The organism is Mycobacterium sp. NGS54, from assembly GCF_059812465.1.
On sequence record NZ_JCALCS010000006.1, the window covers coordinates 226230 to 339109 of the forward strand.

General features: G+C 69.1%; 106 protein-coding genes and 2 pseudogenes (2 of these 108 cut by a window edge). 52 read left to right on the forward strand and 56 right to left on the reverse strand.

Features of this window, described 5'->3' with window-relative positions; translation table 11 throughout:
- Positions 1 to 502 carry the 5' portion of an SDR family NAD(P)-dependent oxidoreductase gene (locus AC5Y5E_RS20270; RefSeq protein WP_499904498.1) on the reverse strand. The gene continues 311 nt to the left of window position 1, outside the view, so the window shows 502 of its 813 coding nt (coding positions 1–502); its start codon is at positions 500 to 502; the stop codon falls past the left edge of the window.
- Positions 503 to 585: 83 nt separating this feature from the next.
- On the opposite strand from AC5Y5E_RS20270, the gene AC5Y5E_RS20275 reads away from it, so the two are divergent.
- Positions 586 to 1575: an NAD-dependent epimerase/dehydratase family protein gene (locus tag AC5Y5E_RS20275; RefSeq protein WP_499904500.1), complete on the forward strand. Its 990-nt coding sequence runs from the start codon at positions 586 to 588 to the stop codon at positions 1573 to 1575.
- Between the two features lie 11 nt (positions 1576 to 1586).
- A complete protein-coding gene (locus AC5Y5E_RS20280) occupies positions 1587 to 2129 on the forward strand; it encodes a TetR/AcrR family transcriptional regulator (protein ID WP_499904502.1) in 543 nt (180 codons plus the stop codon).
- 24 nt (positions 2130 to 2153) lie between these two features.
- On the opposite strand, the gene AC5Y5E_RS20285 is transcribed toward AC5Y5E_RS20280, so the two are convergent.
- From AC5Y5E_RS20285 to trxA, 5 genes are all read right to left on the reverse strand, one after another.
- The gene (locus tag AC5Y5E_RS20285; protein ID WP_499904505.1) at positions 2154 to 2846 is read right to left on the reverse strand and encodes a PIG-L deacetylase family protein; all 693 of its coding nucleotides are present in this window, start codon (positions 2844 to 2846) and stop codon (positions 2154 to 2156) included.
- Positions 2843 to 3544, reverse strand: coding sequence for a peroxiredoxin (locus tag AC5Y5E_RS20290; RefSeq protein ID WP_499905014.1), 702 nt, complete (start codon positions 3542 to 3544; stop codon positions 2843 to 2845). The genes AC5Y5E_RS20285 and AC5Y5E_RS20290 overlap by 4 nt, the downstream gene beginning before the upstream one ends.
- A gap of 132 nt (positions 3545 to 3676) precedes the next feature.
- Positions 3677 to 3952: a hypothetical protein gene (locus tag AC5Y5E_RS20295; RefSeq protein WP_499904507.1), complete on the reverse strand. Its 276-nt coding sequence runs from the start codon at positions 3950 to 3952 to the stop codon at positions 3677 to 3679.
- 39 nt (positions 3953 to 3991) lie between these two features.
- Positions 3992 to 4168 (reverse strand): DUF8730 family Cys-rich protein, encoded by a 177-nt coding sequence (locus AC5Y5E_RS20300; RefSeq protein ID WP_499904509.1) that lies wholly within the window; start codon positions 4166 to 4168, stop codon positions 3992 to 3994.
- Positions 4128 to 4502: a thioredoxin gene (trxA, locus tag AC5Y5E_RS20305; protein ID WP_499905015.1), complete on the reverse strand. Its 375-nt coding sequence runs from the start codon at positions 4500 to 4502 to the stop codon at positions 4128 to 4130. The genes AC5Y5E_RS20300 and trxA overlap by 41 nt, the downstream gene beginning before the upstream one ends.
- 266 nt (positions 4503 to 4768) lie before the next feature.
- Between trxA and AC5Y5E_RS20310 the strand changes: the two genes are divergently transcribed.
- On the forward strand, positions 4769 to 6223 hold the full coding sequence (locus AC5Y5E_RS20310) for an NAD(P)/FAD-dependent oxidoreductase (RefSeq protein WP_499904511.1): 1455 nt from the start codon (positions 4769 to 4771) through the stop codon (positions 6221 to 6223).
- 11 nt (positions 6224 to 6234) lie between these two features.
- Positions 6235 to 6411, forward strand: coding sequence for a hypothetical protein (locus tag AC5Y5E_RS20315; RefSeq protein ID WP_499904513.1), 177 nt, complete (start codon positions 6235 to 6237; stop codon positions 6409 to 6411).
- Positions 6412 to 6431: 20 nt separating this feature from the next.
- On the opposite strand, the gene AC5Y5E_RS20320 is transcribed toward AC5Y5E_RS20315, so the two are convergent.
- Positions 6432 to 6962 (reverse strand): pyridoxamine 5'-phosphate oxidase family protein, encoded by a 531-nt coding sequence (locus tag AC5Y5E_RS20320; RefSeq protein ID WP_499904515.1) that lies wholly within the window; start codon positions 6960 to 6962, stop codon positions 6432 to 6434.
- 30 nt (positions 6963 to 6992) lie between these two features.
- Entirely contained in the window at positions 6993 to 7586 is a 594-nt protein-coding gene (locus tag AC5Y5E_RS20325; protein WP_499904517.1) for an NUDIX domain-containing protein, read from the reverse strand.
- On the opposite strand from AC5Y5E_RS20325, the gene AC5Y5E_RS20330 reads away from it, so the two are divergent.
- Both AC5Y5E_RS20330 and AC5Y5E_RS20335 read left to right on the forward strand, forming a co-directional pair.
- Positions 7567 to 7938: a nuclear transport factor 2 family protein gene (locus AC5Y5E_RS20330; RefSeq protein WP_499904519.1), complete on the forward strand. Its 372-nt coding sequence runs from the start codon at positions 7567 to 7569 to the stop codon at positions 7936 to 7938. The genes AC5Y5E_RS20325 and AC5Y5E_RS20330 overlap by 20 nt on opposite strands.
- A 49-nt stretch (positions 7939 to 7987) precedes the next feature.
- Complete coding sequence (locus AC5Y5E_RS20335; RefSeq protein WP_499904521.1) at positions 7988 to 9703, forward strand: NAD-binding protein; 1716 nt, start codon at positions 7988 to 7990, stop codon at positions 9701 to 9703.
- Here the strand turns inward: AC5Y5E_RS20335 and AC5Y5E_RS20340 are convergent.
- A complete protein-coding gene (locus AC5Y5E_RS20340) occupies positions 9700 to 10578 on the reverse strand; it encodes an LLM class flavin-dependent oxidoreductase (protein ID WP_499905017.1) in 879 nt (292 codons plus the stop codon). The genes AC5Y5E_RS20335 and AC5Y5E_RS20340 overlap by 4 nt on opposite strands.
- A gap of 39 nt (positions 10579 to 10617) precedes the next feature.
- Here AC5Y5E_RS20340 and AC5Y5E_RS20345 point away from each other — a divergent pair, with 39 nt between their 5' ends.
- Positions 10618 to 11031 carry a VOC family protein gene (locus AC5Y5E_RS20345; protein WP_499904522.1) on the forward strand — a complete coding sequence of 138 codons (414 nt, stop codon included), beginning with the start codon at positions 10618 to 10620 and terminating at the stop codon, positions 11029 to 11031.
- A 92-nt stretch (positions 11032 to 11123) separates the two neighbouring features.
- On the forward strand, positions 11124 to 11510 hold the full coding sequence (locus AC5Y5E_RS20350) for a VOC family protein (protein ID WP_499904524.1): 387 nt from the start codon (positions 11124 to 11126) through the stop codon (positions 11508 to 11510).
- Here AC5Y5E_RS20350 and AC5Y5E_RS20355 read toward each other — a convergent pair.
- The 3 genes and pseudogenes from AC5Y5E_RS20355 to cysD form a co-directional block, all read right to left on the reverse strand.
- Positions 11507 to 11989, reverse strand: coding sequence for an Rrf2 family transcriptional regulator (locus AC5Y5E_RS20355; RefSeq protein ID WP_499904525.1), 483 nt, complete (start codon positions 11987 to 11989; stop codon positions 11507 to 11509). The two genes, AC5Y5E_RS20350 and AC5Y5E_RS20355, sit on opposite strands and share 4 nt — an antisense overlap.
- Before the next feature lie 32 nt (positions 11990 to 12021).
- Complete coding sequence (gene cysC, locus AC5Y5E_RS20360) at positions 12022 to 13863, reverse strand: adenylyl-sulfate kinase (RefSeq protein ID WP_499904527.1); 1842 nt, start codon at positions 13861 to 13863, stop codon at positions 12022 to 12024.
- Positions 13863 to 14848: pseudogene (gene cysD, locus AC5Y5E_RS20365) on the reverse strand (sulfate adenylyltransferase subunit CysD). Before cysD ends, cysC begins: the two are co-directional and overlap by 1 nt.
- Positions 14849 to 14934: 86 nt before the next feature.
- Between cysD and AC5Y5E_RS20370 the strand changes: the two are divergent.
- Positions 14935 to 15354: a PaaI family thioesterase gene (locus AC5Y5E_RS20370; protein ID WP_499904528.1), complete on the forward strand. Its 420-nt coding sequence runs from the start codon at positions 14935 to 14937 to the stop codon at positions 15352 to 15354.
- Positions 15355 to 15440: 86 nt separating this feature from the next.
- On the opposite strand, the gene AC5Y5E_RS20375 is transcribed toward AC5Y5E_RS20370, so the two are convergent.
- Positions 15441 to 15932 carry a beta-class carbonic anhydrase gene (locus AC5Y5E_RS20375; protein ID WP_499904529.1) on the reverse strand — a complete coding sequence of 164 codons (492 nt, stop codon included), beginning with the start codon at positions 15930 to 15932 and terminating at the stop codon, positions 15441 to 15443.
- Positions 15933 to 16068: 136 nt separating this feature from the next.
- On the opposite strand from AC5Y5E_RS20375, the gene AC5Y5E_RS20380 reads away from it, so the two are divergent.
- The 4 genes from AC5Y5E_RS20380 to AC5Y5E_RS20395 are packed head-to-tail and all read left to right on the forward strand — an operon-like array spanning position 16069 to position 21506.
- Complete coding sequence (locus AC5Y5E_RS20380; RefSeq protein ID WP_499904531.1) at positions 16069 to 17046, forward strand: ABC transporter permease; 978 nt, start codon at positions 16069 to 16071, stop codon at positions 17044 to 17046.
- On the forward strand, positions 17043 to 17957 hold the full coding sequence (locus tag AC5Y5E_RS20385) for an ABC transporter permease (RefSeq protein ID WP_499904533.1): 915 nt from the start codon (positions 17043 to 17045) through the stop codon (positions 17955 to 17957). Before AC5Y5E_RS20380 ends, AC5Y5E_RS20385 begins: the two co-directional genes overlap by 4 nt.
- On the forward strand, positions 17954 to 19777 hold the full coding sequence (locus AC5Y5E_RS20390; RefSeq protein WP_499904535.1) for a dipeptide ABC transporter ATP-binding protein: 1824 nt from the start codon (positions 17954 to 17956) through the stop codon (positions 19775 to 19777). Before AC5Y5E_RS20385 ends, AC5Y5E_RS20390 begins: the two co-directional genes overlap by 4 nt.
- Positions 19770 to 21506 (forward strand): ABC transporter family substrate-binding protein, encoded by a 1737-nt coding sequence (locus AC5Y5E_RS20395; protein WP_499904537.1) that lies wholly within the window; start codon positions 19770 to 19772, stop codon positions 21504 to 21506. The genes AC5Y5E_RS20390 and AC5Y5E_RS20395 overlap by 8 nt, the downstream gene beginning before the upstream one ends.
- Here AC5Y5E_RS20395 and AC5Y5E_RS20400 read toward each other — a convergent pair.
- From AC5Y5E_RS20400 to AC5Y5E_RS20415, 4 genes are all read right to left on the reverse strand, one after another.
- The gene (locus AC5Y5E_RS20400; RefSeq protein WP_499904539.1) at positions 21493 to 22746 is read right to left on the reverse strand and encodes an alpha/beta hydrolase; all 1254 of its coding nucleotides are present in this window, start codon (positions 22744 to 22746) and stop codon (positions 21493 to 21495) included. The two genes, AC5Y5E_RS20395 and AC5Y5E_RS20400, sit on opposite strands and share 14 nt — an antisense overlap.
- A gap of 38 nt (positions 22747 to 22784) precedes the next feature.
- Positions 22785 to 25403, reverse strand: coding sequence for an AAA family ATPase (locus AC5Y5E_RS20405; protein WP_499904541.1), 2619 nt, complete (start codon positions 25401 to 25403; stop codon positions 22785 to 22787).
- Positions 25400 to 26533, reverse strand: coding sequence for a metallophosphoesterase family protein (locus AC5Y5E_RS20410; RefSeq protein ID WP_499904543.1), 1134 nt, complete (start codon positions 26531 to 26533; stop codon positions 25400 to 25402). Before AC5Y5E_RS20410 ends, AC5Y5E_RS20405 begins: the two co-directional genes overlap by 4 nt.
- Positions 26534 to 26647: 114 nt before the next feature.
- Entirely contained in the window at positions 26648 to 27442 is a 795-nt protein-coding gene (locus AC5Y5E_RS20415) for a CRISPR-associated protein Cas4 (protein ID WP_499904545.1), read from the reverse strand.
- Between the two features lie 294 nt (positions 27443 to 27736).
- Here AC5Y5E_RS20415 and AC5Y5E_RS20420 point away from each other — a divergent pair, with 294 nt between their 5' ends.
- The gene (locus tag AC5Y5E_RS20420; protein ID WP_499904547.1) at positions 27737 to 29119 is read left to right on the forward strand and encodes an HNH endonuclease signature motif containing protein; all 1383 of its coding nucleotides are present in this window, start codon (positions 27737 to 27739) and stop codon (positions 29117 to 29119) included.
- A 36-nt stretch (positions 29120 to 29155) separates the two neighbouring features.
- Positions 29156 to 29341 (forward strand): annotated as a pseudogene (locus AC5Y5E_RS20425) (SixA phosphatase family protein); the annotation flags it as partial.
- 104 nt (positions 29342 to 29445) lie between these two features.
- Here the strand turns inward: AC5Y5E_RS20425 and AC5Y5E_RS20430 are convergent.
- Positions 29446 to 30624, reverse strand: a complete 1179-nt coding sequence (locus tag AC5Y5E_RS20430; RefSeq protein ID WP_499904549.1) for a PucR family transcriptional regulator — start codon at positions 30622 to 30624, stop codon at positions 29446 to 29448.
- A gap of 103 nt (positions 30625 to 30727) precedes the next feature.
- On the opposite strand from AC5Y5E_RS20430, the gene AC5Y5E_RS20435 reads away from it, so the two are divergent.
- The 3 genes from AC5Y5E_RS20435 to AC5Y5E_RS20445 are packed head-to-tail and all read left to right on the forward strand — an operon-like array spanning position 30728 to position 32575.
- Positions 30728 to 31804: a fatty acid desaturase gene (locus AC5Y5E_RS20435; protein ID WP_499904551.1), complete on the forward strand. Its 1077-nt coding sequence runs from the start codon at positions 30728 to 30730 to the stop codon at positions 31802 to 31804.
- Between the two features lie 36 nt (positions 31805 to 31840).
- A complete protein-coding gene (gene rd, locus AC5Y5E_RS20440; protein ID WP_067148503.1) occupies positions 31841 to 32023 on the forward strand; it encodes a rubredoxin in 183 nt (60 codons plus the stop codon).
- A gap of 48 nt (positions 32024 to 32071) precedes the next feature.
- Positions 32072 to 32575 (forward strand): SixA phosphatase family protein, encoded by a 504-nt coding sequence (locus AC5Y5E_RS20445; RefSeq protein WP_499904552.1) that lies wholly within the window; start codon positions 32072 to 32074, stop codon positions 32573 to 32575.
- 1 nt (position 32576) lies between these two features.
- On the opposite strand, the gene AC5Y5E_RS20450 is transcribed toward AC5Y5E_RS20445, so the two are convergent.
- Positions 32577 to 33122: a DUF3558 domain-containing protein gene (locus tag AC5Y5E_RS20450; protein WP_499904554.1), complete on the reverse strand. Its 546-nt coding sequence runs from the start codon at positions 33120 to 33122 to the stop codon at positions 32577 to 32579.
- Entirely contained in the window at positions 33119 to 33685 is a 567-nt protein-coding gene (locus AC5Y5E_RS20455; protein WP_499904556.1) for a DUF3558 domain-containing protein, read from the reverse strand. The genes AC5Y5E_RS20450 and AC5Y5E_RS20455 overlap by 4 nt, the downstream gene beginning before the upstream one ends.
- A 110-nt stretch (positions 33686 to 33795) precedes the next feature.
- Here AC5Y5E_RS20455 and AC5Y5E_RS20460 point away from each other — a divergent pair, with 110 nt between their 5' ends.
- The 10 genes from AC5Y5E_RS20460 (at position 33796) to AC5Y5E_RS20505 (ending at position 45380) form a co-directional block, all read left to right on the forward strand.
- The gene (locus AC5Y5E_RS20460; RefSeq protein ID WP_499904558.1) at positions 33796 to 35559 is read left to right on the forward strand and encodes an ABC transporter ATP-binding protein; all 1764 of its coding nucleotides are present in this window, start codon (positions 33796 to 33798) and stop codon (positions 35557 to 35559) included.
- Positions 35556 to 37445, forward strand: coding sequence for an ABC transporter ATP-binding protein (locus tag AC5Y5E_RS20465; protein ID WP_499904560.1), 1890 nt, complete (start codon positions 35556 to 35558; stop codon positions 37443 to 37445). Before AC5Y5E_RS20460 ends, AC5Y5E_RS20465 begins: the two co-directional genes overlap by 4 nt.
- A gap of 82 nt (positions 37446 to 37527) precedes the next feature.
- Positions 37528 to 37728, forward strand: coding sequence for a DUF732 domain-containing protein (locus AC5Y5E_RS20470; protein ID WP_499905019.1), 201 nt, complete (start codon positions 37528 to 37530; stop codon positions 37726 to 37728).
- A 60-nt stretch (positions 37729 to 37788) separates the two neighbouring features.
- Positions 37789 to 38469 carry a cysteine peptidase family C39 domain-containing protein gene (locus AC5Y5E_RS20475; protein WP_499904562.1) on the forward strand — a complete coding sequence of 227 codons (681 nt, stop codon included), beginning with the start codon at positions 37789 to 37791 and terminating at the stop codon, positions 38467 to 38469.
- A gap of 86 nt (positions 38470 to 38555) precedes the next feature.
- The gene (locus AC5Y5E_RS20480; RefSeq protein ID WP_499904564.1) at positions 38556 to 39689 is read left to right on the forward strand and encodes a BTAD domain-containing putative transcriptional regulator; all 1134 of its coding nucleotides are present in this window, start codon (positions 38556 to 38558) and stop codon (positions 39687 to 39689) included.
- Positions 39690 to 39781: 92 nt separating this feature from the next.
- A complete protein-coding gene (locus AC5Y5E_RS20485; protein ID WP_499904565.1) occupies positions 39782 to 40114 on the forward strand; it encodes a DUF732 domain-containing protein in 333 nt (110 codons plus the stop codon).
- A 179-nt stretch (positions 40115 to 40293) separates the two neighbouring features.
- A complete protein-coding gene (locus tag AC5Y5E_RS20490; RefSeq protein ID WP_499904567.1) occupies positions 40294 to 40992 on the forward strand; it encodes a C39 family peptidase in 699 nt (232 codons plus the stop codon).
- A gap of 71 nt (positions 40993 to 41063) precedes the next feature.
- Complete coding sequence (locus tag AC5Y5E_RS20495; protein WP_499904569.1) at positions 41064 to 42779, forward strand: serine/threonine-protein kinase; 1716 nt, start codon at positions 41064 to 41066, stop codon at positions 42777 to 42779.
- On the forward strand, positions 42761 to 43411 hold the full coding sequence (locus AC5Y5E_RS20500) for a class I SAM-dependent methyltransferase (RefSeq protein WP_499904570.1): 651 nt from the start codon (positions 42761 to 42763) through the stop codon (positions 43409 to 43411). Before AC5Y5E_RS20495 ends, AC5Y5E_RS20500 begins: the two co-directional genes overlap by 19 nt.
- Positions 43412 to 43505: 94 nt before the next feature.
- Positions 43506 to 45380, forward strand: coding sequence for a serine/threonine-protein kinase PknH/PknJ (locus AC5Y5E_RS20505; protein WP_499904572.1), 1875 nt, complete (start codon positions 43506 to 43508; stop codon positions 45378 to 45380).
- An 18-nt stretch (positions 45381 to 45398) separates the two neighbouring features.
- On the opposite strand, the gene abmR is transcribed toward AC5Y5E_RS20505, so the two are convergent.
- The 3 genes from abmR to AC5Y5E_RS20520 all read right to left on the reverse strand — a co-directional run bounded on the left by abmR (position 45399) and on the right by AC5Y5E_RS20520 (position 48712).
- Entirely contained in the window at positions 45399 to 45959 is a 561-nt protein-coding gene (gene abmR, locus AC5Y5E_RS20510) for an ATP-binding transcription factor AbmR (protein WP_499904573.1), read from the reverse strand.
- A 241-nt stretch (positions 45960 to 46200) separates the two neighbouring features.
- On the reverse strand, positions 46201 to 47310 hold the full coding sequence (locus tag AC5Y5E_RS20515) for an adenylate cyclase regulatory domain-containing protein (protein ID WP_499904575.1): 1110 nt from the start codon (positions 47308 to 47310) through the stop codon (positions 46201 to 46203).
- A 10-nt stretch (positions 47311 to 47320) separates the two neighbouring features.
- A complete protein-coding gene (locus tag AC5Y5E_RS20520) occupies positions 47321 to 48712 on the reverse strand; it encodes an amidase (protein ID WP_499904576.1) in 1392 nt (463 codons plus the stop codon).
- Positions 48713 to 48749: 37 nt separating this feature from the next.
- Here AC5Y5E_RS20520 and AC5Y5E_RS20525 point away from each other — a divergent pair, with 37 nt between their 5' ends.
- The 3 genes from AC5Y5E_RS20525 (at position 48750) to AC5Y5E_RS20535 (ending at position 53707) form a co-directional block, all read left to right on the forward strand.
- Positions 48750 to 49184 carry an HIT family protein gene (locus tag AC5Y5E_RS20525; protein WP_499904577.1) on the forward strand — a complete coding sequence of 145 codons (435 nt, stop codon included), beginning with the start codon at positions 48750 to 48752 and terminating at the stop codon, positions 49182 to 49184.
- 4 nt (positions 49185 to 49188) lie between these two features.
- Positions 49189 to 49638 (forward strand): nitroreductase family deazaflavin-dependent oxidoreductase, encoded by a 450-nt coding sequence (locus AC5Y5E_RS20530; RefSeq protein WP_499904578.1) that lies wholly within the window; start codon positions 49189 to 49191, stop codon positions 49636 to 49638.
- Between the two features lie 100 nt (positions 49639 to 49738).
- Complete coding sequence (locus AC5Y5E_RS20535; RefSeq protein ID WP_499904580.1) at positions 49739 to 53707, forward strand: diguanylate cyclase domain-containing protein; 3969 nt, start codon at positions 49739 to 49741, stop codon at positions 53705 to 53707.
- Here the strand turns inward: AC5Y5E_RS20535 and AC5Y5E_RS20540 are convergent, their stop codons facing one another.
- Genes AC5Y5E_RS20540 through AC5Y5E_RS20550 form a run of 3 tightly spaced genes read right to left on the reverse strand, consistent with a single transcriptional unit; the run spans position 53708 to position 56721 of the window.
- Positions 53708 to 54739 carry an LLM class flavin-dependent oxidoreductase gene (locus AC5Y5E_RS20540; protein ID WP_499904582.1) on the reverse strand — a complete coding sequence of 344 codons (1032 nt, stop codon included), beginning with the start codon at positions 54737 to 54739 and terminating at the stop codon, positions 53708 to 53710.
- 45 nt (positions 54740 to 54784) lie between these two features.
- A complete protein-coding gene (locus tag AC5Y5E_RS20545; RefSeq protein WP_499904583.1) occupies positions 54785 to 55903 on the reverse strand; it encodes an FAD-binding protein in 1119 nt (372 codons plus the stop codon).
- Positions 55900 to 56721, reverse strand: a complete 822-nt coding sequence (locus AC5Y5E_RS20550) for a uracil-DNA glycosylase (protein WP_499904584.1) — start codon at positions 56719 to 56721, stop codon at positions 55900 to 55902. The genes AC5Y5E_RS20545 and AC5Y5E_RS20550 overlap by 4 nt, the downstream gene beginning before the upstream one ends.
- Before the next feature lie 60 nt (positions 56722 to 56781).
- On the opposite strand from AC5Y5E_RS20550, the gene tap reads away from it, so the two are divergent.
- Positions 56782 to 58026 (forward strand): multidrug efflux MFS transporter Tap, encoded by a 1245-nt coding sequence (gene tap / locus AC5Y5E_RS20555; RefSeq protein ID WP_499904585.1) that lies wholly within the window; start codon positions 56782 to 56784, stop codon positions 58024 to 58026.
- A gap of 4 nt (positions 58027 to 58030) precedes the next feature.
- On the opposite strand, the gene AC5Y5E_RS20560 is transcribed toward tap, so the two are convergent.
- Entirely contained in the window at positions 58031 to 58621 is a 591-nt protein-coding gene (locus tag AC5Y5E_RS20560; RefSeq protein ID WP_499904586.1) for an SHOCT domain-containing protein, read from the reverse strand.
- A 56-nt stretch (positions 58622 to 58677) separates the two neighbouring features.
- On the opposite strand from AC5Y5E_RS20560, the gene AC5Y5E_RS20565 reads away from it, so the two are divergent.
- Positions 58678 to 60045 carry an FAD-binding oxidoreductase gene (locus AC5Y5E_RS20565; RefSeq protein ID WP_499904588.1) on the forward strand — a complete coding sequence of 456 codons (1368 nt, stop codon included), beginning with the start codon at positions 58678 to 58680 and terminating at the stop codon, positions 60043 to 60045.
- Between the two features lie 84 nt (positions 60046 to 60129).
- On the opposite strand, the gene AC5Y5E_RS20570 is transcribed toward AC5Y5E_RS20565, so the two are convergent.
- Entirely contained in the window at positions 60130 to 60945 is an 816-nt protein-coding gene (locus AC5Y5E_RS20570) for a class I SAM-dependent methyltransferase (protein ID WP_499905020.1), read from the reverse strand.
- Positions 60946 to 60947: 2 nt separating this feature from the next.
- Entirely contained in the window at positions 60948 to 61418 is a 471-nt protein-coding gene (locus tag AC5Y5E_RS20575) for a GbsR/MarR family transcriptional regulator (protein WP_499904589.1), read from the reverse strand.
- 172 nt (positions 61419 to 61590) lie between these two features.
- Here AC5Y5E_RS20575 and AC5Y5E_RS20580 point away from each other — a divergent pair, with 172 nt between their 5' ends.
- A complete protein-coding gene (locus AC5Y5E_RS20580) occupies positions 61591 to 62808 on the forward strand; it encodes a cytochrome P450 (protein WP_499904591.1) in 1218 nt (405 codons plus the stop codon).
- Positions 62808 to 63380 (forward strand): TetR/AcrR family transcriptional regulator, encoded by a 573-nt coding sequence (locus tag AC5Y5E_RS20585; RefSeq protein ID WP_499904592.1) that lies wholly within the window; start codon positions 62808 to 62810, stop codon positions 63378 to 63380. The genes AC5Y5E_RS20580 and AC5Y5E_RS20585 overlap by 1 nt, the downstream gene beginning before the upstream one ends.
- A 4-nt stretch (positions 63381 to 63384) precedes the next feature.
- Here AC5Y5E_RS20585 and AC5Y5E_RS20590 read toward each other — a convergent pair whose 3' ends face one another.
- The 5 genes from AC5Y5E_RS20590 to AC5Y5E_RS20610 are packed head-to-tail and all read right to left on the reverse strand — an operon-like array spanning position 63385 to position 69845.
- Positions 63385 to 64641, reverse strand: a complete 1257-nt coding sequence (locus tag AC5Y5E_RS20590) for a lysine N(6)-hydroxylase/L-ornithine N(5)-oxygenase family protein (protein ID WP_499904594.1) — start codon at positions 64639 to 64641, stop codon at positions 63385 to 63387.
- Positions 64628 to 65434 (reverse strand): GNAT family N-acetyltransferase, encoded by an 807-nt coding sequence (locus tag AC5Y5E_RS20595; protein ID WP_499904595.1) that lies wholly within the window; start codon positions 65432 to 65434, stop codon positions 64628 to 64630. The genes AC5Y5E_RS20590 and AC5Y5E_RS20595 overlap by 14 nt, the downstream gene beginning before the upstream one ends.
- An 11-nt stretch (positions 65435 to 65445) precedes the next feature.
- Positions 65446 to 66987 (reverse strand): DHA2 family efflux MFS transporter permease subunit, encoded by a 1542-nt coding sequence (locus AC5Y5E_RS20600; RefSeq protein WP_499905022.1) that lies wholly within the window; start codon positions 66985 to 66987, stop codon positions 65446 to 65448.
- A 42-nt stretch (positions 66988 to 67029) separates the two neighbouring features.
- Entirely contained in the window at positions 67030 to 68172 is a 1143-nt protein-coding gene (locus AC5Y5E_RS20605; protein ID WP_499904596.1) for an acyltransferase family protein, read from the reverse strand.
- On the reverse strand, positions 68169 to 69845 hold the full coding sequence (locus AC5Y5E_RS20610) for a DEAD/DEAH box helicase (protein WP_499904598.1): 1677 nt from the start codon (positions 69843 to 69845) through the stop codon (positions 68169 to 68171). Before AC5Y5E_RS20610 ends, AC5Y5E_RS20605 begins: the two co-directional genes overlap by 4 nt.
- 251 nt (positions 69846 to 70096) lie before the next feature.
- Here AC5Y5E_RS20610 and AC5Y5E_RS20615 point away from each other — a divergent pair, with 251 nt between their 5' ends.
- A complete protein-coding gene (locus AC5Y5E_RS20615) occupies positions 70097 to 70690 on the forward strand; it encodes an LppP/LprE family lipoprotein (protein ID WP_499904600.1) in 594 nt (197 codons plus the stop codon).
- A 19-nt stretch (positions 70691 to 70709) separates the two neighbouring features.
- On the opposite strand, the gene AC5Y5E_RS20620 is transcribed toward AC5Y5E_RS20615, so the two are convergent.
- Positions 70710 to 71069: a hypothetical protein gene (locus AC5Y5E_RS20620; RefSeq protein ID WP_499905023.1), complete on the reverse strand. Its 360-nt coding sequence runs from the start codon at positions 71067 to 71069 to the stop codon at positions 70710 to 70712.
- A 163-nt stretch (positions 71070 to 71232) separates the two neighbouring features.
- Between AC5Y5E_RS20620 and AC5Y5E_RS20625 the strand changes: the two genes are divergently transcribed.
- The gene (locus AC5Y5E_RS20625; protein ID WP_499904601.1) at positions 71233 to 74631 is read left to right on the forward strand and encodes a TM0106 family RecB-like putative nuclease; all 3399 of its coding nucleotides are present in this window, start codon (positions 71233 to 71235) and stop codon (positions 74629 to 74631) included.
- 82 nt (positions 74632 to 74713) lie between these two features.
- Here the strand turns inward: AC5Y5E_RS20625 and AC5Y5E_RS20630 are convergent, their stop codons facing one another.
- Positions 74714 to 76522 (reverse strand): MFS transporter, encoded by a 1809-nt coding sequence (locus AC5Y5E_RS20630; protein WP_499904603.1) that lies wholly within the window; start codon positions 76520 to 76522, stop codon positions 74714 to 74716.
- A gap of 133 nt (positions 76523 to 76655) precedes the next feature.
- Here AC5Y5E_RS20630 and AC5Y5E_RS20635 point away from each other — a divergent pair, with 133 nt between their 5' ends.
- The 3 genes from AC5Y5E_RS20635 to AC5Y5E_RS20645 all read left to right on the forward strand — a co-directional run bounded on the left by AC5Y5E_RS20635 (position 76656) and on the right by AC5Y5E_RS20645 (position 82301).
- The gene (locus AC5Y5E_RS20635; protein ID WP_499904605.1) at positions 76656 to 77423 is read left to right on the forward strand and encodes a hypothetical protein; all 768 of its coding nucleotides are present in this window, start codon (positions 76656 to 76658) and stop codon (positions 77421 to 77423) included.
- Positions 77424 to 77577: 154 nt separating this feature from the next.
- Positions 77578 to 81285 (forward strand): multifunctional oxoglutarate decarboxylase/oxoglutarate dehydrogenase thiamine pyrophosphate-binding subunit/dihydrolipoyllysine-residue succinyltransferase subunit, encoded by a 3708-nt coding sequence (locus AC5Y5E_RS20640; RefSeq protein WP_499904606.1) that lies wholly within the window; start codon positions 77578 to 77580, stop codon positions 81283 to 81285.
- Between the two features lie 188 nt (positions 81286 to 81473).
- Positions 81474 to 82301, forward strand: coding sequence for an SDR family NAD(P)-dependent oxidoreductase (locus AC5Y5E_RS20645; protein ID WP_499904608.1), 828 nt, complete (start codon positions 81474 to 81476; stop codon positions 82299 to 82301).
- Positions 82302 to 82335: 34 nt separating this feature from the next.
- On the opposite strand, the gene AC5Y5E_RS20650 is transcribed toward AC5Y5E_RS20645, so the two are convergent.
- Genes AC5Y5E_RS20650 through AC5Y5E_RS20660 form a run of 3 tightly spaced genes read right to left on the reverse strand, consistent with a single transcriptional unit; the run spans position 82336 to position 85386 of the window.
- The gene (locus tag AC5Y5E_RS20650; protein ID WP_499904610.1) at positions 82336 to 83175 is read right to left on the reverse strand and encodes a glycine betaine ABC transporter substrate-binding protein; all 840 of its coding nucleotides are present in this window, start codon (positions 83173 to 83175) and stop codon (positions 82336 to 82338) included.
- Positions 83172 to 84344 carry an NAD(P)-dependent malic enzyme gene (locus tag AC5Y5E_RS20655; protein WP_499904612.1) on the reverse strand — a complete coding sequence of 391 codons (1173 nt, stop codon included), beginning with the start codon at positions 84342 to 84344 and terminating at the stop codon, positions 83172 to 83174. The genes AC5Y5E_RS20650 and AC5Y5E_RS20655 overlap by 4 nt, the downstream gene beginning before the upstream one ends.
- 52 nt (positions 84345 to 84396) lie before the next feature.
- Positions 84397 to 85386 (reverse strand): malate dehydrogenase, encoded by a 990-nt coding sequence (locus AC5Y5E_RS20660; protein ID WP_499904614.1) that lies wholly within the window; start codon positions 85384 to 85386, stop codon positions 84397 to 84399.
- A gap of 166 nt (positions 85387 to 85552) precedes the next feature.
- On the opposite strand from AC5Y5E_RS20660, the gene corA reads away from it, so the two are divergent.
- Positions 85553 to 86656: a magnesium/cobalt transporter CorA gene (corA, locus tag AC5Y5E_RS20665; RefSeq protein WP_499904615.1), complete on the forward strand. Its 1104-nt coding sequence runs from the start codon at positions 85553 to 85555 to the stop codon at positions 86654 to 86656.
- A gap of 79 nt (positions 86657 to 86735) precedes the next feature.
- On the opposite strand, the gene AC5Y5E_RS20670 is transcribed toward corA, so the two are convergent.
- The 6 genes from AC5Y5E_RS20670 to AC5Y5E_RS20695 are packed head-to-tail and all read right to left on the reverse strand — an operon-like array spanning position 86736 to position 92142.
- Positions 86736 to 87314, reverse strand: a complete 579-nt coding sequence (locus tag AC5Y5E_RS20670) for a suppressor of fused domain protein (protein ID WP_499905024.1) — start codon at positions 87312 to 87314, stop codon at positions 86736 to 86738.
- Positions 87315 to 87316: 2 nt separating this feature from the next.
- A complete protein-coding gene (locus tag AC5Y5E_RS20675) occupies positions 87317 to 88489 on the reverse strand; it encodes an ABC transporter ATP-binding protein (RefSeq protein WP_499904617.1) in 1173 nt (390 codons plus the stop codon).
- 4 nt (positions 88490 to 88493) lie between these two features.
- Positions 88494 to 89321 (reverse strand): carbohydrate ABC transporter permease, encoded by an 828-nt coding sequence (locus AC5Y5E_RS20680; protein ID WP_499905025.1) that lies wholly within the window; start codon positions 89319 to 89321, stop codon positions 88494 to 88496.
- A gap of 4 nt (positions 89322 to 89325) precedes the next feature.
- The gene (locus tag AC5Y5E_RS20685) at positions 89326 to 90213 is read right to left on the reverse strand and encodes a carbohydrate ABC transporter permease (RefSeq protein ID WP_499904619.1); all 888 of its coding nucleotides are present in this window, start codon (positions 90211 to 90213) and stop codon (positions 89326 to 89328) included.
- Positions 90210 to 91610 (reverse strand): extracellular solute-binding protein, encoded by a 1401-nt coding sequence (locus AC5Y5E_RS20690; protein ID WP_499904621.1) that lies wholly within the window; start codon positions 91608 to 91610, stop codon positions 90210 to 90212. The genes AC5Y5E_RS20685 and AC5Y5E_RS20690 overlap by 4 nt, the downstream gene beginning before the upstream one ends.
- Before the next feature lie 4 nt (positions 91611 to 91614).
- Positions 91615 to 92142: a YflT domain-containing protein gene (locus AC5Y5E_RS20695; RefSeq protein WP_499904622.1), complete on the reverse strand. Its 528-nt coding sequence runs from the start codon at positions 92140 to 92142 to the stop codon at positions 91615 to 91617.
- Between the two features lie 66 nt (positions 92143 to 92208).
- Between AC5Y5E_RS20695 and AC5Y5E_RS20700 the strand changes: the two genes are divergently transcribed.
- The 5 genes from AC5Y5E_RS20700 to AC5Y5E_RS20720 all read left to right on the forward strand — a co-directional run bounded on the left by AC5Y5E_RS20700 (position 92209) and on the right by AC5Y5E_RS20720 (position 97181).
- Complete coding sequence (locus tag AC5Y5E_RS20700) at positions 92209 to 92739, forward strand: DUF4190 domain-containing protein (RefSeq protein WP_499904623.1); 531 nt, start codon at positions 92209 to 92211, stop codon at positions 92737 to 92739.
- A 67-nt stretch (positions 92740 to 92806) separates the two neighbouring features.
- Positions 92807 to 94117 (forward strand): magnesium transporter MgtE N-terminal domain-containing protein, encoded by a 1311-nt coding sequence (locus AC5Y5E_RS20705; protein WP_499904625.1) that lies wholly within the window; start codon positions 92807 to 92809, stop codon positions 94115 to 94117.
- Positions 94114 to 94656, forward strand: coding sequence for a DUF1003 domain-containing protein (locus AC5Y5E_RS20710; RefSeq protein ID WP_499904627.1), 543 nt, complete (start codon positions 94114 to 94116; stop codon positions 94654 to 94656). The genes AC5Y5E_RS20705 and AC5Y5E_RS20710 overlap by 4 nt, the downstream gene beginning before the upstream one ends.
- 100 nt (positions 94657 to 94756) lie before the next feature.
- Positions 94757 to 96013: a lytic transglycosylase domain-containing protein gene (locus AC5Y5E_RS20715; protein WP_499904629.1), complete on the forward strand. Its 1257-nt coding sequence runs from the start codon at positions 94757 to 94759 to the stop codon at positions 96011 to 96013.
- A gap of 34 nt (positions 96014 to 96047) precedes the next feature.
- Positions 96048 to 97181 carry an Mrp/NBP35 family ATP-binding protein gene (locus AC5Y5E_RS20720; protein WP_499904630.1) on the forward strand — a complete coding sequence of 378 codons (1134 nt, stop codon included), beginning with the start codon at positions 96048 to 96050 and terminating at the stop codon, positions 97179 to 97181.
- A gap of 79 nt (positions 97182 to 97260) precedes the next feature.
- Here AC5Y5E_RS20720 and tatB read toward each other — a convergent pair whose 3' ends face one another.
- From tatB to sigE, 4 genes are all read right to left on the reverse strand, one after another.
- Positions 97261 to 97641, reverse strand: a complete 381-nt coding sequence (tatB, locus tag AC5Y5E_RS20725; protein ID WP_499882593.1) for a Sec-independent protein translocase protein TatB — start codon at positions 97639 to 97641, stop codon at positions 97261 to 97263.
- 2 nt (positions 97642 to 97643) lie between these two features.
- Positions 97644 to 99158, reverse strand: coding sequence for a serine protease HtrA (htrA, locus tag AC5Y5E_RS20730; RefSeq protein ID WP_499904631.1), 1515 nt, complete (start codon positions 99156 to 99158; stop codon positions 97644 to 97646).
- Between the two features lie 109 nt (positions 99159 to 99267).
- Positions 99268 to 99642, reverse strand: a complete 375-nt coding sequence (rseA, locus tag AC5Y5E_RS20735) for an anti-sigma E factor RseA (RefSeq protein WP_499904633.1) — start codon at positions 99640 to 99642, stop codon at positions 99268 to 99270.
- A gap of 144 nt (positions 99643 to 99786) precedes the next feature.
- A complete protein-coding gene (gene sigE, locus AC5Y5E_RS20740) occupies positions 99787 to 100569 on the reverse strand; it encodes an RNA polymerase sigma factor SigE (RefSeq protein ID WP_499905027.1) in 783 nt (260 codons plus the stop codon).
- 201 nt (positions 100570 to 100770) lie between these two features.
- Between sigE and AC5Y5E_RS20745 the strand changes: the two genes are divergently transcribed.
- The 5 genes from AC5Y5E_RS20745 (at position 100771) to AC5Y5E_RS20765 (ending at position 105401) form a co-directional block, all read left to right on the forward strand.
- Positions 100771 to 101439, forward strand: a complete 669-nt coding sequence (locus tag AC5Y5E_RS20745; protein ID WP_499904634.1) for an O-methyltransferase — start codon at positions 100771 to 100773, stop codon at positions 101437 to 101439.
- 85 nt (positions 101440 to 101524) lie between these two features.
- Positions 101525 to 102163 carry a TetR/AcrR family transcriptional regulator gene (locus AC5Y5E_RS20750; protein WP_499904636.1) on the forward strand — a complete coding sequence of 213 codons (639 nt, stop codon included), beginning with the start codon at positions 101525 to 101527 and terminating at the stop codon, positions 102161 to 102163.
- A complete protein-coding gene (locus AC5Y5E_RS20755) occupies positions 102153 to 103073 on the forward strand; it encodes an ABC transporter ATP-binding protein (RefSeq protein WP_499904637.1) in 921 nt (306 codons plus the stop codon). The genes AC5Y5E_RS20750 and AC5Y5E_RS20755 overlap by 11 nt, the downstream gene beginning before the upstream one ends.
- Positions 103070 to 104713 (forward strand): ABC transporter permease, encoded by a 1644-nt coding sequence (locus AC5Y5E_RS20760; RefSeq protein ID WP_499904639.1) that lies wholly within the window; start codon positions 103070 to 103072, stop codon positions 104711 to 104713. The genes AC5Y5E_RS20755 and AC5Y5E_RS20760 overlap by 4 nt, the downstream gene beginning before the upstream one ends.
- Positions 104714 to 104726: 13 nt before the next feature.
- Positions 104727 to 105401 carry a methyltransferase family protein gene (locus AC5Y5E_RS20765; RefSeq protein WP_499904641.1) on the forward strand — a complete coding sequence of 225 codons (675 nt, stop codon included), beginning with the start codon at positions 104727 to 104729 and terminating at the stop codon, positions 105399 to 105401.
- Positions 105402 to 105429: 28 nt separating this feature from the next.
- Here the strand turns inward: AC5Y5E_RS20765 and glgC are convergent, their stop codons facing one another.
- Entirely contained in the window at positions 105430 to 106644 is a 1215-nt protein-coding gene (gene glgC, locus AC5Y5E_RS20770; RefSeq protein ID WP_499904643.1) for a glucose-1-phosphate adenylyltransferase, read from the reverse strand.
- A gap of 153 nt (positions 106645 to 106797) precedes the next feature.
- On the opposite strand from glgC, the gene glgA reads away from it, so the two are divergent.
- Positions 106798 to 107961 carry a glycogen synthase gene (gene glgA, locus AC5Y5E_RS20775; protein WP_499904645.1) on the forward strand — a complete coding sequence of 388 codons (1164 nt, stop codon included), beginning with the start codon at positions 106798 to 106800 and terminating at the stop codon, positions 107959 to 107961.
- Positions 107962 to 107968: 7 nt separating this feature from the next.
- Here the strand turns inward: glgA and AC5Y5E_RS20780 are convergent, their stop codons facing one another.
- From AC5Y5E_RS20780 to fadD6, 6 genes are all read right to left on the reverse strand, one after another.
- A complete protein-coding gene (locus tag AC5Y5E_RS20780; RefSeq protein WP_003406247.1) occupies positions 107969 to 108136 on the reverse strand; it encodes a DUF3117 domain-containing protein in 168 nt (55 codons plus the stop codon).
- Positions 108137 to 108313: 177 nt separating this feature from the next.
- Positions 108314 to 108895 (reverse strand): DNA-3-methyladenine glycosylase I, encoded by a 582-nt coding sequence (locus AC5Y5E_RS20785; RefSeq protein WP_499904647.1) that lies wholly within the window; start codon positions 108893 to 108895, stop codon positions 108314 to 108316.
- A gap of 2 nt (positions 108896 to 108897) precedes the next feature.
- A complete protein-coding gene (locus AC5Y5E_RS20790) occupies positions 108898 to 109251 on the reverse strand; it encodes a DivIVA domain-containing protein (protein ID WP_499904649.1) in 354 nt (117 codons plus the stop codon).
- A 32-nt stretch (positions 109252 to 109283) separates the two neighbouring features.
- Entirely contained in the window at positions 109284 to 110267 is a 984-nt protein-coding gene (locus AC5Y5E_RS20795) for a glucosyl-3-phosphoglycerate synthase (RefSeq protein WP_499904651.1), read from the reverse strand.
- Entirely contained in the window at positions 110264 to 111088 is an 825-nt protein-coding gene (gene folP, locus AC5Y5E_RS20800; protein ID WP_499905028.1) for a dihydropteroate synthase, read from the reverse strand. The genes AC5Y5E_RS20795 and folP overlap by 4 nt, the downstream gene beginning before the upstream one ends.
- Before the next feature lie 144 nt (positions 111089 to 111232).
- Positions 111233 to 112880: the 3' portion of a long-chain-acyl-CoA synthetase FadD6 gene (gene fadD6 / locus AC5Y5E_RS20805; RefSeq protein WP_499904653.1), read on the reverse strand. 137 nt of this gene lie beyond the right edge of the window; 1648 of the gene's 1785 nt are visible here — the last part of the coding sequence; its start codon lies beyond the right edge, outside the window; its stop codon occupies positions 111233 to 111235.

Below are 112880 nucleotides of genomic sequence, written 5' to 3' on the forward strand. Positions count from 1 at the left end.
TGTAGTTGATGACGCCGGCCTTGGCCGCCGCGTAGGTCGCGTACCCGGGTGCGGCGCGCACGCCCTCGATCGAAGTGACGCTGATGATGCTGCCGGGCAGCTTCTGCTCGACGAGGGCGCGCGCCACCCGCTGCGTGCACAGGTAGACGTGGCGCAGGTTCGACTTGTACAGCGCGTCCCAACCGTTCTCGCTGGTGTCGAGAATGCCCGACCAGAAAACCCCGCCGGCGTTGTTGACCAGGATCGACACCGTCCCCAGCTCGGCGGAGGTCTGCGCCAGCGCGGCGTCCACCGCGGCGCTGTCCCGCACGTCGACGGTGAGACCCAGCGCGCCGATCTCTTCGGCGGCCGAGGCGCACGAGTCGGGGTGGCGTTCCCAGATCGCGACGCGCGCACCGAAGGCCTTGAGCCCCGCCGCGATGCCGCGGCCGATGCCCGCGCCGCCGCCGGTGACGACCGCGACGCGGTCGGTCAGAAGAACGCTGGAGGGATCGAGTGCCATGACGATGACTATAGAATATCCGCACGTCAAGGTTTACGGTCTGAACTGAATATGTTCGATGTGTAATGCACGGGAGGGTCGCCATGGCCAGCACGATCTTCGTCACCGGCGCGACCGGGCAGACCGGCGGCAACGTCGCCCAGCAGCTGATCGAGCGCGGTGACCACGTCCGCGCGCTGGTGCGCGAACCCGACGACGCCGCCGCGCTGGCCGCGATCGGCGTCGAGCTGGTCAAGGGCGACATCACCGACGCCGACGACGTGCTGGCCGCGGCGAAGGGCGCCGAGGCGGCCATCCACTGCGCCGCACTGCTGGGCGGCGCGAGCCAGGACCTCGAGGACTTCAGGGCCGTCAACACGGTCGGCACCATCAATGTGCTGGACGCCGCCAAGGCCCACGGCATGCGCCGGGTCGTCGCCCTGAGCACCGCCACCTTCCTCGACCTGAGCACCGGCGTCGATTTCGAAGAGGCGCCCGTGCTGCGCAACCCGCCGGGCGACCCCTACACCGTCACCAAGCTCGCCGCCTTTCTCGAAGCGCACCGGCGCGCGGCCGCGGGCGAAGACGTGCTGACATGCCACCCGGGGGCGATCTTCGGTCCCGGCCTGGTCGTCGCGCGCGCCCTGCACCGCACCAGCTTCAACCGGGTGCTGCTGGCCGGCATGCGCGGAAAGATCAAGCGCTATCTGGCTTTTCCCGTGACCTGGGTGGCGGGGGCGGACGTCGCGAAGGGCTCGATCGCCGCGCTGGACAAGGGCGTGGCCGGGGAACGCTACCTGTTGGTCGGCCGCCCCGAGGACACCTTCAGCACCGCCGGCGGCATCAACCGCGCCTGCGAGATCGCCGGAATCGACCACCGCGTCGAGGATCTCGACTACCGCAGCGACCCCGAGGCGCTGACCGCCGAGTTCGGACCCACCCTGATGGCGATCGCGAAGGCCGCGGCCAAGAGCGAGCGCAAGCCCCGGGCGACCGACAACCTGACCACCCGGCGGCTCGGTTATGCGCCCATGTCCTTCGATGACGGCTTAAGGCTGCTGATCTCATGGCTGCGCGAGCTCGGCAAGCTGTAGGGGCCGCCGCGGTGGATCTGTCCGATCGGATCCTCGACGCGGCCCAGCGCCTGGTGTTCCGGACGGGCGCCCGGAAGCTATCGCTCTCGGATGTGGCGACGCTCGCCGGGGTTTCGCGACCCACCATCTATCGCTATTTCGCGTCCAAGGAAGAACTCATCGACGCGCTGGGCAAGCGGGAGCGCCACCGCTTCGCCGCCGCGATGGACGACGCGACGTCCGGGGTCGTCGGCGTCGCCCGCCTCGAGGCGGCGATCGACGTCGTCGCGACCTTCGTCGAGGCGCAACCGCCCGGGCGGCTGCTCGACCTGGAGCCGACATTCGCCCACGACCAGATGGCCGAGGCGCTGCCCATGCTCGCCGAGGGGCTGGTGACGGTTTTACGGCGCTGCGCCCGCGAGGGCGCGTTCGCCACGGCGGTGGACCCGCGCGCACTCGCCGGCGCGATCGCGCGGACGGCGTTGAGCCACTACATATTTCCCGACGGCGACCGTGCGGCGGCGCGCCGGGAGATCCGGGCTGCCGCCGGTCTTGCTGGTGCGGGTGGCCGTTAGGAGGGCGACCCGGCATACCGACGCTTACGCCGCGATGCCCACCTCACCGGCGGGGGGTAGCCAGCGCAGATATTCGCGCGGACCGAGCAGTTCCAGGCGTCGCCACAACGCGCTGGTTGGCAGGGCCTGGCTGCGGTGCTGGCGTACCGCCCGAAACTGCCGGGTTCGGTCGACTGGCACGACTATGTCGATGTCGTCCGGCCGGTGTCCGATGAAGCCCGCCCCGTACTCGTCATTCAAGGCCTGAGCGACATCATCGGGCAAGGTCCATCCCAGCACCGGGAGCATCGCCCGGCCCGCGGCGGCCCGTGCCGCGGCGGTAGCGTGCCGATGGTCCGGGTGTCCCGTTACGCCGGTCGGGTCGAACACCAGCAGACCCTCAGCGCCGAATGACTCCGCCAGATCGGCGACCTCGATCGCCAGCTCATCGATGGATCGATCGGCCAACTGCCCGTCCGGATAACGTAAGAGGCGCACCGTCGAAACGCCGAGTTGCTCGGCGGCGGCGGCGAACTCGTGCGCTCGGATTCGGCCCAGCTCGCCGGGGACGCCGTGCAGCGTCGACGCCTCACCTTGCGTGAGGCACAGCACCGCCAGGTCTGATCCGCGGTCAGCGAATGCAGAGAGGACGGCACCCAAACCGAATGATTCGTCGTCGGGATGGGCGACCACAGCCAGTACGGAGCGCCACGCGGGGAGCTTGCGCGTTGTCATCACGACCCCGAGTCGCCGGCAGCCCGAATCGCGGATTCGACTTCGTCGGCGCTGAGCTCCTTGGTGCAAAAGAACCAATCCTCGCAATGAGTCTTGTCATCGCGCCCGCGCATGCGTTCGTCGGCGGTGCCCGCGGAGCCGGGAGCCGACAGGATTACCGGTTCGCCGGGGCGCCAATCGGCCGGGGTTGCGACGCCGAAATGGTCCGCGGTCTGCAGCGCCTTGACCACGCGCAGCAGTTCGTCGAAGTTACGTCCGAGACTGAGCGGATAGTAGATGATCGCGCGGATCGTGCCTTGCGGATCTATGACGAAAACTGCTCGTACCGCCTTGGTCGAGTCTTCGCCGGGCATGATCATCCCGTATTTCTTGGCGACCTCCATCGAGACGTCTTCGATTACGGGATAAGCGATTTCGACGTCTTTGAGGCCGCGGAAGGCGATCTTGTCTTTGATCGTCCGCAGCCAGGCGATATGGCTGTACAGGCCGTCGACGGAAAGTCCCACCAGTTCCGTGTTGTAGATCGCAAACTGCTGCTGCATCGAGGCAAAGGTCATGAGCTCGGTGGTGCAGACGGGGGTGAAGTCAGCCGGGTGCGAGAAGAGGATCACCCATTTTCCTTGGTAGTCAGCGGGAAAGTCGATTTCACCCTGGGTAGTCGGGGCAGTGAATGCGGGGGTTGGGTCACCGATACGTGGCATCTGTGCTGTCGCGACGGCTCCATCCGAATCGACGCTCATGGCGATCCGTCCTTCCTGAAACGATTCTCAACTCGCTTATCTGGTGCCTCTTGTAGCGTGCACTGATCCGCCTTCGGCGCGTAGGGCCGATGGTCACGTGGCAGCAGTGCGCAGGTGCTCCTGTGCATCACCGAACAATGTCGCGCGAGCACCGGTGAGTGCGGCGACACGCTCCTCGAGCTTGGCGTTGGCGGCCGCGAGGCGCTCGTTGTGTTCGCGGGCTTGGTGCAGACGTGCCACCAACTCCATCTGCTTGCGATACATCGCCGCGTGGATGTAGTTGGTGTAGTGGGTGTTCTCGGCGATCAGCCACCGGGCTACGTTCATCAGCTCGTCAGTGCTGTAGCCATACGGTTTCTCGCTCGGCATATCGGTCCTCCCGATGTCGTGGTGGTGCTATTCGACGTGTCACCTGGCGGCGTCGTGGCGGCAGGTGCACCGCTGGCCGGGGTGCACCGATTGCATGACGCGGTCGGCATGCCGGCCGCAGCCCGACCAGGTGGTCTTGCCGCAGCGAGGGCAGCGCACGGGGTAGCACACGCCGCTACACCTGCGCGGTTGCTTTGCGTTCGGCGATCGCAGCACGGACGCGCTCCATGTCCAGGGCCTCGATCTTGCCGATCAGATCCTCGAGCGCCGATGGCGGCATCGCTCCGGGTTGGCTGTACACGAGAATCCCGTCACGGAACGCCATGATGGTGGGAACGGACCGGATGCCTACCGTCGCGGCCAGGTCACGCTCCGTGTCGGTGTCAACCTTGGCGAAAACGACGTCAGGGTGGCCCTGGGCGGACCGTTCGAAGACCGGCCCAAAGGCCCGGCAAGGCCCGCACCACGGTGCCCAGAAATCAACGAGCACGATCGGGCTTTCCAAAATCGTCGTCTCGAAATCGGTCGCGGTAAGCGCTTTTACAGGCATCGCTCGCATCCTTTCGATCGCACCGGCGTCTCCTGATGACCACTATAGCGCAGATACCCCCATGGGTATTCCACCGGTTCACGGAATTGCGCGTCAGCCGAGGCACTTCCTTCCGTTCGGCCCACACGCGCGGGACCTTCGGCCCTTAATCATCGGATGTCATCGGCCCCATAGTGATGACTTGGGAGCTTCATTCGCATATACCCCACCCCGTATGTAATGTGTTAACTGAAACCCATCGGCCCGCGTCTCACTGAGGAGCAGCAATGGCACGAGTCGTCATTCTCGGCGCTGGGATCGCCGGACACACCGCCGCGCTGCACCTGCGCCGCTGGCTACCGCGAGCTCATGAGGTCGTCGTGGTTTCACCAAATCCGGACTGGAACTGGATTCCATCCAACATCTGGGTCGGCGTCGGGAGGATGGAGGCAACCAAGGTCCTCATCCCGCTCAAGCCGATCTACCGGCGCAACGGCATCGTCTTCCACCAGGGGTTCGCCACCGCGATCCGCCCCGAGGGCACGGCCGAGCAGGCGGCGCCCTCGGTGGACTTCACTTACACCGACGACGAGCGCCGCGGCCAGACCGCCTCCATCACCTACGACTACCTCATCAATGCGACCGGCCCGCAGCTCAACTTTGCGGCCACACCCGGCCTGGGCCCAGACGGCCACTCCCATTCCGTGTGCACCGCCGCCCACGCCGTGGAGGCGGCGAGGGCTCTCGATCAGGTCATCGCCAAGCTCAAGTCCGGCGAAAAGCAGCGCCTAGTCATCGGCGTCGGGCACGGCACTTGCACCTGCGAGGGTGCGGCGTTCGAATACACCTTCAATGTCGAGCACGTGTTGCGAGCCGCCGGCGTGCGCGACCTTGCCGAGATCGTCTACCTCACCAACGAATACGAGTTGGGCGACTTCGGCGTAGACGGAATGAGCTTCGTCGACAAGGGCTTCGTCCAGTCCAGCCGGCTGTGGACGGAGTCGCTTTTCCGCGAGCGCGGCGTCAAGGCGATCACCCAGGCGGCCGTGCACGAGGTGATGGAAGGCAAACTGCGCTACGAGCAGCTCGACGGCAAGGAGCACGACCTGGACTTTGACTTCGCGATGCTGCTGCCGCCGTTCAAGGGCGTCGCGCTCGCCGCCTACGACAAAGACGGCAACGACATCACTTCCGTCCTGTTCGCGCCGTCGGGCTTCCTCAAGGTCGACGCCGACTACTCGGGCAAGCCATACGACGAATGGTCCGCGGAGGATTGGCCGCACACCTATGAGTCGCCGGCATACCCGAACATCTTCGCGCCGGGCATCGCGTTTGCGCCGCCGCACCCGATCTCCCGGCCGCGCAAGAGCCGCAGCGGAACCGTCATCACGCCCAGCCCGCCGCGCACCGGCATGCCGTCGGGCATCATGGCCAAAACAGTCGCCGAAACCATCCGAGACCGCATCAAAAACCCCGGAGCCGCGGCGCACCGCGCGTCGATGGCGACTATGGGCGCCGCGTGCGTCGCCTCCGCCGGTACCGGCTTGCGCAAGGGCTCGGCGGCGGCGATGACCATGTTCCCGGTCGTCCCCAATCCGGTGAAGTACCCGCAGACCGGCCGTGACGTGGCCGGCACCTCCGGCGAGCTGGGCCTGGCCGGGCACTGGATCAAAGTGATGCTGCACTACCTGTTCATCTACAAAGCCAAGGCCAGACCGTTCTGGTGGCTGATCCCGGAATGAAAGGCGATCCCATGGGCGACGGCAACATCTATTCCGAGGTGGACGCGCGCACCGCCGAACGCATCGCTGACGCTCCCTTGCCCACCCGCGCCACGCTGCGGATGCGGCAGAACCTGTTCGTCCAGTTTTGGCGCTTTGTTCGGCTCAACCTCAAGATGATGCGGATCGTTAACAGCGGACACGGCTGAGTCGCGCATAGTGAACTAGCTCAGTCGAGCTGAAACTTGGTGGCGCCGAAGGGCTCCGACGTGCCGAGGGCGAAGACCGTCGACGCTTCGACGCGGTAGACGTGCCACGGCGGTGGACCGGCCGACGGGGCGCTGAACTCGGCCGTGACCGCGTCGCCCGCCACCTGACAGGGCCAGCCGTCGTGGACGAAAGTGGCTGCGACGGAAGCTAATTCGTCCTCGTCGGTGACGCGCTCGGCGGCGCCCTCGACGACGAGGTCGAACGGCTCGGTGGCGACGCTGACGACGCATCTGGGATCGCGCGCCAAGTTCCGGGACTTGCGCGTCGAAGGCCCGGAGGTGAAATACCAGCTGTCGCCGCACCGAACGACCCCGACCGGCATCACGTGCGGGCTGCCGTCGGGATTGATCGTGCTCAGCCACACGGTGTGGCGTTGCGGGCCGCCGGTGCCCGGCGCCTGCGGCAGCTCACCGTCCAGCGCCGCCTGGACGCGGTCCCATTCAATTGGCGGTGCGCCGTACCCGTCGAGGTTGCGCTCTGTGATCGTCATACCGGTATTGACCGACGCCGCATGCAGAAGTCATCGCTCGCGCAGCAGGAACAGGCCGTACGCGGCGATCGACTGCGCGTCGACGATCACCCCGGTGCGCATCATCTCCTCGACGTCCGCGCGCGAGAACCATTCGCTGTGCATGTCCTGTTCCTCGTGCTCGCGGTCCGCTTCACCCTCGACGATGCCGGTGGCCAGGAACACCCACCCGCGCTGACTCGTCATGCCGGCGGCGACGTCCAGCAGGCCCAGCGCCTCGATCGACGTCGCCTGCAGCCCGGTCTCCTCGCGCAGCTCGCGCTCGGCCAGCTCGTGCGGGTCGACCTCCGCGTGATCGGGGGCGCTGCCCTGCGGGAACTCCCAGCGCCGCGCGCCGAGGGGATAGCGGTACTGCTCGACCAGCCGGAAACGGTGCCCGTCGTAGGGCATCACCAGCGCGTAGGTCGGCTTGTCGATCACGGAGTAGATGCCGGCGCTGCCGTCGGGGCGGCGAATCTGGTCCTCACGCACCGCCAGCCATCGGTTCCGATAGATCTCGCGGGACGCGACGCATTCGATGAAGGGCACGTCGCCCAGTATCGCCGGTGCGGTAGCGTCCGGAGCCATGCCATCCCCCGAAGCCATCACCGAGACCGTAAAGAGCTACCTCGCGCTCGTCGCCGACGGCAAGACCGACGACATCGTGGCGCTCTACGCCGCCGACGCGATCCTCGAGGACCCGATCGGCGCGGACCTCCGCCGTGGCCACGACGCGATCCGCGAGTTCTATGCGGGCTTTCAAGACGCCAAGAAGGAGACCGAACTCCTCGAGATCCGGGTCGGTGGCAGCGAAGCCGCGTTCTTGTGGAACCTCACGCTCGACGGCGGCGACAGCCGCAGCCGGCTCTCCCCCATCTCGACGATGTCGTTCGACGAGGACGCGAAGATCACGTCGATGCGGGCGTTCTGGTCACCCTCGGACTTCAAAGTCCTGTAGCGCGATAATGCATCGATGACCCCTGCAGGCGGCGATCCCCCGCTCCGGCATGCGTAGCCACATCATCGTCAGCGGCGAGGACGCGCTGGCGACAACGATCGTCGAGGAGCTCAACAACGCCGGCGTGCACATCGTCAAGCTCACCAGCCCGACCGAGCTTGCCACCGCCGGGATCGCCCGCGCCCGCGCCGTGATCTGCGCCGGGGACGACGACGCGATAAATCTCGAAATCGCCCTGCTGGCAAGGAAAGCCAACCCCGACGTGCGGGTGGTGGCGCGGCTGGCCAACGACGTGCTGCGCACGGCGATGGCCGCCGACAAGCGCCCTGGCGCGATTCTGGACGTCGCGGATCTCGCGGCGCCGTCCGTCGTCGAGGCGTGCCTGGCGCACACCGTGCACCCGTTCGAGGCGGCGGGCATCAGGTTCGTCGTCTCGGGCTCCGAGGCGCCGCGCGACGCGACACTGCGCGAGATCTACGGCGACCTGGCGCCCGTCGCGGTCATTCACGGCGAGAACTGCGCTACCCCGGGCCAGGTGGAGCCATGCCCGGGCCGGGATCTGCAGGTGCACGCCGGCGATTGGACCGCGATGATCGGCACGGCCGACGAGCTGGCCGCCCGCGGCATCAAGGTCCCAAAACCGACCGCGCGGCGGTCGCGCCGGGCCTGGCTGCGCCGACTGCTCGACGCCGCGCGCGGCCTGCGTGACGACGTCAATCCGATGCTGCCGCGCGCCCTGCTGGCCGTGGCGCTGCTGCTGATCGGGTCGACGGTCGTGTTGCGCTTCACCTACCAGCCGCACCAGAAGATGACCTGGCTCGACGCGTTGTACTTCAGCACCGAGACGATCGCGACCGTCGGTTACGGCGACTTCAGCTTCCTGCAGCAGCCCACCTGGCTGCGGCTGTTCAGCATCATGCTGATGCTCGCGGGCGTGACGACCACGGCGCTACTCGTCGCGTTCATGGCGGACCTGCTGTTATCGCGGCGGTTCGCCCATTCGGCCGGCCGCCGGCGGGCCCGCCATCTGCACAATCACGTCATCGTCGTCGGGCTGGGCTCGTTCGGCAGCCGCGTCATCGCCGACCTGGCCGGCGCCGGGTACGAGGTGGCGGTCATCGAGCGCGACGACAACAACCGGTTCCTGTCGGCGGCGGACGATCTGGACGTGCCGGTGATCTTCGGGGACGCGACGCTGCGCCAGACCCTGGCCTCGGCCCGGGTCGACCGGGCCCGCGCGGTGGCGGTGTTGACCCAGGACGATATGACCAACATCGAGACCGGGATCGTGCTGCGCGAGATGCTCGGCCCGCGGGTGATGCCGGAGCTGGTCCGCCCCGACGTGCCGGTCGTGCTGCGCATCTACGACCGCGCGCTGGGCGCCGCGGTGGCGCAGCGGTTCGGCTTCGAGAACGTGCGCTCGACCGTTGATCTGGCCGCGCCGTGGTTCATCGGCGCCGCGATGGGGCTGCAGGTGCTGGGAACGTTCTGGGTGGGGCAGCGCTCCTTCATGGTCGGCGCCATGCACGTGGCCGCCGGCAGCGAACTCGACGGGCTGAAGATGTTCGAGCTGTCCACCCAGACCCGGGTCATCGCGATCACCCGCCAGGACATGCCGGTCGAACTGCACCCGCGCCGCGACGCCTGGCTGCGCGGCGGCGACACCGTCTATCTCGTCGGCCCGTACCGCGAGCTGCTGGCGACGCTGCGCAAGGGCCAGCCGCCGCAGGAGCCTGCCGCCGACGATGAGCGCGCGTCGGCCTAAAACCGCGCGGCCACGTCGGCCGCGCGGCGCAGCTGGTCGAGGTCGGAACTCGTCGGGATGAGCTGCACCTCGTCGGCGCCGATTCCCTGGAACTTCTTCAGCACCGCCAGCAGCTCGTCCTCGCTGCCGGCCCAGCCGGTCATGGGCGCCATCGCGTCGACGTACTCGGCCGGAATCCAGTTCATGTAGCGCAGCAGGTGGCGATGGACCTGGGCGCGGGCCTGCTCGGGTTCGCCGAATGCGAACCAGAACGACGTCACCAGGTGCGGTTTGGGCCTACCGACGTTGGCCCACGCCTCCCGCGCCACGTCGAACAGCTCGTTCTGCTTGGCGACGTCGAGGTCCAGCGTGGTGCCGGCCAGCCCGTCGGCCCAGGCCGCGGCGCTGCGGACGGTCTTCGGCCCGATGCTGCCGACGAACAGCGGCGGACCGCCGGGCTGCACCGGGGCCGGCCCGACCGGCAGCACCGACTCGGTGATCTTTTCGCCGGCCCACACCCGCTTCATCACCGCCACCCGTTCGGCCATGCCGCGCATCGTCTGCGTCGCCGGGTCGGCGCCGACGGCGTGATAGTCCTCGTGCCGGCCGCCCACGCCGATGCCCACCGTCAGCCGGCCGCCGCTGAGCACGTCGCCGGTGGCCAGGCCCTTCGCCAACATGACGGGATCGTGCAGCTGCGGCACGATCACCGTGGTCATCAGCCGCACCCGGGTGGTCCACGCGGCCAGCGCGCCGAGCAGCGTCAGGTTGTCCGGGTTTTCGAACGCGATGCGCTCGCCCCAGCACAGCGACGAGAACGGGCCCTCGTCGATGGCGCGGGCCCAGTTTTCGAGCACCGTCGCGTCCAAATCCGGCTCCATCACCGGCATGGTCATCGCTATCTGCACAGACGCGATTCTGGCAGCATGAGGCAGATGGGTTTCACCAGCACCTCCATCGCGCATGTCCGGCTGACCGTCACCGATATCGAGCGATCGCGGCGGTTCTACGAGAGCGTGTTCGGCTGGCCGGTCTTGCTCGAGGTTCCCGAGAACGCCGACGAGGCCACCCGCAACCAGTTCGCCTTCCTGTTCGGCGGCGTCATCTACGACCTGGGCGGCACGCTGCTCGGCCTGCGGCCGGTCGCCACGGACCGCTTCCACGAGGATCGCTGCGGTCTCGACCACATCGCGTTCCGGCTCGGCAGCAGGGCCGAATTGGACGCCGCGGCCACGCATCTCGACGAGGTCGGCGTCCCGCACGAGCCCGTCAAAGACATTGGCCCGTCCTACATTCTGGAGTTCCGCGACCCGGACAACATCGCGCTGGAGCTCACGGCGCCCAAGTAGGTGCGGACCCGGCGCGAGGATGCGCAGAATGCCAGCCCGCGCGGTGTGTCGCCGGACGAACACGCACGCTCGCGGAGGGGTAAAGAGGAACTATGCCCATCAGTTTCAACCACACCATCGTCGCCGCCCGCGACAAGCAGAAGTCCGCGGAATTCCTCGCCGAACTGTTCGGCCTGCCCAGCCCCAAGCCGTTCGGCCACTTCATGGTCGTCGAGCTCGAGCACGGCGCCAGCCTCGATTACGCCGACGTGCCCGAGGGTGAGGAAGTGCGGCGTCAGCACTACGCGTTTCTCGTCTCGGAGGATGACTTCGACGCGATCTACGGCAAGATCTCGTCGCGCGGCATGGAGCACTGGGCCGACCCTCGCCAACAACGGCCGGGCGAGATCAACCAACGTGACGGCGGGCGCGGCGTCTACTTCCTCGATCCCTGCGGGCATGCCATGGAGATCCTGACCCGCCCCTACGGCTCGGGCTAATCGCCGCGCGGCGAGCCGTGCCGCACGTGTTCCTGGTCCTTGTAGTCGTGGGCGAGTTGCGCGACGTGCTTGGGCAGGGCGCCGGCCGCGACGTCGGCGACGGTGGTCCGTTCCAGCACCGAGCGCATGCTGGCCCGCAGCGCGCGCCACACGTCGGCCAGCGGCGCGGTGGGCCCGGAATAGGGCAGATCGCCGAGCCCGATGTCGCGGACGCTGGCCAAGGGCCCGTCGATGCAGCGCAGCACGTCGGCGATGCTGATCTGGTTTCCGGGCCGGGCCAATTCGTAACCGCCCTCGCGGCCGCGGTGGCTGCGCACCAGGCGATCGGTGCGCAGGTTGGTGAGGATGTCGACGAGAAATTGCGGCGGTATGCCCTGGGCTTGGGCCAATTCGTCGGTCGTCACCAGTGCGCCGCCGTCGACGGTGGCGAGTTGGACCATCGCCCGCACCGCGTACTCCGCCTTGGCCGACATCCGCATGGTGAGGATTGTGCCATCCGCGCGCGGGACTGCTAGGGGCGCAACTCCAGCAGGTCGATGACCCTCTGCGCGTGCTCCTCGACGTCGCGATCCGGCGTCAGCCGCAGGTCCGGATTCTCCGGCTGCTGATACGGGCTGTCGATGCCGGTGAAGTTCTCGATCTCACCGGCGCGCACTTTCGCGTACAGCCCCTTGGGATCACGCTTCTCGCACTCGTCGAGCGGGGTATCGCAGAACACCTCGAAAAACTCCAGGCCGGCGTCGGCGTGGACCCTGCGGGCCAATTCGCGGTGCTCCGCCAGCGGGCTGATCGCCGGCACCAGCACGACCTGGCCGCTGTCGGCCAGCAGCGCCGCCACGTGCGCCAGCCTGCGCAGGTTCTCGGCGCGGTCGGCCATGGAGAAGCCCAGGTCGGCGTTCAGGCCGTGGCGCAGGTTGTCGCCGTCCAAAACGTAAGCGGGAATACCGCTTTCGAGCAGTGTCCGCTCGACCTCCATCGCCACCGACGACTTCCCGGACCCCGACAGGCCGGTGAACCACACCGTCTTGCCGCGGGTCCGGGCGCCCTCGCCGACGAGCGACTTGTGCCGCACGGTGTTGGGGCTGGACGTCTGCACCGAGACGTCCCGCAACACCATGCCCGCCGCCACCGTGCCGTTGGTGTTCGGGTCGATGAGGATGAACGAGCCGGTGCTGGAGTTGCGGGTGTACTCGTCGAGCAGCAGGGGAACCTGGGTGCGCAGCGAGATGCGGCCAAGCTCGTTGAGCTGCAACGCCGTTGCGGACTTGTCGCGGTGCAGGGTGTTGACGTCGAGCCGGTACTCCAGCGCGGTCACCCGCGCGCGGGTGGTCCGGGTGGTGTGCTTGATGAGGTAGTCGCGGCCGGGCTCAAGCGCCGCGTTGTCGGCCATCCAGCACACCGTCGCGTCGAAATCCTGCGTGACCCTGGGCTGGTTGTGGGTGCGGGCGATCATGTCGCCGCGCGAGATGTCGATGTCGTCGGCCAGGCTCACCGAGACGGCCATCGGCGGAAACGCTTCCTGCACAGGGCCGCAGGCGCCCTCGATCGCGGTGATCCGGGTGGTCTTGCCGATCGGCAGCACCACCACCTCGTCGCCGGGACGCATCACCCCGCTGGCCACCGTGCCGGCGTAGCTGCGGTGATCCCGATGCTCGTGGGTCTGCGGCCGGATGACGTATTGCACCGGGAAGCGCACGTCGACCAGGTTGCGGTCACCGGCGATGTAGACCTCTTCGAGGTGCGACAGCAGCGCCGGGCCCTCGTACCACGGCGAGTTGTCCCCCTTGCTCACCACGTTGTCGCCGTTGAGCGCGGAGATCGGGATGGTGGCCACGTCCTGCACGTCGAGCCGGGCCGCGAAGGCGTGGAACTCGTCGCGGATCCACTCGAATCTTTCTTTGTCCCAGTCGATCAGGTCCATCTTGTTGACCGCCAGCACGATGTGCTGGATGCCGAGCAACGACGCCAGGAAGGCGTGCCGTCGGGACTGCTCCAGCAGGCCGTGGCGGGCGTCGACGAGCACGATCACCAGCTGAGCGGTCGACGCGCCGGTCACCATGTTGCGGGTGTACTGGATGTGTCCCGGCGTGTCGGCGATGATGAATTTCCGCTTGGGAGTGGCGAAATAGCGGTAGGCGACGTCGATGGTGATGCCCTGCTCCCGCTCGGCCCGCAGGCCGTCGGTCACCAGCGCCAGGTCGGTGTAGTCGTGGCCGCGCTCCTCGGACGCCCTTTCCACCGACGCCCATTGGTCTTCCATCACGGCCTTGGAGTCATACAGCAGGCGCCCGATCAGGGTGGACTTGCCGTCGTCGACGGAGCCGGCGGTTGCGAGCCTCAATAACGTCGTCATCAGAAGTAACCCTGCCGTTTGCGGTCTTCCATTCCAGCTTCCGAGATGCGGTCGTCGGCGCGGGTCGCACCCCGCTCGGTCAACCGCGCCACCGCCGTCTCGGCGATGACCTCGCTTACGGTGGCGGCCTCCGACTCCACGCACCCGGTGCACGTGACGTCGCCGACGGTGCGGAACCGCACGGTGGCCTCGAACACGGGCTCGTCGGCGCGCGGCTGCATGTGCCGGTCGACCGCCAGCAGCATGCCGTCGCGCTGAAACACCTTGCGCCGGTGCGCGAAATAGATCGACGGCAGCTTGATCTTCTCGGCGCCGATGTAGGACCAGATGTCGAACTCGGTCCAGTTGGACAGCGGGAAGACACGGATGTGCTCGCCCTTGTGGTGCCGGCCGTTGTAGAGGTTCCACAGCTCGGGCCGCTGGGCCTTGGGGTCCCACTGCCCGAACTCGTCGCGGAAGCTGAACACCCGCTCCTTGGCGCGCGCCTTCTCCTCGTCGCGGCGCGCGCCACCGAACGCGGCTTCGAACTTGTTCTCCCGGATGGCGCGCAGCAGCGTCACGGTCTGGATGGGGTTGCGCGACGGGATCGTCTCGACGACCCGGCCCGCGTCGATGTCCTCCTGCACCGACGCCACCACCAGCCGCACCCCCGACTCGGCCACCAATTCGTCGCGGGCGGCGATCACCTCGTCGAAGTTGTGTCCGGTGTCGACGTGCATGACCGGGAACGGCAGCCGCCCGGGCTTAAACGCCTTGAGCGCCAGGTGCAGCATGACGATGGAGTCCTTGCCGCCCGAGAACAACAGCACCGGGCGCTCGAACTCCGCGGCCACCTCCCTGATGATGTGGATCGCCTCGGCCTCGAGCGAGCGCAGATGGCTCAACTCGTACTGGCCGGCCGCGGGGGCCGCGTTGACAACGCTGGTCATAGGCACCTCGTTGTATTCCCGATAAACTTGGTCGAACTGACCATCTTTATGGTCATTGTCCTATATGGAACCAGCCGGTCCCGCCGGTGTCAATGACCTGTCGGGTATTTGCGGGGGCTCGCCGATGCGAAAGCATGGACGCATGGCAACTGAAACGCAGAGCGGCCGCGATGTCATCTCGCAATTCCTCCCCCAATCGCCGTTCGTCGCGAAGCTGGGTATCGTCGCCGATCAGCTCGGCGACGACGAGGTCCGGCTGCGGCTGCCGTGGGATCCCTCCAACGTCACCGTCGGCGACATGGTGCACGGCGGCGCCATCGCCACCCTCGCCGACCTGACCGTCATGGCGGCGGCGTGGTGCGGCGCCGACGCTCCCCCGTCGCTGCGCGGCGTCACGGTGTCGATGGCGCTGGATTTCATGGCGCCGGCCCGGGCCACCGACCTGATCGGGGTGGGCCGGGTGCTGCGGCGCGGGCGGTCGCTGGTCAACTGCGAGGCGGACATCGTCGACCCGTCGGGCACGCTGGTCGCCAAGGCGTTGGCCACGTACAAGGTGGGCTAGTTTTTGCGGCGAGCAGACGCAGAATCGCATCAGATCGCGGCTTTCCGTGCGATTCTGCGTCTGCTCGCGCTGGGAAGGCGAGAGCGCTAGAGGGTGACTTCCTGGAGCTTGCCGGTGGCGACGTCGAAGACGAAGCCGCGCAGCGACACGTGCTTGGTCACGAACGGGCTGTTCTCGATGCGGCGCAGCGACTGACGGACGTCTTCGGCGGGATCCGGGAACGCCTCGGCCGCCCACGGCGGCTTGACCCCGGTCTCGTCCTGGATGGCGCGCTTGAAGTCGTCGTCGGTGAAGGTGAGCATGCCGCAGTCGCTGTGGTGGATCAGGATGATCTCCCGGGTCCCCAGCAGCCGCTGGCTGATGGCCAGCGAGCGGATCACGTCGTCGGTGACGACGCCGCCCGCGTTGCGGATGACGTGGGCCTCGCCCTCGTTGAGGCCGAGCAGGCGATAGACGTCGAGCCGGGCGTCCATGCACGCGACGACCGCGACGTGTTTGCTCGGCGGCATCGGCAGCGGGCCCTTGAAGGTGCTCGCGTACCGGGCGTTGTTGGCCAGGTAGTCATCGGTAACGGTCACGCAAGCCTCCTCTGAATGTGGCGGCCTGAAAGTAGCAGCCAGCCACCCGTAATTCAGGCATGAAAATCAGCCGGATCACAAGGCTCCGCTCGGCTGGTTAACCTGTCCCAATGCGGAACGGGCGGCTCGGTCGGGCATGATTCGCTTCCTCGCGCGCCGGTTGCTCAACTACATCGTGCTGCTGGCGCTGGCGTCGTTTCTGACCTACTGCCTGACCTCGGTGGCCTTCTCGCCGCTGGACAGCCTGTTGCAGCGCAACCCGCGCCCGCCGCAGGCCGTCATCGACGCCAAGGCCCACGCGCTCGGCCTGGACAAGCCGATCCCGATCCGCTACGCGAACTGGGCCTCGCACGTCACCCGCGGCGACTTCGGCACGACCATCACCGGACAGCCCGTCGCCGCCACGCTGTGGCGCCGGGTCGGGGTCAGCCTGCGGCTGCTGGTGGTCGGCTCCGTGGTGGGCACCGTGCTGGGCATCGTCGCCGGGGCGTGGGGCGCGATCCGCCAGTACCGGCTCAGCGACCGCGTCGTCACCCTGCTGGCGCTGCTGGTGCTGAGCACTCCGTCGTTCGTCATCGCCAACCTGCTGATCCTGGGTGCGCTGCGAACCAACTGGGCCGTCGGCATGCACCTGTTCGACTACACCGGTGAGACGTCTCCGGGCGTGGCCGGCGGGTTCTGGGCGCAATCGCTCGACCGGTTGCGGCACCTGATCCTGCCCACGCTGACCCTGGCGCTGATGGCCGCGGCGGGATACAGCCGCTATCAGCGCAACGCGATGCTCGACGTCCTCGGGCAGGACTTCATTCGCACCGCCCGCGCCAAGGGGCTGACCCGCCGGCGCGCGCTGTTCAAGCACGGGCTGCGCACCGCGCTGATACCGCTGGCCACGCTGTTCGCCTACGGGGTGGCCGGGCTGGTCACCGGGGCGGTGTTCGTCGAGAAGATCTTCGGCTGGCACGGCATGGGCGAATGGCTGGTGCAAGGGATTTCGGCCCAGGACACCAACATCATCGCGGCCATCACGCTGTTCTCCGGCACGGTGGTGCTGCTGGCCGGCCTGCTGTCCGATGTGTTCTACGCGGCGCTCGATCCGAGGGTGCGGGTGTCATGACGGCCCAAGTGTCTGCGGCGCAAGGGGTTTCGACGCCGGAAGGGTTCACGTCGCGCCGGACGCTCGTGCTGCGCCGGTTCGGGCGCAACCGGCTCGCGGTGGCGTCGCTGACGCTGCTGGTGTTGCTGTTCGTCGGCTGCTACGCGCTGCCGTCGCTGCTCCCCTACTCCTACGATGACCTCGATTTCAACGCGCTGCTGCAGCCACCCAACACCCGGCACTGGCTCGGCACCAACGCGATGGGCCAGGACCTGTTGGCGCAGATCCTGCGGGGCATGCAGAAGTCGATGCTGATCGGCGTGTGCGTGGCGTTCATCTCGACCGGTATCGCCGCCACGGTCGGGTCGGTCGCGGGCTATTTCGGCGGCTGGCGGGACCGGGTGCTGATGTGGGTGGTCGACCTGCTGCTGGTGGTGCCCAGCTTCATCCTGATCGCGATCCTCACGCCGCGGGTGAAGAAGTCGTCCAGCGTCCTGTTGCTGGTGCTGCTGCTGGCCGCATTCGGGTGGATGATCAGCTCGCGCATGGTCCGCGGCATGACCATGAGCCTGCGCGAGCGCGAATTCATCCGCGCCGCACGGTATATGGGGGTCTCGAGCCGCCGGATCATCGTCGGCCACGTGGTGCCCAACGTGGCGTCCATCCTGATCATCGACGCCGCGCTCAACGTCGCCTCGGCCATCCTGGCCGAAACCGGCCTGAGCTTCCTCGGTTTCGGGATCCAGCCGCCCGACGTGTCGCTGGGCACGCTGATCGCCAACGGCACCCAGTCGGCGACCACGTTCCCGTGGGTGTTCCTGTTCCCGGCCGGGGTGCTGGTGCTGATCCTGGTGTGCGCCAACCTGACCGGCGACGGGCTGCGCGACGCGCTCGACCCGGGCAGCGGGATGGGGCGGGGCGGCGCCCGATGAGCCCGCTGCTGGAGGTGACCGACCTGGCCGTGACGTTCCCGACCGACGGCCAGCCGGTGACGGCGGTGCGCGGCATCAGCTACCGCATCGAGCCCCGCGAAGTCGTGGCCATGGTCGGCGAATCGGGGTCGGGCAAGTCCGTGTCGGCGATGGCGGTGGTGGGGCTGCTGCCGGAGTACGCGCGGGTGCGCGGTTCGGTCCGGTTGCAGGGCACCGAGCTGCTGGGGCTCGGCGACGACGCGATGTCACGGTTCCGCGGCAAGACGGTCGGCATGGTGTTCCAGGATCCGATGTCGGCGCTGACGCCGGTGTACACCGTCGGCGACCAGATCGCCGAGGCGATCGAGGTGCACCAGCCGCGCGTCGGCCGCGGGGCCGCCCGCCGGCGCGCGGTCGAACTGCTTGAGCTGGTCGGCATCTCGCAGCCCGAGCGGCGAGCCCGGGCGTTTCCGCACGAGCTCTCCGGCGGCGAACGGCAACGCGTCGTCATCGCGATCGCGATCGCCAACGATCCCGACCTGTTGATCTGCGACGAGCCCACCACCGCCCTGGACGTCACCGTGCAGGCGCAGATCCTCGAGGTGCTCAAGACCGCCCGCGACGTCACGGGCGCGGGCGTGCTCATCATCACCCACGACCTGGGCGTGGTCGCCGAGTTCGCCGACCGGGCGCTGGTGATGTACGCCGGCCGGGTGGTGGAGTCGGCCGGCGTGAGCGACCTCTACCGGGCCCGCCAGATGCCGTACACGGTGGGCCTGTTGGGGTCGGTGCCCCGGCTGGACGCCGCGCAGGGCACCCGGCTGGTGCCCATACCCGGCGCGCCGCCGTCGCTGGCCGGGCTCGATCCCGGATGCCCCTTCGCGCCGCGCTGCCCGCTGGCCATCGACGAATGCCGCGCCGCCGAACCGGAATTGATCGAACTCTCTGTCGATCATCGGGCCGCCTGCATCCGCACCGATCAGGTCGGCGACCGTAGCGCCGCGGACATCTACGGGGTCAACACCTTGGCGCGCATCGAGGCGGCTCCCGGCGACTCGCCGGTCGTGGTGCGGGTGCGCGATCTGGTCAAGACCTACCGGCTGACCAAGGGCGTGGTGTTCCGCCGCGCCGTCGGCGAGGTCCGCGCCGTCGACGGCGTCAGCTTCGAGCTGCGGCAGGGCCGGACGCTGGGCATCGTCGGCGAGTCGGGTTCGGGCAAGTCGACCACGCTGCACGAGATCCTGGAACTGGTTGCGCCGCAATCGGGTTCGATCGAGGTGCTGGGCGACGACGTCGCCGCGTTGAGCCCGGTGAGGCGCCGCGAGCTGCGCCGTGACATCCAGGTCGTGTTCCAGGACCCGGTGGCGTCGCTGGATCCGCGGCTGCCCGTCTACGAGCTGCTGGCGGAACCGTTGCGGGCCAACGGCTTCGACAAGAGCGCCACGTTCGCGCGGGTCGCCGAGCTGCTGGAGATCGTGGGCCTGCGCCGGGCGGACGCGACCCGCTACCCCGCCGAGTTTTCCGGTGGCCAGAAGCAGCGCATCGGCATCGCGCGGGCGCTGGCGCTGCAGCCGAAGATCCTGGCCCTCGACGAGCCGGTGTCCGCCCTGGACGTCTCCATCCAGGCCGGGATCATCAACCTGCTGCTCGACCTGCAGGAGCAGTTCGGGCTGTCGTATCTGTTCGTTTCCCACGACCTTTCGGTGGTCAAGCACCTGGCGCATCAGGTGGCGGTGATGTACGCCGGCGCCATCGTGGAGCAGGGCGACAGCGAGCAGCTGTTCGCCAATCCGCAGCACGACTACACGCGCCGGCTGCTGGGCGCGGTGCCGCATGTCTAGGTTCTTTGGCGCCGAGTCTGCGCTCAGAGCGCCGGTTTGGGGTGTTTTCACGCGCTGGACGCAGTCTCGGCGGTGGCTGAGCCTGGTGGTGGTCGCGGCGTTGGTGCTCACCGGATGCTCGCCGGCCATCGACCTGACGCCCCCGACGGGCAACACGGCCTCGATCGGCACGACCAGCGACCTCAACCCGCGCGACCCCGCCACCCTGCGGGACGGCGGCAACCTGCGGCTGGCGCTCAGCGACTTTCCGCCCAACTTCAACATCCTCAGCATCGACGGCAACTCGGCCGAGGTCGCCTCGATGATGAAGGCGACGTTGCCCCGGGCGTTCGTGATCGGGCCGGACGGCTCGACCACCGTCGACACCGACTACTTCACCAGCGTCGAGCTCACCGGGACCAACCCGCAGGTGGTCACCTACACCATCAACCCCAAGGCCGTCTGGTCCGACGGGACGCCGATCACCTGGCAGGACATCGCCAGCCAGATCCACGCGCTGTCCGGCGTCGACAGGGAATTCCAGATCGCCGGGCCCAGCGGCGCCGACCGCGTCGCGTCGGTGACCCGCGGGGTCGACGACCGGCAGGCCGTCATGACGTTCGCCAAGCCGTACGCGGAATGGCGCGGCATGTTCGCCGGCAACGGCATGCTGCTCCCGGCCAGCATGACTTCCACTCCCGAGGCATTCAACAAGGGCCAGCTCGACGGGCCCGGCCCGACGGCGGGCCCGTTCATCGTGTCCTCGCTGGACCGGACCACGCAGCGAATCGTGTTGACCCGCAACCCGAAATGGTGGGGGCCGCGCCCGCGGCTGGACAGCATCACCTACCTGGTGCTCGACGACGCCGCCCGGATCCCGGCGCTGCAGAACAACACGATCGACGCGGCCGGGATCGGCACCGTCGACCAGCTGACCATCGCCCAACGGACCAAGGGCATTTCGATACGGCGCGCCCCCGCCCCGAGCTGGTCTCACTTCACCCTCAACGGCGCCCACGGGTCGATCCTGGAAGACAAGGCTTTACGGGTCGCCGTCTCCAAGGGCATCGACCGGCAGACCATCGCCAAGGTGGTCCAGTACGGCCTCACCAGCAACCCGGTGGCGCTGGGCAATCACATCTATGTCGCCGGGCAGCAGGGCTATCAGGACAACAGCTTCATCGTCCCCTATGACCCGGCCGCGGCGAGCCGGGAGCTAGATGCCCTGGGGTGGAAGCTCAACGGCCAGTTCCGGGAGCGCGACGGCCGCCAGCTGGTCATCCGGGATCTGTTCTACGACGCGCAGGGCAGCAAGGTGTTCGCGCAGATCGCCCAGCACAGCCTCGCGCAGATCGGCGTCAAGCTCGAACTCGTCGCGCGGTCCGGCAGCGGCTTCTTCACCAACTACGTCAACGTCGGCGCCTTCGACATCGCGCAGTTCGGCTGGCTCGGCGACGCGTTCCCGCTCTCGTCGCTGACGCAGATCTACCAGTCCGACGGGGCGAGCAACTTCGGGAAGATCGGCAGCCCGGAGATCGACGAGGCGATCGAGCGCACGCTCGAAGAACTCGATCCCGTCAAGGCGCAGGCGCTGGCCAACGACCTCGACAAGCTCATCTGGGCCGAGGGGTTCAGCCTGCCGCTGACGCAGTCCCCCGGCGACGTCGCGGTGCGCAGCACGCTGGCGAATTTCGGCGCGGCCGGCCTCGGCGACCTGAACTACACCGCGATCGGGTTCACGCGGACCTGATCCGCCGCCGCAGCATCGCGGGCAGCCGCAGCACCGGCAGCGCGCCCTCCGCGATGGCGGCGAGTTCTATCGCCTTCCACAGCAAGCGAACCGACGGCCGCGGGGGCAGCGCGTCCAGCGCCGGCCCCTGCGCGGCCAGGCCCTCGAACTCGCCGCGGAACACCGCGCCGGCGACGGCCATGGCCGCGGGCTCGCGAAAGTCCAGCGCGCTGTGGGCCATGGTGGGCAGCTTGAGCAGCTGCGCGTTGGGAATCAGGGACGCCACCCGCTGGGCGACCGGTGGCGGCGTGATGAGGTCGCGGCCCCCGGACATCACCGCGGTGGGCCAGCCGAAATTCGGCATCTCGGCCGGCAGGTCGTATGGTTCGTCCTCGAAAGTCACCGTGTGGGTGCGGTGTTCACGCTCGGCCACCGCGGGGTCGAGCGGCAGGCCGTCGGGCTCGGCGGCGTAGTCGAGTTCGCGAAAGGCGATGCGGCTCACCAGGTCTTCCTCGTACCGGTACGGAAGGTTGCCGAGGGTGGCGAACCGGGACAGCGCCCACCACAACAGCCTTCGGTCGTCGAGCAGCAGGTCGAGTTGCCGGTCGAGCACGGCGGCCCCGCCGTGGCCGTAGATCGTCGCGACCACCTGGGTGGCCGACGCCGTCATCACGCCGGCATCGACGAGTTTGCGGACTTTCGGTGCCAGCGGCGCGGTTTCGGGGCTGTCCCCCCTGAGCAACAGCCGGCGGATCGCACGGCGCACGATCACGATGTCGTGCCGCGACAGCAGCGGCGAATCGAGGACCATCGCCCGCACCCGGCCGGGGTGGCGCACGCCGACCCCGGCGGCGATGTAAGTGCCGTACGACGTTCCGTAGATGACCGCCGATTCCATGCCGGCGTCGTCGAGCACCGCGGCCACATCGTCGACGACCTGATTGACGGTGAGGGCCTCGGGTGGCAGGTCGGCACCGGAGTCGTCGTGGCGCGACATTCCCACCCCGCGATGCTCGATCATGATGACGTCGAGGCCCGCGGCGGCGGCCCGGCGCCGCAGCCCCTTGTACATCTGGACCGACGCGACTCCCGGGCCTCCCGGGATGATCACCAGCGGGTGGGTGGACTTGCGGCCGCCGCGCACGTAGTAGAGATCGAACTCTTCGGCACTACCCGGCGAGACAGGCCGACGCACCGCCCGCACACCGGGCAATGCCGCCAGCTTTTCCTGCTGCCGACGCCGATTCGAGTTCATGGTCATAGCGCTCCACCGAGACAAATACCGTCGAGCGCTACATGCTAAACGTTGAGGTCGATTCGGTGCGCGCCGTGTACGCCGTCATAGCGGTCGGGGCTGCACGTCAGCACGATCACCTGGCCGTGCTCGCCGACGGTGTCGAACACCTGCCCCATCTTGGCCAGGCGATCGGGATCGGTGAAACCCAGCGCGTCGTCGACCACCACCGGGACGGTGTCCTCTTTGGCGACCAGGGCCGCGCCGGCCAGCCTCGCGAGGATGCCGAGCTGCTCCTTGGCGCCGCCGGACAGCGATTCGTACGGCACCGTGACACCGTCCAGCGTGCGGCTGCGGATGCACAGATCGCTGTCGACGTCGACCTCGAAGCTGGGGCCGAACACCGGCCGGCCCAGCCGCTGCAGTTCCGTGCGATAGGGCTCGACGTAGCGCTGCCTGGTGGTGTCGCGGTGGCGTGTCATCACGGAGCGCAACAGCTGCGCGGCCCGTGCCCGGCTGCCGACCCGGGCGTGCTGGCTGGCGGCGTGCTCGCGCTCGGTCTGCGCGGCGTCCAGCTTGCCCTGGCGGCCCTCGCTGCCGAAAACCGAGAGCTCGATGCCGATTTCGCGCAAGGCGCGGTTGGCGTCTTCGTAGTGATTGCTCAGCGTGTCCGCTTCCGCGGTGGCCGCGGCCAATTCGGCGGTGACCGCGTCCGGCGCTGCGGCCGCGAGCTCGCCGGCGATTTCGGTCATGCGCCGCTCGGCGTCTTGTGCGGCGTTGAGCCCGGCTTGCGCCGCCGAGGCCAGGTCTGCGTCGCTCACTTCCGCGCGCTCCCGGGCCAGCCGGTCGGTGGCGGCGTTGAGCTCGGCGCGGTGGGTGTCCAGCTGGTTCTGGGAAACCGTTGCGCGCGTGGATGACTCGGCGAGCGCCGCGTCGGCGGCGGCTGAAAGCCGGCGGCGCTGCTCGCATTCGGTGGCCGCGGCTTGCTTGGCGGCCTCGGCGGCGTCGAGTCCGGCGCGGGCGGCATGGGGGTCCGCCGGTTGGTCGGGATAGGCCGGGTGGTCGGCGCGCAGCTGAGCCAGCCGCTCCCGCAGTTGGTCGACGTCGTCATCGCCGCGCAGCCCGGACACGGTGGCGTCCAATTGGTCGCGACCGCCCTGCAGTTCGCGGCGGCGCTGGTCGGCGGATCGCGCCGCCGCGAGGTCCGGCACGTCGGCGGCCTTCAGCGCTCTCGTGAATTCATCTTGTGCCGCAGCGTATTTGGCTTGGATATCGAGCGTTGTCGCGCCGGGAGTGACTCGGCCGGTCAGCACGCCGGGCACCTCGACGGTGGTGGGGCCGGTCGCGGTGAGCGACCAGCTCTGGCCGGCGGGCAGTGACACGCGTTGGTCGCCGGTGGTGAGCTCGATGTCGGCGACGGCGGTGAATTCGATCGCGGCCGACGTCAATGCCAGCTGCCCGCCGATGCGGTCGACTGCGGCTGCGGCCTCCTCGATTCGCCGTAGTGATTCCTCGGTGATTTTGACCGCGGCGAGCTCCGCGCAGACGCGGTCGCGGTCGCGCTGGAGGGCGGCGATCTTGGCCAACCGGGCGGCGAGCCGGTCGGCCTCCTCCCGGGCGGCGAGCTGGTCGACGGCGCGTCGTGCGGATTCGGCGCGGAGCTGCAGATCGGCTAGGAGCTGGACGGCTTGCTCGACGGCCGCGTGGGCGGCCTGCGCGTCGGCCGCCGCCGTGTTGCGCGCTTCTGCGGCCTCTTGTGTTTCGGCCTCGGCGGCGGCGACGCTTGCCGTGCGGGTGTCGATTTCGGTGAGCAGGCGCACCCGCCCGTTGTGGGCGGCGCTGGCCGCGGAACTGGTGGCGGTCGCGGCGTCGGCGAGCAGCCTGGCCTCGCGCGCCTGGTTGGTCAGTTCGACGATCCGCTCGGCGGCGTGCTGAGCGGCCTCGAGGCGGGGGCCGGCGGCGGCGCGCCGCTGCGACAGCTCGGCCACCCGCTCCGTCAGCTCCGCGTGGCGTCGCACCCGGTCGTCGACCTCGGCCACCGCCGCCGCCCATTCGGCGACCGCGGCCAGGGCGTCGTTGAGGTGTTTGATGGCGCTGGCCCACTCGCCGGTGGGCCGTCCGGTCGGGGTGAAGTAGCGGCCGTATTCGGCGTCGATCCGCTCGATCAGCAGGGGCTCGGTGCCGGACAGCGCGGCGGCGTCTCCCGCGGCCACATCGAGGGCGCGCGACAGCGCGTCGCACCCGGACAGGTCCACCGCGGCCGTCGACGTGGCCTGCAGCACCCGTTGGGCGCGCCAGAGGTCGTTGTCGACGGTCTCGGCCAGCATCGCCCGGACCCGTTCGTGGGCTTCGTCGCCGGTGAGCTGTTCGCGGCGCGGCGTCAGCACCGTCAGTTCCGTCTCATGTTTCTTGTGGAACCGCTTGCGGTAGACGAAACGATAAGGGCCGCAGCTGATTTCGGCACTCACCTCGGAGCCGACGTCGCTGTGGGTCGGCTTGACCTGCTTGACCTCTTTTTTCGTGGAGCGGTCCCGGGATTCCAGCAGCAGGTCGAGCGCCTCGATCATCGAGGACTTGCCGATCTCGTTGGCGCCGCAGACCACCACCACGCCGTGGTCGGGGAACTCGATCTCGCGGTGCGCGATGCCGCGGTAGTTGGTCAGGACGAGGCGGTGCAGCTTCACGCGGCGCCCCGATCGGCGAGGCGCAGCAGCAGGGCCAGGGCCGCCTGCGCGTCGGCGGCCTCCTCGGAGCCTGCGTCGCGCGCGGTCGCCACCAGCTCGTCGACGGCCGAGGCGGCGAACCCGCCGATGCCGAGGTCGGTGAATTCGCCGTCGGCGGGGACCACGACCAGATCGGTGTGGCTGTCCCAGGTGCGCAGGTGGGCGAACAGCCGCGCGTACCGGTCCAGGCACGCATCCAGCGCGGCGCGGTCGGTGACCGTCAGCGATCCGGTCAGCGCCAACCGCACGACGGTGCGGTCCTTGTCGGTCATGAGGTCGAGGTTCAGGTCGAGGTCGGCGATGTCGCGGCTGGTGTCGACCTGGCGGTGCAGGGTGACGAAGCGCCAGCGCCCGACGTCGCGGGGCTCCACGGTGACGCCGTCGTCGTCGACGTCGACGACGAGGACGTGCCCGGGGTCCGATTCGACGTCGTCGAAGTTGGTGACTTCCGGCGAGCCGGAGTACCAGACCCGGTCGCCGACCTTGGTGAGCGAATGTTTGTCCCCCAGTGCCACATAGTGGACGGCGCCTTGCTGCAGCGCGTTCTCGAGTTTTGCCAGCCGGATCAGCGACGGTTTGTCGCGGTCGGGGTCCAGGACGTCGACGCCGCCGTGGGCGACCAGGATGCGGGTCGTTGGGCCGGGGCTCAACCCGTCGAGGACCTCGGCGACGAGGTCGGTGGTCGGCGACTTGGAGCGCCATGGGGCGGCGACGATCTCGACTCCGGGCCTGATTTCGTGAACGCCCGCCCGATCGAGGACGGTGACGTTGTCGGGACACTCGGCGGTGAACAGCGCGCTGGTGTACACCGACGACGCGTCGAGCGGGTCGTGGTTGCCGGGAAGCAGGTAGACGGGAATCCCTATGGCGCGCATGGCTTCCAGGGACTGCCCGATCACCTGCGGCGCGAGTTGATTGTGCTCGAAGACGTCGCCGGCGACGACGACGAACTCGGCGCCCACCTCCGCCGCCAGCGCGCCCAGCCCGGCCACCGCGTCGCGGCGCGCGGCCGAATACCGTGGCTGGGCGTCGCCGGCGAGGAAGTGCCGGGTCATGCCCAATTGCCAGTCGGCGGTGTGCAGGAATCGCATCCGGCGGACCCCTTTCGAGTCGTGGCTATCAGGGCACCGCGAAGTCTAGGACCGCCGACCGACAACGCGCGGGATGCGGACCGGCAGGTCTCCGGGCCAGTGGGGGGAATCGACCTAACGTCGCGGTGCCGCGGCGCTTTTTTCGTGAGCCGCCAGCATGCGCTGCAGCTTGTCGACCAAGTCGACGTCGCTGATTCCAGGCCAGAGCGTCTCGGCCAAGTCGAGCACGAGCGGGCAGTCGCCGCATCTTGGAGCGCCGTCGGGTGCGTCAGCCAGGTCGAAAATCCTCCTTGTCCTGGCCATCGCGTCCTTCAATAACCCATCACCGAGCGGGATTTCGACCACGCGCGCCCGGAAGCCCATGACGAAGCCGTCTTCACGACAGTTTCCGCAGTGGTTTACGGCGTGGCCCTTCGTGGCGGGCTCCATGTAAACGAGCGCGAGATGCGACACCGGGCGCGGGCCGCGGTCAGCGGCAATGCGGGCGTACGCGTTGAGCTGCACGTTGTAGCGTGGCATCAACTTCCTGTTCTCACGGTCCCTGAATCGCGCCGTCTTATAGTCGACGATTACGTAGGAACCGTCCGCATACTTGAAAATCGCGTCGGCAACCCCGGTTAGCTCGATGCCGTACTCCGGGTCGACGGTATGAAAGTCGGACCAGTGCCGGGGTTCTTGGTAGGCGACAATCGGTCCCAGCGGTGCGAGCCACTGAGGCGGCACTCCATGGGCATCAAACCAGGAGTGGACGACGTCTTTTGTGTACGAATCGATCGAACTGAAGATGCTCGGAAATATCTGGAACGGCAACTGATGATTGAGATGAAGTTTCAACCAGTAGCAGCGTTCGCAGAGATCGGTCGTGATGGCTTCCCCCAGGCGGCTGGCGGAGATCCGAATCGCCTTCATCGTGCACCGCATTGGCCATGCCGGTGTTCGCCGTTCTCCGGTGCGCTCGGGCAATGCGGCATGAGGGTCGGTACCTTCCTCCCGGCCAACGCGTTGGGACCCGGCGTATTCGACTTCACAGACTCCGCTCTTGGCGCGATCCCGGCCTAGGGCCATTCGGCCCCTGTTCGCCGGACTCCGTGCCCGACGCGACTCGTCCCCGGGTCGTGCCCAGACCAAATCCCTTCTGTCACTTTGGTTTCATGGGTTTCTGCGCGGCCGTCTTTTGTCGGACCCCCTCGTTAGTTTGGGGGCATGAGTTCGGACGGCGTCGTTGACCGGGAGGCGTTGTCGGCCGCCCTAGATCGTTGGGACGCCGACTTCGACGCGGTCGCGAAGTTTGACTGCGAGGCGTTGACGACCCGCGAGCAACTGGCGTTGCTCGAGCGTTTTGAGAGGATGCGCCGGCGGATACCGGCCTTGGAGCATCCAATCATCAATTCCGTTGCCCGGCAGGCCACCGCCGAGGAGTTGGGCGGCAAGGTGTCGCATGCGATCGCCGAGGTGACGCTGATCACCCGAGCCGAGGCGTCGCGGCGCGTCAAGGAGGCCGCCGATCTGGGACCGCGCCACGGCCTGACCGGCGAACGCATTGCGCCGGTGCTGGCCGCTACGGCCGCGGCCCAGCGCGACGGTGAACTCGGTACCGGCCAGGTCGCGGTGATCCGGCGGTTCTGTCATGAGCTGCCCGGCTGGATCGATGAGGCCACCCGTGAGCAGGTCGAAGCCAAGCTGGCTGAGGAGGGCACCCGGTTTCGCCCCGAACAACTGGGCGCGCTGGCCGATACGCTGGCCGACTGCCTCAACCCCGACGGGAATTACACCGACGCCGACCGCGCCCGCCGGCGCGGGCTGACCCTGGGTAACCAGCAGGCCGACGGCATGTCGCAGCTGCGCGGCTGGCTCACACCCGAGCTGCGCGCCACCCTCGAAGCCGTCTTGGCCAAACTGGCCGCCCCCGGCATGTGCAACCCCCTGGACGACGCGCCGTGCGTGGACGGCCCACCATCCCAAGAAACCATCGAGAAAGACGCCCGCTCGGCATCCCAACGCAACCACGACGCGCTGCTGGCTGCGCTGCGCGCCCTGCTGGCGTCGGGAAACCTGGGCCAGCACAACGGGCTTCCCGTCTCCATCATCGCGACCACCACGCTGGCCGAGCTGGAAGCCGCCGCCGGGCGTGCCCTGACCGGCGGGGGCACCATCCTGCCGATGAGCGACGTGATCCGCCTGGCCCGCCACGCCCGGCACTACCTGGCGATCTTCGACAAAGGCAAAACCCTGGCGCTGTACAGCACCAAACGCTTGGCCTCCCCCGGCCAGCGAATCGTCCTGTACGCGAAGGACCGCGGCTGCACCGCACCCGGGTGCACCGTGCCCGGCTACTACAGCGAAGTCCACCATGTCGTTGGCTACACCGTCTGCGGGTGCACCGACGTCGACAACCTCACCTTCGCCTGCGGCGCCCAACACCGCATGCTCGACCCCGACGGCTGGACCACCCGCAAAAACACCAAAGGCGAAACCGAATGGATCCCGCCGCCGCATTTGGATAGAGGCCAACCCCGGACCAACAACTACTGGCACCCCGAAAAACTCCTCCACCGCGAGGAAGAAGACGACGACGACGCGGCGTAGCGCGAGCGCGTGAGCGAACGGCCCACGCTGCTGCTGATGCGGCACGCGAAATCGGACTACCCGGATGGCGTGCCCGACCATGACCGGCCGTTGGCGCCGCGCGGCATCAAGAAGGCCGGGCTGGCCGGGGACTGGTTGCGCGCCAACGTCCCCGCCATCGATGCCGTGCTGTGCTCCACCGCGACGCCGGCGCGGCAGCCCTTAGACAGGACCGGGATCGACGACCAGTTCCGCTCGACGAGGGCATCCGGCCGCCTCTGATCGACGAGCACGACGGTGCGGAGCCAGGCGATTTCCCGCGGTCGAGCCGAAGGTATGCCACGACATCACGCGAGGGCGATCACAAAGTCGAGCACTCGGTTCGGATCGTTCAAGCCGTCGCCCAGGATTTCACGAATCCGGTCCATGCGGTACCGCACGGTCTGCGGGTGCAGCAGCAAGTGACGCGCCACATCCTCCCGACGGCCCTGGTGCAAGAGCCACGCCCGCAACGTCTCCTCGTACCGTGCCCTCGCGTCGGCCCGCAGGTGATCGAACGGCGCGAGCGCCGCCGCACGCTGGCGCTCCCGGATCGGCGGATCCGCATGAATTACCAACGCCGCCAACGACCGATCGGTATCGATAGGCCAGGATTCAGGCTTGCAGCATCTCCACGCGCGCGCTGCAAGCTCCGCGGAGTACTTGACATCGAGCCACGGTTGTTCAGGCCCGATGGCCGCGTGGATGCCGGCCAGCCGTTGGATCAGAGCGGCACGGGGTGCTGCGGCAGTCACCGGCACCAACAACACGGTGAGGCCCGAATGCGCGGGGCTGGGCAGCAGATCTCCGCTGGCACGCAGCGTCTGATTATCAAGCAGCGGAACGACATTGTGCGCATCGGCGCGGGGAAGGACGATCGCGATCATGGCGTCGGGTGACTGCCAGCCGGCCAGCCGGACGGTCTCCAGAATCTCGTCGCTCGCGACGCCGAGCAGGAGTTGTTCGGTCAGTTTTTCCAGTTGGCGCTGGCGGCGCCCACTCGCCGTGGCTAGCTCGTTGGCGTGGCCGCTGACGCACGCGTCGGCGAGGTCGTCGAGGTAATCGAAGTGGAGTTCGGCGAAGCGCACGATGCCGGAGGTGCCCATGTCGTGGGCTTGAGCGACGGTGCTCCAGTGCCGCCACGCGATGCGCGCTCCGAGCCGGAAGGCGGCGTTGATCGGGTCGATCGACCGCCCGACATGCGCTTGGTAACGGCCGAGGGCGAACGCGGCCTGATGCACGGCCGCGATGTCGACAGGCTGCCGATCGGGCCTGGGTCCGCACGTAGTGGCTAAGAAGCCCGCCAGCATGGTGTTGACGGCTCTTATGCCCGCCTGGCCCATCTCACTCTGGAACGCTTCGGCAAAAGGCGGAAACTGCGTTGCCACCGCGTTGACGATGTCGTCGGTAGCTGCGGCCAGCTCAACGTAGAGAGCGTCGGCGATCGGGGCTGGGACCAGTGGCTCGGCGTGCAGACCAGAATTCACACTCTGAGTATGAATCAAACTCAAAATTCACTCCAGTTGGCCAAGAAATTGTTCTTCAGATCCAGGAACACTTTGGTTAGCGATATATCCAGAAGGAGGAACCATGAGAATCGCAACCAGGCTTCCTGGCGAACGCCGCCTCGCCGCCGACGACAGGGACAAGATCGCCCACATCCGCGGTGCGCTGATCAACATCGGCGACGAGTGGCGGGCACGTCACCCGTGGCTCGCCGCGCACCAGGACCAAATCGGCCTCACCTTGTTCCTGATCAGCATCGCCGGCGTCCTCGGCGACGCCGTTCTCTACGCCACGGGCGTTGTGCCCTGGTGGGCAACCATTCTGTTGACGGCCTTCTGGCTGTCGATCCTGCATGAGATCGAGCACGACCTGATCCACTCGATGTACTACCGGAACAACCGCGTGATCCACAACGCGATGATGTTCGGGGTCTGGTTCTTCCGGCCCAGCACCATCAACCCATGGGTGCGCCGACGGCTGCACCTGCACCACCACCAGGTTTCCGGCACCGACTCCGATCTCGAGGAGCGCGCCATCACCAACGGTCAGGGCTGGGGTGCTCATCGGACCGTTGCGCTCCTCGACTCGATCGTCGGCATCTACACCAAGCCGATGCGGATCCGCCACCTGGTGCAGACCTACGTCGAGCATGCGGCCCGGACGCCGGAGGAAGCGCGTCACCTCGCGAACATCAACCGTTTGGCGTACTTCCCACTCGGTCTTGTCCACTACGGGTTGTGGCACCTGATCATCATCCTGTGGCTGTACCACACGTTCGTCGGGCCGACCCACATGCCGGGCCAGGGCGTGCTCTACTTCCTCGCGGTCACGATCCTGGCGCCCAACATGATCCGCACATTCTGCCTGCACTTTGTGAGCTCGAACATGCACTACTACGGCGACGTCGAACCGCACAACGTACTGCAGCAGACGCAGGTCTGGACCGCGAAGTGGCTCAAGCCGTTCCACGCCTTGTGCTTCAACTTCGGTGAAACGCATGCGATCCACCACTTCCTGGTGCGCGACCCGTTCTACCTGCGCGAGCTGATCAAGCGCGACTGCCAGGAGGTGCTGCGCGACAACGGCGTCCGATTCAACGACTTCCAGACGTTCCGTCGAGCGAACCGATTCGGCCCTGTCGCCGCATCGATCGAACCCTGAAACCCACCGCCCCGCGCAACCTTTGAAAGGACACTCATGAACGCCGCTGCCACCACCCAACTGTGGATCTGCGAACGCTGCGGAATGATTTACGACCCCGCTGACGGCGACCCGGACAGCGGGATCGCCCCCGGCACCGCCTTTGACGATATTCCCGACGACTGGGTTTGCCCGGTCTGCGGTGTCAGCAAGGCCGACTTCGTCCCGTATGAGGACTGAACTTCGTCGCGGTACCCCGAAACCGACGATGCGGCGTAGCGTGAGCCCGTGAGCGAACGGCGCACGCTGCTGCTGATGCGGCACGCGAAATCCGACTACCCCGATGGCGTACCCGACCACGACCGGCCGTTGGCGCCGCGCGGCATAAGGGAGGCCGGGCTGGCCGGGGACTGGTTGCGCGCCAACGTCCCCGCCGTCGACGCGGTGCTGTGCTCCACCGCGACGCGGGCGCGGCAGACCTTGGGCAGGACCGGGATCGGCGCCCCGGTCCGCTACAGCGCGCGGCTGTACGGCGCCACCCCGGGGACGATGATCGAGGAGATCAACGAGACGGCCGACGACGTCGGCACGCTCCTGGTCATCGGTCACGAGCCGACGATGTCGGGGCTTGCGCTCGTGCTGGCGGACGACGACGGCACGGACGTCGCCGTGCTGGAACGCATTTCGGCGAAATTCCCGACGTCGGCGATCGCGGTGCTGGCGGTGCCGGGCGCGTGGAAGGGGCTCGAACCGGGCCGGGCCGCGCTGACCGGTTTCGAAGTGCCTCGCTAGCTTACGAGTTGGTGGACAGGGTCAGCTCCATCAGCTTGAGCGCCTGCCCACAGGCATCGATCCCGGGCACCTGGGGGTTGACCCACCAGCCGACCACGCCCGCGGCGTTGCTCGCCACGCCGCACGCGCCGTTAGGGTCGTCGGGGCGCATCACGATGGACTCGATGCCCGCGATCGCACGGTTCTCGATCTTGTACTTCAGGAACTCGGCCACCTTGCGCTCTTCGCCCAGGCTGCCCTGCTCGAACCAGAACCGGGTGATGTCGATCAACCCGGCCGGGTTGGCCGCCTGCCACCGGCAGATCGCTCCGACGAAGGTGCTTTGAATGTCAAGCGGATCCGCGCCGACGGTCTTGGCCAGGATGTCACTGGTCAACACCTCGCACTCCTTGAGCAGATTCGGATACTGCTGCTGAGAGTTGTTGTTGCGCGGGGGGTTGCCGCCCGCCTTGATGGCGTTACCCCCGATGGACCTCGAACATCCGGTCAACACCAACAGCGCGGCGAACACCACGGCCACGCAGGCACGAACGGTTCGTCTGCTCATTTGGAGTTCGCAATCGACTGACGGGCCAGTTCCTTGGCTATGTCGCACGGCGGCGGGAACGGCTTCTGGCTGAAGCTGACCGACCATTCGATGAAGTCGTCCTGGAATTGAATGCCCACCTCGCAGAGCGAGTCGCCCAGGTTGGGCTCGTTGCCGACGGCGATGAAGCCGCCGTGGCCGTTGATGTTGATGTCGTCGACGCTGGCGCGCGACAGCTCCTCGGTCTTACGTTCGCGCCCGATCGGGCTGCCGCGGTACCAGGAAAAGGAGAAATGCGGGCCGAGAATCCCGCCGCCCGCCAGCCATTGGCAGCCGACCGAATTCCGGGCGGTGTTCACCAGCCCGGTCACCTTGGTCAGCTCCGACACGGTCTGATCGTTGACGCCGCCGCATTGCGGGAACATCGGCCCGTGGTGGCCCTCGCCGTTGCCCGGCGTCGACGACGCCGTCGCTCCCGGCTTGTTGTCGCCGGAACCCGAGCAACCCGCGATCGTCGGGATCAGAATCGCCAAGGCCGACGCCACGAGAGCCAGCGCCCGCGCGCCCCGCCTTCTGCTCGTCACACGATGCACTGTAGCGGCAGGGCGGGGGCCAACCGCTTACGCAACGCCTGAGCAGGCATTTCAGCGCGGTGGTGACCGACGCGGCGCGCACCGTGTGCGACAGTAGCGACATGCTCCTGGCACTGCTGCGCCAGTACATCCGGCCGTACCGGCGGCTGGTTGCGGTGCTGCTGATGCTCCAGCTGACCAGCACGCTGGCATCGCTGTACCTGCCCACAGTCAACGCGGCGATCATCGACGAAGGCGTCGCCAAGGGCGACACCGCCACCATCGTCCGGCTCGGCATGGTGATGCTTTCGGTCACCGGGCTGCAGGTGCTGTGCGCGGTCGGGGCCGTCTACGTCGGCTCGCGGACGGGCATGGGCTTCGGCCGCGACCTGCGCCAGGCCATCTTCGAACACGTCACCACCTTCTCCGAGCACGAGGCCGACCTATTCGGTGCGCCAACCCTGTTGACGCGCAGCACCAACGACGTGCGCCAGATCCAATACCTGGTCCAGATCAGCGGCACCGTGCTGATCACCGCCCCGATCATGTGCGTGGGCGGGATCGTCATGGCCATCCACCAGGAGGCGGCGTTGGCCTGGCTGCTGCTGGTCAGCGTGCCCGTCATGGCCGTGACCAACTACTTCGTCATGTCGCGCATGCTGCCGCTGCTGCGCCGGATGCAGGGCCTGATCGACGGCATAAACCGCGTGGTGCGCGACCAACTGTCCGGCGTCCGGGTGGTCCGGGCGTTCGCCCGCGAAGGATACGAGCGCGACCGGTTCGCCCGCGCCAGCACCGCGCTGTCGAACACCGCGCTGAGCGCCGGCAACCTGCAGGCGCTCATGCTGCCGCTGACCACGCTGACCATCAACGTCTCCAGCGTCGCGCTGATTTGGTTCGGCGGCTTGCGGATCGATCGGGGCCAGATGCAGGTCGGTTCGCTGACCGCGTTCCTGGTGTACTTCACCCAGATCCTGATGGCCGTGCTGATGGCCACGATGACGCTGGTGGTGTTGCCGCGCGCGGCGGTGTGCGCCGAACGGATCACCGCGGTGCTCGACACCCGCGCCGCGGTCGCGGACCCGCCGGACCCGCAATTCCCGCCAGACGGGATCACGGGCGTGGTGCGGTTGGACGGCGCCAGCTTCACCTATCCGGGCGCCGATCGCCCAGTGCTGCAAGACATTTCGTTCACCGCGCGGCCCGGGACGACGACCGCGATCGTCGGCGGCACCGGCTCGGGCAAGTCGACGCTGGTGTCCCTGATCTGCCGGCTATACGACGTCACCTCCGGCGCCGTCCTGGTCGACGGCGTCGACGTGCGCGACTACCACAGCGAGCGGCTCTGGTCGGCGATCGGGCTGGTCCCCCAGCGCGGCTACCTCTTCTCGGGGACGGTGGCCGAAAACCTGCGGTACGGCAAGGCGGACGCGACGGACGACGAGATGTGGGAGGCGTTGCGGGTGGCCGACGCCGACGGGTTCGTGGGCGCCCACGGCCCAGCAGATAGTGGGCTGCAGATGCGCGTCGCCCAGGGCGGCATCAACTTCTCCGGCGGCCAGCGGCAGCGGCTGGCGATCGCGCGGGCCGTCGTCCGCCGGCCGGCGATCTACCTGTTCGACGACTCGTTCGCCGCGCTCGACGTGCACACCGACGCGCGGGTGCGCGCGTCGCTGGGCCTGGCGTCCGGCCCGAACAATCCAGCGACGATCATCGTTGTCACGCAACGCGTTTCAACCGCGGCCCAGGCCGACCAGGTGATCGTCGTCGACGACGGCAAGCTGGTGGGCGCGGGCACGCACGAATCGCTGCTGGCCGACTGCGCCGTCTACGCGGAATTCGCCGACTCGCAGTCGGTGGGGGCCGGGGTGGGGGGCGAGCAATGACCGTGGCGCCCGTGGCACCGGCGGCGGGGCGCTCCCGCGACTTCTGGCCCTCGGCGGCCCGGCTGGTGAAACGGCTTGCGCCGCAACGGCGATTGAGCCTCGCCGTGATCGCGCTGGGCGTCACCGGCACCGCGATCGGAGTCGTCGTCCCGCGGATCCTGGGCCACGCCACCGACCTGCTGTTCAACGGGGTCATCGGGCGGGGGCTGCCCGCCGGGATCAGCAAGGCGCAGGCCGTCGCCGCCGCCCGCGCCCGGGGCCAGAACGCCTTCGCCGACCTGCTGTCCGGGATGAACGTGGTGCCGGGCCGGGGCGTGGACTTCGGGGCGGTGGCCCGAACGCTGGCGCTGGCCTTGGTCCTGTATGTTGTTTCCGCGCTGCTGATTTGGGTGCAGGTCCGGTTGCTCAACGTCACCATTCAGCGCACCATGGTCGCGCTGCGCGCCGACGTCGAGGACAAGATCCACCGGCTGCCGCTGTCCTACTTCGACGGCCGGCAGCGCGGCGAGCTGCTGAGCCGGGTCACCAACGACATCGACAACGTCCAGTCGTCGCTGTCGATGACGATCAGCCAGCTACTGACGGCGGTCCTGACGGTGGTGGCAGTGCTGGCGATGATGGTGTCCATCTCTCCGCTGCTGGCGGGCATCACGCTGCTGGCCGTGCCGATCTCGCTGCTGGCGACGCGGGCGATCGCGCGGCGTTCCCAGCGCCTGTTCGTGGCCCAGTGGCGCAGCACTGGGCGCCTGAACGCCCATATCGAGGAGACCTACAGCGGCTTCACGGTGGTCCGGACGTTCGGCCATCAAGCCGCCGCGCGCGAGCAGTTCCGCCGTCTCAACGACGACGTCTACCGCGCCAGCTTCGGCGCCCAGTTCTTCTCCGGCCTGGTGGCGCCGGCGACGGGGTTCATCGGCAACGTCGGCTACGCCGCGGTCGCGGTGGTCGGCGGCCTGCAGGTGGCGACCGGGCAGATCACGCTGGGCAGCATCCAGGCCTTCATCCAATACCTGCGGCAGTTCAACGCGCCGGTGAGCCAGGTGGCGGGGATGTACAACACCCTGCAATCCGGGGTGGCCAGCGCCGAGCGGGTGTTCGGCCTGCTCGACGAGCCCGAGGAGCCCCCGGACCCCGCGCGAACGCTCCCCAATGGGCAGGGCCCGCGCGACGGCGGCCGCGTCGAGTTTCAGCACGTGAACTTCGCCTACCGGCCGGGCACGCCGGTGATCCACGACCTGTCGCTGGTGGCCGAGCCGGGCAGCACGGTGGCGATCGTCGGACCGACCGGGGCGGGCAAGACCACGATGGTGAACCTGCTGATGCGGTTCTACGACGTCGACTCGGGCCGGATACTGATCGACGGGGTCGACATCACCGCGGTGAGCAGGCAGTCGCTGCGATCGCGAATCGGCATGGTGCTGCAGGACACCTGGCTGTTCGACGGGACGATCGCGGAGAACATCGGCTACGGGCGCCCGGAGGCAGGCGAAGACGAGGTGATCGAGGCCGCCAGGGCGGCGTACGTGGACCGGTTCGTGCGCACGCTGCCGGCGGGCTACCAGACCCGGGTCAGCGGCGGCGGCGCCAACATCAGCGCCGGTGAGCGCCAACTCATCACCATCGCCCGCGCGTTCCTCGCCCGGCCGCAGCTGCTGATCCTGGACGAGGCGACCAGCTCGGTGGACACCCACACCGAGGTCCTGGTTCAGCGCGCCATGCGCGAGCTCCGCCGGGGCCGCACGAGTTTCATTATCGCGCACCGCCTTTCGACCATCCGCGACGCCGACCGCATCCTGGTGGTGGAGGCCGGCCGAATTGTGGAGCAGGGCAACCACACCCAGCTGCTGGCCCGCCGCGGCGCCTACTACGCGATGACCCAGGCCTAGCCACCAAGGATTCGCACCAAGGATTTGTCGAGGAACGCTCAAGGGGGCGTCCGAAGTCTGTGCGCCCTGTTCCGGCGCCGCAATCAGCGACCACGGCATCGGTTTCGACTCGCCGCAGCAGGCGGTCATGGACGGCTACCTGGTGTGCCCGGAGCTCAACGCCGGCCACAGCGGGCCCGAGATCGCCCGCCAGGTGTTGAGCCAGACCAACCTGGGCGCCGTCCGGGCGGATCACTTCGTCGTCGACGCCGCCAAGGCCTACTGCCCGCAGTTCGCCAGATAACCGGGGCGCTCCAAGAATTCGCAGAGAGAACGACAAGGCCGGTGCCGGAACGTCTTTCTCATGAACGCAGCCAAGACAATCGCTTTCGCAGTGTTCGCCGGAGCCGTCGCGTTGGTGCTGGCCGCCCCGGCGAATGCGGCCTCGGAGGCCGTGTACGGCGACCCCGTCGCCGCCGGCCGGTACTGGCACCAGCAGCAATACGACGACTGCGTGTTGATGTCCAGCGCCGACGTCATCGGTCAGATAACCGGTGAGGCGCCCTCGGAGGCGGCCATCATCGAGCAGGCCCACTCGACTCCGAGCGTGGTCCACGGGGGCCCTATCTACACCAAGCCGGCCAACCCGGACGACCCGAATTCGGGCGCCGGCGCCAGCCTCGAGGACGTCCCGGCGCTGCTCGCGCGCTACCGGGTGACGGCCGTGGTCATCGACCGGGACGACCGCGCCGTGAACGGAATCCGCCCGGGCATCGCGGGGCTCAAGCAGGCGCTGGGCGGCGGTCACAAGGTGATCGTCAGCCTCAACGCGGAACTCATCTGGCACGAGCCCATCGACGCGAAGGACAAGAGCGGCAACCCCGAATCCGACCACGCGGTGGTGGTGACCGGTGTCGACGCGACCCGCGGCATCGTTCACCTCAACGACAGCGGCATCGCCGATGGCCGCGACGAGCAGGTTCCCATCGAGCTTTTCGCTCGTGCGTGGGAGACGAGCGACGAGTTGATGGTCGTTACGCTCTAGTCGCGTTGTGGTGTTACCGAATTCGCGGGGTTCGTATCACAATCTATTAACGCAACGCCGCGGAAGACGGGAGGGTGTGACGCGCGATGGTGGACAAACGCCTCGAGTTCGGTCTGCTCGGCCCGCTGGAGATGAGCGTCGACGGCACCCTGGTGCCCCTGGGCACGCCCAAACAGCGGGCGGTGCTGGCCATGCTGCTGATGAACCGCAACAGCCCGGTCGGCGTCGACCGGCTCATCACGGCCCTGTGGGAAGAGTCGCCTCCGTCGGGGGCGAGGGCCAGTATTCACTCCTACGTGTCCAACCTGCGGAAGCTGCTCAGCGGCGTCGGGATCGACCCGCGGGTGGCGCTGGCCGCGGCGCCCCCGGGCTACCGCCTCAGCATCGCCGACAACGCCTGCGACATCGGGCGGTTCATCGCCGAGAAGACCGCGGGCGTGCACGCGGCCGCCGCCGCCCGTTTCGAACAGGCCAGCAAGCACCTGTCGGCGGCCCTGGCGGAATGGCGCGGGCCGGTGCTCGAGGACCTGCGCGACTTTCAGTTCGTCGAGACCTACGCCACCTCCCTCGTCGAGGAGAAGATTCTGGTCCACACGGCCAAGGCGGAGGCCGAAATCGCTTGCGGGCGCGCCTTTGCCGTCATCACCGAGCTCGAGGCCCTGATCGCCGAGCACCCCTACCGCGAGCCGCTGTGGGCGCAGTTGATCACCGCCTACTACCTCACCGAGCGCCAATCGGACGCGCTGGCGGCCTATCGCCGCGTCAAGCAGACACTCGCCGACGAGCTGGGCATCGACCCGGGGCCCAATCTGCGGGCGCTCAACGACCGGATCCTGCGGCAGGAGCCGTTGGACGTCAAGAAGATCGCGGTGACCACCGCCGCCGTCACGCAGACGGTCATGGAGCAGCACACCAGGGTTTCCGAGCGCAACGCCGTCGCGTATCTGCGCGAAAGCACGGGGCGCAGCTATCCGCTGCAGGAGGCGGCGACCCGCATCGGGCGTCTCAGCGACAACGACATCGTCCTGGACACCCCCAAGGTGAGCCGCCACCACGCCGTCATCGTCGACACGGGCACCAGTTGGGTGATCAACGACCTGCGGTCCTCCAACGGCGTGCAGGTGCAACAGGAGCGCATCCGCTCGGCCACCCCGCTGCACGACGGCGACCACATCCGCATCGGTGAGCACGAGTTCACGTTCGAGGTCACCCAGGGGTAACGCGGGCATCAAGAATTCGTTGAGAATCCTCCAAGGGCTCGGCCCGAAGCTGAACGCATCCAGGGCCGAACCCACAGCAAAGGATCACGACAATGTTCTCTCCCCGCATCACCGCCGTCGTCACCACGGCCATCGGCGCCGCCGCCGCAGGGCTGGCGATCGCCACGGCCGGGGCGGCCGGTGCCAGCACCGCCGACGACACCTTCATCACCGAGATGAGGGGCCTCGGCGTCACCTTCACCACGCCGCAGGAGGCCGTCCAGGAAGGCCACCAGGTGTGCAAGGAGCTGGCGGCGGGCAAGACCGGGACGGACGTTGCCACAGAGGTGCTGAGCCAGACGAACCTGACCACCAAGCAGGCCGCCTACTTCGTCGTCGACGCGGCCCAGGTCTACTGCCCGCAGCTGTCCGCCCAGCTGACGTAGCCGACTCGCCCCGCCCGAATGAGGGATCCCGATCACCGGGGTCCCTCATTCTTCATTTCGCACGAAAAATATTGCTGCACAGTAAATTTCAAGAATCTTTTGAGATAACGAGAAGGCCGACATTGGAACCTTTTCTCAACCAAACCGCAACACAGCGGAACGAGGAAAAGGAACAAGCAGTGAAGACCAGTCAGATCATCAACTTCGCCAAGGCCGCGACCCTCGCGGTGACCGCCGGCGCCGTCGCGCTGGGGGTGGCTGCACCGGCCGGCGCCGCATCGGGCGCCACCTACGGCGACCCCGACGCCGCCGCCAAGTGGTGGCGCTACCAGAAATACGACGATTGCTTGCTGATGGCCGCCGCGGATGTGGTCGGTCAGGTGACCGGCAAGGAGCCCTCGGAGGAGGCCATCATCAAGAAGGCGCAGTCCACCCCCAGCACGATCCACCCCGGGTCGATCTACATCAAGCCGTCCGACACCAAACACCCGAATTCGGGCCAGGGCACCATGTTCGCCGATCTCCCGACGCTGCTGACCGAGTACAAGGTCAGCGCCGCTGTCGCCGACCGGCAGCACGCGGCGGCGGCCGGGATCCCCGCCGGCATCTCGGGGATCGAGCAGGAACTGGGCACCGGCCACAAGGTCATCGTCAGCGTCAACGGCGAAATGATCTGGAACGTCCCCGTCGAGACGAAGGACGAATACGGCAACCCGCAGGGTGACCACGCCGTGGTGGTGACCGGAGTCGACACCGGCTACGGCATCGTCCATCTCAACGACAGCGGTGATCCGAAGGGCCGCGACGAGCAGATCCCGATGGCGCTCTTCCTCAAGGCCTGGGATAGCAGCGACCAGTTGATCGTCGTCACCACCTGACGCACTGTGACCGGCAGACCCGATTGGAACGGATTGATAGGGTCGGCGGGTCGCGGTTGTTGGGAGGAACGATGAGCGGGGCGCCGGGCTCGCGGGTGGGGTCGATGTTCGGTCCCTACGAGCTCAAGCGGGCCCTGGGCCACGGCGGGATGGGCGAGGTCTACGAGGCCGAGCACACTGTCAAGGGATGGACCGTGGCGCTCAAGCTGATGTCGGAATCGGTCAGCAGCGACCCGGTGTTCCGCGAGCGGATGCGACGCGAGGCCCGCATCACCGGCCGTTTGCAGGAACCCCACGTGGTGCCCATCCACGACTACGGCGAGATCGACGGCCAAATGTATTTGGAGATGCGCCTCATCGAGGGCACCGATCTCGGCACTTTGCTCAAACAGTTCGGATCGCTGTCCCCGCCGCGCGCGGTGGCCATCATCACCCAGATCGCCTCGGCCCTGGACGCCGCCCACGCCGCCGAGGTGACCCACCGCGACGTCAAACCGCCCAACATCCTGGTCACCCGCGACGACTTCGCCTACCTTGTCGACTTCGGCATCGCCAGCGCGAAGACCGACGAGAAGCTGACGCAGCTCGGTACCGCGGTGGGCACCTGGAAATACATGGCGCCCGAACGGTTTTCCAACGACGAGGTGGACTACCGCGCCGACATCTACTCGCTGGCGTGTGTGTTGTTCGAATGCCTGACCGGGTCGCCGCCCTACGAATCCGACAGCGCCGGGGTGCTGGTCAGCGCCCACCTGATGGAGCCCATCCCGCATCCCAGCGCCAAGCGTTCGAGCATCCCGCGGGCCTTCGACGGGGTGATCGCCCGGGGCATGGCCAAGAAGCCCGAGGACCGCTACCGCAGCGCCGGCGACCTGGCCCGCGCCGCCCACGACGCGCTCACCAACCCCGATCAGACCCAGGCGGTCAACATCCTGCGCCACGGCGAGGAATCCACCCTGCCGGGCGTGAAGGCGGGCCCGGGCGTCGTTCCGCCCGCGCGGCCCGCGCCGGCCCGGAACCCGGCGCCGGACAGCGGACCCATCCCCCGCGCGTCCCCGCCCGCGCCCAATCTCGCGCCCGGCCAACCCCAGTGGGCCGGTCCGCCACCACAGTTCGCCGGGCCGCCCCCCTACGGCCATGGGCGTCCGCCGCCGCCACCGCGCGGGCGCAACCCCTGGGTCATCGTCGCCGGCGCGGCCGCCGCCGTCGTCGTCCTCGTCGCCGCGGCGATCGGCATCTCGATGGCCGTCGGACACGACGACAGCGACACCCCCAACGCGGCCACCGCGACCACGACGACCACCACCACGACGAGGACGACCACCCGCACGACGGCGCCGACCTCCACCCCGCCGCCCGGGGCCGCGACCAAGCTGCTGGGCCTGCTGCCCGCGGGCTACCCGCCCGGCACCTGCAAGCTGGAGGGCCAGCCGATGCCGGGCGCGAGCGTCTCGGTCATGTGCGGACAGAACACCGAACCCAACGGCCCCAACGTCGGGGAATACGGGCTGTTCACCGATCTCAAAGGGCTGCAGGACGCGTTCAACGGCTATATGGAGGCCGACACCACCGTCAAGTGCCCCGGGGACAAGGCCTCACCGGGCACCTGGTGGCACAACAAGGACCCGAATACCATCCTCGGTCAGATCGGGTGCGGAAAATACAAAGGCGATGAGCCGCAGGTGATGTGGACCAACCAACAGACCATGGTGCTCGCGGTCGTCGGCGGGGATGTGCAGGGACCGAACCTCGACCAGCTGTACAAGTGGTGGGCCGCCCACTCCTAGTGAAACTCGACTGGGACCACAACGCGTATTACCAGCGGCTGCTGCTGAACCGGCTACCGCGGCCGTGCGGGCGGGTGCTCGACGTCGGTTGTGGGACGGGCGCATTCGCGGCGCGGCTGGCCGAAACCGCCCGGCACGTCGACGCGGTCGACAGGTCGGCGCCGATGATCGAGGCGGCCCGGCGACGCGCACCGGCCAACGTCACCCCCATCCTCGCCGACGTGCTGGAACTGCCATTGCCGGCGGATCACTACGACGCGATCGTGTCGATCACGGCGTTGCATCACCTGCCGCTCGACGAGGCCCTGCGGCACCTGGCGCCGGCGCTGCGGCCAGGCGGCGTGCTGGCCGCGATCGTCCTGCCGCGGGTGGACCTGCCCCGCGAGGCGCCCACCGAAGTACTTGCGGCGGTGGGCAATCGGGCGTTGGGCGCGCTCTTCGCCGCGCTGCGGGCGACGGGTTCCGGCGGCTGCTACGGGCCGGACCCGGTCGATGAGGCGATGCCGAAGGTCGTCGACGCGCCGCTGACGACCCGGCAGGCCCGTGCGGTCGCGGCCGCCGTCCTGCCGCGCGCCCGTGTGCGCCGGCTGCTGTTTTGGCGTTATCTCCTGCTGTGGCGGCGCCCGCGGTAACAATGATTGCTGAGCCGGGGCCTCGCGGCCGGCCGCTCGGGCCGGACGGTGTTGATATGGTCGGCGGGTCCGGGGTTGGTTTGGAGGGTCAGGGATGAGCGACGCGCAAGCCTCACGGGTGGGCTCGATGTTTGGGCCCTATCACCTGAAACGGCTGCTGGGCCGCGGTGGGATGGGCGAGGTCTACGAGGCCGAGCACACCGTCAAGGAGTGGACGGTCGCCGTCAAGCTGATGTCCGACACGTTCAGCAAGGACCCGGTTTTCCGCGAGCGGATGAAGCGCGAAGCCCGCATCGCCGGCCGTTTGCAGGAGCCGCACGTGGTGCCCATCCACGACTACGGCGAGATCGACGGCCAGATGTTCATGGAGATGCGCCTGATCGAGGGCGTGGACCTGGACACCCTGCTCAAGCGGTTCGGCCCGCTGACCCCGCCGCGCGCGGTGGCCATCATCACCCAGATCGCCTCCGCCCTGGACGCCGCCCACGCCGCCGGAGTGATGCACCGCGACGTCAAGCCACCCAACATCCTGGTCACCCGCGACGATTTCGCCTACCTTGTCGACTTCGGCATCGCCAGCGCGACCACCGACGAAAAGCTGACGCAGCTCGGGACCGCGGTGGGCACCTGGAAATACATGGCGCCCGAACGGTTTTCCAACGACGAGGTCACGTACCGCGCCGACATCTACGCGCTGGCCTGCGTGCTGCACGAGGCCCTGACCGGATCGCCCCCCTATCGCGCCGACAGCGCCAGCACCCTGGTGACCGCCCACCTGCTGGACCCCATCCCGAAGCCGAGCGACGTTCGCTCCGGCGTGCCCAAGGCGTTCGACGTGGTGATCGCGCGCGGCATGGCGAAGAAACCCGAGGACCGCTACGCCAGCGCGGGCGACCTGGCCCTGGCCGCGCACGAGGCCCTGTCCGACCCCGACCAGGACCACGCCAACAACATCGTGCGCCGCAGCCAGGAAGCCACCTTGCCCGCGACCGCCCAGGCCAGCACCGCGGACGTGCCCGGCCCCACCCTGGCGGCCCCGCCCCAACCACAGGTCACCACCCCGCCGCCGGCGCCCGTGCCGGGTTATCCCGCGTCCGGTCCCATTCCGCAAGCCGGCCAAACGCCCCGGCCCTGGGCGCCCGATAGCGGGCCCATTCCCGCCGCGAGTCAACCCGGCGCGCCGTACTACCAGGGCGGCAGCGGCAGCTGGGGCGCCCCGCCGCCCGCACAATTCAGCGGCCCGGCGCAGGCGGGGTGGAACCAGCCGCCGCCCAAGCCCAAGCGCAGCCCGTGGCCCATCGTCGCCGCCGTCGCCGTCGTGATCGTCCTCGCCGTCGGCGCGGTCGGGGCGTGGCTGATCCTGAAGCCCAAGCCGGCGCCGCCGCCGCCAGAGCCCGTGTCACCGGACCGGCTCAGCACCCTGCTGCTGGACCCGTCGGACATCAACAACGTCATGGGCTCCTCCGAAATGACGCCGGGCAAGCCCATCACGTCGATGGATACGTCCTCGGTGACGCTGTCGTTGCCGAACTGCCAGGGTGCGCTCTACACCAGCCAGGACCCGGTGTACACGGGCACCGGCTACAGCGGAATTAGCGGGCTGGTGTCCTCGGAACCGGGCGACAACAACGACCACTGGGTCAATCAGGCCGTCGTCGCGTTTCCGTCCGCCGACAAGGCCAAGGCGTTCGTGCAGACATCGGCGGACAAGTGGAAGGGCTGCGCCGGCAAGACGGTGACGGTGACCAACAAGAGCAAGCAGTACAGGTGGACGTTCGCCCAACTCAACGGCTCCCCGCCGAAGATCAGCATGATGGAGACGCAGGAAGGCGCCGACGGCTGGGCGTGCCAGCGGGCGATGGGCGTGGCGAACAACGTCATCGTCGACGTCAACGCGTGCGGCTACCACATCACCGATCAGGGTGGGCAGATCATCGACAAGATCGTCGCCAAGGTCGGCACCGAATAGCCAAGGCGCACTGCGGCTTTACGGCTGGAGGTCGGGCCCCTCGGCGCGCAGGTCGTCGACCGCCGACATGGCGTCGCGCAGCTTGGCCAGCCATTCCTCGGTGTGCTCGCCGACCAGCTTGACCGTCCAGGCGAGCGCGTCGGCGCGGGACCGCGCGACGCCGGCGTCGACCAGCGTGTCGAGCACCTGGCGCTCGGGTTGCTTCAAGCGGGTCATCACCGGTACGGCGATGTGGGTGAACAGGATTCGCTCGCCCTTCACTTCGACGCCCCAGGAAACCTTGCGCCCGTAGCGATCCTGCGCCTCGTCGGCGATGCGCATTCGCTCGGAACGGGTCTCCTCGCGGAACCGGGAGACGCGGCCTTCGGCGCGCTCCTCGCTCTCTTCCGAGCCGTCGGCCAGCTTGCCGATGACGGTGATCTCTTCGCGGTCGACGATGACCGTCGGGTCGCCGTCGAACCAGGCTTCCGGTAGGCGTCCGGCGAACCATTCCGCCGCGGCGCTCGCGTCGGGCTGCTGGGCCTGCTGCCAGCCGCCGGGGCGGCCGTAGCGCCGCCCGTGGGTGTGATGGGACTTCATGATTACATAATTACACCGTTACACATGTAATGGAATGGCGTTCACCGGAGGCGAACGCCGGCCGGGCGGGCGCCGGGTCCTTCTGGCGGGAGAAAAACCGTTGATATGGGCTGTTCGGAGTTGTATTTTTGGTAGCGAAGCAGGCCCGGAAGCGACCGATTCGAAGCGCTGGGAAACGGGGTAGGAAACCAGCCGCGTGCGACCTAAGCGTCAAACGCCCCCTAGAGTCGCCCGGGCCTGCCTATGCGTTGCCGCGGCGAATTCGGAACAGCTTGACCTCGTTCTTGATGCCCTTGAGGCGGCGCGCACCGGCGAACGAGCCTTGCAAATTCCCGCCGTAGCCCGCGGCGCTGAGCGCCTCCCAGACCGAATCGGCCGCCAGCACGGTGCCCGGGCGCGCCACGGAGGTGACCCGGCTCGCCACGTTGACGGGGCTGCCGAACCAGTCGCCGGCCCGGCTGACCGCCATGCCGGAGGCGACGCCCGCCCGCAACCGGGGGAAGTCGTTGTCGGTGTCGACGGCCTCGACCAGCTTCAGCACGACGTCGAGCATGGGCGCCGGCTCGGGGCAGACGAACATCGCCGCGTCGCCGATGGTCTTGATGAACCGCACCGGCGGGACGGTCACGTCCCGGGCGAGGTGGGCCAGGCGGTTGGCCAGGTGCCCCAGCTCCTCGGCCGACACCACTTCGCCCAACCGCGTGAAGCCGACCAGGTCGGCGAACGCGACGGTGATCTGACGCGCGCCGGGAAGCGGCTGGCCCGCGGCGCGCTCGGCGGCGTTGACGGCCTCGGTCTCCATCATGTGGCGCAGCTGCATGAACAGCATGTGCTGGATCATCGGGCCGAGCACCGGCGTGAGCTGGGACACCAGCGCCTTCGACCCCTTGGCGATGTCCAGCTCGGTGGCCCCCGGGCGCATGATCGACGAAAGTGCCGTGTACCGCATGACCTCGGCCGCGCGGGACAGGCCCTCGGCCAGCACCCGGACCACCAGCACCAGCTGCTCCGGGTCCAGGCCGAGCTCCACGAACCGCTGGATGAAGGCGGCGGCTTCGCCGTCGGCTCGCATGTGCACGACCGCGTCGGGGTCGTCCACCCGGACCAGGCCGATGGCGCGCTGCACCTGCTGCAGCAGCGCCAGGTCGACGCCGTAGGTCTCGCTGATCTCGCGGGTGGAGACGTAGGTGCCGTCGTCGCCGACGAGGTGGCGGGTGGCCAGCAGCAGCGGCGGGTTGGTGCTGCGGATCTCGTCGCGGGTGATGCCCTGATCCAGCAACCACTTCACCAGTTCGGCCCGCTCGGCGCGCGCCTCGCCCTCGAGCCCCTCCAGCAGATCGTCAATATTCATGACACCGGGCTCATGACACCGGCGGTCGCCGGTGGGCCCACGGCCGGGCCGACTCGATCTGCGCCGACAGCGACAGCAGGGTCGCCTCGTCGTACGGCCGGCCGACCAGCTGCACGGCGATCGGCAGGCCGTGGCCGTCGAGGTCCCACGGCACGGCCGCTGCGGGCTGCCCGGTCAGGTTCCAGATCGGGAAATACGGGACTTGCTGCGCCACCAGCAGCAGCGTCGAGACGCCGCCGCGGCGCCGGTAGGCGCCGATCCGGGACGGGCCGGTGGCGTTGCCCGGCGTGACGACGACGTCGACGTCGTCGAAGATCGCCTGGATCCGGGCGGCCACCGCCGGCTCCGCCGCACGGATCGCGTCCATCCTGCGGTCCGAGAAGAGCGCGCCGGCGCGCGCCAGGTTGCGGGTGCGCGCTTCGAGGCGTTCGGGGTGGGCTTGCGCGTCCGCGTCGTCGCTGATGCCGCGCAGGAAGCGGGGCAGGTAGTTCGTCAGTACCGCCGCCGGCGGGTACTCGGGGTCGCGGGTGATGACCTCGTGCCCCAGGTCGCGCAGCAACGCGCCGGCCTCGTGCACGGCCGCCAGCTGCGCCTTACCGACCCGGACGGGAACCGGCATCGGGCCCTTGGTGCTCAAGGCAATTCGCAGCCGGCCGGGGTGACGGGATGCGGCCCCGACGAACTCGCCCTCAGGACCGGGGACGGTCGAGGTCGCGTCCAGGAACGTCGCGGCGTCGCGCACCGACCGGGCGATCGGGCCGTTGACGCTCAGCCCGTGCCACGCGTTGTCGTGCGGCTCCAGCGACACCCGGTCGCGTTGCGGTTTCACGCCAAACAGCCCGCACCACGACGACGGGATGCGGATCGAGCCGCCGCCGTCGGATCCCAGCGCCAGCGGCGCCAGCCCGGCGGCCACCGCGGCCGCGCTGCCGCCGCTGCTGCCGCCCGGGGTGCGCCTCAGGTCCCACGGGTTGCGGGTGGCGCCGAAGGTCAGCGACTCGGTGAAGGGAAAGATCATCAGCTCGGGCACATTGGTTTTGCCGATGACGACCGCCCCCGCGGCACGCAGCCGCCGAACCACCTCCGCGTCGGACGTCACCGCGGGGCGGTGCCCGCCGCTGCCACACGCCGTCACCTCGCCGGCGACGTCGACGTCGTCCTTGATCGCGATCGGCACGCCGAGCAGCGGCAGCCGCTCCCCCGCGTCGAGGCGGTCCTGCGCCGCGGCGGCCTCGTAGCGCGCGGTGTCGGGGAGGACGACGCGAAAGCAGCGCAGCTCGCTGTCCAGCCGCGCGATCCGTTCCAGATAGATTTCGAGGAGCTCCGGCGCGGTCAGTTCACCGTCGGCCAACATCCGGGCCTGTTCGGCCGCGCCGGCGAAGGCGACGTCGCGAGCGTCCACCGCCGCAGCGTATCCGGCGATCAGTACCGTGGGCGACATGCCCTGCGTGTTCTGTGCGATCGTCGCCGGCGAGGCCCCGGCCCACCGGATCTACGAAGACGACGGGTACCTGGCGATCCTCGACATCCGCCCGTTCACCCGCGGCCACACGCTGGTGATCCCCAAACGACACACCGTCGACCTCACCGACACCCCGCCGCAGACGCTGGCAGGCATGGCCACCATCGGCCAGCGGATCGCGCGCGCCGCCCGCACGACGGAGTTGGCCGACGCGACGAACATCGCGATCAACGACGGTCGCCCCGCGTTCCAGACGGTGATGCACATCCACCTGCACGTACTGCCGCGGCGCGAGGGCGACAAGCTGTCCTTCGCCAAGGGCATGCTGCTGCGCCGCGACCCGGACCGGGAGTCCACCGCGCAGATCCTGCGGGAGGCCATGTCGCGGCTCAACGGGAGTCAGCCAGACTGAAACCATGAGCAATCTGACTCCGCTAGAACAATTCGTGCTCGTGCCGATGCTGCGCCTGCACGACACGATCTACCGCAAGACCGACGGCCGCGTCGGTCACCAGATACCGGGGATGCCGCCCAGCCTGCTGCTCCACACGATCGGCGCCAAGACCGGCCAGCAGCGCACCACCACGCTGACCTACGCCGAGGACGGCGATTCGTACGTCATCGTCGCGTCCAAGGGCGGCGACGACCACAACCCCGGGTGGTACCACAACCTGCGGAAGCGGCCCGACTGCGAGATCAACGTCGGCGCCAAGCGCATCCCGGTGACCGCCAGGAAAGTGGGCCCCGACGACGCCGACTACCCGCGGCTGTGGGAACTGGTCAACAAGATCAACGCCAACCGCTACAGCGGCTACCAAAGCCGGACTTCGCGGCCCATCCCGGTCTTTTTATTGACTCCGCGGTGAATATTGCCAGGTAGGCCCGGATAGCCGCGCAGCGGTCTATTCTCCTGACACGCGCGGTGAAGCAGTTCGCCGCAAGGGCGCGGGATCGGCTGGAGCGGGTATGACACGCTGGGCGGGCAATCCGTGGCGGCGGTTCGGGCTGTCCGCACGAGCAGGTTGGCTGCTCGTCGCGTTTTACAGCACGGCGGCGGTGCTGGTCGTGGCCTCGTCGGCGCATAGGTGGCGCGGCGTGTACGGGACGCGGCCGGTCGACGAGGGCGTGTTCGCGCTCTGCCTGCTGGTGACGGCCTCAACCGCCGGCTACGCGGCCCGTTTCTCGACCGGGCGGCGCAGATTCGGCTGGCTGGCGCTGGTGATCGGCCTGCTGGGCTGGGCCGCGGGTGAGGTCCTCTGGTCGGTGTACGAGGTGCGCCCGGACATCGAGCACGCCACCCACCCCGCCGCGGCCGAGGCGGTGTTCACGTTGTATCCGATCGGCGCCATGGCGTCGTTGGCCCTGCTGTCGCACCTGTCGCGCCACAGTCCCCGGCGGCTGGTGCTGGACGGCCTCATCGTGGCGACCTCGCTGTTCGTCATCTCCTGGGTGTTCGTCCTCGACAAGCAGCTGCGCGAGAACAACGGCTCGCGGCTCGCGACACTGATCGAGGTCTTCGCGGACGTCGTCCTCCTGACGACGGCGATCCTGATGCTGTCCCGGATCCGCTCCAACGACCTGCCGAGCCGGGGCCTGCTGGCCGGCGGAATCGCCACCATCGCCGCCTCCGACATCGCGATGGTTTTCCAGACCGGGGTGGGCAGCTATCACCTGGGCGACCTGACGGATCTGGGGCGGGTGGCCGGATTCGCGCTGCTCTCGCTGGCCGGCCTGGCCAGCGTCCACGAGAGCGCCACGGACCAGGCGCGGACCGAGATCATGTCCCCCGCCCTGCTCTGGCTGCCCTACCTGCCGCTGATGCTGGCCGCCGCGGTCGGCCTGGGTCAGGCGGTGAGCCTGATGGCGCACGGACCGCTGCTCGCCGCGCTGGGGATCCTCGTCGCCGCGGTGCTCACCCGCCAGTTCATCGTGCTGATGGAAAACCAGGGCCTGCTGTCCGAGGTCGCGCGGGAGGCGTTCCGCGACAGCCTGACCGGCCTGGCCAACCGGGCGCACTTCCTGCACCGCTTGGAGCAGGCCGTTGCCCGGCAACGCCTCGAGGGCGGGCCGATCGCGGTGCTGTGCCTCGACCTGGACGACTTCAAAGCGGTCAACGACGCCCTGGGGCATCCCGCCGGCGACGAGCTGCTGGTCCGGGTCGCCGGCCGGCTCACCGCCGCGCTCGGCGACACCGGTACCGTGGCGCGTCTCGGAGGCGACGAGTTCGCCGTCCTCATCGAGGCTTCGGCCGATGAATCGAAGCAGGCCGCGGACCGCGTGCTGGACGCGTTCGGGACGCCGATCGTGATCGACGGTGTCCCCATCGAGGTCAGGCCCAGCATCGGCTACACGGTCGCCACGGGCGCATCGAATTGCACCGTCGACCAGTTCCTGCAGCACGCCGACCTGGCCATGTACGCCGCCAAACGCGAAGGCGGGCAATGTGTTCGGGGTTTCCTGCCCGACCTGCCGTTCCCGTACGCGTTCCCTCGGTTGGCCGAGTCGGCCGAGTCGGCATTGCAAGAAGGGCAAGCGGGTGTGGACCGGGGCGCCGCCGCGACCCCGGCGGGCGCCTTTGGCAAGGAGACGAGGCTGGCGCGCTCGCTGGCACCGATCGCCGCGGCCGCAACGGCACCGCGGGAGCGATCGCACGACGTCCCCGACGGCATGCGGTGGCCCCCGACGGCGATTCGGATCGCCTTGGCGACGTTGGGGATTGGCGTGGCCACCTTCGCGGTGACGAGCTTGGTGGACCCCGATGCCGCGCGCAACGCGTTCTTCGCCAAATGCCTGTACCCGGCGTTGAACCTGTCCGCCGCGGCGCTGATCGCGTATCGCGCCTACCGGGTGCGGGCCGACCGTCTCGCGTGGGCGTTGATCGCGGCCGGCATGGCCGTGTCGGCGGCGGGTGACATCGTCTACGTGACGTGGGTGCCCGCGGGCCAGTCGCCGTCCGCGGCCGACCCGGAGTACCTGGCGTTTTACCCGCTCCTGTACGCGGGGCTCCTGCTGGTCATGCGGTCGCGGCTGAAGGTGGTGCCGATTCCGATCCGGCTCGATGCCCTGGTGTGCGCGCTGGCCGCGGCCGCGGTGGGCGTGGCGCTGCGCGCGGGGCCCATGCACGCGGCCGCGGTCCGCGCGCCGGCGACCGTGCTGGTGGGACTCGTCTACCCGTGGGGTGACCTGGTCCTGCTGGCCCTGACCGCTGGCATGCTGCCAATCCTGGGCTGGCGCAAGGGATTCCGTTGGGCCTTGCTTGTGGTGGGATTCGTCGCCTTTGCCGTCGCGGACACGGCGTACCTCTTCGAGACCGCCGACGGCAGCTACCGGGTCGGGACCACGCTGGATGCCCTCTGGCCCGCGGCGTCGCTGCTGGTGGCCATCGCCAGCTGGGCGCCGTGGTCGTCGACGCCGCCCGTACCGAAACGCGGGCTCGGTTTCTACGCGGTGCCGGTGGCGTGCACCGTCGTCGCGCTGGCCGTCGTCGTGGGTCACAACTCAAGGCTGGCAACGATTCTCGCCGCGCTGAGCCTGGTCGCGGTCGCCGGGCGACTCTCGGTCGCCTTCCGCGACGTCAGCATCCTCGCCGAAAGCCACAAGCAGGCCATGACCGACGAAGTGACCAGCCTGCCCAACCGGCGGTCGCTGGCGACCGCCCTGACCGGGCTGTCCGATGTGGCGCCGGCGGGACCGCTGTCGATCCCCGGGACCCCGTCGCGCCGGGCGCTGCTGCTGCTGCACCTGTATGAGTTCGACGAGATCAACGACTCCGTCGGCCAGCACTTCGGCGATGAGTTGTTGAGCCATGTCGCGCACCGGCTCTCGCTCTGCGTGCGCCACGAGGATCTGCTCGCGCGGGTGGGCGAGGACGAATTCGCGATCCTGCTGGGCGAGGGGTCCGACCTGATCGCCGCGCGCGCCCAGGCGGGCCGGCTGCTCGAGGCGCTGAGCGAGCCGTTCGCGCTCGATCCGATCACCGTGCAGGTCGATGCCCGCATCGCCATCGCGCTGTGCCCCGACCACTGCGATCATCCGCAGGAGCTGCTCACCCGCGCCGAGATGGCGATCCCCCACGCGAAATCCGCCGTCAGCAGGATCGCGGTGTACGACTCGGCCTACGAGATGTACCGCGACAACGACCCCAACCTCATCGAGGAACTGCGCGTCGCGCTGCTGGACGACGACCAGCTGACGGTGCACTACCAGCCCAAGATCAACGCGAGCGACGGCAGCGTGCACAGCGTCGAGGCGCTGCTGCGCTGGCGGCATCCCAGCCGCGGGTTGCTGCTCCCCGAGGAATTCTTGAACGCCGCCGAACGCGCCGGGCTGATGCGTCAGGTGGCCAACCGCGCCATCAACGTCGCGCTGGAGCAGATCCGGTCCTGGCGCGACCAGGGTATGCCGCTGACCGTCGCGGTGAACCTGTCGACCACCAACCTGCTCGACCTGGACCTGGTGAGCACGATCGAGCGGCTGCTGCAGACGCACGGCCTGCCCCCCGACTCGCTGATCGTCGAGATCACCGAAAGCGCCCTGGTCGACTCGGCGCGCTCGCGCAACACCGTCGCCGCGCTGCAGCGCCTCGGCGTCCGGATCTCGCTCGACGACTACGGAACCGGGTGGTCGTCGTTGGCGCGGCTGCAGGACGTTTCGGTCGACGAGCTCAAGTTAGACCGGATCTTCGTGGCGCGGCTGGCCGAGGACCCGCGGTCGGTCGCCATCGTGCGGTCCACGGTGGCGTTGGCGCGCAGCCTGGGCGCCGACCTGGTGGCCGAGGGGGTCGAAGACGAGGTCACCCTGCGCGCAGTGCGCCGCTACGGCTGCACCATCACCCAGGGTTTCGTGCACAGCCCGCCGCTACCGGCGGAAGACCTGCTGCACTGGATCTGCCAGCACGCGCCCACCACCAAGTCTCAGGCGGGCGTGACGGACTGACTAGAACAGCTCCTTGGCCAGCAGCTCCAGCGTCGCGACCCGCGCGGGCGCGGTGGCGGGATCGGTGCCGAGGTGGGCCGAGGCGACCGGGTGGACCATCACCTCGTCCACGCCGAACCGTTCGGCCAGCGCCCGCACCTGTTCGGCGGCCTCTTCCGGGGTGCCGAGGACGGCGCGCTTGAGCCCGCTTTCCACGATGTGCTGCTGCTGGTCGGTCAGCTGGGCGACCTCGGCCTCCTCGACGAGCGGCACCGGGCCGAGCGGCTGCCCGGTGCGCAGCCGCGCCATCACCTGCAGGTTGGGCAGCATCAAAGCCGTCGCCTCGTCGCGCGTTTCGGCCACCGCGGCGTTGACAGTCAGGAACGTAACGGGCTCGGGCGTCAGCGTGCTGGGCTTGAAGCGGGACCGGTAGACCGCGAGCGCCTCCTCGGTTCCCTGACCGGAGAAGTGATGCGCGAACACATACGGCAGCCCCTTGGCCGCGGCCAGGTGCGCCGAGTACATCGACGAGCCCAGCAGCCACAGCCTCGGCTCGCTCGCCGCGGCCGGGGTGGCCTTGAGCCGGTAGTCCCCCGAGCGCAGCGGCACGATCACGCCGCGCGCGCTCATCAGCGCGGCCACGTCGTCGAGGTAGTCGGGGAAGCGTTCGATGTCCTCGTCGTCGCGGCTGCCGCGCAGGGCGTACGAGGTCACCGGGTCGGAGCCGGGCGCGCGGCCGATGCCGAGGTCGATGCGGCCGGGGGCGGCGGCTTCCAGCAGCGCGAACTGCTCGGCGACGGCCAGCGGCGCGTGGTTGGGCAGCATCACACCGCCGGAGCCGAGGCGGACCTGGGTGGTGTGCGCGGCCAGGTGGGCGATCAGCACCGGCGGGCTGGTGGCGCCCACGGACGGCATGTTGTGGTGCTCGGCGAGCCAGTAGCGGGTGAAGCCGAGCCGGTCGGCGGTCTGGGCGAGCTGCACGGTGGCCGCCAGCGCGTCGCCGGTGGTCTGGTCGCTGCGCACCGGCACGAGGTCAAGGACGGAAAGTCGCACGACGGCGTCAACGCTTGCAGCGGGGCGAACGTTCCCTACGCGCGCTCAGTAGTCCTTCAGGGTGATCGAGTTGACGATGCGGTCGAACACCTCCTGCGGGATCGGCGCACCCCCGGGGATGTTGTCGATCACCAGCCACTGGTTGCGCTTGACGTAGTCGTGGAACTCGGCGTGATAGCTGGCGAAGCCCTTTTCATAGTCACCGCCGGCCGCACCGAGCTCGCCGGCCAGGACGTAGGCGCCCAGCAGCGCCACGCTGGTCCCCTGCCCTGAGAGCGGAGAACAGCAATACCCGGCGTCGCCGACGAGCGCCACGCGGCCCTTCGACCAGCGATCCATCTTGATCTGCGACATCTCGTCGAAGTAGAAGTCGGGTGCGGTCCGCATGTACTGCACCAGCTGCGGCCGGACCCAGCCGTCGTCGGCCATCCGCCGTTCCAGCTCGGCGAACACGGCCTCGGTGTCGCGGTAGTCGATCCGCAGGTCGGCCTCCATGAAGCCCACCATGGCCCGGGCCTCGGTGTTGTTGCGCGCGCTGTAGACGCCGACCATGGTGTTCTCGCCGTAGTGCCAGGTCTGCCAGTAGTCCAGGTCCAGGAAGTTGGGCACGGTGAAGATCGCCGCGTAGGTGCCCAGCCGCTCGATGAATTGCGCCTCGGGGCCGAAGACCAGCCGTCGCACATTGGAGTGCAACCCGTCGGCGCCGATCACCAGATCGAAGCTGCGCGCCGCGGCGCGCTCGAAGGTCACCTTGACGGCCGTGCCGTCGTCCTCTAACGCGGCGATGCTGTCGTCGAACACGAATTCCGCGTTGAGTTTGGTTGCGTCGTAGAGCAATTCGACGAGGTCGTCGCGCAACAGCTCGATGTCGGGGTTGGCGATGATCCCGCCGGTCGGCGTCGATTCGGTGTCCTCGGACAGTTCGTTGCCGTCGCGGTCGACGACGGACGCCCCGCGGATCCGGGTCCGCACGTGGTCGGCGGCCGCCCGCAACATCATGCGTTCCAGCACCCCGAGAGCCGGGCCCCGCACGTCGATCGCCTGGCCGCCCGGCCGCAACCCCGGATACCGTTCCACGACGGTGACCGAATAGCCCTGGCGGGCAAGCCAATACCCAGCCGTTATGCCGGCCACGCTGGCACCGGAAACCAAAATGTCGGTCACGTGATACCTGCCAACCTCTTTGCGTCGCTGAAGATGTCGTCGAGCATTACGGGAGTCAACCTACCGGTGAACATGTTCTGCTGGCTGGGGTGGTAGCAGCCGAGCAATTGCAGGCCGGATCCCAGCTCCGCGACGACGCCGTGCCCGAAGCGCAGCCTGGGCGCCCCGGACACCAGCCGCAGCGCGATCTGCCAGGCGAACCCGCCCAGGGCGACGATCACCCGGACGTCGCCGGACACCAGCCGCCATTCGGCCTGAAGCCACGGCCAGCAGGTGTCCCGCTCGGCCGGCGTCGGCGCGTTGGCCGGTGGCGCGCAACGCACCGGCGCGGAGATCCGAATCCCGTTGGCGCGCAAGCCGTCCGCGGCGTCCACGCTGGTCGGCTGGTTGACCAGCCCCGCCCGGTGCAGCGCCGCGTACAACTGGTCGCCGGAGCGGTCACCGGTGAACATGCGCCCGGTCCGGTTGGCGCCGTGCGCGGCGGGCGCCAGCCCGACGATCAGCAGCCAGGGCCGTTCCGATCCCCAGCCCGGCACCGGCCGCCCCCAGTAGGGCTGGTCGGCGAACGCCCGGCGCTTGGTGGCGGCGACCTCTTCGCGCCAGGTCACCAGCCTCGGGCAGGCCCGGCACACGCTGATCGCGGCGTCGAGTTCCGCGATCGACCGGGCCCCGTCGCTCAGCGCGACCACCCGGGCCGCGTCGGCGGCCACCGGCGTCCGCGGCGTGGCCGGATCGCCCGGCCATCCGCTGCCGGGGACCACCGGAGACGCGAATGCCTGGCCGCTACGTGGATGGGCAAGCACATGAACATCCTGCATGAGCCGAAAAATCGGTGGCCGCGTATCACGCCGTTGGCATAAATTCAGCGGCGATATCCCATGAAAAGCAGCGGCCCAGCGGTTCTGATCCTGTTCGCCACGCTGACGGCGACGGCGGGTACCGGCATCTCGATCGTCGCGTTCCCATGGCTGGCGCTGCAGCACCGCGACAGCGCGCGCGACGCGGCCGTCGTCGCCGCCGCGATGACGCTCCCCCTGGTGCTGTCCACGCTGGTGGCCGGGACCGCGGTCGACTTTTTCGGGCGGCGACGGGTGTCGCTGGTCTCCGATTCGCTGTCCGGAACGGCGGTGGCCGCCGTGCCGCTGACCGCCTGGTTTTTCGGCGCCGACGCGATCAACGTCGCCGAGCTGGCCGTTTTGGCTTTCTTCTCGGCCGCGTTCGATCCGGCCGGCACCACGGCGCGCCAGTCGATGCTGCCCGAGGCCGCCGCCCGGGCCGGCTGGTCGCTGGACCGCACCAACAGCGTCTACGAGGCGATCCTCAACCTGGCCTACATCGTGGGCCCGGGAATCGGCGGTCTGATGATCGCGACGGTCGGCGGCGTCAACACGATGTGGGTCACTGCGGGCCTATTCGGGTTGTCCTTCTTGGCAATTGGCGGGCTGCGGCTCGAGGGCGTCGGCAAGCCGCACCATGCGACGCGACCCCAGGGGCTGGTGTCCGGCATCGCCGAGGGCCTGCGATTCGTCTGGAACCTGCGGGTGCTGCGGACGCTGGGGCTGATCGACCTGGTCGTGACCGCGCTGTACCTGCCGATGGAGAGCGTGCTGTTTCCCAAATACTTCAGCGACCATCACCAGCCCGCAGAGCTGGGCTGGGTGCTGATGGCGCTCGGGGTCGGCGGCTTGGTGGGCGCGCTCGGCTACGCGGTGCTCTCGAGATATACGCCGCGGCGCACGGTGGTGCTGGCGGCGACGCTCACCTTCGGCGTGGCCGCGATCGGCATCGCGTTCCTGCCGCCGTTGCCGGTGATCCTGGTGCTGTGCGGGGTGACCGGCCTGGTCTATGGGCCCACCCAGCCGATCTACAACTACGTGATGCAGACCCGGGCGCCGCACCACCTGCGCGGCCGGGTGGTCGGGGTGATGACCGGGCTGATGTACGCCGCCGGCCCGTTGGGATTGCTGGTGGCCGGTCCGCTGGCCGACGCGGCCGGGCTGCGGACTACGTTCCTGGCGTTGGCGGTGCCGATCCTGCTGGTCGGCCTCGTCGCGTGCGGCCTGCCGTCGCTGCGGGAGCTGGACCGTCCGGTGCCGGAACTCGCCGCGGATACGCCGCGCTGATCCGTCAGTCGCCGAGGATCTTGCGCTTCTGCTGCTCGAATTCCTCGTCGGTGAGCAGCCCGCGGTCCTTGAGCGCGGCCAGCCGCTCGAGCCGATCGATCGGATCCTGGTGGGCTTGCGCCGGCTGCGCCGCGCCGAGCACCTGCTGCTGCATCTCGGCGCCGCGCCGCATCATCTCGTCGCGGAATCCGGTGGGATCGGCGATGGCCCGGCGAATCACATCGCCCATCGGCATCCCCATCACCTGAGCGCCCGCCAGGTCGGGGCGGGCCGCGGTCACGGCGTCGATCGCCACGTCGGGCGTGGCGGCCGACCGGTGGTCGATCTCGACGCGGCCGTGGTCCTTGGGGTCGTAGAGCACGGGCAGCCGAGTGCCGGGGCGCGGCGGGCTCAGCTGGGGCAGCAGCGCGGAGACGCTGGCCTCGAATGGCGGTTCGGCGTCGGGGGTGACGCGCAGCCGCAGCTTCCAGCGAACCTCGGTGTTGCCGACCAGATTCGGGTTGCCGACGGTGACCGAAATCGCCGACTGCTCCGCCGTGAGGACGTCCGCGAACGCGCGGACGCCGACTTTGCTGAGATCTCTGCGCCCGAACATCGTGCCCCTTCCGAGATCCGCCAACTGTAGCGCGACCTGGCCCGTAGGATCGGATCGTGAACGCCGACGCGCTGGCCGAGCTGATCGCCAAGCTGCCCGACGGGATGGTCGTCACCGACCCCACCATCACCGAGGGCTACCGCCAGGACCGCGCCTTCGACCCGTCGGCCGGCAAGCCGCTGGCGGTGGTCCGGCCGCGGCGCACCGAGGAGGTGCAGACCGTGATGCGCTGGGCCTCGGCCCACCGGGTGCCGGTGGTGACCCGGGGCGCCGGCAGCGGCCTGTCCGGCGGGGCCACCGCGCTGGACGACGGCATCGTGCTGTCGACGGAGAAGATGCGCGACATCACCGTCGACCCCGTCACCCGCACCGCGGTATGCCAGCCGGGCCTGTTCAACGCGGAGGTGAAAAAGGCCGTCGCCGAGTACGGACTGTGGTATCCGCCCGACCCGTCGTCGTTCGAGATCTGCAGCATCGGGGGCAACATCGCCACCAACGCCGGCGGGTTGTGCTGCGTAAAGTACGGCGTCACAACCGATTACGTGCTGGGCATGCAGGTGGTGCTGGCCGACGGCACCGCGGTGCGCCTCGGCGGGCCGCGGCTGAAGGACGTCGCGGGGCTCTCGCTGACCAAGCTGTTCGTCGGCAGCGAGGGCACGTTGGGCGTCGTCACCGAGGTGACGCTGCGGCTGCTGCCGGCCCAGAACGTGTCCAGCGTGGTGGTCGCGACGTTCGCCTCGGTCGGCGCGGCCGTCGACGCGGTGCTGGGAGTCGTTGCGCGGCTGCGGCCTTCGATGCTGGAGTTCATGGACTCGGCGGCGATCAACGCCGTGGAAGACAGCCTGCGCATGGACCTGGATCGCTCGGCGGCCGCCATGCTGGTGGCCGGCTCCGACGAGAGGGGGCGCTCGTCCGGGGAGGACGCGGCGGTGATGGCCGCGGTATTCGCGGAAAACGGTGCCACAGAGGTTTTTTCGACCGACGACCCGGACGAGGGCGAGGCCTTTGTGGCCGCCCGCCGGTTCTGCATCCCCGCGGTCGAGGCCAAGGGCTCTCTGCTGCTGGAGGACGTCGGGGTGCCCCTGCCCGCGCTGGGTGAGCTGGTCACCGGGATCGAGCGCATCGCCGCGGAACGGGATCTGATGATCTCGGTGATCGCGCACGCCGGCGACGGCAACACTCATCCGCTGATCGTGTACGACCCCGCCGACGCCGCCATGACCGAGCGCGCCAACCTGGCCTTCGGCGAGATTATGGACCTGGCCGTCGGTCTGGGCGGCACGATCACCGGTGAGCACGGCGTCGGCCGGTTGAAGCGGCCGTGGCTGGATGGCTACCTCGGCCCCGAGGTGATGGAGTTGAACCAGCGCATCAAGCGGGCGCTGGACCCGCTCGGGATCCTCAACCCCGGCGCGGCGATCTAAGGCCCTTTGCGCCTCGAGCGTGCGGCTGGCCGCACACTCGGCGTCGAACGTGCGGCTGGCCGCACGATCGACGGCAGCGGCGATCTAGAACTCGAAGCGGTTGAGCACGTCGAAATTTCGCATCGGCGTGGCATTGACCAACCGCCACAGCAGCCGCACCGGCGCCGAAGGGACACGCTCGTAGAGCGCGATCACCGGAACCTGCTCGAGGAAGCGCAGCCGCGGATTCCAGCGCTCCAGTTCGTGGATGTCGCCGATGCCCCACTTGGTGATGCCCTTGGTGAGGACCCTGGACAGCCGCGGCCCCAGCGGCGACGTCGTGTCGAAGAGCATCTCGCCGCCGGCGAACCGATCCGTGAGGCGCCGCAGCAGCGCGCGTACCTCGGGCTCGACGAGGTACATGACCAGTCCCTCCGCGACCACGAGCGTCGGGCGATCGGAGGGGATCTCGGGCAGCCAGGCCTCGTCGGTCACCGACGAGCCGATCATCCGGTAGCCGTCGCGGTCGTCATAAAGCTTGCGCCGCAGGGCGATTACGTCCGGCTGATCGACGTCGAACCATTGCACGGTGTCCGGCGGGCGCAGCCGGAACGCCCGGGTGTCCATACCGCACCCGAGGTGCAGCACGACGGCGTCCGGGTGGCGGCGCAGGAAGCCGGCGCTCCACTCGTCGAGCTGTTTGGCGCGCACGGCGACCAGATATTGGTTGGATCCGGGCCGCATGGCGCGCCGCATGCGCGCCCAGTCGTATTCGATGCGGTCCACCGCCTCGGCGGCCGCCTTGTCATCGAGAATCGGTACCGGCGAGCGGCTTTCGTAGGCCCGCAGATACAGCGTGCACAGGTTGGTCCATTCCACCGACCCCCACGCCACGTCGCTGAAGTCGACCTTGTCCGTCATCGTCATCGCTGTCGCTTCCCCTCCCGGTATTCGGTCCACATCCGCATCAGCTGCTCTCGGTAGTCCCGGGTGCAGAACTCGCAGAAGTCGCGGAAGTCCTCGACGCGCTCGCGCTGTTCGGCACGGTCCTCCCCCAGCACCGACAGGGCGAACTCGGCGGGCTCGATGCCCAGGCGCATCAGCGACAGCTGCGTCTCCAGCACGCTGGTGAACCCGCCCGGGGTGACGCGGTAGAGGTGTTGCCGGTCGGGGCTCGGCAGCCGCTCGATCATGCCGCCCTCCAGCAGCTGCCGGGCGACGGTGCTGATCGAGGCCTTGCTCACCGACAGCGCGCCGGCCAGTTCGGTCAGCGACTGCTGCGGCGGATGGCAGATCAGCAGCCACCCATAGACCCGGCCCATGGTGCGGGTCGCCCCGAGGAGCTCGAAGAACAGCCCGATGCGGTCGACGAACTCGGCTTCCTCCGGGGACATCAGGTTCCTCTGGTTCGTTCAGTACGGACTGAACGAAGTGTACAACCATTGGGCCGCCCGTGGCGCCGAGACTGCTCCCGCCGCGGCGGAAATTGGCGCGGTGGACGCAGTCTCGGCGAGTGGGGCGGGCGGCGTGGTTGACATTGTTACCTAGATGCCTTACAAATGAGACATGTCACCGGTGATGTCTCACGGATTTCGGCTGGCCACCGCCGAGACCTGGCCCAACCCCTGGCCGATGTACCGGGCGCTGCGCGACCACGACCCGGTGCACCACGTCGTCCCCGAGACCCGGCCCGACCGGGACTACTACGTGCTGGCCCGCCACTCCGACGTCTGGGCGGCCGCGCGCGACCACGAGACGTTCTCCTCCGCACAGGGCCTGACCGTTGAGTATGGTGAGCTGGAACTGATTGGACTGCAGGACAATCCGCCGTTCGTGATGCAGGATCCCCCGGTGCATACCGAGTTTCGCAAGCTGGTGTCGCGGGGTTTCACGCCGCGACAGGTCGAGGCGGTGGAGCCCAAGGTGCGCGAGTTCGTCGTCGAGCGCATCGAGAAAATCCGCGCCGACGGCGGCGGCGACATCGTCACCGACCTGTTCAAGCCGCTGCCGTCGATGGTCGTCGCGCACTACCTCGGCGTTCCCGAGGAGGATCGCGCGCAGTTCGACGGCTGGACCCAGGCGATTGTCGCCGCCAACACGTCCGAGGGGGGAATCGGCACGTCGCTGGACGCGGTCGGGTCGATGATGGCCTACTTCACGCGACTGATCGAGCGGCGCCGGGCCGAACCCGAGGACGACACGATCTCGCATCTGGTGGCGGCCGGGGTGGGCGCCGACGGGGACATCGCGGGGACGCTGTCGGTGCTGGCGTTCACGTTCACGATGGTCACCGGCGGCAACGACACGGTCACCGGGATGCTGGGCGGGTCAATGCCGTTGCTGCACGAGCGGCCGGACCAGCGCCGACGTCTGGTCGACGACCCGGGGCTGATCCCCGACGCGGTCGAGGAGTTGCTGCGGCTGACCTCGCCGGTGCAGGGCCTGGCGCGCACCACCACCCGCGACGTGACCATCGAGGGCACCACCGTCCCGGCGGGCCGCAAGGTCCTGCTGCTCTACGGGTCGGCCAACCGCGACGAACGCCAATACGGGCCGGACGCAGGCGAACTCGACGTGACCCGCTGCCCGCGCAACATCCTGACGTTCAGCCACGGCGCGCACCACTGCCTGGGCGCGGCGGCGGCCCGCATGCAGTCGCGGGTCGCGCTGACCGAATTGCTGTCCCGCTGCCCCGATTTCGAGGTCGAGGAGTCCGGCATCGTGTGGTCAGGCGGCAGCTACGTGCGCCGCCCGCTGTGCGTGCCGATCCGGGTGAACGCCTGATGCCCGACTGGTTGGCCGAGCACCGCGGGGAGGCGGCTGCGGACCGGATACTCGACGCCGCCGAGCGGCTCTACACGCGCCGCGAACAGGAGTCCATCGGCATGAACGAGATCGCCCGGGCCGCAGGCTGTTCCCGCGCGACGCTGTACCGCTACTTCGAGAACCGCGAGGCGCTGCGCACCGCGTACGTGCACCGCGAGGCGCGACGGCTCGGCCGCGCGATCGCCGACGAGATCGGCGGCATCGAGGACCCGCGCGAACGGCTGGTGGCGAGCATGACCGCCGCGCTGCGGATGGTGCGCGAAAGCCCCGCGCTGTCAGCGTGGTTCGCCGCCAGCCGACCGCCGATCGGCGGCGAACTGGCGCAGTCGGAGGTGATCACGGCGCTGGCGGCGGCGTTCGTCGGCTCGCTCGGCCCGGAGGATCCCGCCGTCGTGCAGCGTCGGGCGCGCTGGGTGGTGCGGGTGCTCACGTCGCTGCTGACCTACCCCGGCCGGGACGAGGCCGACGAGCGGGCGATGATCGGGGAGTTCGTCGTCCCGACCGTGGCGCCGGTCGGCGCCCGAGGCTAGATCACTACGCGGAGGCGACGTGCGGCCTGCGCTCCCCACGCGCCGCGAACGCGGTGACGATTTCCCCGGCGCGCACCGCCACGTTGGACAGCAGCGAGGACGACAGGCCGTGGGTATGCTCGACGGCGCCGTTGAGGTAGATGTCCCCCGGCGCCCCGGCCTTTGCCACCAGTCGATAGTCGCGGGTGACGGCGGGGCGCCCGTCCGAGTCGAATTCGTACCGGCCGGCCAGGTCGCCGAGGAAGCCTTGGACGTCCAGCGGTTCGTAGCCGGTCGCGTAAATCACCGCGTCGCAGTCCAGCGTCGCGCGCGAGCGATCGATCAGGTGGCACACCGTCACACGAACCTTTTCCGGATACTCCCGCGCGGCAACGACTTCCGAGGCGTTATGGATGAACAGCCGCCGATCGCCCGCGACCAGTTCGGCGTACTCGCGGGAATAGAGGTCGTCGATCAACTCCGGATCGACCACCGAATAGTTGGTCGCGCGATGGTAATCGAGCAGTCGTTCGCGCACATGCGTGTCGGCGCGATAGAACTCGTCCACCGCCGAGGGGTCGAAAATGCGGTTCGCGTACGGGGTGTCGTCGGCGCTGCTGTATCCGTACCGGGCGAAAACCGCATGCACCTCGGCCTGCGGGTAGGTCGCGTGCAAATGAGCAACCACCTCGGCCGCGCTTTGACCCGCGCCGATCACGGCGAATCGCCCCGGACCGTCAAGGTTCAGGGCGGCCAGGTTGTCGAGCAGCCGGTGGCTGTGCCACTGCCGGGACGTCTCGACGACGCCCGCCGGCAGCACGGGGTGCAGCCCGGTCGCCAGGACCAGGTTCGCCGCATGGATGACGCGGTCGGGTTCGGTGCGCACCACAAAACCCGGCTCACCCGAACCGATTTCGACGACGCGGTGCCCGTAGCGGACATCGGCGGCGACGCGGGCCGCGGCCCACTCGAGATAGTCGTGAAACTCAATTCGGGTGGGAAACAACGTGTGCAGGCCGATGAATTCGACCAGCCGGCCGCGCTCGCTGAGGTAGTTCAGGAAGGTGAAGTCGCTCTTGATGTTCCGCAGGGTGACGAGGTCTTTGAGGAACGGGATCTGCATGCGGGCGTTCGGCAGCAGCATCCCGAGGTGCCAACCGAACTCGTCCTGCTCCTCGACGAACACGGCGGCCATGCGCCGCTCGTCCAGGGCGATCGCCAACGCGAGATTCGACGGCCCGAAGCCGACGCCCAGCAGGGCGGTCTTCTCAGGTGTGGGCATAAGACCTCGCCAACCGTTCCAGATAGCGTTCCCGCACCGTGGCCCTGTCGATCAGCACAATGAAGTCGGCCATGTCGAAGTCCGGGTCGTAGGAGGGTTCCCCGCAGATCATCCCACCGATCCGCAGCGACCCCTGCACCATCGGCGGGATGCGCACGCGCCCCGGGTCGGGCAGCTCGGAGAGGCTCAATCCGTTGACCGTGACGGGGTTTCGCGGAAAGACACGGTATCGCTCGGGGGCGGGATGCCGGCCCAACGCCGCGTCGCGCACACCCCGCGCCAGCGCGCCGCGCGGCCCGCCGTCGTCCATCCGGACCGACAACGACCCGATCCCATACTGGTAGCCGCTGATTTCCTGGTATCGAAGGATTCCCGCCCACAACAGCCCCATCACCGCGCCGCTGCGGTGGTCGGGATGCACGCTCACCCGGCCGAGTTCGACGAGCTCGGAGCGCAACTCGTTGAGGCCACCGATGTCGAACGTGGTGTCCGCGAAGAGGCCGCCGGCGGCCTTGGCCCCGTCGGGCGGCAGCAGCCGGTAGCACCCGACGATCTGTCCGCTCGTCTCGTCCCGGGCCAGCAGGTGGTCGCTGTACGGATCGAACTGATCGACGTCGATCATCTCTCCAGTCAGGGGCCCGCGGATCGCCTGCGGCAGCGCCGCGCCCATTTCCTCGGCAAACGTCTGGTAACGCAACCGCTGCGCGGCTTCGATGTTTGCCGGGTCGCTGGAGATGATGACGCTGTAACGGTTGTTATCCGTCGCCGGGATGATGATCGCATCGCCCAACATGGATCGGAACGTTACACGGACATGCCTTCAGCAAACGGCATTTCGGGCTCATCGTGGCGGCGCGCGCCGACGCCGATCAAGATCGCGCTGGCGACCGCCGCGGCGGTGGCCGCTATGGCCGCGGCCACCAGAGCGACCTGCATTCCGGCGGCGCTGGCCTGACGGGCCGCCCGCGCGATCGCGGGCAGCGCGGCGCGGTAGTCGGCGGGCAGGAAATCGAGCGCCCGAAGGCCGGCGCCGGCGGACAACCGGTCGACGAGGCGTTGCGCGGGGCCGGGGCCGCCGAGGCCGAGCTGGGCCAGTTCGCGCGTGGCGCTGGCGGACCCGCGCCGACCGAACAGGGCGCCCAGGCCGGCCACGCCGGCCAGGATGCCGACCTGGCGAACCGTGCTCACCGCGCCGGTCGCCATCCCGGCGTCCGCGACCGGCACGAATTGCAGTGCGATGTCCGACGTCAACGCGAACAGGCCGCCCAGGCCGAGCCCGGCCACGACGGAACCCGCGATGAAATGCGTCCACTGGGTGTCCGCACCGACCCCGGTCATCAGCCACAGGCCCGCCGCGATCAGCGCGACCCCGCCCGGGATCGACATCCAGGCCGGAAAATACCGCGCGCCGACCATGGCCAGCGGGGCGCCCAGCACGCAGGCGACGGTCAGCGGCAGGGCCCGCAGGCCGGACTGAAATGGGCTGTATCCCAGGGTGTTCATGAAATACAGCGCCAGGTAGTTGGTGGAAGCGATCAGCGTTCCGGCCGCAGCGAACGCCGCCAGGGATACCCCGGCAAAACCCGGGCGGCGCACCACGGTCAGGTCGAGCATCGGCGCGCCGCACCGCGACTCCCACCACACGAACACCGCCAGGCCCGCCGCGGAGAACGCGCCCAGGGCCAGGATCACCCCGCTGGTCCAGCCACGCCGGTTGCCCTCGATCAACACGTAGACGCCGGCGAACAGCGCGGCCGACAACACGGCCGTGCCGACCAGGTCGACTGGACGGTCTTGCGCACCAAGGGTTTCCGGGACGAACCGCACGGCGATCGCCAGCGCGACCACCCCCACCGGCACGTTGATCAGGAAGATCGACTCCCAACCGAACGCCCCGACCAGCGCCCCGCCGAGCAACGGCCCGACGGCCGCGCCCGCGCCCATCACGGCGCCATAGATCGCGATCGCGATGCCCCGGCCCCGCTGTTCGGGAAAGGCCGCCGCCACCATCGGCAGCGAGACGCCGAGCAGCACCGCGCCGCCGGTGCCTTGCAGCGCCCGGCACAGGTTGAGCGCCTCGATGCTGCGCGCCAGCGCGCAGCCGGCCGAGGCCAGCGTGAACACGACCATCCCGGCCAGATACAGCCGTCGCCGTCCGAGCCGGTCACCCAGCGTGGCCGCGGTGAGCAGCAGCCCGGCCATCGGCAGCGCGTACGCGTCGACCACCCACTGCAGGCCGCTGAGGTCGGCGTCCAGGGACGCCTGGATGTTGGCGAGCGCGGCCGAGACGATGGTCATGTCGAGCAGCAGCATGAACACCGCGAGGCACACCGCGAGCAGGGTCAAGCGGGGGTGGACGGCCGTCGCGCCGTCCCCGTCGTCGGCCACCTAGCCGTCCTTGACCCGGGTGAAGCGGTGCAGCAGCCAGGCGAGTGGGATCGTCACGGCCAGCGTCGCGACGAACAGGTAGCCCATCGAGCCGGTGTAGACGTGCGCGCGGACGATGTAGACCATCGCGAATTCCATGGTGATGAGGTGGATCAGGAAGATCTCGTAGGAGATCTCGCCCAACCACACCATCGGCCGGCTGGCCAGCAGCCGCGCGTACAAGCCCTGATTGCCCAACGCCAGCGGCGCCACCGCGAGCGCGGCGATGACGGCATAGAACACGGTCTTGCAGACGGCCTGGCTCAGCGTCGCCGGTGACGTCGTGGGTGCGCCGGCGATCGGCGTGGAGGCGATGAAATAACAGATGACGGCCAGTGGGATGGCCACGAACGCGTAGCAGTGCACCTTCATCGCCTGCAGCACGGCCAGCGCCATGCCGGCCAGGAACCAAGCCAGGTAGGTCGGCAGCCAGAGCCGGGCGCCGTCGGGGAACCAGTGGTCGGTGTGCACCAGGATCAACCACCCGGGGCTGATCAGCGCCATCGCGCCAAGGGCTGCCAGCACCAACGTCGGCCGCCATTGCCGCCGGGTGATCAGCACCAGCAGCAGGTAGGCCAGCAGCGGCAGCACGACGTAGAACGAGGCCTCCACAGCCAGGCTCCACATCTGCGTGAGGCCCTGGTGCAGGTACTTGCCGAGGTAGCCGTTGCAATAGATCTGCGTCAGGGTCAGGTTGCGCACCAGCCCCAGCCAGGTGTGCCCGGGGTTCGGGCCGGCCTCGCGGAAGTGGTAGAGCACGTAGGCGATCAGCACGGTGATGACGTAGGCGGGCATGATGCGCCGAACCCGGTGCCGCGCATAGCGACTCAGCGACGGCGGCGGGCCGCCGGTGGCGGCCGACTTCACCCACGGGCGGAACAGCAAAAAGCCCGACAGCACGAAGAAGATCGGGACGCCGATCTCCAGCCGGGAGCCGACGAGGCCCCAGTAGCCGTGGGTGTACTTGCCGGTGGTGTAGGCGGCGTGGGTGCCGACGACGGTGAGCGCGGCGACGGCGCGGATGCCGGTCAGCGACGCGACGCGGTCGACGTGCGAGACCTGCTCGAGCCCGCCCTGGGCGTCGCGTTCCTCGGAGAGCGTCACCGGCGTGGTTTCGTTTTGCCCGGTGAGCGGTCCGGCCGCAGGTCGATCAACACGCCCGAGATGCGGGTCTGCTCGAGCTTTTTCAGCGTCGCCTTGGGTAGTTTGGCCGGCAGCTCGACGAGCGAGAAGTCGGGCCCGATGGCGATGTGGCCGAAGTCGCTGCGGTGCAGGCCGCCCTCGTTGGCGATGGCGCCGACGATCGCGCCGGGGCCGATCTTGTGCCGCTTGCCCACCGAGATCCGGTAGGTGGCGAAGTTTCTTTGCTGCCTTGGCCTTTCGGGGCGTTCGTGGCGCTCCTGACGCTCGCGGCGTTCGCGGCGTTCCGGCGGCGGTTCGGGCGCCATCAGGAACGCCTCGCCATCGCGGGACTGCACCGCCAGCGCCGCGGCGATGTCGGCCATCGGGACGTCGTGCTCGCGCTCGTAGTCCTGAACCAGCTTGCGGAACAACTCGATTTCCGGGGCGCTCAGCGCGTCGGTGATGGAGTCGCCGAATTTCGTGATGCGCTGGGTGTTGACGTCCTCGACGGTGGGCAGCTCGGCCTCGGTGAGGGTTTGCCGGGTGGCCTTTTCGATCGCCTTGAGCAGGTGGCGCTCGCGCGGGGACACGAACAACACCGCGGTGCCCGAGCGCCCGGCCCGCCCGGTGCGCCCGATGCGGTGCACGTAGGACTCGGTGTCATGCGGGATGTCGTAATTCAGCACGTGCGAGATGCGTTCCACATCAAGGCCTCTGGCGGCCACGTCGGTGGCGACCAGGAGGTCGATGCTGCCACCCTTGAGGGCGGCGATGGTCCGCTCGCGCTGCGCCTGCGGGATGTCGCCGTTGATGGCGGCGGCGGAAAACCCTCGGGCCCGAAGCTTTTCGGCGACCTCCTCGGTGGCCTGCTTGGTGCGGACGAACACGATCATCGCCTCGAACGGCTCCACCTCGAGAAGGCGGGTGAGCGCGTCCATCTTGCGGGGCCCCGCGACCTGGATGTAGCGCTGCGAAATGTTCTCGGCGGTGGCGGTTTTCGCCTTCGCGGTGACCTCGAACGGGTCGTGCAAGTACTTCTTGGTGAGCTTGCGGATCGCCGGCGGCATGGTCGCCGAGAACAGGGCGACCTGTTTGTATTCCGGGGTTTCGGACAGGATGCGCTCGACGTCCTCGGCGAAGCCCATGGTGAGCATCTCGTCGGCCTCGTCGAGAACCAGGTAGTCGATGTGGGACAGGTCCAGCGTGCCGCGCTCGAGGTGGTCGATGACGCGCCCCGGGGTGCCGACCACCACCTGCGCGCCGCGCCGCAGCCCGGCCAGCTGCACGCCGTAGGACGAGCCGCCGTAGATCGGCAGCACGTGGATCTGCGGCAGGTGCGCGCCGTAGCGGCTGAACGCCTCGGCCACCTGCAGCGCCAGCTCGCGGGTGGGCGCCAGCACCAGCGCCTGCGTCGCGGTGCTCTTGACGTCGATCTTGGACAGGATCGGGATCGCGAACGCCGCCGTCTTGCCGGTGCCGGTCTGCGCCAGCCCGACGACGTCGGACCCGGCCATCAGCGGCGGGATCGTCGCCGCCTGGATGGCCGTCGGGGTTTCGTAGCCGACGTCGGCGGTCGCCTTCAGGACCGCAGGGTGAATCTGCAGGTCGGCGAACGTGGGAGAGGCAGCCTCGGGCGGGCTGTCCGGAACGGTCATCGTGTGAAGAGTCTAGTGGCGATCGCGAGGCCAGCGAAGCTGGGCGCTGCGGGTCGCCACCATCGGGACCAGTGGCGATCGCGAGGCCAGCGAAGCTGGGCGCTGCGGGTCGCCACCATCGGGACCAGGGCGATCGCGAGGCCAGCGAAGCTGGGCGCTGCGGGTCGCCACCATCGGGACCAGTGTGATTGGCGGTCGCTCCTACGGCACGCTGGCACACCTGCCACAACGCCGCCCCGGATGACGGTAGGTTGCGCGATGTGTGCTCGCTACCCTGCCGCGCGCTGACGGGCGTAGCCGTTCTCGCGTCGGCCTCCATCGCTTTGACCGGATGCGGTTCGGGAGATTCCACCGTCGCCAAGACGCCGCAGGCCACCACGACCTCGACCGCGTCGATAACCGCCCCCGCCACGCCCATGCCGACGTCCGGGGCGGCCGCCCCACCCAGCAGCGCGGCGCCCGACCCGTGCGCGGTGAACCTGGCCTCCCCCACCATCGCCAAGGTCGTCTCCGAACTGCCGAAAGACCCGCGCAGCCAGCAGCCCTGGAATCCCGAACCGGTGGCCGGCAACTACAACGAGTGCGCGCAGCTGTCGGCGGTGATCATCAAGGCCAACACCAACGCCGTGAATCCGACCACCCGCGCGGTGCTGTTCCACCTGGGCCAGTTCATTCCGCAGGGGGTGCCCGACACCTACGGGTTCAACGGCATCGACGCCGCGCAAACCACCGGCGACACGGTCGCGTTGACCTACCCCGGCGGGGTCAACGGCCTCAACACCGACGTGCGGTTCCATTGGGACGGCAACGGTGTCCAGCTGATCGGTAACGGCCCCGGCCACTGAACCCGGGGGCGGCCCCGCGTCAGCTGCTGACAATGAGCGGAAGCGAGATCACGCCGGGGCCGCCGGCGACGACGATCACCCACCGGCCATCGACGGGCATGGCCACCGAGACCGGGAAGAAGGCGAACCCGATTTCACCGACGGTGGCCGCCGGCGGCAGCTCGAAGGCGACCTGAAGGGGCTTGTCACCGGTCGGGGGCCAGATCTCGACGTCGACCCGCCCGTCCCCATCGTCGGCTTCGGACTGGGTCAGCACCACGAGCAGAAAGGTGGCGAACCGGTCGGGCCCGACGACGAATCGGGATAGCACGCCGCCACGCACGTCGAGCTTGTTGTCGACCACCTCTGCCGCTTCGGCGAGAAAGGCCCCCGTGACGATCACCTGCCGAAGCTACCGCCTGGCCGGGGCGCCGCGGCGCGCGGCCCACCGAGCTCGCTGATTACCTTGCCGAACAATGCATTTCACACGCGGACCGTCGACCGCGCGCGATCAACCGCCGACCCGCCGAGCCGTGTCGGCCCCCTCACCTACAGTTGCACCTGTGTTCGTCACCGACGAAACCGTCGTCTACAGCGCGTCGGACCTCGCGTCCGCCGCCCGGTGCGAATACGCCCTATTGCGGGACTTCGACGCGAAACTCGGCCGCGGCCCCGCCGTCGCCGTCGAGGACGACCTGCTCGCGCGAACCTCCGCCCTCGGCACCGAGCACGAACGACGCCGCCTCGACCGATACCGCGCCGAACTCGGCGACGGCGTCGCGGTGATCGGCCGCCCGGCCTACACGCTCGCCGGGCTGACGGCCGCCGCCGAGGCAACCCGGCGCGCGATCGCCAACCGCGCCCCGGTGGTGTATCAGGCCGCGATGTTCGACGGGCGGTTCGTCGGATTCGCCGACTTTCTGGTACTCGACGGCGACCGGTACCGCGTCACCGACACCAAGCTGGCCCGCTCGCCCAAGGTGCCCGCGCTGCTGCAGCTGGCCGCCTACGCCGACACGCTGCGCGCCTCGGGCATCCCGGTGTCGCCGGAGGCGGAGCTGGAGCTGGGCGACGGCGCCGTCGTGCGCTACCGAATCGGCGACCTGATCCCGGTCTACCGTTCCCAGCGCGCGCTTTTGCAGCGGCTGCTCGACGAGCATTACGCCGCGGGCACCCCGGTGCGTTGGGACGACCAACACGTCGGCGCGTGCCTCCGCTGCCCGCTGTGCACCGAACAGTTGCGCGCCACCGACGACCTGCTGCTGGTCGCCGGGATGCGAGTCACCCAGCGCGACAAGCTGATCGACGCCGGCATCAGCACCGTCGCCGAGCTGGCCGAGGGCGCTAAGCCGGTCGCCGACCTGGCGCCCAGCGCGCTGAACAAACTCACCGCGCAGGCCAAACTGCAAGTGCGCCAACGCGCTACCGAAACCCCGCAATTCGAGATCGTCGACCCGCAGCCGCTGACCCTGCTGCCCGAGCCCGACCCCGGCGACCTGTTCTTCGACTTCGAGGGCGACCCGCTGTGGACGGCCGACGGGCGCGACTGGGGCCTGGAATATCTGTTCGGCGTCCTGGAGGCCGCCGGGAATTTCCACCCGCTGTGGGCGCACGACCGGGTGGACGAGCGCAAGGCGCTCACCGACTTTCTCGCGATGGTGAAAAAGCGCCGCAAGCGCCGCCCCAACATGCACATCTACCACTACGCGCCGTACGAGAAGGCCGCGCTGCTGCGGCTCGCCGGGCGGTACGGGGTCGGCGAGGACGACGTGGACGAGCTGCTGCGCAGCGGCACGCTGGTCGACCTGTACCCCGTGGTGCGCAAGAGCATTCGGGTGGGCGCGGAGTCGTTCGGCCTCAAGGCGCTCGAGCCGCTGTACATGGGTTCACAGCTGCGCGCCGGCGACGTCACGACGGCCACCGAGTCGATCACCTCCTACGCCCGCTACTGCGAGCTACGGGCCGCCGGCGAATTCGACGGCGCCGCGTCGGTGCTCAAGGAGATCGAGGACTACAACCACTACGACTGCCGGTCGACACAGGCTTTACGCAACTGGCTGATGCTGCGCGCCTACGAATCCGGCGTCGTACCCATTGGCGCGCAACCGGTTCCGGGAGGAAACCGGGTCGAGGACCGCGACCGGCTGGCGATGACGTTGTCGGCGTTCACCGGCGACGCCGGCGTCGCCGACCGCAGGCCGGAGCAGACGGCGGTGGCGCTGGTGGCCGCGGCGCGCGGCTACCACCGGCGCGAGGACAAGCCGTTCTGGTGGGCGCATTTCGACCGGCTGAACTTCCCAGTCGAGGAGTGGTCCGACGACACCGACGTCTTCCTCGCCGAGACGGCGTCGGTGGACGCCGACTGGCACACCCCGCCCCGCGCGCGCAAGCCGCGGCGACACGTGCGCCTGGAGGGAGAGCTGGCGCGCGGCGACCTGATGACCGAGGTCTTCGCGCTCTACGAGCCCCCCGCCCCGCCGGGCATGACCGACAACCCCGACCGGCGCGCCGCCGGCCGCGCCGAGGTCGTGTCGGTCGATGACCCGGCGGTGCCCACCACGGTGGTCATCGCCGAGCGAGTCGGCAAGGATGGCAGCACGTTTGACCAGCTGCCGTTCGCGCTCACCCCGGGGCCGCCGATTGCGACGACGGCGTTGCGGGAGGCGATCGAAACGACCGCGGCCGCCCTCGCCGCCGGCCTGCCAACTCTGCCGCCCACCGCGGTGATCGACGTCCTGCTGCGCCGCGCGCCCCGCACGAAAAGCGCCGCCCCGCTGCCGCGTGGCGCCGACACGATCGATGACATCACCGCCGCCGCACTCGATCTCGACTCGTCCTACCTCGCCGTGCACGGCCCACCCGGCACCGGCAAAACGCACACCGCCGCCCGGGTGGTGAAAGCCCTGGTCGCCGACCACGGCTGGCGCGTCGGCGTGGTCGCGCAATCCCACGCCACCGTGGAGAACCTGTTGGGCTGCGTGATCGACGCCGGACTGGATCCGGCCCGGGTCGCCAAGAAACCCGCCGGGCACGACGCCCCCGGCTGGCAGGAGATCGACTCCGGCGAGTACCCGGCCTTCATCGCGAACACGAAACGCTGCGTGATCGGCGGCACCGCCTGGGATTTCGCCAACGCGAGCCGGGTGCCGCCGGGCAGCCTGGACCTGCTGGTGATCGACGAGGCGGGCCAGTTCTGCCTGGCCAACACCATCGCCGTGGCGCCGGCGGCCGCCAACCTGATGCTGCTCGGCGACCCGCAGCAGCTGCCACAGGTCAGCCAGGGAACGCATCCGGAACCGGTCGACACGTCGGCGCTGGACTGGCTGGTGGACGGCCGGCGCACGCTGCCCGACGAGCGCGGCTACTTCCTGGATTGTTCCTACCGCATGCATCCGGCGGTCTGCGCCGCGGTTTCCGCGCTGTCCTACGAGGGCCGGCTGCATTCCCACGAGTGCACCGAGGCGCGCCACCTCGACGGGCAAAGCCCGGGCGTGCACGTGAGCGTCGTTGAACACCAAGGCAATTCGACCGAGAGCCCCGAGGAGGCCCACGCGATCGCAGCCCACATCGACGCGCTGCTGGGCCGGGCGTGGACCGACGAGCACGGCACCCGGCCCCTGGCCGCCTCCGACGTGCTGGTGTTGGCGCCCTACAACGCCCAGGTGACCCTGATCCGACGACGGCTCAGCGAGGCCGGGCTCGGCGCGGTCCGGGTTGGGACCGTCGACAAGTTCCAGGGCCGCCAGGCGCCGGTGGTGTTCGTGTCGATGACGGCATCGTCGGTCGACGTGGTGCCACGCGGGATCTCGTTCCTGCTCAACCGGAATCGGCTCAACGTCGCCATCAGCAGGGCGCAGTACGCGGCGGTGATCGTGCGGTCGCGGCTGCTCACGGAGTACCTTCCCGGCACGCCGGGCGGCCTGGTCGACCTGGGCGCCTTCCTGGCGCTGACGCAGGGCTAGTCCGCCGAGTGTGCGTGCTATGTATCAAAATTCGGCAAAATCGGTACATAACCCCCACGTTCGGCGCGGCGCGGGGGACTAATTACGACGAGTGCCGGCCGTAGCCGGCAGGGTCGTCGTCGGGATCGGGGCGGTAGCGGTGGCCCGGTGAGGCCATCGGACGGAACCGCTTCCCGCCCTCGACGCGAGACCCGTTGTGCGCGAAGCCGATCGGTCCGGAAGGGGCCGGCTGCTGCACCGGCGCCGGCCGGGCGCGCGGCGGCGGGGGCGCCACGTCCGGTTCACGAACCAGCAGAAACTCGACGTAGTCGTCGTCGTCATAGTCCTCGTAGTCGTCGCCCTCATCCGGCAGCTCGCCGACCGCGTCCCCCGACGGCGCGAACCCGAGCACGAACAGCGCGGCCACGACGCCGAACAGCACGACGAACGCGGGCAACAACACCGACTGGGCCATCGCCGCCGCGAACGGCTCGCGCAGGAACTCGGGAAGCTGCACGGCGGTGGCGTCCTCCGCCGCGGCCGACGGCGCTGCCGACGGCAGCTCGGACCCGATCCGCCACGTCATGAACGCGGCCATGCCCGCGCTGCCGAGGACCGCCCCGAGCTGGCGCACCGAGTTGAAGACCGCCGAACCCGCCCCGGCCAGTTCGGGGGGCAGGTTGCGCGTCGCGGTCGCCGTCAGCGGGGCCCACACGAACGCGCTGCCCACACCGATCACGGCGAACGCCAGCAGCAGCCGCCAGATCGGCGTCGACGGGGACATCTCGAACGACAGCCAGGTGAGCCCGATCGCCATCGTCGAGAACCCGAAGCCGAGCACCGGCCCCGGGTGGTACCGGTCGACGATCATGCCAACGAACGGCGCGAGCGCACCGCCCACCACCGCCATCGGCGCGATCACCAGCGCCGAACGCGTCGACGACAGCCCGCACCCGGCCTGCAGGAAGAACGGCAGCGGCAGCATCATCGCCGTCATCGCGAACGCGGTGACGGCGACCCCGGCGTTGCACAGGCCGAAGTCGCGGTCGGCGAAGATGCGCAGCGGGATCAGCGGGTCGCGGGTGTTGACGGCCTGCCAGTACACGAACACCGACATGCACCCCACACCGGCGACGATCATCGCCCAGACCCACGGCTGCCAGTGAGCCGCCTGGCCCTCCTGCAGGCCGAAGACGATGAGGAACATGCCCAGCCCGGACAACGCGACGCCCACCAGGTCGAAGCGCTGCGTCTGGGTGGGCAGCACGGGCACCAGCCACGCGGCCAGCGCCAGCCCGGCGACGCCGATGGGGACGTTGACGAAGAAGATCCACTGCCAGCCCAGCCCGTCGACCAGCGCGCCGCCGGCCAGCGGCCCGACCAGGGTGGCCACGCCGGCGGTGGTGCCCCACACGCTGACCGCGACACCGCGCCGCTCCGGCGGGAAGACCCGGGTGATCATCGACAGCGTCTGCGGGGTCAGCACGCCGGCGCCGACGCCCTGGACCACCCGGGCGGCGATCAGCGCCGCCACGCTGCCCGACAGCCCGCACCCGATCGACGCGACGGTGAACAGGCCCAGCCCGATGAGATAGAGGTTCTTGGTGCCGAACCGGTCGCCGAGCCGCCCGGCCACCAGCAACACCACCGCGCACCCCAGCAGGTAGGCGCTGGTCACCCAGACCACGGTGGCGTACCCGGTGTGCAGGTCGATCTTGATGGTCGGGTTGGCGATGACGACGATGGTGGAGTCGACCATGATCATGAAGAAGCCGATCATCATCGCGAAGAGCGCGTTCCACGGATTCCGCGGGCCGGACGCGAGCAGGGAGTTCCAGCGCTTCACGAACTCGGCGCGACTCGGCACCGCGCGCCGGCTCTCCCCCGGCGACCGAGGCGTCGCCGCGTTCATCTGACCTAACCCCCTCGCACCCTTGGCGTGAATCGCCACCCAGCCCGCATTATCCCGCGTGGGCAAATGCGCCGCTCGGCCGCGGATCGGCGAGCGCACGTTAGCCTGGAAGGACATGTGGAAGCGAGGCAGAATGCGGGCCCGACGGAACAGAACGTCACCCATGTCGACGCCGGAGCAGGCGGCGGCCGGCCAGGGCGGCCGGCCGAAGGCGTCGGCGCGGGCGTTGGCGCAGGTCATCGAGCGGAGCACCCGGATACACGGACCCGCCGCGGAGGCCTACGTGTCGAGGCTGCGCCGCGCACACCCCGCCGCCGGCCCCGCCGAAATCGACGCCAAGCTGGAGAAGCGCTTCCTGGCGGCGCTGACGGCCAGCGGCGCCGCGGTCGGCTCGGCCGCGACGTTTCCCGGGGTCGGCACGTTGACGGCGGTGTCCGCCGGCGCCGGGGAAACGGTTTTCTTCATCGAGGCCACCGCTCTGTTCGTGCTGGCCAAGGCCGTCGTCTACAACGTCCCGGCCGACCACCGCGAACGGCGCCGCGCGCTGGTCCTCGCCGTCCTGGTCGGCGACGACAGCCAGCGCGCCATCGGCGAGCTGATCGGGCCCGGCCGCACCAACGGGGGCTGGCTGGCCGAGGGCATGGCCTCGCTGCCGTTGCCGACGCTGTCGCGGCTGAACACCCGGATGCTCGGCTACTTCGTCAAGCGCTATACCGTGCGCAAGGGCGCCCTGATGTTCGGCAAGGCGCTGCCGGTCGGCATCGGCGCCGTGGTCGGCGGCGCCGGCAACCGGATGGTGGGCAAGAAGATCGTCCGCAACGCCCGCCACGCGTTCGGCCTGCCGCCCTCGCGCTGGCCGAGCACCTTGCGGCTGTTGCCGCCGATCCACGAAGCCGGCTAACGGCCGCCTGACCCGGTCCCTCTCGCGAATCTCCCGCGAACGGCTAGCCTTTATTGGGGCGGAAACGTTCCAGGACCATCGCGGGAGTGAGGTGCCCCGCTAGCAACGCGTACAGCGCGCCTGCAGGACAAAAGAATTGAGGCGAACAGGGGCCGTGAGCAACATTTCACCATTCGGGCAAAACGAATGGCTGGTCGAGGAGATGTACCGCAAGTTCCGCGATGACCCCTCCTCGGTCGACCCGAGCTGGCACGAGTTCCTGGTCGACTACAACCCCGAGCCCGCCACCGAGGTGGTCCCGAGCGCCCCCGCGGCCCCCTCCGACGGGCAGGCCGCAGCCCCGGCGGCCAAGCCCGCCGAGACCAAGCCGGCACCGCCCGCGCCCACCGCGGGCAACGGCGCCCCGGCACCGGCGGCGCAGGCACCCGCGGCGCCGGCCAAGTCCGCCGCTCCCCCGCCGGCCGAGGGCGACGAGGTGCAGGTGCTGCGCGGCGCGGCCGCCGCCGTCGTCAAGAACATGTCCGCGTCGCTGGACGTGCCGACGGCGACCAGCGTCCGCGCCGTCCCCGCCAAGTTGCTCATCGACAACCGGATCGTCATCAACAACCAGCTCAAGCGCACCCGCGGCGGCAAGATCTCCTTCACCCACCTGCTGGGCTACGCGCTGGTGCAGGCGATCAAGCAGTTCCCGAACATGAACCGGCACTACGCCGAGGTCGACGGCAAGCCGACCGCCGTCACGCCCGCGCACACCAACCTGGGCCTGGCCATCGACCTGCAGGGCAAGGACGGCAAGCGCTCCCTGGTGGTGGCGGGCATCAAGCGCTGCGAGGAATTGCGGTTCGCGCAGTTCGTCACCGCCTACGAGGACATCGTGCGCCGCGCCCGCGACGGCAAGCTCACCGCGGAAGACTTTGCGGGCGTGACGATTTCGCTGACCAACCCGGGCACCATCGGCACCGTGCACTCGGTGCCCCGGCTGATGGCCGGCCAGGGCGCCATCATCGGCGTCGGCGCCATGGAGTACCCCGCCGAGTTCCAGGGCTCCAGCGAGGAGCGCATCGCCGAGCTGGGCATCGGCAAACTGATCACCCTGACCTCGACCTACGACCACCGCATCATCCAGGGCGCCGAGTCCGGCGACTTCCTGCGCACCATCCACGAGATGCTGCTCTCGGATGCCTTCTGGGACGAGATCTTCCGCGAGCTGGGCAACCCATACCTGCCGGTGCGCTGGAGCACCGACAACCCGGACTCGATCGTCGACAAGAACGCCCGGGTGATGGAGCTGATCGCGGCCTACCGCAACCGCGGGCACCTGATGGCCGACATCGACCCGCTGCGCCTGGACAGCACACGGTTCCGCAGCCACCCCGACCTCGAAATCCTCAACCACGGCCTGACGCTGTGGGACCTCGACCGCATCTTCAAGGTCAACGGCTTCGCCGGCTGCGAATACAAGAAACTGCGCGACGTGCTGGGCCTGCTACGCGACGCCTACTGCCGCCACATCGGCGTGGAATACACCCACATCCTCGAACCCGAACAACAGCGGTGGCTGGAAGAGCGGATCGAGACCAAGCATGTCAAACCGACCGTTGCGGAACAGAAGTTCATCCTGAGCAAGCTGAACGCCGCCGAGGCATTCGAGACGTTCCTGCAGACCAAATACGTTGGGCAGAAACGATTCTCGCTCGAGGGCGCGGAAAGCGTGATCCCGATGATGGACGCGGCCATCGACCAGTGCGCCGAGCACGGCCTCGACGAGGTGGTCATCGGGATGCCGCACCGCGGCCGGCTCAACGTGCTGGCCAACATCGTCGGCAAGCCGTACTCGCAGATCTTTTCCGAGTTCGAGGGCAACCTCAACCCGTCGCAGGCGCACGGCTCCGGCGACGTCAAGTACCACCTCGGCGCCACCGGCGTGTACCTGCAGATGTTCGGCGACAACGACATTCAGGTGTCGCTGACCGCCAACCCGTCGCACCTGGAGGCCGTCGACCCGGTACTGGAGGGCCTCGTCCGGGCCAAGCAGGACCTGCTGGGCCACGGCGCCGAGGACCAGGGCGACGAAAAGGCCTTCTCCGTGGTGCCGATGATGATGCACGGCGACGCCGCGTTCGCCGGCCAAGGGGTTGTCGCCGAGACGCTGAACCTGGCGAACCTGCCCGGCTACCGCGTCGGCGGCACCATCCACATCATCGTCAACAACCAGATCGGCTTCACCACCGCGCCGGAGTACTCGCGCTCCAGCGAATACTGCACCGACGTCGCAAAGATGGTGGGGGCGCCCATCTTTCACGTCAACGGCGACGACCCGGAGGCGTGCGTGTGGGTGGCCAAGCTGGCCGTCGACTTCCGGCAGCGGTTCCACAAGGACGTCATCATCGACATGCTGTGCTACCGGCGCCGCGGCCACAACGAGGGCGACGACCCGTCGATGACCAACCCGTACATGTACGACGTCGTCGACACCAAGCGCGGGGCGCGCAAGAGCTACACCGAGGCCCTGATCGGCCGCGGCGACATCTCGCTGAAGGAGGCCGAGGACGCCCTGCGCGACTACCAGGGCCAGCTGGAGCGGGTGTTCAACGAGGTCCGCGACCTGGAGAAGCACGGCGTGCAGCCCAGCGCGTCGGTGGAGGCCGACCAGCCGGTGCCCGCCGGGCTGGCCACCGCGGTGGACAAGTCGCTGCTGGCCCGCATCGGCGACGCTTTCCTTTCCGTGCCAGACGGTTTCACCGCGCACCCGCGGGTTCAGCCGGTGCTGGAAAGGCGCCGCGAGATGGCCTACGAGGGCAAGATCGACTGGGCGTTCGGCGAGCTGCTGGCGCTCGGATCGCTGGTGTCCGAGGGCAAGCTGGTGCGGCTGTCCGGGCAGGACACCCGCCGGGGCACCTTCTCCCAGCGGCATTCGGTGATCATCGACCGCAACACCGGGGAGGAGTTCACGCCGCTGCAGCTGCTGGCGACGAACCTCGACGGCACCCCGACGGGCGGCAAGTTCCTGGTGTACGACTCGCCGCTGTCGGAATACGCCGCCGTCGGCTTCGAGTACGGCTACACCGTGGGCAACCCGGACGCGCTTGTGTTGTGGGAGGCGCAGTTCGGCGACTTCGTCAACGGCGCGCAGTCGATCATCGACGAGTTCATCAGCTCGGGCGAGGCCAAGTGGGGCCAGCTGTCCAACGTGGTGCTGCTACTGCCACACGGGCACGAGGGGCAGGGCCCCGACCACACCTCCGGGCGCATCGAACGCTTCCTGCAGCTGTGGGCGGAGGGTTCGATGACCATCGCGATGCCCTCGACACCGTCCAACTACTTCCACCTGTTGCGCCGGCACGCGCTGGACGGCATCCAGCGCCCGCTGATCGTGTTCACGCCGAAGTCGATGCTGCGCAACAAGGCCGCCGTCAGCGACATCAAGGACTTCACCGAGATCAAGTTCCGCTCGGTGCTCGAGGAACCCACCTACGAGGACGGCATCGGCGACCGCAGCAAGGTCAGGCGGATCCTGCTGACCAGCGGGAAGATCTACTACGAGCTGGTGGCGCGCAAGGCCAAGGACAACCGCGACGACGTCGCGATCGTGCGCATCGAGCAGCTGGCCCCGCTGCCCAAGCGCCGGCTCAACGAGACGCTGGACCGCTACCCGGCGGCCGAGGAGTTCTTCTGGGTGCAGGAGGAGCCGGCCAACCAGGGCGCGTGGCCGCGCTTCGGGCTGGAGCTGCCAGAACTGTTGCCGGACAAGCTAACCGGGCTCAAGCGCATCTCGCGGCGGGCCATGTCGGCGCCGTCGTCGGGTTCGTCGAAGGTGCATGCCGTCGAGCAGCAGGAAATCCTGGACACTGCGTTCCGCTGACGCCGCCTTCGACGGCGAGCGAGCGTGTTCGTACGGCGACCCGCCGCTTTGGCCGGCATTTTGCGCACGCTCGCGCTTAGGAGCCGTTCAGGCGCAGCGTTATCGGCCGTCGGGCCCGCGGGGCCGGGGTAATCCGTAACCCCGGGTACCGTCTAGCCTCGACGAGAGCCGACACGAGGAGGGTGCTCATGCAGGGATTCGCGGGGAAGGTCGCCGTGGTCACGGGCGCCGGTTCGGGCATCGGGCAGGCGCTGGCGATCGAGTTGGCCCGCTCGGGCGCCAAGGTGGCCATCAGCGACGTCGACACCGAGGGCCTGGCGCAGACCGAGCAGAAGCTGAAGGCGATCGGCGCGCCAGTCAAGGCGGACCGGCTCAACGTCACCGAGCGGGAGGCCTTCCTGGCCTACGCCGACGCGGTCGCCGAGCACTTCGGCAAGGTCAACCAGATCTACAACAACGCGGGCATCGCGTTCACCGGGGACGTCGAGGTCAGCCAGTTCAAGGACATCGAACGGGTGATGGACGTCGACTTCTGGGGCGTCGTGAACGGCACCAAGGCATTCCTGCCGCACCTGATCGCCTCCGGCGACGGCCATGTGATCAATGTCTCGAGCGTGTTCGGCCTGTTCTCGGTGCCCGGGCAGGCGGCGTACAACGCGGCCAAGTTCGCCGTCCGGGGCTTCACAGAGGCGCTGCGGCAGGAAATGGCGCTGGCCCATCACCCGGTCGCGGTGACCACCGTGCACCCGGGCGGCATCCAGACCGCGATCGCCCGCAATGCGACCGCCGCCGAGGGACTCGACCCCGAGCAACTGGCCAAGCTGTTCGACAAGCGGCTCGCCCGGACCAGCCCGGAACGCGCCGCCAAGGTCATCCTGGACGCGGTCCGCAAGAAGAAGGCCCGGGTGCTGGTCGGCACCGACGCCAAGCTGTTGGACGTGATGGTGCGGGTCGCCGGCCCGTATTACCAGCAGCTGTTCGGCCCCGTAATGGGCCGCCTGATGCCCAAGCCCTAGCGGCCCAAGCTCTGACGCCCCTAACCGCCGAGACTTACCGCCCCAGCGGGTGTTCGGCCAGCCACCCGCCCGCCACCGCCTGCGGGTCGGCGCCGCCGGCCACCTGCCGGCGCATGTCGGCCAGCGCCGCGGTGTCCAGCACGCCGGCCACCTCGTTGATCGCCAGCAGCTGCCGATCGGAGAGCGCGTTGCGCCGATACAGCGGCACCACGTTCTCGGCCTGGATCAGCGCGGGCTTGCCGTCGGCCAGCGCGACCAGGTCGCCCGGGCTGGCCGGGTCGGCGGTGGTGGTCCAGCCCGCCGTCGGCTGCCCGCCCCGCACGGCGTCGAAAAGCGCTGCTTCGGAAGGGAATTGGCGCGGCGAAGGTAGCCGGCAGGATCCCACCGCCGGCGGCGCGGTAAACCCGATGACCGCGCCGATGGCCAGCCCGTCGCAATGCGCCGGCAGCGCGCTCAGGTCCGCGGTGAGGTCGTGGCCGCCCCACGCCTTGGCGGTGGCCCGCGTGACCAGCAGCACGGGCTTGTCCTCGGCCGCGGTGGTGTAGTCGCCGGCCAGCACGCCCTCGGGCAGCGCCGCGATCATCGCGCGGTAGACCTGCGCGTCGGACATCGCCGTCGCACCGGGCTGCAGCAGCCGCAACGTCTGGCCGGTGAACGCGGGCACGACGGTGAACGCGCCCGAATCCAGCTTGGCCATGGGGTCGGGAACGGTTTCGGGCCGGGCCGCAAAGCCGTAGGACCGCAGCGCCGCCGCGTAGACGGCGGCCAGCAGCGACGACTGGGACCCGACCACCAATTCGGGAGCCGGGCGTCGCTCGCCGCAGCCCGCCAGCGCCAGCAGCGCGGCCAGCAGCGCGGCGGCGAGCCTGGTCACACGGAAGAGTCGGAAGCGATCGCGACGGCGGCGGCAACGGCTTCCCCGACCCGGGCGTCCAGCGGGCTCGGGACGATCCGGTCGACCGCGAGGTCGTCGCTGACGACGGAGAAGATCGCCTCGGCGGCGGCCACCCTCATCTTCTCGGTGATGCGGCGCGCCCCGGCGTCCAGCGCGCCGCGGAACACCCCGGGGAACGCCAGCACGTTGTTGATCTGATTCGGGAAGTCGCTGCGGCCGGTGGCCACCACCGCCGCGTACTTGGCCGCGACCTTCGGATCGACTTCCGGGTCCGGGTTGGACAGCGCGAACACGATCCCGCCCGGCGCCATCGTGGCGACCAGCTCCTCGGGGACGACGCCGCCCGACAGGCCGAGGAACACGTCCGCGCCCTCGAGCGCCTCGACCAGGCCGCCGGACAGGCCGTCGGGATTGGTCCGCCGCGCGAGATCGACCTTGACGCCGTTCATGTCGTCGCGCCCCGTGTGCAGGATGCCGCGCGAGTCGACCACTGTGATGTCCGAAACACCCATCGTCAGTAGGAGGTTCGTGCACGCCACGCCGGCGGCGCCGGCGCCGCAGACGACGACGCGCAGCGAGGACATGTCGCGGCCCAGCAACTTGCTGGCGCCCATCAGCGCGGCCAGCACGACGATCGCGGTGCCGTGCTGGTCGTCGTGCATCACCGGGCAGTCCAGCGCCTCGATGACCCGCCGTTCGATCTCGAAGCAGCGCGGGGCGGAGATGTCCTCGAGGTTGACGGCGCCGAACGTCGGGCGCAGCCGCACCAGCGTTTCGACGATCTCGTCGGGGTCCTTGGTGTCCAGCACGATCGGGATCGCATTGAGCCCGCCGTACGCCTGGAACAGGGCACACTTGCCCTCCATCACCGGCAGCGACGCCGCGGGCCCGATGTCGCCCAGGCCGAGCACCGCGCTGCCGTCGCTGACGACGGCCACCAGCCGGTTCGACCACGTGTAGCGGGCGGCCAGGGTGCGGTCCGCGGCGATCGCGCGGCTGACCTGCGCCACGCCCGGGGTGTACGCGATCGACAACGCGCGCTGGGTGTCCAGCGGCGCGCTGAGCGCCACCGAAAGCTTCCCGCCTACGTGCGCGTCGAAGATCTCGTCGTCTCCGATGGCCAGCTGCCGGTGCGCGGTTTCGGGCATCGCACCAGGGTAAGGGCTACCCATTAGTAGGCCTAATTTCTGCTGGATCGGTTCAGATGAGCCCGAGCTCCGTGACCGCGTTGCGCTCGTCGGCCAGCTCCGCGGTCGACTTGTCGATCCGCCCGCGGGAGAACTCGTCGATGTCCAGCCCCTGCACGATCGACCAGTTGCCGTCCTTGGTGGTCACCGGGAAGGACGAGATCAGGCCCTCCGGCACGCCGTAGGAACCGTCGGACACGACAGCCATCGACACCCAGTCACCCGCCGGGCTGCCCAGCAGCCAGGAGCGGGCGGCGTCGATGGTCGCCGACGCGGCCGACGCGGCCGACGAGGCGCCGCGCGCGTCGATGATCGCCGCGCCGCGCTTGGCGACGGTCGGGATGAAGTCGTTCTCGATCCAGGCCTGGTCGTCGACGACCTCGGCCGCGTTCTTGCCGCCAACCTCGGCGTGGAAGATGTCGGGGTACTGGGTGGCCGAGTGGTTGCCCCAGATCGTCATCTTCTTGATGTCGGTGACGGCGGCGCCGGTCTTCTTGGCCAGCTGCGTGATCGCCCGGTTGTGGTCGAGGCGGGTGAGCGCCGAGAACCGCTCCTTCGGGATGTCGGGCGCGTTGGTCATCGCGATCAGCGCGTTGGTGTTGGCCGGGTTGCCCGTGACGCCGACGCGCACGTCGTCGGCGGCGACCGAGTTGAGCGCCTTGCCCTGCGCGGTGAAGATCGCGCCGTTCGCCTCCAGCAGGTCGCCGCGCTCCATGCCCGGGCCGCGCGGCCGCGCGCCGACGAGCAGGGCGAGGTTCACGCCGTCGAAGATCTTGTTCGGGTCGGCGCCGATCTCGACGCCCGCCAGCAGGCCGAACGCGCAGTCGTCGAGCTCCATCACGACACCCTCGAGCGCCTTGAGCGCCGGCTCGATCTCCAGCAGCCGCAGCTCGATCGGGCGGTCGGCGCCCAGCAGCGCCCCGCTGGCCAGGCGGAACAACAGGCTGTAGCCGATCTGGCCGGCGGCGCCGGTGACGGCGACCTTGACAGGACTTGCGCTCACGTCGATTTACTCCTCGGGACAGTTGCGGTCGACGTCGAAACTAGCGCACCGCCGTCGGCGCGAAATCTCCGGTCCACGGGGCGCGCGGAGCCTTCACGCCGCGTTTCACCAGGACGCGTAGCATTAAGCACCGCTTTCCCGACCCGCGCCGCGATCGGAGGTGAAGGTGTTTCCCGGACCTGACGCACTGCCCGAAGTGCTGCGACCGCTCGCGCACGAGCCCCGCGAGCCGCGCATCCAGCCCGTCGAGCAACCGCCCATCGAGACCCTGGGCGACTGCGCCGTCTACGCCGACGGCAATCGGCTGCCGGGCAAGTTCACCTACGCGGCCGCGCTCACCCGGGTGCGCCAGACCGAAGCGTTCGGGCAGGAGGCGTTCGTCTGGGTCGGTTTGCGCGAGCCGAGCCTGACCGAGATGCAGGACGTGGCGGACGTCTTCGGGCTGCATGCGCTGGCCGTCGAGGACGCCGTGTGCGCGCATCAGCGACCCAAGCTGGAGCGATACGACGACACGGTGTTCCTCGTCCTGAAGACCGTCAACTACGTCCCGCACGAGTCGGTGGCGGCGGCCCGCCAGATCGTCGAAACCGGCGAGATCATGGTGTTCGTCGGCAAGGACTTCGTGGTCACCGTCCGCCACGGCGAGCACGGCGGGCTCTCCGAGGTGCGCAAGCGCCTGGACGCCGACCCCGTGCAGATGCGCCTCGGCCCGTACGCGGTGATGCACGCGATCGCCGACAACGTCGTCGACCATTACCTCGAGGTGAGCAGCCTGATCGAGTCGGACATCGACAGCATCGAGGAGGTGGCGTTCGCCCCGGGCCGCAAGATCGACGTCGAGCCGATCTATCTGCTCAAGCGCGAGGTCGTCGAACTGCGCCGGTGCGTCAACCCCCTGTCGTCCGCGTTCCATCGGATACAGATCGAAAACAAGGACGTGATCTCCAAGGAGGTGCGGCGCTACCTGCGCGACGTCTCCGACCACCAGTCCGAGGCCGCCGACCACATCAACAGCTACGACGACATGCTGAACTCGCTGATCCAGGCCGCCCTGGCCCGGGTGGGCATGCAGCAGAACAACGACATGCGCAAGATGGCGGCCTGGGCCGGTATTGCGGCTTTGCCCACCGCGGTCGCCGCCATCTATGGGATGAACTTCCATTTCATGCCCGAGCTGAACTGGACGTGGGGCTACCCGGGGATCATGGCCCTGATGGCGCTCTCCTGCCTGATCCTGTATTTCCAATTCCGCCGCAACCACTGGCTGTAACCTTTTTCTCTGCGAGCAGACGCAGAATCGCACACTTTCGCGATGATTCATGCGAGTCTGCGTCTGCTCGCGGAAGCAATCAGTCGGGTTGCGCCGCTGGGCGTTTGGGATCCAGCACGTCGACGCCGTCGTTGCTCCAGGCCTGCCGCATCGCCTCGGCGCCCTTGAGCCGCACCCAGGCGGCCTCCGTCGCGGTGATCGGGGTGGCCGACAGGAAACGAACCGGTTCGCGCGGCGGGTCCAGCGGCAGATCGGGAATACCGCTGTCGCCCAACAAGACCGCGGTGAACGGCACCCGGCCCGACGGCCATGCCCACAGCGGCGAACCGATGTCGATCAGGGCGTCGGCGACCAGCACCACCCCGTCGACGGCCGGCGTCGCCGCCAGCACCGCCACACTGCGGGCAATGCCGGTCACCGGCCCGGGATCCCGCAGCCGCAAGACGATCTCGGCGCGCGGGCCGCGCAACGGGTCGGCGACAACTTCGGAGGGGTCGGTCATCGGGTGGCGCGAGCAGCCCAGCGACACGTAGTGAACCAATCCACCACTGCGAAAGCGCAGCACCTCAATGGGTTCGGTGCCCAGGAACGTCACGCTCGCCGAGTCCGGCTCCGCGCCGGAGAAGTGGTCGCGCAGGTGAGCGCGCACGAGCTCCAGGGTCACTCGGCGGGCGCCAGAGTCAGGTTCGCCCCGGAGTCGGCGTCGAATACGGCGACCTTTGTCGTGTCGAGGGCCAACTCGATCGACTGCCCGATGGTCGCCTTCGACTCCGCGGGAACCCTTGCGACGAACTGATTTTCGTGCATCTCACCCTGGGCCTCGAGGTCATCCAGCTGGGCGGAGCGCACGGCCGGGCCCGCGGTGGTGAAGTACACGTACTTGTCGGCGCCCAGCGATTCGACCATGTCGACCTTGACCTCGAAGGTCAGCGCCCTGATGCGCTGGTACCCGTCGATCAACGCCGCGTCTGCCAGGTGCTCGGGCCGCACCCCGACGATGACGTTCGCCGGCTTGTCGTGCTGCGAAATCACCTGCTGCACCTCGGGCGCCAGCATCACCTCGCCGAACGTCAGGTTCAGCCCGTTCGGCGTCAGGTCGGCGGGGAAGAAATTCATCGCCGGCGAGCCGATGAACCCCGCGACGAAAAGATTGGCGGGACGCTCGTAAAGCTCGTCGGGGGCGCCGATCTGCTGCGCCACCCCGCCGTGCATCACCACCACCCGGTCCCCCAGCGTCATCGCCTCGGTTTGGTCGTGGGTGACGTAGACGGTGGTGGTGCCCAATCTCCGCTGCAGCCGGGCGATCTCGCCGCGCATCTGCACCCGCAGCTTGGCATCCAGGTTGGACAGCGGCTCGTCCATCAGGAACGCCTTGGGATGGCGCACGATCGCCCGGCCCATCGCGACCCGCTGCCGCTGCCCGCCCGAAAGCTGGGACGGCTTGCGGTCCAAAAGCTCGGTCAGGTCAAGGGTTTTGGCTGTCTCTTCCACCTTCTGCGCGATCTCGGCCTTCTTCATCTTCGCCAGGGTCAGGGGAAACGCGATGTTCTGCCGCACGGTCATGTGCGGGTAGAGCGCATAGGACTGGAACACCATCGCGATGTCGCGGTCCTTGGGCGCCTTCTCGTTCATCCGTACGCCGTCGATGCGCAGCTCGCCCGACGAGATGTCCTCAAGCCCGGCAATCATGTTCAGTGTCGTGGTCTTGCCGCAGCCGGAAGGGCCGACCAGGATCAGGAATTCGCCGTCGGCGATGGTGATGTTCAGGTCCTTCACCGCCGCGGCGCCGTCGGCGTAGCTCTTGTTGACGTTTTCCAACACAATCTCGGCCATCGCGCTATCCCTTCACAGCGCCAGAGGTCAACCCGGCGACAATCCGTCGTTGGAAAATTAGAACAAAAACGATGATCGGGACGGTAATCACGACGGCACCGGCCGCGATCGAGCCGGTCGGCTCCTCGAACTGCGAACTGCCGGAAAAGTTCGCGATCGCCACCGGCGCGGTGATGGCCGCCTTCGTGGCGGTCAGCGACAGCGCCAGCAGCAGGTCGTTCCAGGCGAAGATGAAGACCAGGATCGCCGCGGTCACCAGCCCGGGCGCCGCCAGCGGCACGATCACCCGGCGAAAGGCCTGTCCCGGCGTGGCGCCGTCCATCTTGGCCGCCTTCTCCAGGTCCCACGGGATCTCCCGGAAGAACGCCGACAGTGTGTAAATGGCAAGGGGCAGAGCGAAAGTGATGTACGGCAGGATCAGGCCGGGCCAGGTGTCGAACAGGCCGAGCGCGCGTTCGATGTTGAACAACGGTGTCACCAGCGAGATGGCCGGGAACATCGTGATCAGCAGGGTGGCGCCGATGAGCAGCCGTTTGCCCGGAAAGTCCAGCCGCGCAACGGCGTAGGCCGCCATCGCCCCCAGCACCACCGCGATCGCCGTGGTGATCAACCCGATCCCGATCGAGTTGATCAGCGCCGAGCTGAAGAACTCGCCCCGGAAGATGCCGCGGTAGTTCTCCATGGTGACCGAGGACGGAATCAGCTTGCCGTCCTTGACCGTTGACGACGGTTTGAGCGACAGGGACACGATCCACAGCACCGGGACGAGGGCGTACACCACGACCAGCGTGTCGATCACGGCCCACAGGGCGGCGCGCGGGTTAGCCGCCATCGGGTTAGCGGCCATCGCCACCACCGGGCGCGGCCGCGCCGAACACCTTGATGTACACCAGCGCGATGATGCCCACGCAACAGAAGATCAGCACGCTGATCGCCGAGCCCAGGCCCACGTTGAAGCCCTTGAACAGGTTGTCGTAGCCCAGGATTGACACCGAGTCGGTGTTGTTGGCGCCGTCGGTCAGCACGTAGATGTTGTCGAAGATGCGGAAGGCGTCCAGTGTGCGGAACAGCAGCGCGACCACGATCGCCGGCTTGATGATCGGCAGGGTGATCCGGGTCAGCCGGCGCCACGCGCCCGCCCCGTCGACCTGCGCGGCCTTCAACAGGTCCTCGGGCACCAGCGCCAGCCCGGCCAGCAGCAGCAGCGCCATGAACGGAGTGGTCTTCCACACCTCGGCGAGCACCACGATGCCCAGCGACGGAATCTGTTGCGTCAGCGGCGCTTGGGTAAGAGGGGAGCCCTGCGGCAACAGGTTTGCCAGGTAGCCGGTCCCCGGCGTCCAGGCGTAGTACCAGCTGTACGACGCGACGACGGTGACGATGCCGTACGGGATCAGCACCGCGGTGCGCACCAGGCCCTTGCCGACCAGCGTGCGGTGCATCACCAGGGCCAGCGTCAGGCCCACCACGAACTCGATCGACACCGAAACCACCGTGATCCCCAGCGTCACCAAAAGCGCCGTCCACCAGTACCCGTCGGTCAGGATCGTCTGGTAGTTGCCCAGCCCGATGAAGGCGGTGTCGCCCGGCGTGGCAAGGTTGTTGCGCTGCAGGCTAAGCCACACCGCGTAGCCGATCGGATACGCCGTCACCGTGAGCATCAGGGTCGCGGCGGGTGCGACCAGCGCGAAGGCCAGCCGCCGCTCCGAATCGGTTGCGGTCACGGCAGCAGCCCCTTGCCGTCGATGGCCCGCTGCGCCTGCGCGGCGAGTTCGTCGGCCGTGCGCTCCGGGTCGATCCGGGTGATCGGGCTCAGCGCCGCCGACAGCCGCAGTGACAACGCTTGGTACACCGGCGTTGCCGGGCGCACGGCCGCGTCGGTGAGCTGCTGGCGGATCACGGTGTACATCGGATACTTGGCCTGAAATTGCGGATCGGAATACAGCGACGTCCGCACCGCGGGCAAGCCGCCCTGGATCGACACGTACTTCTGGCTCTGCAGGCTGCGCAGGCAGCGCACCGCCTCGAACGCCTCCGCGCGGTGGCGGGTGGTGCTGGCGACCGCCAGGTTCAGCCCGCCGATGGTCACCTTGGCCGGCCGGCCCGGCGCCACCCGCGGATACGGCGCGAAACCGAACACCTGCCGGCTTGCCTCGTAGGCGATGCGGAATTGCTCGTCGGTGGGCACGAACGTGCCGACGTCGTCGATGCTGCCGGCCAGCGCCGGATCGCGGTTCAGCGGCAGGAACGGCACCCCGCCCTTGACCGCGTTCTCCAGCAGGGACGCCAGCACGTAGGGCCAGTTGACCTCGAGCGCGGCCCTGCCCTGCTCCACCGCCAGCCGCGCGGTACCCTCGTCGGTCCGGGTGACCGACGGGTCGGCCCCGGGCGCGGTGGCCACCGACTTGAGGACCCGCAGGGCGTCGACGGTGGCCGCCCGGTGCGCCGGCGTGTCGGTCAGCGTGACCCGCCGGCCGTCCTCGGAGAGCACCTGCCCACCGGCGCTCACCAGCAGCGTGTTGAACCACACGACCAGGCCCTCGCCCTCGTTGGCCTGCGCGGCGATCCACGCGGGCTGGCCCGCGGCGTGCAGCCGGGCGGCCTCGGTCACCATCGCGTCCCAGGTCGCCGGCGGCGCCGCCACCAAATCCGGTCGGTACCAAAGCAATTGCGTGTTGGTCGTCACGGGTGCGCCGTAGAGCCGCTGCTTCCAGCGCGCCGACGCGAGCGGACCCGGCAGGGTGTCGACGGTGGCGTCGGTCTCGGCCTGCCCCGCGGGATCGTCGGACAGCGGCAGCGCCCAGCCGGCCTCGGCGAACTCCGCGGTCCACACCACGTCCAGCGCCATCACGTCCAGGCCGCGGTCGTGCGCGCTGAGGCGCCGGGCCAGCTGCACCCGCTGCTCGCCGGGCCCCCTGGGCAGGCTCACGTGTCGGACCGTGAAGCCTAATTGCGCGGTGCACTGCTGCGCGACCGCGGTGAACGTCGCCGCGTCGGTGGCCGGCGTGTAGAAGCTGACCACCAGCCCGGAGCCGGGCGCCCCGCAGGCCGGCGACGCGATGGTGAGCGTCGCCAGGACGACTGCGCCTAGTCGGCGTGCGCGCCCACGACGACTCACCACCAATTCAGATCGCCAGGCGCGCCAGCAGATCCCGCGCCTTCTCTGCGTTTTGCGGATCGCAGAGCACGTCGTAGCGGCCGGCCACTAACTGCATGGTGGAGCTGAAATCCCTTGTGCCACGGGCCATTGCATACGGGACGGCGGAGGTGATCAAACCGAAGAACACCCCGGCGACCAGGCCGGTGACCAGCGCGGCCCAGGGATTGGGGCTGAAGAAGCCGAGCACCAACCCGATGAACAGACCGAGCCAGGCCCCGCTGATCACCCCGCCGCCCAGCACCTTGGGCCACGACAGCCGACCGGTGACGCGTTCGACCTGCATGAGGTCGACGCCGACGATGGTCACCTGCTGCACCGGGAACTGTTGGTCGGAAAGGTAGTCCACGGCGCGCTGCGCCTCGGCGTAGGTGGGATAGGAGCCGACGGGCCAGCCCTTGGGCGGTGTCGGCAGCGAGGGCACGCCGCGCCGGCCGGCCGCCGCGCCCGTGGGCGTGGCGCCGGGAACCTGTCCGGGCTGGAAAGGACTAGTCATCGCCGCTCATTCTCCTCCGCCTCGGCCATCCTCTCATCCCGAGGCCGTTTTGCTAGGTTGAGCAGCATGTCAGCCCCCGGCGGCCCCGCCGACGACGCCAACGCGCCGCAAGGCGGCGGCCGGGACGATTGGACGCCGCCCTGGGATCCGCCCGCGATCGACTATCCGGCGTATTCGCCGCCCGGTTACCCACCCGGCTATCCGCCCGCCTATCCCGCCGACTATCCCCCGCCGATGCCGCCGGGCTACGGCGCCCCGCCCTACCCGCCGCCCGGCTACGGGCCCCCGGCATATCCGCCCCCATACCCCGGCTACGGGCCGCCGTCCTATCCCGGCGGCTACTACGCGACACCGGACTACCGGGTCCAGCCCGGGACCAACGGCATGGCGATCGCCTCGCTCATCTCGTCTTTCACCGGCTTCCTCTGCTGTGGCATCGGCTCGATCCTGGCCATCGTGCTGGGCGTGGTCGCGCTAAGCCAGATCAAGCAGACCCGCCAGGAGGGCTACGGCCTGGCAGTCACGGGCATCGTGATCGGCGCGGGCACCCTGGTGGTGTTTTTGGTCGTCGCGATGTTCAGCATCCGTTCCCATTAGGGCGGCCCAGCGGAAAAGCGGGCGTGGCCGCCTGCCATCCGCGCGGCGCCTGAATAGGCTCTCTGGCATGGGACCGGTCAACAGGGTGTACGTCGCGCGGCTCCCACGAATGCTGGTGTTGGGTCCGCTCGGCGAAAGCTTCGGCCGCGTGCGCGATGTGGTGATCAGCATCAGCATCGTCCGCCAGCAGCCCCGGGTCCTGGGACTGGTCGTCGATTTGGCCACGCGCCGCAGCATTTTCATCCCGATGCTGCGGGTCGCCGCGATCGAGCCCAACGCCGTCACACTCAACACCGGCAGCGTGTCGTTGCGCCACTTCGAACAGCGGCCGGGCGAGGTGCTGGCCATGGGCCAGGTGCTCGACACCGTCGTCAGGGTCAACGATCCCGAACTGCCGGAGCTGGCCGGCCTCGACGTCGTCATCACCGACCTGGGCATCGAACAGATCCGCACGCGCGACTGGTTGGTCAGCCGCGTCGCCGTCCGCACGCAGCGACGGCTGGGCCGGCGCGGCCCCGTGCACGTCGTGGACTGGCAGAACGTCCAGGGCCTGACCCCGTCGGCGCTGGCGCTGCCGGGCCAGGGGGTGGCGCAGCTGCTGGGCCAGTTCGAGGGGCGTAAGGCGGTCGACGTGGCCGACGCGATCCGCGGGCTGCCGCCCAAGCGCCGCTACGAGGTGCTCAAGGCGCTCGACGACGACCGGCTGGCCGACGTCTTGCAGGAGCTGCCCGAGTTGGACCAGGCCGACGTGCTCTCGCAGCTCGGCACCGACCGATCGGCAGACGTGCTCGAGGAGATGGATCCCGACGACGCCGCCGACCTGCTGGGCGTGCTGAACCCGACGGACGCCGAGATGCTGTTGACCCGGATGGACCCCGACGAGTCGGAACCGGTGCGCCGGCTGTTGACCCACTCCCCCGACACCGCCGGCGGCCTGATGACCTCCGACCCGGTGGTGCTCACCCCGGACACGTCCGTCGCCGAGGCGCTGGCCCGGGTGCGCGACCCCGACCTCACCGCGGCGCTGTCGTCCATGGTGTTCGTGGCGCGCCCTCCGACGGCCACCCCCACCGGGCGCTACCTGGGCTGTATCCCGTTGCAGCGGCTGCTGCGCGAGGCGCCGGCCGAGCTGGTCGGCGGGATCGTCGACAGCGACCTGCTGACGCTGACGCCGGAGACCCCGCTCGGCGCGGTCACCCGCTACCTCGCCGCGTACAACCTGGTGTGCGGACCCGTGCTCGACGACCAGAACCACCTGTTGGGCGCGGTGACCGTGGACGACCTGCTCGACCACCTACTCCCGCACGACTGGCGGGTGGATGTGCAGCAGTTGGACACCACCGGCCGAATCGAACGACGACTGGGAGGGTCCGGGTGAGCAAGTCCACGGCACCGCGACGGCTTTACACCCCCCGGACGTCGCGCCGGTATTCGCCGCGCGTCGACCCCGAATCCGTCGGGCAGATCACCGAGTCCGTCGCGCGTTTCTTCGGCACCGGCCGCTACCTGCTGATCCAGACGATCATCGTGATTGCGTGGATCTTGGTGAACGTGTTCGCCGCGGCGTTGCGCTGGGACCCGTACCCGTTCATCCTGCTGAACCTCGCCTTCTCCACGCAGGCCGCCTACGCGGCGCCGCTGATCCTGCTCGCCCAGAACCGCCAGGAGAATCGGGACCGCGTCGCGCTCGAAGAGGATCGTCGGCGCGCCGCCCAGACCAAGGCCGACACCGAGTACCTGGCCCGCGAACTGGCGGCGCTGCGGCTGGCCGTGGGCGAGGTCGTGACGCGCGAATACCTGCGCCACGAACTGGAGGACCTGCGTTCTATGCTGACCGAACTATTGCCGGAAGGTGCGGACGGGAAGGCTGTGGGGGCGGGTGACGACTGGGAGCCGACGGCTAAGAAATCCCGCTAATTATCAAATCCCCCATTGCGCCACTCCCGTCACGGGGGTTATGTATTGTGATCTGGTTCACGAAGCTAAGCAGGTAGTTTCCCGACCTTAGGACCGTCGAGTGCGCATTGGGGCACGCTGGGGTAAACGCCCCGACGCCGCGGCCGAGCGGCAGCGCGCACGCCTGACAAAATCGCCGGCTTTCGGCGTTGCCGTCATCACTCCCCTGGTCTTCGCCGGAGCGGTCGGCGGCGCGGCCCCCGCCCTTCCCGGGCGTACCCCGCCGGTGCACAGCCAGGTCATGCCGGTGCGCGACGCCGCCATCTTTCCGGTGGCCGCGGTGTCGCCGACCGTGCCCGACACCACCGGGCCGGTCGTCTTCGCCATCGACCGGGCGCCGACGGCGTTCCACATCGCCGAGGCCGCCCCGTCCGCGCCGCCTCCCCCGATGGTCGTGAGTGCGCCCGGCGCGCTTGGCATTCCGTCCGTCGCGCTCGCCGCGTACCGCAGCGCCGAACAGAAGATGGCCGTCGCCGCCCCGGGCTGCGGCGTCAGCTGGAACCTGCTCGCCGGGATCGGGCGCATCGAATCCGGCCACGCGAGTGGCGGCGCCGTCGATGCGCGCGGCACCGCCGTCGTCCCGATCTACGGCCCCGCGCTGGACGGCACGCTGCCCGGCAACGAGGTCATCCTGCAAAGCAGCACCGGCAACCGCCCCACCTACGCGCGCGCGATGGGGCCGATGCAGTTCCTGCCGGGCACCTGGGCGCGCTACGCCGCCGACGGCAAGGGCGACGGAACCGCCGACCCGCAGAACCTGTTCGACGCCACCCTGGCGGCCGCCCGCTACCTGTGCAGCGGCGGGCTGAACCTGCGCGACCCGGCGCAGGTCATGTCCGCGATCCTGCGCTACAACAACTCGATGGCCTACGCGCAGAACGTGCTGGGCTGGGCCGCGGCCTACGCCACCGGCGTGGTCCCCGTCGACCTGCCGCCGATGACCGGACCGCCCCCGCCGCTCGGCAACGCGCACGACGACCACCCGGAGGGCCTCGGGCCCAACCTGCCGATGAACGTCATCGGCCTGCCGTCGGACGACTTTTTCGCGCGGACGCCGCTGATCGACCTGAGCGGGACACCGCCCACCGGCCAGCAGCCGATGTACCCGTGGATGTCGCCCGCGCCGCAGCAGGCGCCCACGCAGCTGCCCGGCTGCACCGTGATCTGCATCGGTCCCCAGAACCCGGCGCCGCCGCCACCCTTCGGGCAGCCGCCGTTCGCGCCACCGCCCCCGCCGCCGATGCCCGCGGCCCCGCCCGCCGGTCCGGGCGGCCCGGGTCCCGCCGGTGCGCCCAGGGCGCCCGGTCCGGCCGGCTAACCGGTCCGACCACGCACGCCTAGACTCGGTGTTGATGACCACCGATCTAGCTGCCGCCATCCGCACCGCCCTGGGGAAGGTGATCGACCCCGAATTGCGCCGTCCCATCACCGAACTCGGGATGGTCAAGAGCGTCGACGTCGACGCCGACGGCGCGGTGCACGTGGGGATCTACCTGACCACCGCCGCCTGCCCGAAGAAGACCGAAATCACCGAGCGGGTCGCCGCCGCGGTCGCCGACGTGCCCGGCACCGGCGCGGTCAAGGTCAGCCTGGACGTGATGAACGACGAGCAGCGCACCGAGCTGCGCAAGCAGCTACGCGGTGACGCGGCCGAGCCCGTCATCCCCTTCGCCCAGCCCAGCTCCCTGACCCGGGTCTACGCCGTCGCCTCCGGCAAGGGCGGGGTCGGCAAGTCCACGGTCACGGTCAATCTGGCCGCGGCGATGGCCGCCCGCGGGCTGTCGGTCGGCGTGCTGGACGCCGACATCCACGGCCACTCCATCCCGCGGATGATGGGCACCACCGACCGGCCCACGCAGGTCGAGTCGATGATCCTGCCGCCCATCGCCCACGAGGTGAAGGTCATCTCGATCGCCCAGTTCACGCAGGGCAACACCCCGGTCGTGTGGCGCGGGCCGATGCTGCACCGGGCGTTGCAGCAGTTCCTGGCCGACGTGTACTGGGGCGACCTGGACGTCCTGCTGCTCGACCTGCCCCCGGGCACCGGCGACGTCGCCATCTCGGTCGCCCAGCTGATCCCCAACGCGGAGATCCTCGTCGTGACCACCCCCCAGCTGGCCGCGGCCGAGGTCGCCGAGCGCGCCGGCAGCATCGCCCTGCAGACCCGCCAGCGCATCGTCGGCGTCGTGGAGAACATGTCCGGGCTGACGCTGCCCGACGGCACCACGATGCAGGTGTTCGGCGAGGGCGGCGGCCGGCAGGTCGCCGAGCGGTTGTCCCGCGCCGTCGGCGCCGACGTGCCGCTGCTGGGTCAGATCCCGCTGGACCCGTCGCTGGTGGCCGCCGGCGACTCCGGCGTCCCGGTCGTGCTGAGCGCGCCGGATTCCCCGGTCGGCAAGGAACTGCGCGGCGTGGCCGACGCCCTGTCGTCGCGAAAGCGCGGGCTGGCGGGCGTGTCGCTGGGGCTGGACCCCACGCGCCGCTGACTCACTGCCGGCGAGCGACCGTGTTTGTACGCCGACACGCCGTCGTAGGCGTGCATTTGCGGTCGCTCGCGCCGAAGGATCAGGTCGCGTCGGTATCGAACGGCACGGGGCCCTCGACGGGCCGCGGCGCAGGCGCCGCCGCGGGCGGGGCGCCGTTCACCGGCCGGTCGAAGTTCCCAGTCAGGAACGAGTCGTCGCCATCCAGGAGGTGCTTGGTCAGCGCGGCGCGCGGGGTCATGCCGCGCAGTTTCTGCAACTCAGACAGTGGGGCGCGCAGGTCGTCGAACTCGGGCCCGATGTCCTCGCGTAGCTGGCTGGTCACCCCGCTGAGGTAGTCGCGAGCCTGCCGCAACGCGGTGGACGTCCAGCGGATGGCGCCGGGCAGGCGCTCCGGCCCGAGGATGACCAGCCCGACGACGACGAGCACCAGGATGTGTTCCCAGCTGAGGTTGGAGAACATCGCTAATCCGGGTCCGGTTTCACCGTCAGCGTGACGTGCCGGCCGTCGCGGACCACCTCCACCGGGGAGTCCTGCCCGATGGTCAGCTGCCGGACAGCGACGACGAACTCGTCGGCGTCGGCGACCTTGCGGTTGCCAACCTTGACGATCACGTCGTTCTCCAGAATCCCGCCCTTTTGCGCGGGGCTGCCCGCCTTGACGTTGGCGACCTGCGCGCCGGAGGCGATCGCGTTGCTCACCGAGCGGGTGCTGACCCCGAGCGTCGGGTGCACGATCTTGCCGTCCTTGATCAGCGTCTGCGCGACCTGCTTGGCCTCATTGATCGGGATCGCGAAGCCCAGCCCGCTGGCGCTGTCCGACAGCGACTTGCCCGCGGTGTCGATGCCGATCACCTGGGAGTCCATGTCGATCAGCGGGCCGCCGGAGTTGCCGTGGTTGATCGAGGCGTCGGTCTGCAGCGCATCGATGACGGTGTCGGTGTCCGAGCCCTCGCCCGACAGCGGGACGGGGCGGTGCAGGGCGCTGATGATGCCGTGGGTCACGGTGCTGCGCAGCCCCAGCGGCGCACCGGCGGCGATCACCTCGTCTCCGACCCGCACCTTGTCGGAGTCGCCGAGCCGGGCCACGGTCAGGTTGTCGACGTTGTCGACCTTGAGCACGGCCAGGTCGGTCTTCGGATCGCGTCCCACCAGGTTGGCGGGGACTTCCTTGCCGTCGTTGAACACCACGGTCGTCTTGAACTGGCTCGGGTTGTTCGCGGCCTCGGAGATCACGTGGTTGTTGGTCACGATGTAGCCGCGGCCGTCGATGACGACGCCGGAGCCTTGCATGCCCTCCTGGTCGCTCTTCGACTCGATGGTGACCACGGAATTGGCGGTCGCGGCGGCCACCTTGGCGAACCGGCCCGCCGGCGACTCGCCGTTGCCGTTGGTCGCCAGGCTCACCTTCGAGGTGGTGAACGCCTCGACGACCTCGGCCGTCTTGCGCCCGATCACGCCGCCGATCACGCCGACCACCAACGCGATCAACAGCAGGACGGCCAGCGCCAGGTAGGACACCTTGCGCCCGAACAACACGTCGCGCACCCCGAGCTTGCCGGTGTAACCCGGCACGCCCGGCGGCGGTGCCGGCGCCACGGCCGGAGTTCCCAGGGCGGCCCCGGCGGCGGGGTCGCGCCAGGGGTCCTCGGCGCCCTCCGGCTCGGCGCCGTCCTGCTCGGCCGCCAGCGCGCCGGCATCGATCGGGTGCCGCTGCAGCGTGTCCATGGTGCCGACCGGCTTGCTGAAGGCCTCCTCGAGGACGGGGTCGGCCGGTTGCTCGTGGGGCGCGAATTCGCCCTCGTCGCGGTACTTCGACGGGCGCACGCGATCGGCGACGAAGGAACCCTGCTGCCCGGCGGGACGGCTGAACAACTGACGCGATGCGGGGTCGACCGGGGGCCGTGAGATGGGACGCGGCGCCAGGCGGTTACCGCCCCTGCTGTCCGCGTTTCCGGTGTCGTTGCCGTCGGAGGTCACGTTACCCCTTTGGATTCTCTTCTCGAGCGCTCGAGACAGGCCGCTTACGAGGCGCGCTGCGGCGCGGCGGCACTGTGCTTGTCCACCCTAGTATCCACGGGTGCGGTGACTATCGGCGCTTGCGCTGGTCGCGCGTATCACGCTCGGATGTGTCGTCGTCGGACGGATAGTGCGGGATCTCGGACAGCAGCCCGAGCAGGTTGCTGGGGATGCGGATCGGGTGCGAGTCCCGCAGCGCGGCCCGCGCCCGGCTCTGATCCTCGACTTCGGCCGCGCATTCCGGGCACAGGGAGAGGTGGTGCGCGGCCCGCAGGTGCGCATTCATCCGCAGCTCGCCGTCGACGAACGCCGCGATCGCCTCGATGGACAGGTGCTCGGTGGAACGGAACCGGCGCGGGGCGCCGACGGGCTCGTCGCTCTGGGAGGCGAACTGTGCGGGAAGCCAGGAGAACGCGCGGCGGAACACCTCTCCGCGGTCGACCATCACCGCATCCCTTCAAGGACCTCTAAGAAATCTAAGGCGCGCATAATTCGAATGTAGCGCGGCCGGGCCCCCGACACCCCCTGTACGGCCCGCAAAACCCCACGATTCGCAGCCAAATTCACTGCGATCTGGAAGTGCGGGCCGCTAAGCCGACTTGGCCTGGGCCGCGTCGCCGTGTTGCGGGTGCGCGGCCAGGTAGTCGCGCAGCGCCTGGCGCCCGCGGTGGATGCGGCTGCGCACGGTGCCGAGCTTTACGCCCAGCGTGGCGCCGATCTCCTCGTAGGACAGACCCTCGATGTCACACAGCACGACCGCGGCGCGAAATTCCGGCAGCAGCGAATCCAGCGCGGCCTGCAGGTCGGGCCCGAGCCGCGAGTCGTGATAGATCTGCTCGGGGTTGGGTTCGTCCGCGGGCACCCGGTCGTAATCCTCGGGCAGCGCCTCCATGCGGATGCGAGCGCGCCGGCGCACCATGTCGAGGAACAGGTTGGTGGTGATCCGGTGCAGCCAGCCCTCGAAGGTTCCGGGCTGGTAGTTCTGCACCGAGCGGAAAACCCGGATGAAGGTCTCCTGGGTCAGGTCCTCGGCGTCCTGCTGGTTGCCGGAGAGCCGGTAGGCCAGCCGGTACACGCGGTCAGCGTGCTGGCGCACCAGCTCGTCCCACGACGGCATGGTCGCCTTGTCCCCGGTCGCGTCGAACACCGCGGTGCCCTGCAACGCGTCCGTCGGCTCCACCCATTCGTCGTCCCGGCAGTCCTGGGCGTGCGACATGGTGGTCGGGCTCAAAAGCGCTGTGGTGATTGGATCCTCCAGAATTGGCCTGCCGTCGAAGTCCGACAGCTCATCGACCGCGTCAACGCGGAGTTCCCAGCGTGTATTCCCATTCCGGCGATTTGTATTCCCGGTCCCCCGCACCCCGCGTTCCATATGCATACCGTCACCCATCGGCGTATGCGGGGCATAGGAGCAATCTGAGGTTTGGCTGAGAAACCATATCGTTACAAGCGTTGAGCAGGGCGAATCCGTCGGACAGTGAGCTGCGTCGCGCCCCGGGCTCCGGGCGTGTCGGGGCGGTCCGGCTAAGGCGCGCCTGCCCGAGTGCGCGGCGAATTGGAATACGCTGCGGGCATGGACGGCACCGACGAAAAAACCCCCGCCCCGGCGGCCCCGAGTCGAGCCGAATCGCTGGTCGCGCACGCCGAGGCGTCGATATCCGAGGACGCGCTCCTGGCGGCCGCCCGCGAACGCGCCGAGGAGATCGGCGCCGCGGCGGTGACGCCCGCGGTCGGGGCGCTGTTGAGCCTGCTGACCAAGCTCAGCGGCGGCAAGGCCGTCGCGGAGGTGGGCACCGGCGCCGGCGTCAGCGGGCTCTGGCTTTTGTCGGGCATGAGCGACGACGGCGTGCTGACCACGATCGACATCGAGCCCGAGTACCTGCGGATCGCCAAGCAGGCGTTCTCCGACGCCGGCGTCGGACCGTCGCGCACCCGGCTGATCGGCGGCCGCGCCCAGGAGGTGCTCACCCGGCTCGCCGACCAGTCTTATGACCTGGTGTTCATCGATGCCGACCCGATCGACCAGCCGGACTATGTCGTCGAGGGCGTGCGGCTGCTGCGGTCCGGCGGCGTCATCGTGGTGCACCGCGCGGCGCTGGGCGGCCGGGCGGGCGATCCCGCGGCCCGCGACGCGGAGGTGACCGCGGTGCGCGAGGCGGCCCGGCTGATCGCCGAGGACGAACGGCTCACCCCCGCCCTGGTGCCGCTCGGCGACGGGCTGCTGGCCGCCGTCCGCGACTAGTTCTCCCGGCGAGCCAAATCTTTACGAGTTCCTGACGGGGGCACCCCCTTGACCGGTGACTGAACGCGCGTTTAGTGTACTGAACATGCGTTCAGCCGACCTGACCGCAACGGCTCGAATCCGCGACGCGGCCATCGAGCAGTTCGGACAGCACGGCTTCGGCGTGGGACTGCGGGCCATCGCCGAAGCCGCGGGGGTGAGCGCCGCCCTGGTCATCCACCACTTCGGCTCCAAGGAAGGCCTGCGCAGGGCCTGCGACGAATACATCGCCGAAGAGATCCGCGACACCAAGTCGGAGACGATCAAGTCGAACGACCCGGCCACCTGGTTCGCGCGGCTCGCCGAGATCGAGGAATTCGCCCCGATGACGGCCTACCTGGTGCGCAGCATGCAGACCGGCGGCGATCTGGCGAAGATGTTGTGGCAGAGGATGATTGACAACGCCGAAGAGTACATGGAAGAGGGCGTGCGGGCCGGCACGGTCAAGCCCAGCCGCGATCCGAAGGCCAGGGCCAAATATCTCGGTATCAGCGGAGGCGGCAGCCTCCTGCTCTACATCCAAATGCACGACACGCCAACCGATTTGCGTGCGGTCCTGCGCGACTACGCCCGGGACATGATCCTGCCGGCCCTTGAGATCTACACGGAGGGCCTGATGGTCGATCGCACCATGTACGACGCATTTCTGGCAGCAGAAGATCAAGGAGAATCCCATGCCGGCTGACAACTCCGCCAATGTCGCACCCATCGAAATCCGGGGACTGACCAAGAACTTCGGCGCGGTGCGCGCGCTGGACGGCCTCGACCTTACGGTGCGTGCGGGAGAGGTGCACGGTTTCCTCGGGCCCAACGGCGCCGGGAAGTCGACCACCATCCGCATCCTGCTGGGCCTGGTGAAGGCCGACAGCGGAAGCGTCCGGTTGCTGGGCGGCGACCCGTGGACCGACGCCGTGGAGCTGCACCGCCAAATCGCCTACGTGCCAGGTGATGTCACGCTGTGGCCGTCACTGACCGGCGGCGAGACCATCGACCTGCTGGCCCGCATGCGCGGGGGCATCGACGAAGGGCGTCGCGCCGAGCTCATCGAGCGATTCGACCTCGACCCGCACAAGAGGGCGCGCACCTACTCGAAGGGCAACCGGCAGAAGGTTTCCCTGATCTCGGCCTTCTCGTCGCGCGCGCGGCTGCTCCTGTTGGACGAGCCGAGCAGCGGCCTGGACCCATTGATGGAGAACGTGTTTCAGCAGTGCGTCGCCGAGGCGCGCGACCGTGGCACGACGGTCCTGCTGTCCAGCCACATCCTGGCCGAAACGGAAGCGCTCTGTGAACGGGTTACCATCATCCGCGCCGGCCAGACCATCGAGAGCGGCACGCTGGAGTCCATGCGGCACCTCAGCCGCACCTCGATTCGCGCCGAAATGATCGGCGACCCGGGCGATCTCAGGCGGATCAAGGGCGTCGAGGACGTCAGCATCGACGGCAACACGGTGCGCGCCCAGGTCGACAGCGAGAGCCTGGGTGAACTCATCCGGGCCCTCGGCGACGCGGGCGTGCGCAGCCTGGTCAGCCAGCCCCCGACCCTCGAGGAGCTCTTCCTGCGCCACTACGACACCACCGACAAGGTCTCGGCATGAGCACCGCGACCCTGGATCGGCCACGCCACCCGGCGCACCCGGCGCCTCGGGCCGGTTCGAATTTCTCCGGGACGCTTGGGATGCTGCGGCTCTACCTGCGCCGCGACCGGGTCTCGTTGCCGCTGTGGGTGCTGCTGCTGTCGGTGCCCCTGGCCAGTGTCTACGTCGGCAGCGTCCTGAAGGTCTACCCCTCCGAGACCGCCCGCGCCGGGTTCGCGGCATCCATCATGGCCAGCCCGGCCCAGCGCGCGCTCTACGGCCAGGTGTACAACCACAGCGTTGGCGCCGTTGGCATTTGGAAGGCCGGCATGTTCCACCTGCTGATCGCGGTGGCCGTCATCCTCACGGTGATCCGGCACACCCGCGCCGACGAGGAGACGGGCCGGACCGAACTGGTGGACTCGACCGCGGTCGGGCGGTACGCCAGCCTGAGCGCGGCCCTGCTGCTGTCGTTCGGGGCGTCGATCGCCACGGGCGCGATCGGCGCGGCGGGGTTGCTGACCACCGACATCCCGCGCGGCGGGTCGCTCGCCTTCGGCGCCGCGCTGGCGTGCTCCGGGCTGGTCTTCACCGCGGTCGCCGCGGTCGCCGCGCAGCTCTCGCCGAGCGCCCGCGTCGCCCGCGGCACCGCGTTCGCGGTGCTGGGGACGGCGTTCACGCTGCGCGCCATCGGTGACGCCGGCGACGGAACGCTGTCGTGGCTCTCGCCGCTGGGGTGGTCGCTGCAGGTCCGTCCGTACGCGGGCGATCGCTGGTGGGTGCTGCTGTTGCACGTGGCGACGACGTCCGTGCTCACCCTGGTCGCGTACCGGCTGCTCGCCCGCCGCGACGTCGGCGCCGGGCTGATCGCCGAACGTCCCGGTCCGGGCCGGGCCGGCCCGCGGTTGGGCAGCGTGGACGGCCTGACGTGGCGGCTGGACCGCGGCGCGCTGGTGCTGTGGACCGTGGGCCTGTGCCTGTACGGCCTGCTGATGGGCAGCGTGGTGCACGGCATCGGCGACGAGATCGGCGGCAGCGCCATCGTGCGCGACATCGTCGCGCGGATGGGCGGCACCAGCGCCCTGGAGGAGGCCTTCGTCGCGGTGGCATACGCCATGATGGGTATGGTCGCCGCCGCGTTCGCCATCTCGCTCGCCCTGCGCCCGCACCAGGAGGAGACCGGCCAGCGCGCCGAGGCCACGCTGGCCGGCGCGGTCTCCCGAACCCACTGGCTGGCAAGCCATTTGGTGGCCGCCCTCGCCGGGTCAGCGATCGCGATGCTGGTCAGCGGCGTGGCGGGCGGGCTCGTCTACGGGGTCGCGGCCGGCGACGTCGGCGGCAAGGTCGCCGTCGTCGTCGGCACCGCGGCCGTCCAGCTGCCCGCCGTGTGGCTGCTGGCCGCCGTCACCGTCGCGGTGTTCGGCCTGGCCCCGCGGTTCACACCGGTCGCATGGGGTGTCCTGATCGCGTTCATCACCGTGTACCTGATCGGTTCGCTGGCCCGGTTCCCGCAGTGGGTGCAAGACCTGGAACCGTTCGCGCACACGCCGCGGGTCGGCGCCGACTTTACCGCCGCGCCGCTGCTGTGGCTGCTGGCCATCGACGCCGCGCTGATCACCTTGGGAATCATGGCTTTTCGACGCCGTGATCTACGTTGCTAGGGAGGGCACGATCATGAAAACCGCTATTCGACTGGCCGCATCCTCGGTCTTCGGGACCGCCGCGACCTGCTTGATCCTGTTCGGACCGGCGGGCACGTTCCACTACTGGCGGGCATGGGTTTTCCTCGCCGTGTTCACGGTGGCCTCGTTGGGCCCGACGATCTACCTGGCCAAGGCGAACCCGGCGGCCCTGCAGCGCCGCATGCACGCCGGCCCGCGGGCGGAGACCAGGCCGGCGCAGAAGGTCATCATCACCAGCTCGTTCCTGGTCCTCTTCGCGATGATGGCGTTCAGCGCACTCGATCATCGGATGGGCTGGTCCACGGTGCCGGCGTGGCTGTCCCTGCTCGGCGACGCGCTGGTGGCGGCCGGACTCGGTCTGGCCATGCTGGTGATCATCCAAAACAGTTACGCCGCGGCCAACATCACCGTGGAAGCCGGCCAGAAGGTGGCGTCCGGCGGCGTCTACAAGCTCGTCCGGCACCCGATGTATGTCGGGAACGTCATCATGATGGTCGGCATGCCGCTGGCGCTGGGCTCGTACTGGGGGCTGCTCTTCGTCGTCCCGGGAATCGCGGTGCTGGTCTTGCGCATCCTCGACGAGGAGAAGCTGCTCGTCCAGGACCTGCCGGGGTACCGCGAATACGCGCAGCACGTGCGGTATCGCTTGGTGCCCAACGTGTGGTAGTCACCTCGCGAGCGGCCAACCAGCCGCGCTAAATCCAGACGCCCTTACCGACCGCGACCACGCCGCCGGCGCTGATCGCGAAGCGCTCGCGGTCCTTCTCGAGGTCCACCCCGACCATCTCGCCGGGGCCCACGACGACGTTCTTGTCCAGGATCGCGTGCCGCACCACCGCGCCCCGGCCGACACGGGCGCCCGGCATGATCACGCTGCCCTCCACGATGGCGCCGTCGTCGACCACGACGTTCGACGACAGCACCGAATTGCGCACGGACGCCGCCGAGATGATGCTGCCGGCGCCCACCACCGACTCCTGGGCCGAGCCGCCGTTGACGAACTTGGCCGGGGCCAGGTTCTCCGACTCGCCGCGAATCGGCCAGCGCTTGTTGTACAGGTTGAACACCGGATGCACCGAGACCAGGTCCATGTGCGCGTCGTAGAACGCGTCCAGCGTCCCGACGTCCCGCCAGTAGCCGCGATCGCGGTCCGTGGCGCCGGGCACCTCGTTGTCGGAGAAGTCGTAGACCGCGGCGATCCCGTCGTCCACCAAGCGCGGGATGATGTCGCCGCCCATGTCGTGATCGGAGTGGTCGTCATCGGCGTCGGCGCGAATCGCGTCGATGAGGACCTTGGTGGTGAAGATGTAGTTGCCCATCGAAGCGAACGTCGTCTCCGGGTCATTGGGGGTGCCCGGCGGCTCCAGCGGCTTCTCCACGAAATTGCGGATGCGACCGGACTCGTCGGCGTCGATGCAGCCGAATGCGCTGGCGTCGCTGCGCGGCACCCGGATGCCGGCCACCGTCGCGCCGGCCCCGCTGTCGATGTGGAACTGGACCATCTGCTCGGGATCCATCCGATACACGTGGTCGGCGCCGAAAACGACTATGTAGTCGGGGTCTTCGTCGTAGATCAGGTTGAGGGACTGATAGATCGCGTCGGCGGAGCCGGTGTACCAGCGCGGGCCGAGGCGCTGCTGCGCGGGCACCGGGGTGATGTACTCGCCGGCCAGGCCGGACAGCCGCCAGTTCTGCGAAATGTGACGGTCGAGTGAATGCGACTTGTATTGCGTGAGAACACAAATTCTCAAGTAGCGGGCATTGACCAGGTTGGAGAGCACGAAATCGATCAGCCGGTAGGCGCCCCCGAAGGGAACGGCGGGTTTCGCCCGGTCGGCGGTCAGAGGGTACAGCCGCTTGCCCTCACCGCCGGCCAGGACAATCCCCAGCACGTGTGGCGCTTCCCTCATGGCTACAAACTATCGGCCCCCGCGAACCGCTGCCAGGGGGAGCGGCTTATTGGCCGCCCCCTGACGGGCTGTCCGTCAATGGTTTTGGCTCCGCCCGCGGCGCGATCCTCCCCCGAGATGCGCGCGGCCCGGTCGCCGAACTACGGTGCGGGTATGCGGGTTGCGATGATGACTCGGGAGTACCCACCAGACGTCTACGGCGGAGCCGGGGTACACGTCACCGAACTCGTCGCCCAGCTGCGCCGGCTGTGCCCGGTCGACGTGCACTGCATGGGCGCGCCCCGTCCGGATGCCTTCGCGCAGGAGCCCGACCCGCGCATCCACGGCGCCAACCCGGCGCTGTCCACGTTGTCCGCCGACCTGCTGATGGCCAACGCCGCATCGGCGGCGACCGTCGTGCACTCGCACACCTGGTACACCGGGCTGGCCGGGCATCTGACCGCCCTGCTGTACGACATCCCCCACGTCCTGACCGCGCATTCGCTCGAGCCGCTGCGGCCGTGGAAGGCCGAACAACTCGGCGGCGGCTACCGGGTGTCGACGTGGGTGGAGCGGACCGCGGTGCTGGGCGCCGATGCCGTCATCGCGGTCAGCTCGGCGATGCGCGAAGACATTCTGCGCGTGTATTCCGCGCTGGATCCGAGCCAGGTGCACGTCGTGCGCAACGGGGTGGACACCGGCGTCTGGTATCCGGCCGGCCCGGCGGAGAGTGGGTCCGTACTGGCCGAACTCGGGGTGGACCCCGCCAGGCCCATGGTGGCGTTCGTGGGGCGGATCACCCGGCAGAAGGGCGTCGCGCACCTGGTGGCGGCCGCGCACCGGTTCAGCCCGGAGGTGCAGTTGGTGCTGTGCGCCGGCGCTCCCGATACGCCCGAGCTGGCCGAGGAGGTCCGGGCCGCCGTGGCCGAGCTGGCCCGTGCGCGCGATGGGGTGTTCTGGATCCAGGAAATGCTACCGATCGGGGAGTTGCGCGAAATACTTTCGGCGGCAACGGTTTTCGTGTGCCCGTCGGTGTACGAGCCGTTGGGTATCGTGAACCTCGAGGCGATGGCCTGCGCGACGGCGGTGGTGGCGTCCAGAGTGGGCGGCATACCCGAGGTGGTTTCGGACGGCGTCACGGGGTCGCTGGTGCGCTTTGACGCCGAGGACCCGACGGCTTTCCGGGCCGGCCTGGCCGAAGCGGTTAATGAGCTCGTCGCCGACCCCGACAAGGCGAAGCGTTATGGCGAGGCGGGACGTCAGCGGTGCGTCGAGGACTTCTCGTGGGCGCACGTCGCCGAGCAGACGCTGGAGATCTACCGGAAGGTGTGCGCGTAACGCCGCCTTAGCTGGTTACGCCCTTGAGTTCGTCACCCAGGGCGGCGGCTTCGTCGGGCGTCAGTTCCACGACCAGCCGTCCGCCTCCTTCGAGTGGTACCCGCATAACGATGCCGCGCCCCTCCTTGGTCGCTTCCAAAGGACCGTCTCCGGTACGGGGCTTCATCGCCGCCATCGAGTGCTCCCTCCAGATTCGAGCTGGCCCGGCTTCCCGGACCTGGTCGGCGCCGAGCATGCCCCGCCAGTGGATTTCCAGCCATACCCGACATTGAACTGCCAAATCACCCCTCCATTGTTCCCTATTCGGGTCGGCAGTTACACAAAGACCCGCTTCTGATGCGGCATCGGGCCGTCAAACAGGCGTGGCGGGCACCCAGCAACCGCGAATATGGTCATCGACCATGCCGGTCGCCTGCATCAGCGCATAGGCGGTGGTCGGCCCGACGAAGCGGAATCCGCGCCGTTTCAGCTCCTTGGCCATCGCCTTCGATTCGTCGGTGGCCGACGGGATTTCGGAGCCGTCGGCCGGGCGGGGACGCGGCGACGGCGCGAACGACCACAGCAGCTTGGACAGGTCCTCGGCGGATCCCAGCTCGGCGGCGGCGCGCGCGTTGGCGATGGTCGCGTCGATCTTGGCGCGGTTGCGCACGATCCCGGTGTCGGCCATCAAACGCTGCACGTCGGCGTCGGTGTAGCCGGCGACCGTCTCGATGTCGAACCCGTCGAAGGCCCGCCGGAAGTTCTCCCGTTTGCGCAGGATGATCAGCCACGACAGGCCGCTCTGGAAGGCCTCGAGGCTCATCCGCTCGAACAGTGCCACCCCGTCGCGCAGGGTGCGGCCCCACTCCTGGTCGTGGTAGTCGCGGTACATCTCGAAGTCCGGCCCGGGCCGAATGGCCGCCCAACCGCACCGAACCAGGCCGTCGTCGCTCACATCTAGTCCTGACGATTCTCGGCGTCCGCGGGTTCCGCGGCGCCGGGTGGGTCTTCGTCCGCGGCGGCAGACGGGGCGTGCACGGCCGCCAGCTGGCCGCGCAACGCCTCGAGCTCGCGGGCGAGCCGGTCCAGCACCCAGTCCACCTCGCTGGTCTTGTATCCCCGCAACACCTGGGTGAACTTGACGGCGTCGACGTCGGCGCCGGTGACGCCGTAGGCGGGCAGCACCGTCGCGGTCGTCCCGCGCGGCAGGGGCGGCAGCTGCTCACCGCGGCCGAACAGCAGGCTGGCCGCGCCGAACAACACGATCGCCACCAGCACCAACACCACCAGGTACAGCAACACCAATGCCACGCCGTCGATATTGCCCTATCCGACCGACAAACCTAGCGCGGCCTGAGCCCGTTCATCGGCGGCCGGTCGTCCAGCGAGACCGGCGAGGTGTGCGCGGTGTAGCCGTACCCGTCGGGCCCGTCGGCGAAGAACTGGGTCAGCCCGGCCCCGGAGTCGGGGATCCCGCAGCGCGACAGCAGGGTGGCGATGACCTGGCGGCTCATCGCGCCGAGCTCGGCGAGCGGCCGGTTGCGGTGCGCCCGCACGCCGAGGTTGACCTGGGCGATCGCGCCCAGGCCCAGCCGGTCGAAGGTGTCCACCAGCAGCCCGATCTCCACGCCGTAGCCCGGCGCGAACGGCAGCGAGGTCAGCAGTTCGCGGCTGGCCGCGTACTCGCCGCCCAGCGGCTGCAGGATGCAGCTGAGCTCCGGGCGCAGCGCCGCCAGCAGCGGCCGCGCCACCAGCTCGGTCACCCGCCCGCCGCCCGTCGCCGCCGCGGCGCCCGTCTCGCCCACCTTGAGCGGGCGTCGATAGAAGCTCTTGACCAGGTGGATCCCTTGAGAGGGTGGGGCGGTGAGCAGCGGGGCCACCAGCCACGGCACGAACATCGGGTGCGGGTTGATCAGGTCGGAGTCGACGAAAACCACGATGTCGCCGCTGGTCGCCGCGAGGGAGCGCCACAGCGCCTCGCCCTTGCCGGGCCGGACGGGCACCTCCGGCAGCGCCTGTTCGCGGCTGACGACGCGGGCGCCGGCGGCGATGGCGCGGATCTCGGTGTCGTCGGTCGAGCCGGAATCCAGCACGATCAGCTCGTCGACCAGGCCGTCGACCAGCGGTGAGATGCTGTCGATCACCGACTCGACGGTGGCTTCCTCGTTGAGGGCCGGCAGCACCACCGAGACGGTCCGGCCGGCCTTCGCCTCCTCCAGCTCGCGAACCGTCCGGCCGCCACGGCTGCTACGTCGGTCGGCCAGCCAGACGTCCCCGGGCCGCGCGGCGAGCATGCCCACGCCGGCGAGGTCCGCGAGCTCCGTCATGCCAGGCCCCTCACCGTGCGCGCCGGTCGGCGTGTCCCCTGGATCGAGGACACCATCTCCAGCACCCGCCGGGTGGCCTCCACCTGATGCACCCGGAACATTCGGACGCCGGCCGCCGCCGCCAGCGCGGTGGCCGCCAACGTCCCCTCCAGCCGTTCGGTCAGTTCCACACCCAGAGTCTCCCCAACGAAGTCCTTGTTACTCAAAGCCATCAGGACGGGCCATCCGGTGTTAACAAGTTCGCCCGCGTGTCGCAACAAAAGCAGCCCGTGGAAGGTGTTCTTGCCGAAATCGTGGGCCGGGTCGATCAGCACCCGGTCCCGCGCCACCCCGGCCGCGACCGCCCGCTCGGCGGCGCCGGTCACCTGGCGAATCACGTCGTCCACCACCCCGCGTGTCGCGTTCCCGTAGCTCACCCGGAACGGGCGGGTGCGCGGCAGCGCGCCGCCGGTGTGCGAGCACACCAGGCCCGCGCCGAACTCGGCGGCCACCTCGGGCAGGGCCGGGTCGATGCCGCCCCAGGTGTCGTTGATCAGGTCCGCGCCGGCCGCGCAGGCCACCCGGGCCACCCCGGAGCGCCAGGTGTCGGCACTGATCAGCTGGTCCGGGTAGGCGCCGCGCAGCCACTCGATGAAGGGCACCAGCCGGGCGACCTCGGTGTCCTCGTCGACGTCCTCGCCGGGGCCCGCTTTGACCCCGCCGACGTCGATGACGTCGGCGCCCTCGGCGACGGCCCGATGGACGGCGTCCCGGGCCGCCGCGTCGCTGAAGGTCGCACCCCGGTCGTAGAACGAGTCCGGGGTGCGGTTGACGATCGCCATGATCAGCGGGCGATCCCCCGCGACCGGCCGGCCGCAGAACGTCGAATGCACCCGTCCATGGTGCCTGGCCCGGTCCGCGAGTCTGCGGCCAGCCGCACGTTGGACGCCGACGTGCGGCTGGCCGCACGCTCGGCGCAAGCGAACTCAGCCCTTCGGCCGCTTACCCGCCGCGACCTCTTCGGGGTACTCGTCGTAGAACGGCACGTAGCCCTCGTCGCGGCCGGCCAGCACGTACAGCGGATCCTCGACGTCGGACCCGTAGGCCTGCTCGCGCAGCTCCACCTTGCGGCTCTTGAACGTCGAGGTGTGCTCCAGCGTCTTGACCAGCCGCACGAACAACGGCAGCGCATACGGCGGCAGCTGCCCGTACACCGCGCGCGCCAGCGAGTGTCCGTCGAACTCGGCGCCCTCGCGCAGCTGGACCGCGGCCATCCCGGCGCGCCCACCGGTGTGCGGGATCTCGACGCCGAACACCGTGCACTCCTCGACGGACTCGTCGGAGGCCAGCGCCGCCTCCACCTGGGTGGTGGCGACGTTCTCGCCCTTCCACCGGAACGTGTCGCCGAGCCGGTCGACGAACGCGGCGTGCCCCATGCCCTGGGGGCTCATCACGTCGCCCGAGTTGAACCAACAGTCGCCCTCGCGAAAAGCGTTGCGCACCAACTTCTTTTCGGTCGACTCCTTGTCGGTGTAGCCGTCGAACGGCTGCAGCCGGTTGACCGGGCTGAGCAGCAGGCCGGGCTGGCCGGCGGGCACCCGGCGCACCCGCCCGTTCTCGTCGCGCAGCGGCTCGCCGGTGTCGGGGTCGTATTCCACGTAGGCCAGCGGCATCGGGAAGACGCCGGTGGACCGCGGCACGTTGAAGACGTTGATGAACGCGGTGTTGCCCTCGCTGGACGCGTAGAACTCGCACACACGCGCGATGCCGAACCGCTTGGTGAACTCGTCCCAGATCTCCGGGCGCAGCCCGTTGCCCGCGATCACCCGGACCTTGTGCGCGCGATCGGTCGGCTTGGCCGGCTGGTTGAGCAGGTAGCGGCAGATCTCGCCGATGTAGATGAACGCGGTGGCCTCGGTGGCGATCACCTCGTCCCAGAACTTCGACGCCGAGAACGACTTGCCCAGCGCCAGCGTCGCCCCGGAGTTGATCACCGACGACAACGCCACCGTCAGCGCGTTGTTGTGGTACAGCGGCAGGCAGCTGTACAGCGTGTCGGTGCTCTTGAGCCGCAACCCGATGCCGCCGAACGCGGCCAGCGCCTTGAGCCAGCGCAGGTGCGTCATCACGCTGGCCTTCGGGAAACCCGTTGTGCCCGATGTGAAGATGTAGAACGCGGTGTCACGGGCCTGCACGGCCGTCGCCGACGACGGGTTGGTCGCCGGCGCGCTGACGGCGAAGCGGTCCAGGTCCTCGACCGTCAGCGTCTCGGTGGCGCCCGTGCCGCCGCACTCGGCCACCGCGCTGACCAGGTCGGTCTCGGCGATCAGGACCTTGGCGTCCAGCAGGCCCAGGCTGTGCGCCAGCACCTCGCCGCGCTGGTGGTAGTTGATCATCCCGGCGACCGCGCCGCACTTGACCGCGGCCAGCATCGCCAGCACCGCGTGGGGCGAGTTGCGCAGCATGATCGCGACGACGTCGCCGCTGCCGACGCCGTGCGCGGCCAGCACCGCGGCGTACCGGTTGGCGGTCGCGTTGGCGTCGCGATAGGTCACCTGCTGATCGCCGAACCGCAGGAAGACCCGGTCGCCGTGGCGGGCGGCCCGCTCGGCAAACACCGTGCCGATCGATTTC

What these genes read in the sequence shown, in the direction of transcription:
- AC5Y5E_RS20275 (WP_499904500.1), top strand. Translation starts at nt 586, where the DNA reads ATGGCCAGCACGATCTTCGTCACCGGCGCGACCGGGCAGACCGGCGGC.
- AC5Y5E_RS20290 (WP_499905014.1), bottom strand. Translation starts at nt 3,544, where the DNA reads ATGCCACGTATCGGTGACCCAACCCCCGCATTCACTGCCCCGACTACC.
- AC5Y5E_RS20295 (WP_499904507.1), bottom strand. Translation starts at nt 3,952, where the DNA reads ATGCCGAGCGAGAAACCGTATGGCTACAGCACTGACGAGCTGATGAAC.
- trxA (WP_499905015.1), bottom strand. Translation starts at nt 4,502, where the DNA reads ATGCCTGTAAAAGCGCTTACCGCGACCGATTTCGAGACGACGATTTTG.
- AC5Y5E_RS20310 (WP_499904511.1), top strand. Translation starts at nt 4,769, where the DNA reads ATGGCACGAGTCGTCATTCTCGGCGCTGGGATCGCCGGACACACCGCC.
- AC5Y5E_RS20315 (WP_499904513.1), top strand. Translation starts at nt 6,235, where the DNA reads ATGGGCGACGGCAACATCTATTCCGAGGTGGACGCGCGCACCGCCGAA.
- AC5Y5E_RS20320 (WP_499904515.1), bottom strand. Translation starts at nt 6,962, where the DNA reads ATGACGATCACAGAGCGCAACCTCGACGGGTACGGCGCACCGCCAATT.
- AC5Y5E_RS20330 (WP_499904519.1), top strand. Translation starts at nt 7,567, where the DNA reads ATGCCATCCCCCGAAGCCATCACCGAGACCGTAAAGAGCTACCTCGCG.
- AC5Y5E_RS20325 (WP_499904517.1), bottom strand. Translation starts at nt 7,586, where the DNA reads ATGGCTTCGGGGGATGGCATGGCTCCGGACGCTACCGCACCGGCGATA.
- AC5Y5E_RS20335 (WP_499904521.1), top strand. Translation starts at nt 7,988, where the DNA reads ATGCGTAGCCACATCATCGTCAGCGGCGAGGACGCGCTGGCGACAACG.
- AC5Y5E_RS20340 (WP_499905017.1), bottom strand. Translation starts at nt 10,578, where the DNA reads ATGACCATGCCGGTGATGGAGCCGGATTTGGACGCGACGGTGCTCGAA.
- AC5Y5E_RS20345 (WP_499904522.1), top strand. Translation starts at nt 10,618, where the DNA reads ATGGGTTTCACCAGCACCTCCATCGCGCATGTCCGGCTGACCGTCACC.
- AC5Y5E_RS20350 (WP_499904524.1), top strand. Translation starts at nt 11,124, where the DNA reads ATGCCCATCAGTTTCAACCACACCATCGTCGCCGCCCGCGACAAGCAG.
- AC5Y5E_RS20355 (WP_499904525.1), bottom strand. Translation starts at nt 11,989, where the DNA reads ATGCGGATGTCGGCCAAGGCGGAGTACGCGGTGCGGGCGATGGTCCAA.
- cysC (WP_499904527.1), bottom strand. Translation starts at nt 13,863, where the DNA reads ATGACGACGTTATTGAGGCTCGCAACCGCCGGCTCCGTCGACGACGGC.
- AC5Y5E_RS20370 (WP_499904528.1), top strand. Translation starts at nt 14,935, where the DNA reads ATGGCAACTGAAACGCAGAGCGGCCGCGATGTCATCTCGCAATTCCTC.
- AC5Y5E_RS20380 (WP_499904531.1), top strand. Translation starts at nt 16,069, where the DNA reads ATGATTCGCTTCCTCGCGCGCCGGTTGCTCAACTACATCGTGCTGCTG.
- AC5Y5E_RS20385 (WP_499904533.1), top strand. Translation starts at nt 17,043, where the DNA reads ATGACGGCCCAAGTGTCTGCGGCGCAAGGGGTTTCGACGCCGGAAGGG.
- AC5Y5E_RS20390 (WP_499904535.1), top strand. Translation starts at nt 17,954, where the DNA reads ATGAGCCCGCTGCTGGAGGTGACCGACCTGGCCGTGACGTTCCCGACC.
- AC5Y5E_RS20395 (WP_499904537.1), top strand. Translation starts at nt 19,770, where the DNA reads ATGTCTAGGTTCTTTGGCGCCGAGTCTGCGCTCAGAGCGCCGGTTTGG.
- AC5Y5E_RS20400 (WP_499904539.1), bottom strand. Translation starts at nt 22,746, where the DNA reads ATGACCATGAACTCGAATCGGCGTCGGCAGCAGGAAAAGCTGGCGGCA.
- AC5Y5E_RS20410 (WP_499904543.1), bottom strand. Translation starts at nt 26,533, where the DNA reads ATGCGATTCCTGCACACCGCCGACTGGCAATTGGGCATGACCCGGCAC.
- AC5Y5E_RS20415 (WP_499904545.1), bottom strand. Translation starts at nt 27,442, where the DNA reads ATGAAGGCGATTCGGATCTCCGCCAGCCGCCTGGGGGAAGCCATCACG.
- AC5Y5E_RS20420 (WP_499904547.1), top strand. Translation starts at nt 27,737, where the DNA reads ATGAGTTCGGACGGCGTCGTTGACCGGGAGGCGTTGTCGGCCGCCCTA.
- AC5Y5E_RS20435 (WP_499904551.1), top strand. Translation starts at nt 30,728, where the DNA reads ATGAGAATCGCAACCAGGCTTCCTGGCGAACGCCGCCTCGCCGCCGAC.
- rd (WP_067148503.1), top strand. Translation starts at nt 31,841, where the DNA reads ATGAACGCCGCTGCCACCACCCAACTGTGGATCTGCGAACGCTGCGGA.
- AC5Y5E_RS20450 (WP_499904554.1), bottom strand. Translation starts at nt 33,122, where the DNA reads ATGAGCAGACGAACCGTTCGTGCCTGCGTGGCCGTGGTGTTCGCCGCG.
- AC5Y5E_RS20460 (WP_499904558.1), top strand. Translation starts at nt 33,796, where the DNA reads ATGCTCCTGGCACTGCTGCGCCAGTACATCCGGCCGTACCGGCGGCTG.
- AC5Y5E_RS20465 (WP_499904560.1), top strand. Translation starts at nt 35,556, where the DNA reads ATGACCGTGGCGCCCGTGGCACCGGCGGCGGGGCGCTCCCGCGACTTC.
- AC5Y5E_RS20475 (WP_499904562.1), top strand. Translation starts at nt 37,789, where the DNA reads ATGAACGCAGCCAAGACAATCGCTTTCGCAGTGTTCGCCGGAGCCGTC.
- AC5Y5E_RS20480 (WP_499904564.1), top strand. Translation starts at nt 38,556, where the DNA reads ATGGTGGACAAACGCCTCGAGTTCGGTCTGCTCGGCCCGCTGGAGATG.
- AC5Y5E_RS20485 (WP_499904565.1), top strand. Translation starts at nt 39,782, where the DNA reads ATGTTCTCTCCCCGCATCACCGCCGTCGTCACCACGGCCATCGGCGCC.
- AC5Y5E_RS20495 (WP_499904569.1), top strand. Translation starts at nt 41,064, where the DNA reads ATGAGCGGGGCGCCGGGCTCGCGGGTGGGGTCGATGTTCGGTCCCTAC.
- AC5Y5E_RS20505 (WP_499904572.1), top strand. Translation starts at nt 43,506, where the DNA reads ATGAGCGACGCGCAAGCCTCACGGGTGGGCTCGATGTTTGGGCCCTAT.
- abmR (WP_499904573.1), bottom strand. Translation starts at nt 45,959, where the DNA reads ATGAAGTCCCATCACACCCACGGGCGGCGCTACGGCCGCCCCGGCGGC.
- AC5Y5E_RS20515 (WP_499904575.1), bottom strand. Translation starts at nt 47,310, where the DNA reads ATGAATATTGACGATCTGCTGGAGGGGCTCGAGGGCGAGGCGCGCGCC.
- AC5Y5E_RS20525 (WP_499904577.1), top strand. Translation starts at nt 48,750, where the DNA reads ATGCCCTGCGTGTTCTGTGCGATCGTCGCCGGCGAGGCCCCGGCCCAC.
- AC5Y5E_RS20530 (WP_499904578.1), top strand. Translation starts at nt 49,189, where the DNA reads ATGAGCAATCTGACTCCGCTAGAACAATTCGTGCTCGTGCCGATGCTG.
- AC5Y5E_RS20535 (WP_499904580.1), top strand. Translation starts at nt 49,739, where the DNA reads ATGACACGCTGGGCGGGCAATCCGTGGCGGCGGTTCGGGCTGTCCGCA.
- AC5Y5E_RS20550 (WP_499904584.1), bottom strand. Translation starts at nt 56,721, where the DNA reads ATGCAGGATGTTCATGTGCTTGCCCATCCACGTAGCGGCCAGGCATTC.
- tap (WP_499904585.1), top strand. Translation starts at nt 56,782, where the DNA reads ATGAAAAGCAGCGGCCCAGCGGTTCTGATCCTGTTCGCCACGCTGACG.
- AC5Y5E_RS20560 (WP_499904586.1), bottom strand. Translation starts at nt 58,621, where the DNA reads ATGTTCGGGCGCAGAGATCTCAGCAAAGTCGGCGTCCGCGCGTTCGCG.
- AC5Y5E_RS20570 (WP_499905020.1), bottom strand. Translation starts at nt 60,945, where the DNA reads ATGACGGACAAGGTCGACTTCAGCGACGTGGCGTGGGGGTCGGTGGAA.
- AC5Y5E_RS20575 (WP_499904589.1), bottom strand. Translation starts at nt 61,418, where the DNA reads ATGTCCCCGGAGGAAGCCGAGTTCGTCGACCGCATCGGGCTGTTCTTC.
- AC5Y5E_RS20580 (WP_499904591.1), top strand. Translation starts at nt 61,591, where the DNA reads ATGTCACCGGTGATGTCTCACGGATTTCGGCTGGCCACCGCCGAGACC.
- AC5Y5E_RS20585 (WP_499904592.1), top strand. Translation starts at nt 62,808, where the DNA reads ATGCCCGACTGGTTGGCCGAGCACCGCGGGGAGGCGGCTGCGGACCGG.
- AC5Y5E_RS20590 (WP_499904594.1), bottom strand. Translation starts at nt 64,641, where the DNA reads ATGCCCACACCTGAGAAGACCGCCCTGCTGGGCGTCGGCTTCGGGCCG.
- AC5Y5E_RS20595 (WP_499904595.1), bottom strand. Translation starts at nt 65,434, where the DNA reads ATGTTGGGCGATGCGATCATCATCCCGGCGACGGATAACAACCGTTAC.
- AC5Y5E_RS20610 (WP_499904598.1), bottom strand. Translation starts at nt 69,845, where the DNA reads ATGACCGTTCCGGACAGCCCGCCCGAGGCTGCCTCTCCCACGTTCGCC.
- AC5Y5E_RS20630 (WP_499904603.1), bottom strand. Translation starts at nt 76,522, where the DNA reads ATGAACGCGGCGACGCCTCGGTCGCCGGGGGAGAGCCGGCGCGCGGTG.
- AC5Y5E_RS20635 (WP_499904605.1), top strand. Translation starts at nt 76,656, where the DNA reads ATGCGGGCCCGACGGAACAGAACGTCACCCATGTCGACGCCGGAGCAG.
- AC5Y5E_RS20645 (WP_499904608.1), top strand. Translation starts at nt 81,474, where the DNA reads ATGCAGGGATTCGCGGGGAAGGTCGCCGTGGTCACGGGCGCCGGTTCG.
- AC5Y5E_RS20655 (WP_499904612.1), bottom strand. Translation starts at nt 84,344, where the DNA reads ATGCCCGAAACCGCGCACCGGCAGCTGGCCATCGGAGACGACGAGATC.
- AC5Y5E_RS20675 (WP_499904617.1), bottom strand. Translation starts at nt 88,489, where the DNA reads ATGGCCGAGATTGTGTTGGAAAACGTCAACAAGAGCTACGCCGACGGC.
- AC5Y5E_RS20680 (WP_499905025.1), bottom strand. Translation starts at nt 89,321, where the DNA reads ATGGCGGCTAACCCGCGCGCCGCCCTGTGGGCCGTGATCGACACGCTG.
- AC5Y5E_RS20695 (WP_499904622.1), bottom strand. Translation starts at nt 92,142, where the DNA reads ATGACTAGTCCTTTCCAGCCCGGACAGGTTCCCGGCGCCACGCCCACG.
- AC5Y5E_RS20700 (WP_499904623.1), top strand. Translation starts at nt 92,209, where the DNA reads ATGTCAGCCCCCGGCGGCCCCGCCGACGACGCCAACGCGCCGCAAGGC.
- AC5Y5E_RS20705 (WP_499904625.1), top strand. Translation starts at nt 92,807, where the DNA reads ATGGGACCGGTCAACAGGGTGTACGTCGCGCGGCTCCCACGAATGCTG.
- AC5Y5E_RS20720 (WP_499904630.1), top strand. Translation starts at nt 96,048, where the DNA reads ATGACCACCGATCTAGCTGCCGCCATCCGCACCGCCCTGGGGAAGGTG.
- tatB (WP_499882593.1), bottom strand. Translation starts at nt 97,641, where the DNA reads ATGTTCTCCAACCTCAGCTGGGAACACATCCTGGTGCTCGTCGTCGTC.
- rseA (WP_499904633.1), bottom strand. Translation starts at nt 99,642, where the DNA reads ATGGTCGACCGCGGAGAGGTGTTCCGCCGCGCGTTCTCCTGGCTTCCC.
- sigE (WP_499905027.1), bottom strand. Translation starts at nt 100,569, where the DNA reads ATGGAACGCGGGGTGCGGGGGACCGGGAATACAAATCGCCGGAATGGG.
- AC5Y5E_RS20745 (WP_499904634.1), top strand. Translation starts at nt 100,771, where the DNA reads ATGGACGGCACCGACGAAAAAACCCCCGCCCCGGCGGCCCCGAGTCGA.
- AC5Y5E_RS20750 (WP_499904636.1), top strand. Translation starts at nt 101,525, where the DNA reads ATGCGTTCAGCCGACCTGACCGCAACGGCTCGAATCCGCGACGCGGCC.
- AC5Y5E_RS20755 (WP_499904637.1), top strand. Translation starts at nt 102,153, where the DNA reads ATGCCGGCTGACAACTCCGCCAATGTCGCACCCATCGAAATCCGGGGA.
- AC5Y5E_RS20760 (WP_499904639.1), top strand. Translation starts at nt 103,070, where the DNA reads ATGAGCACCGCGACCCTGGATCGGCCACGCCACCCGGCGCACCCGGCG.
- AC5Y5E_RS20765 (WP_499904641.1), top strand. Translation starts at nt 104,727, where the DNA reads ATGAAAACCGCTATTCGACTGGCCGCATCCTCGGTCTTCGGGACCGCC.
- glgC (WP_499904643.1), bottom strand. Translation starts at nt 106,644, where the DNA reads ATGAGGGAAGCGCCACACGTGCTGGGGATTGTCCTGGCCGGCGGTGAG.
- glgA (WP_499904645.1), top strand. Translation starts at nt 106,798, where the DNA reads ATGCGGGTTGCGATGATGACTCGGGAGTACCCACCAGACGTCTACGGC.
- AC5Y5E_RS20780 (WP_003406247.1), bottom strand. Translation starts at nt 108,136, where the DNA reads ATGGCGGCGATGAAGCCCCGTACCGGAGACGGTCCTTTGGAAGCGACC.
- AC5Y5E_RS20795 (WP_499904651.1), bottom strand. Translation starts at nt 110,267, where the DNA reads ATGACGGAGCTCGCGGACCTCGCCGGCGTGGGCATGCTCGCCGCGCGG.
- folP (WP_499905028.1), bottom strand. Translation starts at nt 111,088, where the DNA reads ATGGCGATCGTCAACCGCACCCCGGACTCGTTCTACGACCGGGGTGCG.